This is a genomic window from Neorhizobium sp. DAR64862/K0K3, from assembly GCF_050500185.1.
Lineage (GTDB): Bacteria > Pseudomonadota > Alphaproteobacteria > Rhizobiales > Rhizobiaceae > Neorhizobium > Neorhizobium soli.
Genome location: NZ_CP191450.1, coordinates 756,642 through 869,936 on the forward strand (window position 1 = coordinate 756,642; position 113,295 = coordinate 869,936).

106 protein-coding genes and 3 pseudogenes (2 of these 109 running past the window's edge) are annotated in these 113,295 nt (G+C 60.2%); 40 read left to right on the forward strand and 69 right to left on the reverse strand.

Annotated features, from left to right (window positions below):
• Positions 1–527 carry the 5' portion of an ABC transporter permease gene (locus tag ACQY1L_RS20275; RefSeq protein WP_092663432.1) on the reverse strand. The gene continues 388 nt to the left of window position 1, outside the view, so only the first 527 of its 915 coding nucleotides appear in the window; it begins with the start codon at positions 525–527; its stop codon lies off the left edge, out of view.
• A gap of 97 nt (positions 528–624) precedes the next feature.
• Complete coding sequence (locus ACQY1L_RS20280; RefSeq protein WP_430245883.1) at positions 625–2,142, reverse strand: ABC transporter substrate-binding protein; 1,518 nt, start codon at positions 2,140–2,142, stop codon at positions 625–627.
• A gap of 348 nt (positions 2,143–2,490) precedes the next feature.
• Between ACQY1L_RS20280 and ACQY1L_RS20285 the strand changes: the two genes are divergently transcribed.
• Genes ACQY1L_RS20285 through ACQY1L_RS20295 form a run of 3 tightly spaced genes read left to right on the forward strand, consistent with a single transcriptional unit; the run spans position 2,491 to position 5,761 of the window.
• Entirely contained in the window at positions 2,491–3,687 is a 1,197-nt protein-coding gene (locus ACQY1L_RS20285) for a sialidase family protein (protein WP_430245885.1), read from the forward strand.
• The gene (pdxA, locus tag ACQY1L_RS20290; protein ID WP_174197793.1) at positions 3,684–4,643 is read left to right on the forward strand and encodes a 4-hydroxythreonine-4-phosphate dehydrogenase PdxA; all 960 of its coding nucleotides are present in this window, start codon (positions 3,684–3,686) and stop codon (positions 4,641–4,643) included. Before ACQY1L_RS20285 ends, pdxA begins: the two co-directional genes overlap by 4 nt.
• Entirely contained in the window at positions 4,640–5,761 is a 1,122-nt protein-coding gene (locus ACQY1L_RS20295; protein WP_430245887.1) for an iron-containing alcohol dehydrogenase, read from the forward strand. The genes pdxA and ACQY1L_RS20295 overlap by 4 nt, the downstream gene beginning before the upstream one ends.
• A gap of 93 nt (positions 5,762–5,854) precedes the next feature.
• Here the strand turns inward: ACQY1L_RS20295 and ACQY1L_RS20300 are convergent, their stop codons facing one another.
• The 11 genes from ACQY1L_RS20300 to ACQY1L_RS20350 form a co-directional block, all read right to left on the reverse strand.
• A complete protein-coding gene (locus tag ACQY1L_RS20300) occupies positions 5,855–6,559 on the reverse strand; it encodes a FadR/GntR family transcriptional regulator (RefSeq protein WP_062459988.1) in 705 nt (234 codons plus the stop codon).
• A gap of 2 nt (positions 6,560–6,561) precedes the next feature.
• A complete protein-coding gene (locus ACQY1L_RS20305; protein ID WP_430245889.1) occupies positions 6,562–7,590 on the reverse strand; it encodes a four-carbon acid sugar kinase family protein in 1,029 nt (342 codons plus the stop codon).
• Positions 7,591–7,846: 256 nt separating this feature from the next.
• Positions 7,847–8,035 (reverse strand): 4-hydroxythreonine-4-phosphate dehydrogenase PdxA, encoded by a 189-nt coding sequence (locus ACQY1L_RS20310; protein WP_082471755.1) that lies wholly within the window; start codon positions 8,033–8,035, stop codon positions 7,847–7,849.
• Positions 8,017–8,169 (reverse strand): hypothetical protein, encoded by a 153-nt coding sequence (locus ACQY1L_RS20315; RefSeq protein ID WP_430245891.1) that lies wholly within the window; start codon positions 8,167–8,169, stop codon positions 8,017–8,019. Before ACQY1L_RS20315 ends, ACQY1L_RS20310 begins: the two co-directional genes overlap by 19 nt.
• Before the next feature lie 253 nt (positions 8,170–8,422).
• A complete protein-coding gene (locus ACQY1L_RS20320; RefSeq protein WP_192078336.1) occupies positions 8,423–9,475 on the reverse strand; it encodes an ABC transporter ATP-binding protein in 1,053 nt (350 codons plus the stop codon).
• Between the two features lie 63 nt (positions 9,476–9,538).
• Positions 9,539–10,864 carry an alpha-glucosidase/alpha-galactosidase gene (locus ACQY1L_RS20325; protein ID WP_062577716.1) on the reverse strand — a complete coding sequence of 442 codons (1,326 nt, stop codon included), beginning with the start codon at positions 10,862–10,864 and terminating at the stop codon, positions 9,539–9,541.
• A gap of 58 nt (positions 10,865–10,922) precedes the next feature.
• Positions 10,923–11,765 (reverse strand): carbohydrate ABC transporter permease, encoded by an 843-nt coding sequence (locus ACQY1L_RS20330; RefSeq protein WP_092662762.1) that lies wholly within the window; start codon positions 11,763–11,765, stop codon positions 10,923–10,925.
• Positions 11,766–11,777: 12 nt separating this feature from the next.
• Positions 11,778–12,686, reverse strand: coding sequence for a carbohydrate ABC transporter permease (locus ACQY1L_RS20335; protein ID WP_199864866.1), 909 nt, complete (start codon positions 12,684–12,686; stop codon positions 11,778–11,780).
• 78 nt (positions 12,687–12,764) lie between these two features.
• Positions 12,765–14,051: an extracellular solute-binding protein gene (locus ACQY1L_RS20340; protein ID WP_430245894.1), complete on the reverse strand. Its 1,287-nt coding sequence runs from the start codon at positions 14,049–14,051 to the stop codon at positions 12,765–12,767.
• Positions 14,052–14,116: 65 nt separating this feature from the next.
• Complete coding sequence (locus ACQY1L_RS20345) at positions 14,117–15,193, reverse strand: LacI family DNA-binding transcriptional regulator (protein ID WP_062577710.1); 1,077 nt, start codon at positions 15,191–15,193, stop codon at positions 14,117–14,119.
• Positions 15,194–15,633: 440 nt separating this feature from the next.
• Positions 15,634–15,795, reverse strand: coding sequence for a DUF2256 domain-containing protein (locus ACQY1L_RS20350; protein ID WP_082471754.1), 162 nt, complete (start codon positions 15,793–15,795; stop codon positions 15,634–15,636).
• A gap of 221 nt (positions 15,796–16,016) precedes the next feature.
• On the opposite strand from ACQY1L_RS20350, the gene ACQY1L_RS20355 reads away from it, so the two are divergent.
• Positions 16,017–16,649: a DUF2461 family protein gene (locus ACQY1L_RS20355; RefSeq protein ID WP_430245898.1), complete on the forward strand. Its 633-nt coding sequence runs from the start codon at positions 16,017–16,019 to the stop codon at positions 16,647–16,649.
• 173 nt (positions 16,650–16,822) lie between these two features.
• On the opposite strand, the gene ACQY1L_RS20360 is transcribed toward ACQY1L_RS20355, so the two are convergent.
• The 3 genes and pseudogenes from ACQY1L_RS20360 to ACQY1L_RS20370 all read right to left on the reverse strand — a co-directional run bounded on the left by ACQY1L_RS20360 (position 16,823) and on the right by ACQY1L_RS20370 (position 18,949).
• Positions 16,823–17,080: a DUF3253 domain-containing protein gene (locus ACQY1L_RS20360; RefSeq protein WP_430245900.1), complete on the reverse strand. Its 258-nt coding sequence runs from the start codon at positions 17,078–17,080 to the stop codon at positions 16,823–16,825.
• Between the two features lie 468 nt (positions 17,081–17,548).
• Positions 17,549–17,739 (reverse strand): annotated as a pseudogene (locus ACQY1L_RS20365) (ribokinase); the annotation flags it as partial.
• A gap of 187 nt (positions 17,740–17,926) precedes the next feature.
• Positions 17,927–18,949 carry a LacI family DNA-binding transcriptional regulator gene (locus ACQY1L_RS20370; RefSeq protein ID WP_430245902.1) on the reverse strand — a complete coding sequence of 341 codons (1,023 nt, stop codon included), beginning with the start codon at positions 18,947–18,949 and terminating at the stop codon, positions 17,927–17,929.
• 314 nt (positions 18,950–19,263) lie between these two features.
• Here ACQY1L_RS20370 and ACQY1L_RS20375 point away from each other — a divergent pair, with 314 nt between their 5' ends.
• From ACQY1L_RS20375 to treS, 8 genes are all read left to right on the forward strand, one after another.
• The gene (locus ACQY1L_RS20375) at positions 19,264–20,550 is read left to right on the forward strand and encodes an ABC transporter substrate-binding protein (RefSeq protein ID WP_430245995.1); all 1,287 of its coding nucleotides are present in this window, start codon (positions 19,264–19,266) and stop codon (positions 20,548–20,550) included.
• A 211-nt stretch (positions 20,551–20,761) separates the two neighbouring features.
• On the forward strand, positions 20,762–21,709 hold the full coding sequence (locus ACQY1L_RS20380; RefSeq protein ID WP_062460076.1) for a carbohydrate ABC transporter permease: 948 nt from the start codon (positions 20,762–20,764) through the stop codon (positions 21,707–21,709).
• Positions 21,706–22,650, forward strand: a complete 945-nt coding sequence (locus ACQY1L_RS20385; RefSeq protein ID WP_430245904.1) for a carbohydrate ABC transporter permease — start codon at positions 21,706–21,708, stop codon at positions 22,648–22,650. Before ACQY1L_RS20380 ends, ACQY1L_RS20385 begins: the two co-directional genes overlap by 4 nt.
• Positions 22,647–22,835 (forward strand): hypothetical protein, encoded by a 189-nt coding sequence (locus ACQY1L_RS20390; RefSeq protein ID WP_113111337.1) that lies wholly within the window; start codon positions 22,647–22,649, stop codon positions 22,833–22,835. Before ACQY1L_RS20385 ends, ACQY1L_RS20390 begins: the two co-directional genes overlap by 4 nt.
• Positions 22,836–22,838: 3 nt before the next feature.
• On the forward strand, positions 22,839–23,936 hold the full coding sequence (locus ACQY1L_RS20395; protein WP_430245906.1) for an ABC transporter ATP-binding protein: 1,098 nt from the start codon (positions 22,839–22,841) through the stop codon (positions 23,934–23,936).
• Positions 23,929–24,924 (forward strand): ABC transporter ATP-binding protein, encoded by a 996-nt coding sequence (locus ACQY1L_RS20400; RefSeq protein WP_430245908.1) that lies wholly within the window; start codon positions 23,929–23,931, stop codon positions 24,922–24,924. Before ACQY1L_RS20395 ends, ACQY1L_RS20400 begins: the two co-directional genes overlap by 8 nt.
• 11 nt (positions 24,925–24,935) lie before the next feature.
• A complete protein-coding gene (locus tag ACQY1L_RS20405; RefSeq protein ID WP_430245911.1) occupies positions 24,936–26,588 on the forward strand; it encodes a dihydroxyacetone kinase subunit DhaK in 1,653 nt (550 codons plus the stop codon).
• Between the two features lie 424 nt (positions 26,589–27,012).
• Complete coding sequence (gene treS, locus ACQY1L_RS20410; protein ID WP_430245913.1) at positions 27,013–29,079, forward strand: maltose alpha-D-glucosyltransferase; 2,067 nt, start codon at positions 27,013–27,015, stop codon at positions 29,077–29,079.
• Positions 29,080–29,289: 210 nt separating this feature from the next.
• Here treS and ACQY1L_RS20415 read toward each other — a convergent pair whose 3' ends face one another.
• The 7 genes from ACQY1L_RS20415 to ACQY1L_RS20445 all read right to left on the reverse strand — a co-directional run bounded on the left by ACQY1L_RS20415 (position 29,290) and on the right by ACQY1L_RS20445 (position 36,020).
• Positions 29,290–30,411, reverse strand: a complete 1,122-nt coding sequence (locus ACQY1L_RS20415; protein WP_430245916.1) for an ABC transporter ATP-binding protein — start codon at positions 30,409–30,411, stop codon at positions 29,290–29,292.
• An 85-nt stretch (positions 30,412–30,496) separates the two neighbouring features.
• Entirely contained in the window at positions 30,497–31,369 is an 873-nt protein-coding gene (locus ACQY1L_RS20420; protein WP_113167712.1) for a carbohydrate ABC transporter permease, read from the reverse strand.
• Complete coding sequence (locus tag ACQY1L_RS20425) at positions 31,359–32,279, reverse strand: carbohydrate ABC transporter permease (RefSeq protein WP_174197838.1); 921 nt, start codon at positions 32,277–32,279, stop codon at positions 31,359–31,361. The genes ACQY1L_RS20420 and ACQY1L_RS20425 overlap by 11 nt, the downstream gene beginning before the upstream one ends.
• Before the next feature lie 75 nt (positions 32,280–32,354).
• A complete protein-coding gene (locus ACQY1L_RS20430) occupies positions 32,355–33,074 on the reverse strand; it encodes a tyrosine-protein phosphatase (RefSeq protein ID WP_430245920.1) in 720 nt (239 codons plus the stop codon).
• Positions 33,075–33,163: 89 nt separating this feature from the next.
• Positions 33,164–34,462: an ABC transporter substrate-binding protein gene (locus ACQY1L_RS20435; protein ID WP_430245922.1), complete on the reverse strand. Its 1,299-nt coding sequence runs from the start codon at positions 34,460–34,462 to the stop codon at positions 33,164–33,166.
• 29 nt (positions 34,463–34,491) lie between these two features.
• Complete coding sequence (locus tag ACQY1L_RS20440; RefSeq protein WP_430245925.1) at positions 34,492–35,343, reverse strand: metallophosphoesterase; 852 nt, start codon at positions 35,341–35,343, stop codon at positions 34,492–34,494.
• 41 nt (positions 35,344–35,384) lie between these two features.
• Complete coding sequence (locus ACQY1L_RS20445; RefSeq protein WP_174197842.1) at positions 35,385–36,020, reverse strand: TetR/AcrR family transcriptional regulator; 636 nt, start codon at positions 36,018–36,020, stop codon at positions 35,385–35,387.
• Between the two features lie 419 nt (positions 36,021–36,439).
• Here ACQY1L_RS20445 and ACQY1L_RS20450 point away from each other — a divergent pair, with 419 nt between their 5' ends.
• From ACQY1L_RS20450 to ACQY1L_RS20460, 3 genes are all read left to right on the forward strand, one after another.
• The gene (locus tag ACQY1L_RS20450; RefSeq protein WP_430245928.1) at positions 36,440–36,841 is read left to right on the forward strand and encodes a hypothetical protein; all 402 of its coding nucleotides are present in this window, start codon (positions 36,440–36,442) and stop codon (positions 36,839–36,841) included.
• 911 nt (positions 36,842–37,752) lie between these two features.
• Positions 37,753–37,881 (forward strand): BA14K family protein, encoded by a 129-nt coding sequence (locus ACQY1L_RS20455; protein WP_430245997.1) that lies wholly within the window; start codon positions 37,753–37,755, stop codon positions 37,879–37,881.
• 138 nt (positions 37,882–38,019) lie between these two features.
• Positions 38,020–39,156, forward strand: a complete 1,137-nt coding sequence (locus tag ACQY1L_RS20460; protein ID WP_430245930.1) for a patatin-like phospholipase family protein — start codon at positions 38,020–38,022, stop codon at positions 39,154–39,156.
• Here the strand turns inward: ACQY1L_RS20460 and ACQY1L_RS20465 are convergent.
• Both ACQY1L_RS20465 and ACQY1L_RS20470 read right to left on the reverse strand, forming a co-directional pair.
• Positions 39,137–39,559: an ABC transporter permease gene (locus ACQY1L_RS20465; RefSeq protein ID WP_430262037.1), complete on the reverse strand. Its 423-nt coding sequence runs from the start codon at positions 39,557–39,559 to the stop codon at positions 39,137–39,139. The genes ACQY1L_RS20460 and ACQY1L_RS20465 overlap by 20 nt on opposite strands.
• Positions 39,560–39,841: 282 nt before the next feature.
• Positions 39,842–40,225: a hypothetical protein gene (locus ACQY1L_RS20470; RefSeq protein ID WP_430245935.1), complete on the reverse strand. Its 384-nt coding sequence runs from the start codon at positions 40,223–40,225 to the stop codon at positions 39,842–39,844.
• 202 nt (positions 40,226–40,427) lie between these two features.
• Between ACQY1L_RS20470 and ACQY1L_RS20475 the strand changes: the two genes are divergently transcribed.
• Both ACQY1L_RS20475 and ACQY1L_RS20480 read left to right on the forward strand, forming a co-directional pair.
• Positions 40,428–40,742, forward strand: coding sequence for a hypothetical protein (locus ACQY1L_RS20475; RefSeq protein WP_430245937.1), 315 nt, complete (start codon positions 40,428–40,430; stop codon positions 40,740–40,742).
• Positions 40,739–41,362 carry an exopolysaccharide biosynthesis protein gene (locus ACQY1L_RS20480; protein ID WP_430245939.1) on the forward strand — a complete coding sequence of 208 codons (624 nt, stop codon included), beginning with the start codon at positions 40,739–40,741 and terminating at the stop codon, positions 41,360–41,362. Before ACQY1L_RS20475 ends, ACQY1L_RS20480 begins: the two co-directional genes overlap by 4 nt.
• Positions 41,363–41,671: 309 nt before the next feature.
• Here the strand turns inward: ACQY1L_RS20480 and ACQY1L_RS20485 are convergent, their stop codons facing one another.
• Together ACQY1L_RS20485 and ACQY1L_RS20490 are read right to left on the reverse strand one after the other, a co-directional pair.
• Complete coding sequence (locus ACQY1L_RS20485) at positions 41,672–41,989, reverse strand: FCD domain-containing protein (protein WP_244508836.1); 318 nt, start codon at positions 41,987–41,989, stop codon at positions 41,672–41,674.
• Between the two features lie 18 nt (positions 41,990–42,007).
• Complete coding sequence (locus ACQY1L_RS20490; protein ID WP_342344782.1) at positions 42,008–42,346, reverse strand: hypothetical protein; 339 nt, start codon at positions 42,344–42,346, stop codon at positions 42,008–42,010.
• A gap of 154 nt (positions 42,347–42,500) precedes the next feature.
• Here ACQY1L_RS20490 and ACQY1L_RS20495 point away from each other — a divergent pair, with 154 nt between their 5' ends.
• On the forward strand, positions 42,501–43,082 hold the full coding sequence (locus ACQY1L_RS20495; protein ID WP_430245941.1) for an NAD(P)H-dependent oxidoreductase: 582 nt from the start codon (positions 42,501–42,503) through the stop codon (positions 43,080–43,082).
• Between the two features lie 167 nt (positions 43,083–43,249).
• On the opposite strand, the gene ACQY1L_RS20500 is transcribed toward ACQY1L_RS20495, so the two are convergent.
• Positions 43,250–43,756, reverse strand: a complete 507-nt coding sequence (locus tag ACQY1L_RS20500) for a DUF427 domain-containing protein (protein WP_430245944.1) — start codon at positions 43,754–43,756, stop codon at positions 43,250–43,252.
• Positions 43,757–44,040: 284 nt separating this feature from the next.
• Here ACQY1L_RS20500 and ACQY1L_RS20505 point away from each other — a divergent pair, with 284 nt between their 5' ends.
• Positions 44,041–44,481 (forward strand): HAMP domain-containing protein, encoded by a 441-nt coding sequence (locus ACQY1L_RS20505; protein WP_430245946.1) that lies wholly within the window; start codon positions 44,041–44,043, stop codon positions 44,479–44,481.
• Between the two features lie 134 nt (positions 44,482–44,615).
• Here ACQY1L_RS20505 and ACQY1L_RS20510 read toward each other — a convergent pair whose 3' ends face one another.
• The 8 genes from ACQY1L_RS20510 to ACQY1L_RS20545 all read right to left on the reverse strand — a co-directional run bounded on the left by ACQY1L_RS20510 (position 44,616) and on the right by ACQY1L_RS20545 (position 53,494).
• A complete protein-coding gene (locus ACQY1L_RS20510) occupies positions 44,616–46,274 on the reverse strand; it encodes an ABC transporter ATP-binding protein (protein ID WP_430245999.1) in 1,659 nt (552 codons plus the stop codon).
• Positions 46,275–46,297: 23 nt separating this feature from the next.
• Positions 46,298–47,242 (reverse strand): acetamidase/formamidase family protein, encoded by a 945-nt coding sequence (locus ACQY1L_RS20515; protein ID WP_113111358.1) that lies wholly within the window; start codon positions 47,240–47,242, stop codon positions 46,298–46,300.
• Positions 47,243–47,311: 69 nt separating this feature from the next.
• Positions 47,312–48,940 carry an ABC transporter substrate-binding protein gene (locus ACQY1L_RS20520; protein ID WP_430245948.1) on the reverse strand — a complete coding sequence of 543 codons (1,629 nt, stop codon included), beginning with the start codon at positions 48,938–48,940 and terminating at the stop codon, positions 47,312–47,314.
• A gap of 22 nt (positions 48,941–48,962) precedes the next feature.
• Positions 48,963–49,883: an ABC transporter permease gene (locus ACQY1L_RS20525; protein ID WP_430245950.1), complete on the reverse strand. Its 921-nt coding sequence runs from the start codon at positions 49,881–49,883 to the stop codon at positions 48,963–48,965.
• A complete protein-coding gene (locus ACQY1L_RS20530; RefSeq protein WP_430245952.1) occupies positions 49,883–50,731 on the reverse strand; it encodes an ABC transporter permease in 849 nt (282 codons plus the stop codon). Before ACQY1L_RS20530 ends, ACQY1L_RS20525 begins: the two co-directional genes overlap by 1 nt.
• Positions 50,731–51,312, reverse strand: a complete 582-nt coding sequence (locus ACQY1L_RS20535; RefSeq protein WP_430245954.1) for an ANTAR domain-containing response regulator — start codon at positions 51,310–51,312, stop codon at positions 50,731–50,733. Before ACQY1L_RS20535 ends, ACQY1L_RS20530 begins: the two co-directional genes overlap by 1 nt.
• A complete protein-coding gene (locus tag ACQY1L_RS20540; RefSeq protein ID WP_430245956.1) occupies positions 51,309–52,436 on the reverse strand; it encodes a transporter substrate-binding protein in 1,128 nt (375 codons plus the stop codon). Before ACQY1L_RS20540 ends, ACQY1L_RS20535 begins: the two co-directional genes overlap by 4 nt.
• A 260-nt stretch (positions 52,437–52,696) precedes the next feature.
• A complete protein-coding gene (locus ACQY1L_RS20545) occupies positions 52,697–53,494 on the reverse strand; it encodes a hypothetical protein (RefSeq protein ID WP_430245958.1) in 798 nt (265 codons plus the stop codon).
• Positions 53,495–53,604: 110 nt separating this feature from the next.
• On the opposite strand from ACQY1L_RS20545, the gene ACQY1L_RS20550 reads away from it, so the two are divergent.
• The gene (locus ACQY1L_RS20550; protein WP_430245960.1) at positions 53,605–55,119 is read left to right on the forward strand and encodes an amidohydrolase family protein; all 1,515 of its coding nucleotides are present in this window, start codon (positions 53,605–53,607) and stop codon (positions 55,117–55,119) included.
• 59 nt (positions 55,120–55,178) lie between these two features.
• On the opposite strand, the gene ACQY1L_RS20555 is transcribed toward ACQY1L_RS20550, so the two are convergent.
• On the reverse strand, positions 55,179–56,816 hold the full coding sequence (locus ACQY1L_RS20555; RefSeq protein WP_430245962.1) for an alpha/beta hydrolase: 1,638 nt from the start codon (positions 56,814–56,816) through the stop codon (positions 55,179–55,181).
• Positions 56,817–57,407: 591 nt separating this feature from the next.
• Here ACQY1L_RS20555 and ACQY1L_RS20560 point away from each other — a divergent pair.
• The 5 genes from ACQY1L_RS20560 to ACQY1L_RS20580 all read left to right on the forward strand — a co-directional run bounded on the left by ACQY1L_RS20560 (position 57,408) and on the right by ACQY1L_RS20580 (position 59,467).
• Entirely contained in the window at positions 57,408–57,776 is a 369-nt protein-coding gene (locus tag ACQY1L_RS20560) for a LysR substrate-binding domain-containing protein (RefSeq protein ID WP_430245964.1), read from the forward strand.
• Between the two features lie 282 nt (positions 57,777–58,058).
• Entirely contained in the window at positions 58,059–58,295 is a 237-nt protein-coding gene (locus ACQY1L_RS20565; RefSeq protein ID WP_139283871.1) for a hypothetical protein, read from the forward strand.
• Between the two features lie 90 nt (positions 58,296–58,385).
• Positions 58,386–58,592, forward strand: coding sequence for a hypothetical protein (locus tag ACQY1L_RS20570; RefSeq protein WP_139283869.1), 207 nt, complete (start codon positions 58,386–58,388; stop codon positions 58,590–58,592).
• A 77-nt stretch (positions 58,593–58,669) separates the two neighbouring features.
• Positions 58,670–58,981 carry a hypothetical protein gene (locus tag ACQY1L_RS20575; protein WP_430245967.1) on the forward strand — a complete coding sequence of 104 codons (312 nt, stop codon included), beginning with the start codon at positions 58,670–58,672 and terminating at the stop codon, positions 58,979–58,981.
• Positions 58,982–59,158: 177 nt separating this feature from the next.
• Positions 59,159–59,467, forward strand: a complete 309-nt coding sequence (locus ACQY1L_RS20580; RefSeq protein ID WP_430245969.1) for a sigma 54-interacting transcriptional regulator — start codon at positions 59,159–59,161, stop codon at positions 59,465–59,467.
• A 569-nt stretch (positions 59,468–60,036) separates the two neighbouring features.
• On the opposite strand, the gene ACQY1L_RS20585 is transcribed toward ACQY1L_RS20580, so the two are convergent.
• A complete protein-coding gene (locus ACQY1L_RS20585) occupies positions 60,037–61,365 on the reverse strand; it encodes an NAD(P)/FAD-dependent oxidoreductase (RefSeq protein WP_430245971.1) in 1,329 nt (442 codons plus the stop codon).
• Between the two features lie 111 nt (positions 61,366–61,476).
• A complete protein-coding gene (locus tag ACQY1L_RS20590) occupies positions 61,477–62,853 on the reverse strand; it encodes an aspartate aminotransferase family protein (RefSeq protein ID WP_325265768.1) in 1,377 nt (458 codons plus the stop codon).
• Positions 62,854–63,212: 359 nt separating this feature from the next.
• On the opposite strand from ACQY1L_RS20590, the gene ACQY1L_RS20595 reads away from it, so the two are divergent.
• From ACQY1L_RS20595 to ACQY1L_RS20605, 3 genes are read left to right on the forward strand one after another with little or no spacing between them, the layout of a single operon-like run.
• Positions 63,213–63,878 carry a haloacid dehalogenase type II gene (locus tag ACQY1L_RS20595; RefSeq protein WP_430244086.1) on the forward strand — a complete coding sequence of 222 codons (666 nt, stop codon included), beginning with the start codon at positions 63,213–63,215 and terminating at the stop codon, positions 63,876–63,878.
• Between the two features lie 9 nt (positions 63,879–63,887).
• Positions 63,888–65,165, forward strand: coding sequence for an NAD(P)/FAD-dependent oxidoreductase (locus ACQY1L_RS20600; protein ID WP_092662689.1), 1,278 nt, complete (start codon positions 63,888–63,890; stop codon positions 65,163–65,165).
• A gap of 16 nt (positions 65,166–65,181) precedes the next feature.
• The gene (locus ACQY1L_RS20605) at positions 65,182–65,535 is read left to right on the forward strand and encodes a cupin domain-containing protein (RefSeq protein WP_092662688.1); all 354 of its coding nucleotides are present in this window, start codon (positions 65,182–65,184) and stop codon (positions 65,533–65,535) included.
• An 89-nt stretch (positions 65,536–65,624) separates the two neighbouring features.
• Here the strand turns inward: ACQY1L_RS20605 and ACQY1L_RS20610 are convergent, their stop codons facing one another.
• The 5 genes from ACQY1L_RS20610 to ACQY1L_RS20630 form a co-directional block, all read right to left on the reverse strand.
• Positions 65,625–66,473: a GNAT family N-acetyltransferase gene (locus ACQY1L_RS20610; RefSeq protein WP_430244090.1), complete on the reverse strand. Its 849-nt coding sequence runs from the start codon at positions 66,471–66,473 to the stop codon at positions 65,625–65,627.
• A gap of 150 nt (positions 66,474–66,623) precedes the next feature.
• On the reverse strand, positions 66,624–67,550 hold the full coding sequence (locus ACQY1L_RS20615; RefSeq protein ID WP_430244093.1) for a 2-hydroxyacid dehydrogenase: 927 nt from the start codon (positions 67,548–67,550) through the stop codon (positions 66,624–66,626).
• Between the two features lie 67 nt (positions 67,551–67,617).
• Positions 67,618–68,829 carry a M20/M25/M40 family metallo-hydrolase gene (locus tag ACQY1L_RS20620; protein WP_430244095.1) on the reverse strand — a complete coding sequence of 404 codons (1,212 nt, stop codon included), beginning with the start codon at positions 68,827–68,829 and terminating at the stop codon, positions 67,618–67,620.
• A gap of 26 nt (positions 68,830–68,855) precedes the next feature.
• Positions 68,856–70,007: an acetylornithine deacetylase gene (argE, locus tag ACQY1L_RS20625; protein WP_430244098.1), complete on the reverse strand. Its 1,152-nt coding sequence runs from the start codon at positions 70,005–70,007 to the stop codon at positions 68,856–68,858.
• A 19-nt stretch (positions 70,008–70,026) separates the two neighbouring features.
• Positions 70,027–71,481, reverse strand: a complete 1,455-nt coding sequence (locus tag ACQY1L_RS20630) for an NAD-dependent succinate-semialdehyde dehydrogenase (protein WP_430244101.1) — start codon at positions 71,479–71,481, stop codon at positions 70,027–70,029.
• Positions 71,482–71,643: 162 nt separating this feature from the next.
• On the opposite strand from ACQY1L_RS20630, the gene ACQY1L_RS20635 reads away from it, so the two are divergent.
• Positions 71,644–72,687, forward strand: coding sequence for a tartrate dehydrogenase (locus ACQY1L_RS20635; protein WP_430244104.1), 1,044 nt, complete (start codon positions 71,644–71,646; stop codon positions 72,685–72,687).
• 53 nt (positions 72,688–72,740) lie between these two features.
• Here the strand turns inward: ACQY1L_RS20635 and ACQY1L_RS20640 are convergent, their stop codons facing one another.
• Positions 72,741–73,220, reverse strand: coding sequence for an Lrp/AsnC family transcriptional regulator (locus tag ACQY1L_RS20640; protein ID WP_092662674.1), 480 nt, complete (start codon positions 73,218–73,220; stop codon positions 72,741–72,743).
• A 118-nt stretch (positions 73,221–73,338) separates the two neighbouring features.
• The gene (locus ACQY1L_RS20645; protein WP_430244106.1) at positions 73,339–74,193 is read right to left on the reverse strand and encodes a GNAT family N-acetyltransferase; all 855 of its coding nucleotides are present in this window, start codon (positions 74,191–74,193) and stop codon (positions 73,339–73,341) included.
• Between the two features lie 255 nt (positions 74,194–74,448).
• Here ACQY1L_RS20645 and ACQY1L_RS20650 point away from each other — a divergent pair, with 255 nt between their 5' ends.
• Positions 74,449–75,912 carry an aldehyde dehydrogenase family protein gene (locus tag ACQY1L_RS20650; RefSeq protein WP_430244109.1) on the forward strand — a complete coding sequence of 488 codons (1,464 nt, stop codon included), beginning with the start codon at positions 74,449–74,451 and terminating at the stop codon, positions 75,910–75,912.
• A gap of 65 nt (positions 75,913–75,977) precedes the next feature.
• On the opposite strand, the gene ACQY1L_RS20655 is transcribed toward ACQY1L_RS20650, so the two are convergent.
• The 4 genes from ACQY1L_RS20655 to ACQY1L_RS20670 all read right to left on the reverse strand — a co-directional run bounded on the left by ACQY1L_RS20655 (position 75,978) and on the right by ACQY1L_RS20670 (position 81,142).
• Positions 75,978–77,657, reverse strand: a complete 1,680-nt coding sequence (locus tag ACQY1L_RS20655) for an ABC transporter ATP-binding protein (RefSeq protein WP_430244111.1) — start codon at positions 77,655–77,657, stop codon at positions 75,978–75,980.
• 3 nt (positions 77,658–77,660) lie between these two features.
• A complete protein-coding gene (locus ACQY1L_RS20660; RefSeq protein ID WP_092662666.1) occupies positions 77,661–78,503 on the reverse strand; it encodes an ABC transporter permease in 843 nt (280 codons plus the stop codon).
• Positions 78,503–79,453 carry an ABC transporter permease gene (locus tag ACQY1L_RS20665; protein WP_113469235.1) on the reverse strand — a complete coding sequence of 317 codons (951 nt, stop codon included), beginning with the start codon at positions 79,451–79,453 and terminating at the stop codon, positions 78,503–78,505. The genes ACQY1L_RS20660 and ACQY1L_RS20665 overlap by 1 nt, the downstream gene beginning before the upstream one ends.
• Positions 79,454–79,525: 72 nt before the next feature.
• Entirely contained in the window at positions 79,526–81,142 is a 1,617-nt protein-coding gene (locus ACQY1L_RS20670; RefSeq protein ID WP_430244114.1) for an ABC transporter substrate-binding protein, read from the reverse strand.
• A gap of 891 nt (positions 81,143–82,033) precedes the next feature.
• Here ACQY1L_RS20670 and ACQY1L_RS20675 point away from each other — a divergent pair.
• Positions 82,034–82,834: a creatininase family protein gene (locus ACQY1L_RS20675; protein WP_092662659.1), complete on the forward strand. Its 801-nt coding sequence runs from the start codon at positions 82,034–82,036 to the stop codon at positions 82,832–82,834.
• Positions 82,835–82,846: 12 nt separating this feature from the next.
• On the opposite strand, the gene ACQY1L_RS20680 is transcribed toward ACQY1L_RS20675, so the two are convergent.
• A complete protein-coding gene (locus ACQY1L_RS20680) occupies positions 82,847–83,800 on the reverse strand; it encodes a LysR family transcriptional regulator (protein ID WP_430246002.1) in 954 nt (317 codons plus the stop codon).
• A gap of 178 nt (positions 83,801–83,978) precedes the next feature.
• Here ACQY1L_RS20680 and ACQY1L_RS20685 point away from each other — a divergent pair, with 178 nt between their 5' ends.
• The 6 genes from ACQY1L_RS20685 to ACQY1L_RS20710 all read left to right on the forward strand — a co-directional run bounded on the left by ACQY1L_RS20685 (position 83,979) and on the right by ACQY1L_RS20710 (position 90,483).
• Entirely contained in the window at positions 83,979–84,995 is a 1,017-nt protein-coding gene (locus tag ACQY1L_RS20685) for an ABC transporter substrate-binding protein (RefSeq protein ID WP_430244117.1), read from the forward strand.
• A 255-nt stretch (positions 84,996–85,250) separates the two neighbouring features.
• Positions 85,251–86,087 carry an ABC transporter ATP-binding protein gene (locus tag ACQY1L_RS20690; RefSeq protein ID WP_430244119.1) on the forward strand — a complete coding sequence of 279 codons (837 nt, stop codon included), beginning with the start codon at positions 85,251–85,253 and terminating at the stop codon, positions 86,085–86,087.
• Entirely contained in the window at positions 86,087–86,938 is an 852-nt protein-coding gene (locus tag ACQY1L_RS20695) for an ABC transporter permease (RefSeq protein ID WP_430244122.1), read from the forward strand. Before ACQY1L_RS20690 ends, ACQY1L_RS20695 begins: the two co-directional genes overlap by 1 nt.
• A complete protein-coding gene (locus tag ACQY1L_RS20700; RefSeq protein WP_430244125.1) occupies positions 86,938–88,251 on the forward strand; it encodes a cytosine deaminase in 1,314 nt (437 codons plus the stop codon). The genes ACQY1L_RS20695 and ACQY1L_RS20700 overlap by 1 nt, the downstream gene beginning before the upstream one ends.
• Before the next feature lie 2 nt (positions 88,252–88,253).
• Positions 88,254–89,663: an FAD-binding oxidoreductase gene (locus ACQY1L_RS20705; protein ID WP_430244127.1), complete on the forward strand. Its 1,410-nt coding sequence runs from the start codon at positions 88,254–88,256 to the stop codon at positions 89,661–89,663.
• A 238-nt stretch (positions 89,664–89,901) separates the two neighbouring features.
• Positions 89,902–90,483, forward strand: a complete 582-nt coding sequence (locus ACQY1L_RS20710) for an NAD(P)H-dependent oxidoreductase (protein WP_430244130.1) — start codon at positions 89,902–89,904, stop codon at positions 90,481–90,483.
• 150 nt (positions 90,484–90,633) lie between these two features.
• Here the strand turns inward: ACQY1L_RS20710 and ACQY1L_RS20715 are convergent, their stop codons facing one another.
• From ACQY1L_RS20715 to ACQY1L_RS20760, 10 genes are all read right to left on the reverse strand, one after another.
• Positions 90,634–92,244, reverse strand: a complete 1,611-nt coding sequence (locus tag ACQY1L_RS20715) for an FGGY-family carbohydrate kinase (protein ID WP_430244133.1) — start codon at positions 92,242–92,244, stop codon at positions 90,634–90,636.
• Positions 92,245–92,280: 36 nt separating this feature from the next.
• Entirely contained in the window at positions 92,281–93,009 is a 729-nt protein-coding gene (locus ACQY1L_RS20720; protein ID WP_430244135.1) for an SDR family oxidoreductase, read from the reverse strand.
• Between the two features lie 29 nt (positions 93,010–93,038).
• Positions 93,039–94,076, reverse strand: coding sequence for an NAD(P)-dependent alcohol dehydrogenase (locus ACQY1L_RS20725; protein WP_430244138.1), 1,038 nt, complete (start codon positions 94,074–94,076; stop codon positions 93,039–93,041).
• A gap of 17 nt (positions 94,077–94,093) precedes the next feature.
• Positions 94,094–95,176 carry an ABC transporter ATP-binding protein gene (locus ACQY1L_RS20730; protein WP_430246004.1) on the reverse strand — a complete coding sequence of 361 codons (1,083 nt, stop codon included), beginning with the start codon at positions 95,174–95,176 and terminating at the stop codon, positions 94,094–94,096.
• A 56-nt stretch (positions 95,177–95,232) separates the two neighbouring features.
• The gene (locus ACQY1L_RS20735) at positions 95,233–96,231 is read right to left on the reverse strand and encodes a sugar-binding transcriptional regulator (RefSeq protein WP_430244140.1); all 999 of its coding nucleotides are present in this window, start codon (positions 96,229–96,231) and stop codon (positions 95,233–95,235) included.
• Positions 96,232–96,249: 18 nt separating this feature from the next.
• Entirely contained in the window at positions 96,250–97,155 is a 906-nt protein-coding gene (locus ACQY1L_RS20740; RefSeq protein ID WP_092662636.1) for a sugar phosphate isomerase/epimerase family protein, read from the reverse strand.
• Positions 97,152–97,970 (reverse strand): carbohydrate ABC transporter permease, encoded by an 819-nt coding sequence (locus ACQY1L_RS20745; protein WP_113469347.1) that lies wholly within the window; start codon positions 97,968–97,970, stop codon positions 97,152–97,154. Before ACQY1L_RS20745 ends, ACQY1L_RS20740 begins: the two co-directional genes overlap by 4 nt.
• Complete coding sequence (locus ACQY1L_RS20750) at positions 97,970–98,884, reverse strand: carbohydrate ABC transporter permease (RefSeq protein ID WP_430244144.1); 915 nt, start codon at positions 98,882–98,884, stop codon at positions 97,970–97,972. The genes ACQY1L_RS20745 and ACQY1L_RS20750 overlap by 1 nt, the downstream gene beginning before the upstream one ends.
• A gap of 66 nt (positions 98,885–98,950) precedes the next feature.
• Complete coding sequence (locus ACQY1L_RS20755) at positions 98,951–99,502, reverse strand: SIS domain-containing protein (protein ID WP_430244146.1); 552 nt, start codon at positions 99,500–99,502, stop codon at positions 98,951–98,953.
• A 101-nt stretch (positions 99,503–99,603) separates the two neighbouring features.
• Positions 99,604–100,953 (reverse strand): extracellular solute-binding protein, encoded by a 1,350-nt coding sequence (locus tag ACQY1L_RS20760; RefSeq protein ID WP_430244147.1) that lies wholly within the window; start codon positions 100,951–100,953, stop codon positions 99,604–99,606.
• Between the two features lie 316 nt (positions 100,954–101,269).
• Between ACQY1L_RS20760 and ACQY1L_RS20765 the strand changes: the two genes are divergently transcribed.
• On the forward strand, positions 101,270–102,079 hold the full coding sequence (locus ACQY1L_RS20765) for an inositol monophosphatase family protein (protein WP_430244149.1): 810 nt from the start codon (positions 101,270–101,272) through the stop codon (positions 102,077–102,079).
• Positions 102,080–102,174: 95 nt separating this feature from the next.
• On the opposite strand, the gene ACQY1L_RS20770 is transcribed toward ACQY1L_RS20765, so the two are convergent.
• The 7 genes and pseudogenes from ACQY1L_RS20770 to ACQY1L_RS20800 all read right to left on the reverse strand — a co-directional run bounded on the left by ACQY1L_RS20770 (position 102,175) and on the right by ACQY1L_RS20800 (position 109,240).
• Positions 102,175–103,044: a sugar phosphate isomerase/epimerase family protein gene (locus ACQY1L_RS20770; protein WP_430244151.1), complete on the reverse strand. Its 870-nt coding sequence runs from the start codon at positions 103,042–103,044 to the stop codon at positions 102,175–102,177.
• A 55-nt stretch (positions 103,045–103,099) separates the two neighbouring features.
• A complete protein-coding gene (locus ACQY1L_RS20775) occupies positions 103,100–103,765 on the reverse strand; it encodes a nucleoside triphosphate hydrolase (RefSeq protein ID WP_430244153.1) in 666 nt (221 codons plus the stop codon).
• Between the two features lie 33 nt (positions 103,766–103,798).
• A pseudogene (locus tag ACQY1L_RS20780) lies at positions 103,799–104,646 on the reverse strand (sugar phosphate isomerase/epimerase family protein).
• A gap of 1 nt (position 104,647) precedes the next feature.
• A complete protein-coding gene (locus tag ACQY1L_RS20785; protein WP_430244155.1) occupies positions 104,648–105,643 on the reverse strand; it encodes an ABC transporter permease in 996 nt (331 codons plus the stop codon).
• The gene (locus tag ACQY1L_RS20790; protein WP_430244157.1) at positions 105,640–106,656 is read right to left on the reverse strand and encodes an ABC transporter permease; all 1,017 of its coding nucleotides are present in this window, start codon (positions 106,654–106,656) and stop codon (positions 105,640–105,642) included. Before ACQY1L_RS20790 ends, ACQY1L_RS20785 begins: the two co-directional genes overlap by 4 nt.
• Complete coding sequence (locus tag ACQY1L_RS20795; RefSeq protein ID WP_430262039.1) at positions 106,649–108,142, reverse strand: sugar ABC transporter ATP-binding protein; 1,494 nt, start codon at positions 108,140–108,142, stop codon at positions 106,649–106,651. Before ACQY1L_RS20795 ends, ACQY1L_RS20790 begins: the two co-directional genes overlap by 8 nt.
• Positions 108,143–108,259: 117 nt before the next feature.
• The gene (locus ACQY1L_RS20800) at positions 108,260–109,240 is read right to left on the reverse strand and encodes a substrate-binding domain-containing protein (protein WP_430244158.1); all 981 of its coding nucleotides are present in this window, start codon (positions 109,238–109,240) and stop codon (positions 108,260–108,262) included.
• Positions 109,241–109,481: 241 nt separating this feature from the next.
• Between ACQY1L_RS20800 and ACQY1L_RS20805 the strand changes: the two genes are divergently transcribed.
• Positions 109,482–110,549, forward strand: a complete 1,068-nt coding sequence (locus tag ACQY1L_RS20805) for a LacI family DNA-binding transcriptional regulator (RefSeq protein ID WP_092662612.1) — start codon at positions 109,482–109,484, stop codon at positions 110,547–110,549.
• Between the two features lie 461 nt (positions 110,550–111,010).
• Here the strand turns inward: ACQY1L_RS20805 and ACQY1L_RS20810 are convergent.
• A pseudogene (locus ACQY1L_RS20810) lies at positions 111,011–111,906 on the reverse strand (IS110 family transposase).
• Between the two features lie 380 nt (positions 111,907–112,286).
• On the opposite strand from ACQY1L_RS20810, the gene ACQY1L_RS20815 reads away from it, so the two are divergent.
• On the forward strand, positions 112,287–113,295 hold the 5' portion of the coding sequence (locus tag ACQY1L_RS20815; RefSeq protein ID WP_092662610.1) for a LacI family DNA-binding transcriptional regulator. Its footprint extends 47 nt past the window's final position; 1,009 of the gene's 1,056 nt are visible here — the first part of the coding sequence; the start codon lies at positions 112,287–112,289; its stop codon lies off the right edge, out of view.

Below are 113,295 nucleotides of genomic sequence, written 5' to 3' on the forward strand. Positions count from 1 at the left end.
ATCGGCAGGATCCAGTGCGAGAGCGTGCCCGTGCCCGAGGTCGGCAACCAGGACAGCTGGATGGCAAACACCACGATTGCGACGATCGCGAGCCAGAAATCCGGGACGGAAGCACCGATCAGCGACACCATCGAGGAAAACCGGTCGAAGAAGCCGCCAGTGCGAAACGCAGCAAGCGAGCCGACGACGATCGCCGCGATGGTGACCAGCGTCATGGTGATGACGGCAAGCCACAGCGTCCAGGTGAAGGCTTCGAGCACGACATCGAGCGCCGGGCGCGCCTTGCGCAGGCTTTCGCCGAGATCGCCGGTCACGACATTGCCGACATACTGGCCGAACTGCACGAGAAGCGGCTGATCGAGGCCGTGCAGTGCACGGAACTCGGCCTTCATTTCGGCCGATGCTTCGACGGGGAGAAAAAGGGAAGCCGGGTCGCCTGTCAGGCGCGACAGGAAGAACACCATGACCAGCAGCCCGACGAGCGAGATGAGGCTGGCAAAGGCGCGCTTGCGAACGAAAGTGAGCATGGTGACCTCGATCTTGCTGGAATGGACGGCGGCAGGAGCGCCGCCCATTTCACTTCGATTGGGACGATCAAAATACGTCCTCGGAGTATGGTCCGCGTTAGTTCTTGATGCCGATCTCGGAGAGCTGCAGCATCGAGTTGGTGGCGATGCTCGGCTTGAAGTCCAGACGTTCGGACACGCGGGAATAGCCGACCATATGGAAGAGCAGAACGTCGGCCACGAGATCGTCGTGGACATAGGCGATCAGTTCCGACCACAGCTTTGCACGTTCATCACCAGTGGCAGCGGAGGCGCGGGACACGAGGTCATCGACCTTTGGATCAGAATAGCCGGACTGGGTGCCCTTCGAGTCGTACTTGAAGAACATGGTGAAGGACGGATCGCCCTTGGAATTGTCGTGCATGGCGGCAACGATCTGCGGACCGCGACCTTCCTTGAACGGCTTCGAGTAGTAAACCTCGTGCTCGGCTACTTCGACAAACCGGAGGTCGATCTTGAAGCCGACATCCTGCAACTGAGCCTGGATGGCTTCCATGATCTCCGTCACGTTCGGGAAATTGGCTGTCCGCGCGACGACGGTGATCGGCGTGTCAACAGCAACGCCGTCAGCCTTCGCCTCGTCGAGCAGCTTCTTTGCCTGATCCGGATCATACGGGAAGACCTTGACATCCGGGTTCCAGCCGAGTGTCGTCGGCGGCACAAGAGCCGTCGCAAGCACCGCGTCCTGCGGCACGAGCGTTCCGATAAACGCCTCGCGGTCGATCGCCAGGTTCAGCGCCTTGCGGACGCGGACATCATTGAGCGGCGCGATATTGCCATCGATGCGAAGATAGACGGTTTCGCTGTCGAGATAGGAGAAGTCCGTCTTCTCGTTGGTCGCTTCAACCTGCGAGATCGATGGAGCAAGGTCGGCTTCGCCGGTCTGAACCATGGCTGCGCGCACGGCCGGATCGGAACGGAAGAGATAGGTTGCCTTGGTAACGGCGGGCTTCTTGCCCCAGTAATTGTCACGCGCGTCGAGCACGATCTGCTGGCCCGGCGTCCAGTTGGACAGTTTGTACGGGCCGGTGCCGACGGGCTCGCGGATGAATTCCAGAGGCGTGCCCTCGGGAACGATGGTGACGAGCGAGAGCAACAGCGGCAGGATCGGCTGAACCGGATCGACCTTGAAATCGATGGTGGTGTCGTCGACGATCTTCACGTCGAACTTCATGCCGCCGAAGTAACGGCGGGATTCGCAGATGTTCTTGTCGCTGAAAATACGATCGAAGCTGTATTTGACGTCCTTGGCGCCGAAGGCTTTTCCGTCGGAGAATGTCACGCCGTGGCGCAGATGAAAGCGCCAGGTGCCGTCGCCGGTCTGCTCCCACTTTTCGGCGAGCCGCGGCATCACGCCCTGCTTGCCGCGCACATCGAGCTCGGTCAGCGTTTCGCTGACATTCTCCATGATGACGCGGCCGATATTGGAGCGCGTCGCCATGCAGGGCTCGAGCAGGTCGGCTTCCTCAGGCAAGACGATTTTGATGTCGCTCGACGCAGCCTGAGCCGGAGAAAAACCGGTACCGAGTGCGAGGACGGAGCACAGAACGGCTCCAAATAGATGCGAAGTTTTCATGTCATTCTCCTCCCTCTAGCTGCGGATCGCACTGGTCAGTGCTCATCTTGCGATGGTCTCCCGACTGTGCGCTTCAGGCATTCCTCCGTGTGGCCCTGTGCGTCGGTCGGGATGCCTCCGTCCGTTTCGTCGCCATAAGCGGGCTGACGCAGACCATCTGATGTCTGACCAAGTTTGTCAAATTAATTATTCCGCTATAGGATTTGGACAAACTTTCGTGAGGATAAATCCATTTATTATCATGATGATGAGGCTGAAGAACTGGCCTCAATCTTCAAATTTCAACGTCCTTCAAACTTGACAACTTTGTTATTTTGGTGATTTTCACGGTGGCCAGAGGAGACGCCGATGACGCCTGAACAGATTGCAACCGTCATGACCGGCACGGTGAAAGCCGTCGGAAATGGACGACACGAGGCCATGCTGGCTTCCCCGATGATCCAGAACCACGCCTCATTCCTTCACCTTGCCGAAGACGGCGCGCTGATCTGCGCCTGGTTCGGCGGCACGCTGGAAGGCAAGTCGGATATCTCGATCTTTGCTTCCGTTCTGGCGCCAGGGTCGGACACATGGGGCGAGCCGCAGCGGTTGAGTTCCGACCCCGCCCATTCCGAACAGAACCCGGTTCTGTTTGCGGCACCTGAAGGCGGCCTGCTCTTGTTCCACACGTCTCAGCCTTCAGGCAATCAGGACGAATGCCGTATCCGCATGGCGGAGGTAAATCGCGATGCCGGTGACGCGACCAAACTGACGGTCAGCGATGGACGCTATCTCGATTTGCCGCGCGGCTGCTTCGTTCGAGCACCGCTGACCGTTCGCGACGATGGAGCCTGGCTATTGCCGATCTTCCGCTGCATCCAGCGTCCCGGCCAGAAATGGAACGGCAGCCATGATCGCGCAGCCCTCGGCATTTCCGAAGATCACGGCAAAACTTGGCGTCTGGACGACCTCGATCAGTCGACCGGCTGCGTCCATATGAGCCCGGTGTCCATAGGAGACAACAAGTACGCCGCCGTGTTCCGCCGCAGGCAGGCCGATTTCGTCTATCGCACCGAGAGTGTCGACGGCGGCCGTACATGGTCCGCGCCCGAAGCGACCGACGTTCCCAACAACAATTCATCGATCGCCGCAACCCGCCTGCAGGATGGCCGTATCGCGATGATCTGCAACCCGACCAATGCGGACATGTCCACAGACCGCCGCGCCTCGCTTTACGACGAGTTGGGCGAAGACGACGACCGGCCGGATGCCAATCCGGATGGCGGCTGCGTGCCGATCTGGGGTGTGCCCCGTGCGCCGGTTACCGTCTGCATTTCCGACGACGGAGCAAAAAGCTTCACGCAGCGGATCATCATCGAGGATGGTCCCGGCACCTGCCTGTCGAACAATTCGATCGACGGTCACAACAAGGAAATGTCCTATCCGTCGCTGCTTGAGGGTAACGATGGCAGTCTTCATATCGCCTACACCTATTACAGACGCGCCATCAAATACGTTCGTCTGGCGCCAGGCTGGGCCAGTTCAGCAGCGGGAGAACAAGCATGAGCAACATTATCGGTATCACCATGGGTGACCCCTGCGGCGTGGGACCCGAGATCACGGTGCGGGCGCTGGCCGAAATGAGCGACGCGGACCGTGCCGCCACCCGCATCTACGGAAACCTGCCGACGCTGGAAGCCGCCCGCAAGGCGCTGAACGTCGAGATCGATCTTGCGGCCTATGTCGTTGACCTGCCGATCGAAGGGGCACCCCTGCCCTGGGGCCAGCTTTCACCGGTCGCCGGCGATGCAGCTTTCCGCTTTATCGAAAAGGCCGTGCGCGATTCCGAAGCCGGCGTGATCGGCTGCATCGTGACTGCCCCGATCAACAAGGAAGCGCTCAACCTTGCCGGCCATCATTACGACGGCCATACCGGCATGCTGCGCAGCCTGACGAAATCGGCAGCCGCCTATATGCTGCTCGCTTCGGAAAAGCTGAAGGTCATCCACGTTTCCACCCATGTCTCGTTGCAGGAAGCGATCCGCCGCGCAACCACCGAACGGGTGCTGGCCACCATAAAGGCCGGCAACAATCACCTGAAGCGCACCGGTTACGAGCGTCCGCGCATCGCGGTTGCGGGCATCAATCCGCATTGCGGTGAAAACGGCCTGTTCGGCACCGAGGATGACGACCAGATCGCGCCGGCAGTGGCTGCCGCCCGCGCCGAAGGCATCGATGCCTATGGCCCGATCTCGGCCGACACCGTGTTCCACCGTGCCTATTCCGGCGGCTTCGACCTCGTCGTCGCGCAGTATCACGATCAGGGTCATATCCCGATCAAGCTCGTCGCTTTCGATACGGCCGTGAACGTGTCCGTCGATCTTACCATCGACCGCACGTCCGTCGACCACGGCACAGCCTTCGACATTGCCGGCAAGGGCATCGCCAACCACGGAAACATGCTGTCGGCCATCGCCTATGCCCGCAAGCTGGTAGCCGGCGGCAAGGGAGAGCAGACATGAGCAGCACTCCCCTGATCGTTCTGCATCAACCAAAACGACTTATCGTCGGCGCCGGTAGCGTCGGCGAGGTCGGCACCTGGGCCGGAGAGGTTTCCTCCACGCTGGTGATCGCCACGCCGATTACCGCTGGTTTCGTCGACCGGTTGAAACTGCCGGGCAAGGTTACCCTGTTCGACGCCATTCCAGGCGAGCCGGAGATCGAAACGCTTGATGCCGCGCTGGCGGCAGCGCGCGCCGCAAAGCCGGATCTCGTCGTCGGCCTCGGCGGCGGTTCCGTCATGGACGTCGCCAAGCTTGTCGCGGCCCTTTGGGATAGCGAGCAGACGCTGCCCGATGTCGCAGGACCCAACAAGGTGGCGGGGCGCAGCACGCGGCTGACGCAGGTTGCCACCACGGCCGGAACCGGCTCGGAAGCGGGCATCCGCTCGCTGATCACCGATCCTGTGAAGGGCGCGAAGATCGCCGTCGAATCTCCGTACCTGATTGCCGATCTCGCGGTTCTCGATCCGGAACTCACCTATTCGGTGCCGCCGGCCGTCACCGCTGCAACCGGCGTCGATGCGATGGCGCATTGCGTGGAGGCCTTTACCAGCAAGCGTTCGCATCCGATGATCGACGGTTTTGCGCGCATGGGCATTCACCTCGTCGGCAAATTCTTGGGCCGCGCGGTCAAGGACGGCGCAGATCGTGAGGCACGCGAAGGTCTGATGCTGGCGTCCTATTACGGCGGCATCTGCCTTGGGCCGGTCAATACAGCGGCGGGCCATGCCATTGCCTACCCGCTCGGCACGCTGCTTCATCTGCCACACGGACTGGCCAATGCCATCGTCTTCCCGCATGTTCTGGCCTTCAACGCGCCAGTGGCAAAGGACAAGACTGCTGAGGTCGCGCAGGCGCTGGGGCTAGGCCAAAATCTCTCGCAGGCCGACCTGTCCGCGCAGGCCCATGGCTTCTGCGCCGATCTCGGCATCGAGATGTCATTGGCAAAACATGGCGCGACCGAAGCCGATCTTCCGCGCTTTGCCGCAGATGCGCATGCCATCCGTCGCCTCATGGACAACAACCCGGCCGATATGAGCGTGGATGACGTTCTGGCGATCTATCGCGCGAGCTTCTGAGAACCTCGCTCCAGTGAAAAAGGCGGTGCCGCCAAGCGCCGCCTTTTGCGTCTCATACCGAAGTCAAATCGCTCGCGATCCTCAAGATCGAGCCTACAGATGCGACGACTGAAAGAGCCTCTCCCGCGATCCCTTCAGATGCTCGAACATCAGACGGCGTGCATCATCCTCGTTGCTGTTGGCGATCGCTGTTGCAATGGCCTCATGTTCGCCAAACACGCGCGACAGGCCGGACGCTTCGCGCTTGATCGAGGCGCCGTGGAATTTCATGCCGACGGCAATATGATCCTTCAGGGCTTCCATGGCGGTGGTAAAATAATTGTTCTGCGCGGCGCGGGCGATGGCGAGGTGGAACTGAAAGTCGGCATCCTCGCGGTGTGACTGACGGTTCGTGGCATCGCGCAGCAGTTCCAGCGCCTGGCGGATGGCTTTCAGACTGTCGGCATCGTGACGGGCGGCAGCGGCCGCAGCTGCGGCAGGCTCCATCGTCAGGCGGAATTCGTAACAGTTGAGAAGATCGGCAACGTTTTCCAGCTGGCCGAAACCTAGCGGATTCCGCAAGCCTACCGAGCGGACGAAACTGCCGGCACCGCGCCTTGAATAGATCAGGCTCTGGTCGCGCAGCCGTTTCAGTGCTTCGCGGATGACGGGTCGGGACACCTCGAATTCGGCAGCCAGATCGTGTTCCGTCGGCAGGCGCTCGTCGGGCTTGTACGCACCGGACTTGATTGCGCGCAGCATCCGCTCGAACACGATATCCGCAAGGCCCTTGCGGGCGGTTCCCGTTTCCAGTCCCATCGTCAACCTGCCTTTCGCAGGACCATGTCTGCAATTTGCTTCAACGTATGGGGATGACCGAAGCCACCCGATTTTGCAATGATGCAGCGACCCTGCGCCGATGCAAGACCAAGACCCGGCAGGCATTCGCCATGCAGACGCAGCCTCGACAGGCCCAGCCCACGCAGCACCGCCTCGGCCGTCGCCCCGCCGGAGAGAAGCAGCGTTCCATCGTGACCGGCAAGGTTTTCTTTCAATCCGTCAGCCAGAGCTTCCGCCACAAGCTGCGCATCGACCTCTTCCTCACCCGGTGTCGCCTGCACGAGCATCAGATCAGGTCTTGTCCCACTTTCCGCGTCCAGCCGGCCGTTCGGCGCAGGCAGATACGTCAGGCTGTGGCCGTTGCGCAGGGCGTCGATCTGCGCAAGCGTGATCGGATCGCGCGAACCGATGACAAATGTGATCGGACCGGAAGGGATGGTCGCTGCCTTCGCGTCGACCTTGTTCGTCATGCGACGGGCGAGCGCTTCTGCAAGACCGCGAGCGCCGATCAGCAGATCGGTCCCGTTGTTCTCAGCGACGTCGAGCGCAACGTCCATGTCGGCGGCTGAGCTAGCGTCAGGGATATGGGAACGAGCTGTGTGCGCACCGAGCCTGTCGGCGATCACGATCGGAGCGTCGATACCAAAGCCGGTGACACATCCGTTCGCAACGACCCGACCGAACTCTGGTATCCCAGGCGCAACGAGGGCATGGGTGAAAGGGATGGCGTCCAGTTCGGCAACGATATTTCCCTTGAGGCGGGAATCGACCTTCTTGAACAGCCGCGTTCCCGGCGGCAGCAAGGCGATTGCCGCAGCCGTGGCGGCACGTGCGTCGCCGGCACTTGTTTCGCGGGTGTTGAGGTTGATGGACAGCACAGCGGGGCGATCGGCGACGATCCCAGTAATTGCATCAAGGTTGAGCGCCACGTCGGTGCGAATACCTCGCCCGGCAAAAGGCGCCGCCGAGTCGAGCGCACCGGTCAGGTCGTCCGCAAGAATGACTAACATACGCCTCCACCTACTTATGTTGTAAGCTTTATACCACGGAAAAGCGCTTATAAGTCAACATGGGTATGGAGTGAAATGACAAATGTAAGGTATTAAGCTCGGTTGGGGCAACAGTGTTAAATTTCAGAGAGGTTGGCATGAATGACATCGTCGTCGACGACTAATCGCGACGGCGTGATCCGTTATCATCATTCGAGACGACCAGCCGTCAAAGTCCCCAAAAGTGTTTCCGGGAACCATGCCATTCTCGACCAGATCAGCGCGCTTGAATGCGTCCGTGACAATGTTGTCGACTTTCGCCCGCATACGGATTGTATCCGGCGACCACGACCCTAGGCTGGTCGATGCCCGCAGCCTTCAGGCAGGCTCGCGTCAACTCGATTTCGCCGACAATGCGCTCGACCGAGAGACAGCTTGCAACGGCCGTCAGCGGGATATGCGAGATGGCGCGTGCATTTCAATCATTTTCAGCACGTTGAAGTCGCGCATCTTGAGTTTGAACGACAGGGCATCTGGCAAGAAGATGGCGTCATCACTATAGCCGGGATCGGCTAGGTACATCGTCGACTTATCAAACACCCAGCGCTTTGCAGGTATCGCGCGCGCTCGGTGGTTACGTCGACATCTGGCGCGATATAGGCCTTTCCTTGAAACCGGCGAGCTTAAGCAGGCCGCCGGTCAGTTCCGGGCTAATACCCGCCGGATCGCCCGTCGCCAACGAGACGGTCGGACGGTCATCGTGTTGCATATCGGTGGACAGAGTTTCTTTCGATTGAAGGCCGGTCATAGAACCGTGACGGCTTTGCCATGCTGATTGATGATAATCCTTTCCTTAGTTGAGGCGCAAGCCGGCGTCGTTGTCGAAGAGGTGCAGCTTTTGAACATCCGGCATGACGCGGATGATCTCGCCGGGCCGCGCCGTGATACGATCCCGGAAGAGGCAGGTAATTTCAGTATTGTTCGCCCGCGCGACAACCTGGGTCTCCGATCCGGTCGGCTCGACGACGACAATCTCCATCGGCATACCCTCGCCGGACATGATCAAGTGCTCGGGACGGAAGCCATACCGTGCCGGCCGGCCCGAGGAGCCCGACGGCGCATTGGCGATCGGGAACGTTAGGTCGCCGAAGGCGAAACCGGAGGATTCGATGCGGCCTTCCAGAACGTTCATGGAAGGCGAGCCGATGAAGCCGGCAACGAACAAATTGGCCGGCCGGTCATAAAGCTCGAGCGGTGCGCCGACCTGTTCGATGATGCCACCATGCATGACGACGATCTTGTCTGCCATGGTCATCGCTTCGATCTGGTCATGGGTGACGTAAATCGTCGTGGTTTTCAGGCGCTGGTGCATCGCCTTAATCTCGGTGCGCATCTGCACGCGCAGCTTTGCATCGAGATTGGAAAGTGGCTCGTCGAACAGGAAGACCTGCGGATCCCGAACGATGGCGCGGCCCATGGCTACGCGCTGGCGCTGGCCGCCGGAAAGCTGGCGCGGATGGCGTTCGAGTAGCTTGTCGAGGCTGAGGATCTCGGCAGCCTTTTTGACCTTCTCGGCAATCTCAGCTTTGGGCAGGCCCTTGAGCTGAAGTGAAAAACCCATGTTTTCGGCCACCGTCATATGCGGGTACAGCGCATAGTTCTGGAAGACCATGGCAATGTCTCGGTCTTTCGGCGGCACATTGTTTACCACTCGGCCACCGATGCTGATATCGCCGCCGGTGATGCTTTCCAGCCCGGCGATCATGCGCAGCAGAGTCGACTTTCCGCAGCCCGAAGGGCCGACTAGCGTGACGAACTCCCCGTCCTCGACGTCGACCGAGATCCCGTGGATCGCCGCGACCGCGCCATACGATTTCTTGACATTGCGAATGCTGACGTCAGCCATGATCTACTCCCATTATTGCAGTCGAAATGGCGGCGACACGGCATCGCGTCCGCCGCCCTCTCCTCAAGCGGATTTGCGCAGTGTGGTGGCGGTCCGACCGCGGATGCCTGCCGGCATCGCATCGCCGTGGGCCTCGATCAGTTCGTCGACCATGGCGCGGATGTCCTTGATTGACAGCACGCTTGTCGCATGGCGGTCGAGCATGGCGGCGCGATGCACTTGGTCACGATCGCCGTTGAGCGCTGCCTTTACGGTCAGGTCCTGAACGTAGACATGTGGGGCGCAGTACCCGGCAAGCTCAGGCGGCAACGAGCCGGCATTGCAGGCGCGCATGCCGCTCTTGTCGACGACGACTGGAACCTCGACGCAGCATCCGTCCGGAAGGTTGTCGATCAGGCCATCGTTGCGGACGTTGCCGTAGATCAACTGCGGTTTGCCGGTCGCCATCGCATGAATGATCAGCGAACCGTATTCGCGCGAGCGCTCCAGCGGGAAGGTCTCTCCCGCCAAGAGCTTGCGGCGGGTCTCGGCATAGCGACCAAGGTTGCGAACGCTACGACGGATGTACTCATCAACTGGAACGTCGTACGCGGCGATATCTGCTTCGCTCTTCAGGAAATAGGGCGTGTATTCCGCATTGTGCTCGCTGGACTCGCTGATGAAGCGGCCGAAGGAACGCATCAGTTCGAAGCGGACCTTGTCCTTGGCAAAGATTTCCGGATTCTCCATGGCCGCCCAGAGCCGGGGATAGGCATCCTCGTCGTCGATCTTGAGTTTCAGGAACCAGGTCATGTGGTTGATGCCGGCGCAATCGTAGGACAAGCTTTCGACCGGGACGTCGAGATAGGATGCGAGCTCATGCGCGGTGTTCTGCACGTTGTGGCAGAGGCCAATCACCTTCTGCTCCGGATAGGCTTCGTAGACGGCCTGGGTCAGGATGCTCATCGGGTTGGTGTAGTTGAGCAGGACCGCGTCCGGGCAGAGTTCGCGCATGTCGGCGACGAGATCCAGCATGAACGGAATGGTGCGCAGGCCGCGGAACATGCCGCCGATGCCGAGGCTGTCTGCGATGGTCTGCTTGAGGCCGTATTTGCGCGGGATTTCGAAATCCAGCAGCGTCGCCTCGTGCATGCCGATCTGTACCATGTTGATGACGAAATCCGCATCCTTCAATGCAGCCCGCCGGTCGAGATGTTCTTCGATGACCGGGTTCGCGTCGAACTGCGCCGCCGTCCAGCGGGTCATCATGCCCGCCGTCTCCAGCCGCTCCTGGTCGATGTCGTGGAGCGTGATGGTGACATCGCGGAGTTCCGGGAAATCAAGAATGTCGGTCAGCAGATTCTTGACGAAGACGACGCTACCGGCGCCGATCATGGCAACTTTCAACATAGGTAGTCCTTTCACGTAGAATTCAAATTTGCATCGCCACCAAGTCTTGTGAGCCGGCTTACTTGAGGCCCGTTCCCGCAATGCCCTGGATCAGTTGGCGCTGGAAAAACACGAATATGACGAGCATCGGCACTAGGGACAAAAGCGCGATGGACATGATGTCCGTCCATTCGGTGTTGTACTGGCCCTTGAGCAGGTTGAGGCCGAGCTGGACGGTGTACATCTCCTGATCAGTGAGCATGACCAAGGGCATTACGAAGTCGTTCCACCGCCACATGAAGGTGAAGATGATCAGCACCGCGATAATCGGCTTGGACAACGGCAGGACGATCTTGCGAAAGATCGTGAGCTCGCTGGCGCCATCAAGCCGCGCGGCCTCGATCAACTCGTCCGGGATCGACACCATGAACTGGCGTACCATGAAGATGCCGAAAGCTTCGGCAGCACGCGGCAGGATCACGCCCCAGTAGGAATTGAGCAGCCCAAGCTCGGACACGACGAAGAAAAGCGGGACGATGATGACCTGGACCGGTATCATCAGAGCGCTCAGCACCGCCAGAAACAGCACGTCGCGTCCGGCGAACCTGAACTTTGCGAAGGCATAACCGCACAGCAGGTTGATGGTGACGGTGATCGCCACTGCCACCACGGCGATGACGGTCGAGTTCCAGAACCAATGCAGGAACGGCATATGCGCCAGCGCGTCGGCGAAGTTCTGCCAGACCCATCCCGTGGGCATTAGGCTGACGTCAGGAATGAAGATCTGATCCTTTGGCCTGACTGCCGTCACGAACATCCAGTAGATCGGAAAGATCATGATTACTGCGCCAAACGCCATGAGAACCCAAAGACCGATCGTTTCCAGCCGCTTTTTCGTCGGAGTAGTTGTGGTGACCATCATGGCCGTGGTCTCCTACACAAATTCTTCGGTCCGCTTGTTCACGCGCCACTGCAGCAGAGTGAACAGGAGGATCAGAAGGAAGAGGACGATACCCATGGCGCTCGCATAACCCATTTCGGATGTCGCGAATGCCGACTGGTAGATGTATTGGACGATCATCGTCGTCGAGAAACCTGGACCACCACCCGTCATCACGAAGATCAGGTCGAAGACCTGGAAGGAATGGATGACGTTGAGGATGAGCAGCAGGAATGTCGTGGGACGCAGGAGCGGCCATGTGACGTGGCGAAACTGCTGAAGGCGGGTGGCGCCGTCGATTGACGCGGCCTCGTAATAGGTCGGCGAAATCGACTGCAGCGCCGCCAGATAGACGACCATACAGAATCCAACGCGCGTCCACAGCGTCGTGATGATGATCGACGGCAGGGCCCAGCTTGTGGTCGAAAGCCAGGCGACAGGCTGGATCCCAACGAGCTTCAGCAAAGCGTTGATGACGCCGTAATGGTCGTTGAACAGCCAGGCTGCGATGATCGCCGTCGCAACGCTCGACACGACGACGGGGAGAAAGTAGATGCTGCGCAAGAACGTGCGGGCATAGAGATCACGGTTGAGGCCGACGGCGAGCAACAGGCCAATGGCGAGGCTCGTCGGCACGGTTGCCACAGAATAGATGACGGTATTCTTCATCGCCTGCCAGAACTGGTAGTCGGTCAGGAGGCGAGTGTAGTTTTCCGCGCCGATATAGAACGGTTCATCGATCAGGGACCATTCGTGCACGCTGATGAAAGCCGCATAGAGAAGCGGAAAGAAGATGAAGACCGAAAATAGAACGAGATTGGGCGCGATGAACAGATAAGGCGTCAGTCGCGGCCGGAAGGATGCCCACCAGCCGGAAAACCGGCTGGTGGCAGTCTCGTTCATTGCCTTCTCAAGGGATATTGAGGTGGGGGCCATGACCTGCATTCGCTTTGATAAGATTTCAGGGGTTTAACGATTCGTTCAGGCCCGCAGCAGAAGCCGCTCGATATGGGCTTGGATATTCTCGGCTGTCTGCTCCGCAGACTGGCCGGATGTAAAAGCCAGATCGAGCTCGTCGGCCATCTTGGGGTTGAACCTGCCCCAGTTGGGATGGATGACCGTACTGACGAGATGTTCGGGAATGGTCTTCGTCTGCTCTACGAAGACCTTCATCTCATTCGGCCGTAGAGAGAACTCGATCCCCTTGTCCACAATCGACGTGCGCACCGGCAGAAGCTGGGCCGTATTGACGAAGCTGCGCATGTTTTCCTCGTTGACGAGGAATTTGACAAACTCGGCGGCCAATTCTGGCGTCTTGCTATCGCGGGAAACCGCGACGCAGGTGCCGCCAAGATCGTCGGCCATTGCGACGTCACGCGGCAGGTAGGTGACGCCCCATTTGGCCTTCATCTGCTGCTCGACGAAGGGAATCTGCCAATTGCCATTCAGCATCATGGCGATCGTGCCGTTGGCGAACAGGTTCTGCACCTTCTCGGCGCTCTTGACCGAGGTGCTGGGCGGAACCAGTCCTTCGGTGAACCAGCTCTGTGTCCATGCAATCGTCTCGATGCCGGCCTTCTCGGTGATGCGGGAGGCCGTCAGGTCCTCGCTCAGCAAGCGCCCGCCATGCTGGTAGAGATAGAACATCCAGCGATGCACGGCGCCGTTCTGCCAGCTCATGGCGAACGGATAGGATGAGCCGCCCTGCGTCTTGAGCTTTTTGGCGTTGTCGATGAACGCCGCCCATGTCCAAGCTTCGTCGAGGCTGGACGGTACCGAGATATTGGCCTTTTCCAACAGTTCCTCGTTGTAGAACAGGGCAAACGTATCGGTGTGATGCGGCAGCGCGTAGGGAGTGCCCTTGACGTTGACGGCGCTCCAGACGGCAGGTGTGAAGCCCTTGCCGAAGTCCTTCTCGAGATACTGCGTAAGGTCGATGGCGGCCTTGTTGCTCGCGTATCGCCCGATCTGCTGATAGGTCACGCGGAAGAGGTCGGGCGCCTGGCGGCCCGCAAGGCGCGTATCGACCTGCTGGTAGAATTGCGCGAACGGCATCACATCAAGCTTGACCTTGACGCCGGGATTGGCGCTTTCAAATTTGGCGATCACGTTCCTGTAGCCAGCAACTTCTGAATCGCCGCCCCAGACGGCAAATGTCAGCTGTTTTTCCTGTGCAAGCGCCGGCATGCCGAGCGCGCCGGTCACAAGCCCCGCGCCGAGACCCGCGCCGGTCTTCAAAATGGTACGTCGATTGATAAATTGCGTCATGTCTTCCTCCCATGAGTGTCAATTTCCAACGCCTCCCTCGACACACATGCCGGGAAGGCACGTTTTCAGTTGTGCGGCATTCCCTCCGAATCGACCTCCGTTCCACCGCACGATTCGCGCACAAGTAGCCTGACGGGCAGCAGATGATCCTGCCGCCCTTCCTTCTTATCGATTGCATCTATGACCGCTTGCATTGCCAGCTTCCCGAGCTCCTCCCGGGAGCTGTCGACTGTTGTCAACGTCGGGGCAGTAAAGCCACCGAAGGCAATGCCATCGAAACCGACGACGGCGAAATCATCCGGCACCCTCAGCCCGCGCTTGCGCAATCCATGCAAAGCGCCGATCGCGAGCCGGTCGTTATAGGCGAAGAGAGCCGTCGGCGGGACGTCAAGCGCCAGGATGCGGTCAAGGGCGAGGACACCGCCTGACAGCGAATTCTCGGTCACCACAACGAGATCTTCATCGAATGGCAGACCAGCCTCGGAAAGCGCATGCATATAGCCATCGATACGGTCGTGCCCGCCATGCGAACTTCGCAACGCCTGGGTAAAGTGTGCGATGCGCCGATGTCCAAGCGAAATGAGGTGGCGGGTGGCGATATATCCACCTCTCTCAAGATCGACGCGGACGCTTTGAATTCCCGGTGCGGGGCTAGGCTCCTGCAGCACGACAACGCCGACACCGCGCTTTACGAGAGCAGGTAGTTCCGGAGCAGCGCAGTTATTGTGTCCTGCGACGATGATCCCGTCGTAAGCCGCCCCTTGCAACAAGAGCGCAGTGTGAAACTCGCTCAGTTCGTTGCGGGACGAAATGATCGTGACCGAATATCCGCGCAAACTGGCTTCCGCTTGCGCCGCACTCGCGATCTCTAGGAAGTACGGATTCTCCAAGGTCGGCAGAATGAAAGTGATGATCTTGGTGCTGCGCTGCCGCAGGCTTCTGGCGGCATGATTGGGCGTGTAGCCCAACTGGGCAGCGGCGGACATCACGCGTTCCCGTGTCTCCGGAGAAATGCGCACGGCACTATCCCGGCCATTGAGCACGAGGGAAATGGTCGCTTGGGAGACACCCGCGAGGCGTGCGACATCAGCGCTTGTCGGTGCAGCGGCGGCCGAATGTTCACCCGTGGACTTGCGGTTCATCGCGGACCCTACACTTGCTAAATCGTATTAGCTAATACGTATTAGCTCGAGCGACGGGCTGTCAAGCCCTCACACGGAGGCGAAATCAATCGCATCGTCGGGTCCTTTCTGGAAGGGAATAGGTGACCGTCGGAGGTAGCTTTTGTTGCCTTCAGCGTATGGGAGATCCGCTTCACGGTCTCGCCTACAGCGGGATGCTGAGGAGGCTCCGGACCCAATGGCTTTGCATGATCTTGAAAAAGCCCGTCCCCAGTAAGTGGCTCCTTCAAATCGAGAGCTGTATGGTAGGGTCACTTGCAGCTGGGAGGATCGACGAGCAAACGTTCCTCGCCTCCGTTGCTGCGGCCACGTTCAGGTTTCTGCGAGGGCGCGATACGCTCGTGCGCCAACACACCCACCGTTCGGCGGGTCTTGCACGCTTTATTGTGCTAGCAACGTGATCATGACGTGGGTAATGGCTTGAGCTTAGAGCGGCGGCAGCGTTCAGAACAGTACTTCACGTCGCTCCAGTTCTTGGCCCACTTCAGCCTCCATGCAAAAGGTTTTCCGCATGTCGCACACGTTTTTATCGGCAGATCCGCTTTCTTGACCATTCTCGCCATATGGATCCTCTCCTATTCAACGTGTTTACGAAATGCGAACGAACCACTCGCCGCTCAGTTACCGAAGTGGCAATTCCACGAGCCCTACCCTATCTGGGGAAGCACTCAGCGATTGGAAGCACCCGACTTCAACCTCTTTTCATGTCCGCTCGAGCTATTTCTGTTCACTTTACGTTCCGCCTGCCCTATGACAGGCGGGTTTGCCATGTTTGAGACAGTGGATGATCAACCGATCGACTTTTAAATTTCTAGAGGAAGCCTCCAGTAATCACGGCGCCGAGTGGCTCGACGACAACCGAGCTAGACTTGATTGCGCGCGCCGCGACTTAATTGAATTCACCCTAGCGTTAGCTAATAGCACAGGGTCGATCGACAAGCGCGTAGATGAGGCCAACCGAGATCCCCGCAAATGTTTGAGTGCCGCGTCTATCTCGAAAGGCACCTGCTGCATCACGTTGCGAGTTTCGCCTTCGAAGAACGCAGCCGCGACATATTACATGCAAATCTCTCCGCACAGCTCATACAGCGGAGGCGGAGCGCTGCTACCCCCGCCACGGCTTGCCCGCATTTTGCGGCAAACAATCGCAAGCCACACCGGCAAATGGAGAGGGATCGTCGAGGGTCCATTATTTCGGACATATTTCCCAAATGGTCTGACGGGCGGTCATGATTTGAGCGCCAGCGGGTACGTCAGAAATCACGACGCGCTCGACTTTTTCAATCTCAAAAACTTCGGAGCCTGTCGCAACGTTTCTGACGAGATGCTCGTGTCCTCCAATCTTGTCGAGGAAAATAGTAAAATCATTCGCCGCTGCCCGCGCGCTGGTCGATTACATCAATCGGGCAACGACTAAGCTCCCCGAGCCCCGATAACCGGAAGGCTCTTGCGCGCAAACTTACTGACCCGAAGCTTATAGAGATGAAAAAGTAGGCTCGCGACTATCAGCACGGTCGGGATGTGCTTGATCGGTTTCCTGTCATTGAGATTGTTTAGGACGCTAAAAAGGTGGCCGCAGACGTCTCGGCATTAGAGATTTTGCTTGCGAGCACTTATACGGTAGGGACCGGCTCTCTCCCCCATTACGACAGATTTCCAGGAAAGGGTGATCTCTCGTCGCGCACTCAAGGCATCAACCGCTTCATGGACGGCTGGCATGTAGTCACGCCACTCAAGCGGAGCGTTGTGATCATTTGCAAGGCTGCGCGCAACTTCGCTCGGGCACGTCGTCCCATCAGGTCGACTGACGACAAAACTTAAAATGGTCGATTCCGCATTCGCTCGCATGGCTCGTCCCCATTTAACTGAACTGTCTCGCGGGTCATTTGACAGTTACATTGTCTCAGCAAAGCATCAGGCAAGACCATCTCTGCGCAATATGTCTTACAGCGGTGGTGTTGCGCTGGACGGCTCCGTTTTGAATAAGCGAGAGAGCTACTTCGTTCAGGCAAAGCGATATGGGAAACCGTTCAACCATGCGGCGGCTTTTGACGCTGTCTCAGTTGCCGGGAAACGCAGCGGATCGTTACTCAAGATCTAACCGATGCGCCACCCCGTCATCGCAGAGGCTTTGGAGGCGCCATTGATTGTCAGCTTGGAATACTTGAGCCACTGCTCGATAGCAACAGTGGTGACGAACCTGAAGGCGTCATAGATGGTATTGCTGATCGGACTTGAGGCGAAAACCCGCGTCCGCGTCGCAGGCATCATGACCGGGACGCCGCTGCAGATCTCGACGTTGTCCGAATACGGGGTTGCCGAGCGCACGCCGGCCTTGGCTGCGGAAACCGCTCGGTTGCCGCCCTTGCCGCAACATGCCGGGTTCCAGGCGGAGCCGGTGACTGTTTCGCCTTTGCGCGGCCGTGCCGGACCGGACATTTGACGATGATGTCGTAATGCAGACTGCCGAAAACGACGACAGCGGGGCTGGGTGCGGTCTTAGAAATTTGTCTTTCCGTCTGGAGGCGACGGCCGCCATAGTCTTTTCTGGATTTTCCCAAAATTGCCTATTGCACATCACCGGTCGCCGAAGTCCCGCCGCCAGGCGCAAGTAATGTAAACGCTCGTTTATTTGCTCCGCATCCGGCCAAATAAAAGCCTCTGACCAATCGCGCGCGCCGCCCTTCATATGGCTCAAAGGTTTTCCTTGAGTATAATTTCGATGCGGATCTTTTCCTGTGCGGCGAGCGGCTCGCGGGCATCCGAGCGGGCGCGCATGATGCGAATTGCACTGCGCACCGCATGGCCCGGATCCTGTGCGATCACGGCATCGATACGGTCGTCCCGGAGCGCCTGTTCGGTGAAGGGAGTTCGCTCGTGGACAACCACGGCAATGGTGCCGAGATCGACGTTTCCGGCAGCAGCCAGGATCGGCACGCGAGCCTCTGCGCTCAGCACGTAGATTCCGGAAACATCGCGGTTGCCGGCCAACACGCGGGCCATCACCTGCTGGCTACGTGCCTCGTCGGCGTGGGTTTCGATGGACGGCAGACAGGTCAGATGCGGAAAGGCGCTGTTGATCACGTGGTCGAAGCCAAGGCGGCGCTGGATGCTGTCGAGCGACTGCATGGTTTCCGCGATCACCATGACCTTTCCCGGATGGGAACCCGCAAGCATGCCCATCAGCTTGCCCGCACTCGCACCCGCCGCAAAGTTGTCGATACCGACGAAATCAGCCTCTGGCAGCTTTTCCTGACCGGACAGGAATTGCACCACCTTGATGTTGCGCTGGAGAAGCCGCGCCATGGCGTCTCGCACCTGAGGCGATTCGGGCGCCATGACAGCCACGCCATCGACCTCCTCCTTGTCGAGGCTGGAGAGCAGCTTTGCCACGCCATGCGCATCGTCGATCCCGATCTGGCGGTAGGCAATCTCGGTGAGGTCGCCCTTGAGCGCATCAGTCAGCTCTTCAACGTGCCGCAGGAGCTCATTGAGGTATAGATCGCCGCTTGCCGGAAGCAGGAAGAGAAAACGGTACACCTTGTTGCGGGCAAGGCTGACAGCCGCCGGATTTCGAACGAAGCCGATCCGCTCGATTGCGTCATTGACCAGCCGGGCGGCCTTCAGGCTCACATTCGGTCGTTCGTTCAAGACACGATCGACCGTTGCAAGGCTGACGCCTGCAGCCTCGGCCAGATCCTTCGCTGTTGGACGCATGACGACTTCCCATGATTTCCGCCTTCCAGAGCTTTCCTTCAAAACATCAGCAAACGCAAGAATTGATGTGCGCACCTCAAAAATCACTTGCTTTGAGGTGCGCACATCAATTAGCCTCCATCTGGGTTCGGGAGAGGCATCCATTACACCCCGTTCCGCTGGAGGAGGCCGGCTAGAGATTAGGGTCCGGAGCCGGCATTTGGCCCGCAAGGGCGTTTCGCCATCCGCAGGAGACCGGACGGCGCTGGGAGGATGACATGATGAAATCGCTTTACGTGAAAGGTCTGCTTACTGCCGGAACGGTCGCCTGTTCGATGGGTTTCGGCACTATGATGGCGCATGCCGACGAAAAAGAACTGACGCTCTGCTGGGCAGCATGGGACCCGGCAAACGCACTCGTCGAACTCAGCAAGGGCTTCGAGGCGTCGTCCGGCATCAAGATGAAATTCGAGTTCGTCCCGTGGCCGAACTTCGCCGACCGCATGCTCAACGAACTCAACTCGGGCGGAAAGCTCTGCGATCTGATGATCGGCGACAGCCAGTGGATCGGCGGCGCCGCCGAGAACGGCTGGTATGTGAAGCTCAACGAGTTCTTCGACAAGGAAGGCATCAAGATGGATGCCTTCGTTCCGGCAACCGTCACGGGTTATTCCGAATGGCCGAAGAACACCCCGAACTACTGGTCGCTGCCAGCCTTCGGGGACGTGGTCGGCTGGACCTACCGCAAGGACTGGTTCGAGCGGCCCGAAATTAAGACAGCCTTCAAGGATAAGTTCGGTCGCGACCTGACGCCGCCCGCAACCTTCGACGAACTGAAGCAGGTCGCCGAATTCTTCCAGGGCCGCAAGATCGACGGCAAGACTGTCTACGGCGCCTCGATCTATACCGAACGTGGCTCGGAAGGCATCACGATGGGCGTGATGGACGTGCTTTACAGCTATGGCTTCAAGTACGAAAATCCGAAAAAACCATATGATATGAAAGGCTTTGTCGATTCCGAGGGCGCCGTGAAGGGCCTCGAATTCTACAAGTCGCTCTATGATTGCTGCGTCGCACCGGGCACATCCAACACCTACATGGGCGAAGGCATCGACGCCTACAAGTCGGGCCAGGTCGCCATGCAGATGAACTTCGCCTTCACCTGGCCGGGGTTCGAGGCTGATCCGAATGTCGGGCGCGGAAAGACCGGCTATCTCGTCAATCCCGCAGGCCCCGGTGGCGGGAAGTTCGCCCAGCTCGGCGGCCAGGGCATTTCGGTCGTCGCCAACACCGACAACATGGACGGCGCACTGGGCTACATCAAATGGTTCGCCCAGAAGGATGTACAGGACAAATGGTGGTCCATGGGCGGCTTCTCGTGCCTTCGCGCCGTCGTCGAAGACCCGAATTTTGCCAAGAGCCAGCCCTATGCGCAGACCTTCCTCGACAGCATGGCGATCGTAAAGGACTTCTGGGCCGAGCCGTCCTATGCGACGCTGCTGCAGGCATCGCAGAAGCGGTTCCACGACTATGTCGTCGCTGGCAATGGCACCGCGAAGGAAGCTCTGGACGGGTTGATTGCCGACTGGACGGAAACGTTCGAGGACGAAGGCAAGCTCTGACACAAGAAGATCTTGGCTCCTGGATCTGATCCTGGCGCAGTGTCTCTAATCTTTCCCCCGGTAATGCCGGGGGAAAGCCAAAGCCAAGCGTTGCCGCCTGCACATCTTTAGAAACCCAGCCTGCCGGCACAACCCGAGCTTTGCCTTGTTGCCTCACCGGCCACGGCACCGCATGCGGTTGCCCTTTGGAAACGCCACACGGATCCGGACGATGACCGACACACCCGCAGACCGCCTCGCCCGTGCGACGCCACAACCGGTTGCCAGACGCATCCGGGGCTTAAGCGACAGGGCCATCGCCTGGATCTTCGTAGCACCCACGATCTTCCTGCTTCTGTCGGTCAACATATTTCCGCTGATCTGGACGATCCGCCTGTCCTTCACGAACTTTGCCGCGAACAAGCCGAACGCGGAGGTGAAATGGGTCGGATTGCGCAACTACACGCGCATCCTCACCGACGCCGACACCTGGGCGAACATGCAGACGACCGCCCATTTCCTCATCTGGACGATCACCTTCCAGGTGCTGATCGGCTTCTCCCTGGCATGGCTGATCAACCGCAAGTTCAAGGGCAACGACCTGGTGACGACGCTGATCGTCATCCCGATGATGCTCTCGCCCGCCGTGGTCGGCAACTTCTGGACCTTCCTCTACCAGCCGCAGATCGGCCTCGTGAACTACGCCGTCGAATTCCTGACCGGCATTCCCGCCGACAGCTTCTCGATGCTTGGCCCCGGCGGCTGGGCGCGCTGGGCGATCGTGATTGTCGACACCTGGATGTGGACGCCCTTCGTCATGCTGATCTGCCTCGCCGGGCTGCGCTCCATCCCCGATTACATCTATGAAGCAGCGGAAGTCGACCGCGCATCGAAGTGGCGGCAGTTCTGGACGATCACGCTGCCGATGGCACTGCCATTCCTGATGCTTGCAGTCCTGTTCCGCGGCATCGAGAACTTCCGGATGTTCGACCTCGTGGTCCTCCTTACCGGCGGCGGGCCGGGGGACGAGACGCTGCTCGCCTCGATCGACCTCAAGCGCGAGGCCTTCGAGAAATGGCGGACCGGCTATTCCAGCGCCTATGCAATTGTCCTGTTCGTCACGGTATTCGGCCTCGCCTCCATCTACGTGAAGGCCCTGAACAAGGTTAAGGAACGATGAGCGCCCATTCCGTCACCGAACCGTCGCCCGCCTCGAAGTGGATTGCCGGCATCCTCGTCGGACTTTATGCGGTGATCACGCTGATCCCGCTCATCTGGATCATTTCGACGAGCTTCAAGTCCGGCCCGGATTCGATCAGCTATCCGCCGAAGGTCGTCTTCCAGCCGACGCTGGAAGGCTACGTAAACCTCTTCACGACACAGTCGCGCCCCTCGGTGGAAGACCTCGCCAAACTGCCCGCACCCACCACGTGGTATGACAAGATCACACGGGAAAGGGGCATGATCATTTCGGGGCCGTCGCGCTTCGGGCAACGATTCCTGAACTCGGTCATCATCGGCTTTGGCTCGACATTCCTGTCGATCTTCCTCGGAACGCTGGCCGCCTATGCCTTCAGCCGCTTCAAGGTGCCTCTCAAGGATGACCTCCTGTTCTTCATCCTGTCGACCCGCATGATGCCTCCAATCGCCGTCGCGATCCCGATTTACCTGATGTTCCGTCAACTGGGGCTTTCGGATACGCACCTCGGGATGATCCTGCTTTATACGGCGGTCAACCTTTCGTTGTCGGTCTGGCTGCTCAAGGGATTTATTGACGAAATCCCGCGCGAATACGAAGAAGCGGCACTGATCGATGGCTACACCCGCTTCCAGGCCTTCTACAAGGTCGTCCTGCCGCAGGCGGCAACAGGCATCGCCTCGACCGCGATCTTCTGCCTGATCTTCGCCTGGAACGAATATGCTTTCGCAGTCCTGCTGACGAGTGGCAATGCCCAGACGGCGCCCCCCTTCATCCCGACCATCCTGTCGGTTGGCGGCGGTATCGACTGGCCGGCCGTTGCGGCTGCAGCGACACTGTTCCTGCTGCCCGTGATTATCTTCACCGTGCTGCTGCGCAAGCATCTGCTGCGCGGCATCACCTTCGGAGCCGTGCGCAAATGATCAACTTCCTTGCCCGCCTGCGCCGGTTCCGGCGATCCGAATGGGAGATGTTCGCCTCGGCACTGATCGCGCTCGGCGTGGTCATGCTCATGCAGCCGCTTTCTCTGACACTCTTTACCTTCTCCTTTCCGGTGACGCTGATCGGAACCGTCATGTTCATCGTCGTCAGTCATTTTCCGGAGTAGATCATGGCCCAGATTCGCGTTGAAAACCTGCGCAAGGACTTCGGAGCCTTCAATGCGGTGAAGTCGTCCTCCTTCACCGTCGAGGATGGAGAGTTCTTCATGCTGCTCGGCCCGTCCGGCTGCGGCAAGACGACGACGCTGCGGATGATGGCCGGCCTGGAACTGCCGACCAGTGGCGAGATCTATATCGGCGGCGAAGAGGTCGGCATGAAGCGCGCGAGCGAGCGCGACATCGCCTTCGTCTTTCAGATGTTTGCGCTTTATCCGCACGTGAACGTGCGCAAGAACATCTCCTATCCCCTGGTCAGCCAGGGGATATCGCGCTCCGAAGTCGATCGCCGCGTATCGGAAGTCGTCCGCATCCTGCAGATTGAATCCATCCTCGACAAACCGGTCGGCGGGCTTTCGGGCGGCGACCGCCAACGCGTCGCACTCGGCCGCGCGATCGTGCGCCAGCCGAAGGCCTTCTTCATGGACGAGCCCCTCGGCGCGCTCGATGCGGAGTTCCGCGAGCATATGGCAGAGGAGCTGCGCGCCCTGCACGACCGCATGGGGGCGACCACCGTTTATGTCACCCACGACCAGCTGGAAGCCATGCAGATGGGCGACAAGATTGTCGTCATGAACCATGGCGTGATCGAACAATTCGGCAAGCCCCAGCAGATCTATGACTGGCCGGCAACCAAGTTCGTGGCGAAATTCATCGGCTCGCCGCCGATGTCGTTCCTGGAATTCGAAGGTGCGATCGACGACGGGGGCAACGCGGTGACGATCGGTGGATCCCGCATCGAGGTTCCCAAATCCCGCGAAGGCCGCAAGGGTGCGCTCACGCTCGGCGTCAGGCCGGAACACGTCCACCTGTCGGACGCAGCCGGTCTTCGCGGACGGGTGGCCGCCGTCGAATATCTCGGCACCACACAGATCGTCACGATCGAGACGGCCCATGGCGAGATCAAGGCGCGGACGGCGTCGAGCGATGCCATCAGGACGGACGTTCCCGTCGGGCTTGAATTCGATCGCCGCTCACTCACCCTGTTTGATCCAGAGAGCGGAAAGGCACTGGTGTCCGAGGCCAATGAAGGAGTCCTCGCCCGTGGCTGAAGTCGTTCTCTCCAGCATCCGCAAGTCGTTTGGCGCCACCCGCGCGCTCGACGACGTGACGATGACCGTACCGGACGGCGCATTCGTGGTGCTTCTCGGTCCGACCGGAGCCGGCAAAACCACGCTGCTGCGCTTGGTATCGGGCCTCGACACGCAGGACAGCGGCGACATCAGGATTGGCGGTCAGTCCATGGCGGGGCTGACGCCCGCACAGCGCAATGTCGCCATGGTCTTCCAGCAATATTCCCTCTACCCGCACATGACCGTGCGGCAGAACCTCGAATTTCCGCTGAAATCGCCGCTGTTGCGCACGCCGCAGGCGGTGATCGACCAGAAGGTGAAGGCAATCGCCGAGGTCCTGCAGATCGCCCACAAGCTGGACAACCGGGCAACGGCCCTTTCGGGCGGCGAGATGCAGCGCGTGTCGATCGGCCGGGCGCTGGTCCGCAATCCGCAGATCTATCTCATGGATGAGCCGCTGAGCTCGCTCGATGCGAAACTCCGCGCCGACCTTCGGGTCGAACTGAAGAACATCCAGGCCCGGTCCGGCGCCACCTTCCTCTACGTGACGCATGACCAGATCGAGGCGATGACCATGGCAACCCATGTCGGCGTGCTCAAGGAAGGACGCCTCGTGCAGTTCGGTTCGCCGCGCGAGATCTACGAGGCGCCGGTCAGCATCTATGCCGCGACCCGGCTAGGCCAGCCGCGCATCAACGTGCTCCCCGCACACCTCTTCCCCGGAGCATCGGCGGGGGCCCATACGATCGGGCTTCGGCCCGAGCATATTCTCCAGGGAGAAGGGCAGGAAGCCAAGGTGGTCCGGGTGGAGCATCTCGGCGATCAGACGCGTCTTCATCTCATACTTGGGGAATATCCGATCATCACCGTCACCGATGCCCACACCGGCCTCAAGGGCGGCGACATCATCAAAATCCAGCCGCACCAGCCGATCTATTTCGATGCGGCCGGAATGCGTCTCGTCTAAGGGAGGGTCTCATGTCTCAATTCCTCAACAGCCGCGAAAATGCCGTCACCGAGGCGATCGATGGCATGCTCATGGCCTCGGCTGGAGCGCTGAGCCGCCTCGACGGCTATCCGCACATCCGCGTCGTGTTGCGATCCGACTGGGACAAATCGAAGGTCGCGATTGTCTCGGGCGGCGGATCCGGCCATGAGCCGGCCCATGCCGGTTTCGTCGGACGCGGCATGCTGACAGCCGCCGTCTGTGGTGATGTCTTCGCTTCGCCGAGCGTTGACGCTATCCTGACCGCAATCCTCGCGGTGACTGGCCCGCTCGGTTGCCTGCTGATCGTCAAGAACTATACAGGCGACCGGCTGAACTTCGGCCTTGCGGCCGAACGCGCCCGTGCCTTTGGGTTGAATGTCGGCATGGTGATCGTGGACGATGACATCGCGCTCCCCGATCTGCCGCAGTCCCGCGGTGTGGCGGGCACGCTCTTCGTCCACAAGATCGCCGGTGCGATGGCGGAAAACGGCGCAAGTCTTGATGACGTCATCGACACTGCGCGGCGGGTGATCGCCAATACCCGCTCGATCGGCATTGCACTCGACACCTGTACCGTGCCGGGCTCGCCGAAGGAAAAACGCATTCCCGAAGGTCACGCCGAACTCGGCCTTGGCATCCACGGTGAGGCGGGTGTGGAGCAGATCGAGTATGACGGCGTGCGCGGCGCCGTGGCCGCCATGGTGGACCGGCTTGCGGCGGGCATGGAGGACAAGCCGCATGTCGTACTTGTCAACAATCTCGGCGGCACCTCCGTGCTGGAAATGGCCGTGGTCGTCAACGAACTGGTTCAATCGGCGATCGGCGCGCGCCTCTCGCATATCGTCGGGCCTGCTGCGATGATGACCTCGCTCGACATGCAGGGCTTTTCGATTTCCGTATTGCCGGCGGAAAAGGCCGATCTCGACTTGCTGACCAAGCCGGTCGGCCTTGCAGCATGGCCAGGCGTGACGGCGATGCGACCCGTCAACGTCATCGCCCTGCCCGATGGACTGACCCCGATCGCGCCGCTTGCCTCGCAGCATCTGCCCACCCGTCAATTCCTCACAGAGTGCTGCAAGCTCCTGATCGAGGCGGAAAAACACCTTAACGCGCTCGATGCCAAATCCGGCGACGGTGACACCGGCTCGACCCTTGCAAGCGCCGCGCGTGCCCTGATCGAGGCCCTCGATCGGCTACCGCTTGCAGATCACACCCAGCTCTTTCGCGCCATGGGCCAGGAACTCAGCCAGACCATGGGCGGCTCTTCCGGCGTCTTGCTCGCCATCTTCTTTGCCGCGGCAGGCGATGGGGCCTCGAGTGGGCTTGGCATGCGCGACGCGCTCAAAGCCGGCCTTGCCCGCATGCAGGAAATCGGCGGCGCAGAGCTCGGCGACCGCACCATGGTCGATGCGCTCTCGCCTGCACTGGACGCCTATGACAAGGGTTTTGCAGCAGCGGCCAGTGCAGCCCGCGCCGGCGCCAACCTGACCGCAACCTATCTCAGCGCACGCGCAGGCCGGGCGGCTTACCTGAATGCCCGGCAGCTCGAAGGTCACATCGACCCCGGCGCGGAGGCCGTCGCGCGTCTTTTCGAGTTTCTTTCCCTTCGACAGAGCCGGTCGGAGGGCAAACCCGCCGAGTGACGGCGGGGATCGGCGCGGCGGGAGCCATCCTGGGCGAGGTCCGCCGCAACGCAAAACACCCGCAGCTTGGAGCTACGGGTGCTTTTTGATGATTTGCTTGCGGGGGCCTGATGGCGCAGCGATCTGAAAACTCGACCGCCTTAAACCCAAAGGAACCGTCGACTCGGTGCTTACGCAGTTTGCCGAGTGAGTGTGCCGGCAGCTTCGCTCTTTACTGGGCACCGCGAAACCTGGATTTGAGGATGTCGCGCTATCGTCGTTCGGACGCTTTGGGTGTGAGGAAAGCAAGAAGTCTGTTGGTAGAACCGACAACTCCGGGGTAAGTGAGGATGCAGTTTCCAATAGGCAGGCTCTTTTCGGGAGGCTTGCTACCTGCATCGGCCTGCAATAATCCCTGTACTCCCGCTCCGGCTTCGAGGCATTAATGACGCTACCAAGCAATGAATCAATCGAAGAGCTCGTCGCTTTGTCGATGTTGCAACAAGCACGTACATTTGCCGAGGCATACGGAGGGCAGTCGCGCCTATGGCAGCGGCCCTATGCAGAGGCGCGGCCTCGTGTCGCTTCATCGATCGCATCGGTATGGATGACGGCCTATCCTCCTTCGGTAATCCCGTTGCCCGGCGAATCCGTTCTGAAGACCCTTGGCGACGCACATCTGTGGTCAGCCCTTTCGGCGATCGGCGTACGCGGTATTCACACGGGGCCGATGAAACGTGCCGGCAGTATGAAAGACGGCGTCTACAGCCCGACGATCGACGGCAACTTCGACAGAATAAGCTTCGACATCGATCCGACTTTCGGTACGAACGAAGAATTCGTTGCCATCAGCCGCATGGCGGCGGCACACAACGCCATTGTCATTGACGATGTCATTCCTTCACACACGGGCAAGGGTCCGGATTTTCGGCTCGCCGAAATGAATCATTCGACATACCCTGGTCTCTACCACATGGTCGAAATTCCAGAGGAAGAATGGCAGCGTCTTCCGGACGTGCCTGAGGGCCGGGAGGCGGTCAACCTGCCTGCCGATACCGTTGACTACCTGAGGGATCGTGGCTTGATTGTCGGCCAGCTCCAGCGGGTCATTTTCTTCGAGCCCGGCGTCAAAGAGACGGACTGGAGTGCGACCGGCCCGATTACCGGCGTCGACGGCAAGGAGCGCCGCTGGGTTTACCTGCACTACTTCAAGGAGGGGCAGCCGAGCCTGAACTGGCTGGATCCATCATTTGCCGCGCAACAGATGATCATCGGCGATGCGTTGCATTCGATCGACCAGATGGGCGCCCGTGGCCTGCGGTTGGATGCGAATGGATTTCTCGGCGTCGAGCGCCGAGTGGAGGGGCCGGCATGGTCGGAAAGCCATCCGCTTTCCGTGACGGGCAACGCACTGCTCGCTGGCATGATCCGCAAGGCCGGCGGGTTTTCGTTTCAGGAGCTTAACCTGACGATCGATGATATTGCCGCGATGTCGAAGGGTGGAGCGGATCTTTCCTACGATTTTATCACGCGCCCGGCCTATCATCACGCGCTGTTGACAGGCAATACCGAGTTCTTGCGCATGATGCTGCGGATGGTCCATGAATTTGGCATCGACCCTGCGTCGCTTATTCATGCACTTCAGAATCACGATGAGCTGACGACGGAACTCGTGCATTTCTGGACATTGCACGCAGATGATATTTACACCTTTGCCGGCCAGACCTGGCAGGGGCGTACGCTGCGCATGCATATTCGCGACGTAATACGCGAGCGCCTTTCGGGACCCAACGCCCCCTATAACCTTCCTTTTGTCACCAACGGCATCGCCTGCACGACAGCGAGCGTCATTACCGCAGCCCTCGACATTGCCGACCTGGAAAGCATCGATGACGAGACGACAAAGCTGATCCAGAAAATTCACCTTCTGCTGGTGATGTACAACGCTTTTCAGCCGGGTGTATTCGCACTTTCCGGATGGGATCTGGTCGGCGCTTTGCCATTGACACCGGCTCAGGTGCAGCACCTGATGGCCGACGGCGACACCCGCTGGATCGAACGCGGCGCCTATGATCTGACGGGTCAGAACTCTGGCGAGGAGTTTTCCGCCGACGGCATGCCGCGTGCCCGCGCCCTATACGGCCCGATCAGCGAGCAGCTGGCGCAGCCGGACTCGTTTGCCTCGCAGCTCAAACGCCTGCTGGCCGTTCGGGAAGCTTATGGGATCGCGGCCAGTCGACAAGTCTCGATACCTGATACCACTGCCCCAGGTTTGCTCATCATGGTCCACGAACTTCCGGATCTACGAGGCACGCAGGTGACCGCCCTGAATTTCAGCTCCTCGGCGATCTCCGAAGTCGTGATCTTGCAGAACGTCAGGCCAGGACCTGTCGTCGACATGATTGCGGAGTCGATCGAAGGCGACCTTACAGAAGATGGCGCATTGACTATCAATCTGGAGCCCTACGAGGGTCTATCCCTCAGAGTTGTTGGAACGCTCCCGACGCTCTAAATGTCACGCGCATATCTCTGCAAATAGCCGCGCTTGTGCGTTCGCTTGCGGGTCTACGACCCGCTTGCGGACGTGATACATGACGGGATTTTACACGCCTTGGCCGGCGGTGATCCAACGATACGGGATCTCTGACGCCTACACCTGCTGTCGAGCAACAACCAATCGCAGGACCACGCGTGCGACATTACGCTGCCTCCATGCGTCACATCAAATGGACAGCTCGAAAGCGCTCGGGATGCTGCTCCTGGCGGCATGGACCGGCACGTCGATGCGTTGTCCTGTGGTCCGGTCGTAGAGGTGCAGTGCCTCTGGCGGCAGGGTCAGCCAGACGGGCCGGCCTTCCAGTTGCTGGTCGCCGGGTGGCAGGGTCGCTGCGATCTCCCGGTCGCCAAGGGTGCAATAGGCGACACGCGAGCCACCCAGTTCCTCGACAAAGTCGACCGTCGCCGGAAGGCCGGCTCCGGCAGTTTCACTCAGCAGGAGGTTTTCCGGCCTGACCCCGACGGTGACCGGAGTTCCTTCCGCAAGGCTTGTCCGGCCGATGCCGACCCAGCCAGTTGGCGCATCGATGACGAGAGCGCCGCCGGCCCCGATGGCGGCCGGGAAAAGGTTCATGGCCGGCGCCCCCATGAACCCGGCGACGAAGACCGAGGCCGGCTTTCGGTAGACCTCGGCGGGCGATCCGATCTGCTCGACGCGACCGGCATTCATCACGATCAGCGTGTCGGCAAGCGTCATCGCTTCGACCTGATCATGCGTCACGAACACCGACGTCGCCTTGAGGCGCCGGTGCAGCTTCTTGATCTCGATGCGCATCTGGACGCGCAGCAGTGCATCGAGATTGGACAGCGGTTCGTCGAACAGAAAGACGTCGGGTTCGCGCACCATCGCGCGGCCCATGGCCACGCGTTGCCGCTGCCCGCCGGAGAGCTGCGCCGGGCGCCGGTCGAGATACTCCGTCAGGTTCAGGATCTTCGCCACAGCCTCGACCTTGCTGTCGCGCTCGGCCCGCGGCAGCTTGGCGATCCGAAGCGGATAGGCGATGTTCTGGCGCACGGTCATGTGCGGATAGAGTGCATAGTTCTGGAACACCATGGCACAGCCACGATCGGCCGGCTCGATGTCGTTCATCACCGTTTCACCGATGGAAATCGTGCCTGACGTGACCTCCTCCAGTCCCGCGATCATACGCAGGAGGGTCGACTTGCCGCAGCCCGATGGACCGACGATGACGACGAAATGGCCATCGGGGATGGTGATGTCGACGCCATGCAGGACCGGCTTGCCGTCGTAGGATTTTTTCAGGTTTGAGAGTGTCAGATCAGCCATCAGATGTCTCCCGGACGACGGTTGTGCAGGTGTGCAATCGTGGACGTGTCGCGGCCGATGCCTGCGAGAATGGGTCTGCCGCGCATCAGCGGATACCGGATTTCATGAAGGACTGGACGACCTGGCGCTGCAGGAGGACGTAGATGACGAGGACCGGCAGGCTTGCGAGCGTCGAGGCTGCCATCAGTGGTCCCCACTGGTTGCCCTCGGCCGTCATGAACATCTGGATGCCGATCTGGATGACGGAGTTTTCGGCCGTGCGGCTGAGCAGCAGTGGCCAGAAATACTCGTTCCAGGTCGAGATGAAGATGAGGATGGCAAGCGAGGCGATCGTGCCGCGCAGATTGGGCACCATCACCTCCCAGAGGATCCGCCAGTTGCGTGCGCCGTCCATCCGCGCCGCCTCGATGACTTCGCGGGGGAAGCTGCGCATGGCCTGGGCAAGAAGCAGGATGGCAAGCGCCGAGACAAGGTTCGGCAGGATCAGCGCCACGATGCTATCGAGCAGACCCATCTGGGCAATCAGCAGATAATTCGGGATCATCACCACCTGAAAGGGTACCAGCCAGGTCAGCGCCACGGCGCTATACACCAGCTTGTCGAGCGCGAATGTCCAGCGGGCGAAGGCGAAGGCGGCAAGAAGCCCGGTCAGAAGCTGAAAGGCCGTGGAGACGACGGAAAAGACCAGCGTGTTGACCAGCATGCGGCCGATCGGGATGGCCTCCAGAGCCTGCCGGTAATTGTCGAGCGACATGCTCGTCGGCCATAGGCTCGTCTCGAACATGGCATTGGCGGGACGCAGCGAACTGGCCAGCATCCAGTAGACCGGGAAAAGGCACAGGATCGACAGAAGGACCATGAGGACGTGCCCGGCCGCGGTGTCGAGGCCGGATTTGTCCGAGATGCGGCGAAGCGGGCGCGCCATCGGGCGGGGCGCGTGCAGGACGTCAGTTGTCATGGAAAGTATACCTGTCGATCAGGCGGAAGAGCACAAAGGCCACTGCGCCGAAGCCGAGGAAAAGGATGACGGCCGCAGCCGAGCCCCAGCCCACCGACATGGTGGAGAAGCCGAAATCCCAAAGGAGATAGTAGATGTTGGAGGTGGAGCCGAGCGGGCCGCCGCCTGTCAGCACGTTGATATAGGTGAAACTCCACTGCGCGCCGAGCAGGATCGTCATGACGACCAGAAACAGGGCCGTGGAACTGAGCAGCGGCAGGCGGATGTCGCGGATGATCTCCCATTTGCTGGCGCCGTCCATGCGCGCGGCCTCCACCAGGGAGGGGTTGATGTTGGCATTGGCGGCAGACAGGATCAGCGTCGAAAACCCGATCAGCTTCCAGCCGGTGATCAGGATGACGGTCCAGATGGCGGTGTTGGGATCGGAGAGGAACTTCACGGGCTTGAAGCCGATGCCCTGGAGCATCTGGTTGACTAGGCCGTAGCCGGGATCGAGCAGCCAGCGCCAGACGGCGGCGGCCACCACCGGCGCGATGATCATCGGCACGAAGATGATGGCGCGGTAGATGTTGCGCGAGCGCTCGGGAAGGTCATGCGTATAGATGGCGATCGCCAGCGGGATCAGCACGGCGAGCGGCAAAAGGCCGAAAATGTAGATCCCGGTATTGCGCAGCGACTGCCAGAATTTGGGCAGGGCAAAGATGCGCGTGTAGTTGTTCCAGCCGACATAGATCTGCGGCGAATTGGGCAGCATGTTCCACTGGTAGAAGCTCAGACGCAGCGCATCGACCAGCGGCCAGTAGATCCAAACCACAAGCAGGATGATGGCCGGAGACAGGTAGAGCCAGGGTGCCCAGCGCGACTGGGTCATCCGTCTGCGGCGGGTCGGTGCTTGTGTGGCCAGGGCCATTCTACGCTCCAGTGGGTTTGAAAGGCGTTGGCCTTTTCCGTCGGTCCGGTCGTGGCAATTCGGGCGACGGGTGTGTCACGCGCACAGACGGTCCGTCAGCGCTTCGATCTCCGCGGGCGTGAGGCCGATCCGTTGGAGATAGGCCGCGATCCCGCCATGCCCCGCATCGAGACAGTCAAGGAAGGCTTCCATCGTCACGGCGTCGCTGGCGAGCATCCGCTCGACATGGTCGGCATCGATCCCGGCCGCAAGCGAGCGGGCGCGAAGCTGCGCGATCAGGCCCTCGGCGGAGGCGGTGAGCGCATAGTCTGCCACGATGTCGGCATGCGAGACGCCGGCAGTGGCCAGAAGCATGGCAGCGACGACGCCGGTACGGTCCTTGCCGGCGGTGCAGTGGAACAGCACCATCCCCGGCCGGGCCTGCCCGATGGCGCGAAAGACCGTGGCGAACTGCGCGCCACAGTGATCCAGCGCGCTGCAATAGCGCTCTGCCATGTCGAAGGGCTGCCGCACCATTGCGATCGGCGCCAGCGCGTCGAAGAGCACGATATTGCGGTAGGACACCGTCTCGTGGCCGATGAAGGGGTGGTCTGTGACCGCAGTCTCGTGCGGCCCGCGCAGGTCGATGACGAGCGAGAGATCATCGGCGACAAGCGTCGCCAGGCTCTCGCCATTGAGCGGGTGCAGCGCTTCCCCGCGCAGGATCCGGCGCCACTGCGTGGTGCCGCCGGCCTGCCGATTGTAGCCGCCAAGGTCGCGGATGTTGTGGGTGTCGGGCAGCGTCCAGTGACGCATGGCGGCCTCCTGCTGTGCTTCGGTCTGTTCGGCTTGGTAAAAGTGGGGGCGCGCGTCGTCGCGGATGCAACGCCCCCACTCGCGCGTGGTCAGGGCATCAGCGCCTGGGCATTGACCTGCGCCTCGGTCAGGGTCTTCACCACGTCATTGGGACCGAGCACGGCCTCGGAGACGGCTTCCTTCATCATCGTTTCTGCCTGGCGATAGTTCGGGCCGGGGAAGGCGACATTGGGGGTAAGGCGGGACAGCTGTTCGAGGTTCGGACGGATCAGCGGGTGCGTCGCTGTCCAGGGACCGAGCAGCTTCGGATCGTCGACGATGTTGAGGCGAAGCGGCAGATAGCCGATTTTCGAGGTGATGATGGTGTAGCCGTAGTCGGAGGTGAGGAACTTCATCAACTCGTAGGCGGCGCGCTGCTTGACCGGATCCTGCGAGAAGGCATAGAGCGCCGAGCCCGAATTGGTGGGCGCAGTCGGCTTGGTCCCGAAGGCCGGCATGCCGGTTACGCGCAGTTCCCACTTGCCGTCGGCGGATTTGGACAGGGAGTTCTGCAGGGCGCTGGTGTAGAGATACATGCCCAGCCGGCCGGCGGCAAAAGCCTCCTGCGGATTGGCCGGGTCGAGGCGGGCATGGGCGCCGCTGTCGACCATGTCGCGCAGCATCTGCACCGCTTCAATGCCATTCTTGTCGGCGAAGGTCAGCGTGTTGCCATCGCGGACCTTGCCGCCATTCGACATCAGGATCGCCTGATAGACGAAGGTGCCGTCTGTCGGGCCATAGGCGCCGGGAAAGAAGCCGTCCACGCCGGTCTTGGCGACGATGGCTTCGGCTGCCGTCTTCACCTCGGCCCAGGTCTTGGGTGGCGTCTCGGGATCGAGGCCGGCTTTGCGGAAGAGATCAGCGTTGTAGTAGAGGATCGGCGTCGAGAACGTATAGGCAAGCCCATAGGTCTTGCCGTTGATCTTGCCGAGGTCGACGCCACGCGGGATCAGTCCGTCGGTAAGGGCAGCGTAGCCCTTGGCCCCGGCCAGGTCCTCGAGCGGCTGTGCACCCAGATCGGAGGCAAGATAGATGAGGTCGCGAAACACCAGCTGGGCAACGTCGGGCTGCATGCCGGCGGCCATATCGGCCTGCAGGCGCGTGATGATGTCGTTGGAGGGAACTCCGACAGTCTTCACCTTGATCAGCGGGTGTTCCTGCTCGAACTTGGCGATCATCTCGCGGGTGGCGTCGGCACCGGCGCTCGCCGTGGCGAGGTTGTAGTTGTAGAAGGTGATGGTCACCGGCTTGGTGATCTCGGCAGCCATCTCGGCATGCGCGGCGCCGGTTGTTAGGGCGGCACCGAGGACTGCGGCGACCGCAAGGCCGAGGAAGGTGCGTTTTCTCATCGCGGGAAGCTCCTGTTGGGAGAAGTTGGTCATTCGGTGGCGCCCGCCATGGCCGCATCCTGCTTATGGCGCAGCAGGGACAGGTCGTAGCGCTTGAGTTCGTTGCGGGTCTGCGGCAGGGGAACGAGCGCCATGGTCAGGCCCGAGGTACGAATGGTGCCGATCCCGAAGGAGGCGCCTTCGACCATGCGCAGGATGTCTGTCGTCAGGATATCGGTCGCCGCATGCTGGCCCATGCCGACGATGACGGGGATGCCATGCCATGAGGAGAACCGGTCGTGATGGATATGGCCGGAGAGGATCGCGAGGATGTTGCGGCCCTTGAGCACGCCGGCCAGCTGCTGGCTTTGGCTGAACTCGATCGTGCGCCAGTGGTCCCACGGAACAGCGTCGCCCAGCACCGGGGCATGGTGGGCAACGATCAGCTTGGGCAGATCGCCGTGCCGGTCGAGCGCCTGAGCGAGCCAGGCGAATTGCGCCGGCGTCAGGCTGCCGCCGATCTCGCCGGGGGTCGTGGTGTCGAGCGTGACGATATGGATGCCGCCGATAACCTGGTCGTGGTCATAGGGGGCATCGAGATCGCTGGTTCGGTCAAGCATGCCTTTGTAGAACCCGGCGCGCGTGTCGTGATTGCCGATCGCGTAGACGACCGGCACGTCGGTGGCGGCCATCAGCGACCGCAGCTGGCGGTAGCTCTCGACATCGCCGCGATTGGTGAGATCGCCGCTGGCGATAATGAACTGCGGCTTCTGATCCATCGATCCGATCAGCGCGAGAACGCGCGAAAGCGTCGCCGAGGTATCGCTGAACAGATGGCTATCGGCGACGGAAGGATTGCCGACATGCAGATCGGTGATGTGGATGAACGTCGTTTCGACCATGGAGAGCTCCTGCGTTGGAGCCTGTCTAGGCGCTTCCCGTCTCAGCGGGATGACGGCTTTGAAACGCTGTTTGAAATCGGCGTGGTAAACATCGGCTCCGTTGCTGCAACAACGAGGGCAATGATGCTGCTGGCATTGCCAAGATCGAGCTGGTGGTCCGTCAGTTCGTCGGTGCGGCCGCGGCTTCTCGTCATCTGCGTGCGCACCCCGAGAAGGCACGAGATGCGGAATCCGACATCGACCTCGCTCAGCCATGGCGCGATTTTTCTGAAGTGCGGGACGAACTGGCGGTGATGCTCGATATCCTCGACCATCGGCCGGAATATTTCCGGGTCGTCGCTGGATTGTGCAAGCGTCGTCAGATGACGCAGCACCCCGTAACTGGAATGGGGATCGAGGCTCCAGCGGATGGATGGCCCGACAAGCGCTGCGATAAGATCGCCGGCGCAGGCAGGTGCCGGATCGGCCCGTTGAACCGCAGCCTGAAGCAATGCCAGGCGCTCCGCATTGAGGCGGAGATAGACGCGCTCGGCAGCCGAAAAAATAAGGTGCTGAAGGGTTCCAAAATGATAGTTGACCGCCGCCACATTGGTGCCAGCCCGACAGGTAATCGTCCGCACCGTCACGTCATCGGGGTGCCGAGCAGCCGACAGCAGTTGCTCGCACGCAGTGCGCAATTTCTCTCGCGTATGGCTCACTATCATACGGTTGCGTAGCGCAAACTCTGTGACATCCGAGTGAAGGTCAAGGAGAAGGCTGGCGCGGAGACCACGCCTCTCGCGCAAATCGGGTCGGGCAGGCCCGCGAGAACGCCCGTCTCCTGAAAGGGGCTACCGGCGACCGCGCCAGAGAAGCGATGAGGTTTGTCGCAACACGCCAAGCCGGTTGGGGCTTTCAGTGAAATGAGGTCACTCGAGACCGGATATACGTGCGTCGCCAAAGCGGCGGACCTTCCGCAGGTACGTAATGAACGCGGTGAAGAACCGGAACACGCTAAGCGAAGTAGCTGTACCGGTAGGAGGGCAGGAAAACAGGCCATCACTTCGTACAACGACGTTAACGCCAGCCGCGTCGAAGCTGTCACCTCAATGATGTAGTGACCATTCACCTCCTCGTGCTCGTCGAAACGGACGTCATGATCCCAAAAGAGGCCAAAAATACTCCTATCTATGCGCGCAATCCCTCGGACCATACAGATGTGCGGATCGAGCAGCAGATCGAACTTTGTCAGGACTTTAGCAAGACCCGCGGCTGGCGTCTGCTCGAACCTACTCACACGAGGCGATCAGCGGGACGGACTATAATGGTGGGCCAGTATGTCCTGGCGCGCCAACTTTCGGGTAACCTTGGCAATCAGCCCAGAACGCGAAAGCTCCTCAGCGATCATGCCGAGGAGCTTTTAGTAGAGTTTCCCGAGTGGGAGGATTTACAAGTTTTATTGGTTTCAGGGCGTAATTGCGCCGCGACCTGTAAAATCGGCTACCTTGAACGGTTCTAACCTCCGACTCTGTTATACTAGAACTAACGCGATGAAACTGCTCAACAGAGAACGTCGGCTTGTCGTATGGAGAACGACCGATATAGGGCCGTGCGGGGGCAGTCCGCTCCTAGCGACGGTACCACGGAAGCGGACATATCTGCTCAATGAGCCAGCAGTGCCAGACGCGGGGCTGAACAAATCTTCGCCGCTAGCTCAAGCCCATTTCCGATGTAGACATGCACGGCTTAGGCCGTGTTTGATAGATCATGGCGCTATGGTCCCAAGGGAACACGGCTTTTGAGCAAGGCCCTGTTTTGGCCCAAAGCGTTTTCATTCAAAAAAGCCTCGACGACAAAATCCATCAGAACGCGGACACGTCGCGGCAACTGTCCGCGGGTAAGATAGGCGAGTTGCACCGCGGCGCCGAACTCGTCCTAGCCGGTCAAGACCTGCACCAGAGCGCTTATTCCCCGAGTTGTCTAATCTGTTGTTAAGATAATTACGACTTCAGTAAAGCAGAGTAAATAAGACGCTATCACACAGTAATCGCTCGATTTTTGCCATAGTGTGCCGACTTTGGTTCTCGCGTTAACGAGAGAACAACAATGAATAAATTATCGATTGCACTTCTGTCAGTGTCCGTCGTCATCGCCTCGCCGGCCTGGGCACAATTCTTCCCGCCTGTTAATGAGGCCCCCAAATCCATCATTGTCGCGCAGAATGGGCCCGGTTTTTTGAACGGCTATCGCGGCGAACCTGAGCCGAGAGGCGGGTTACGTCGTGGCCCCGATGGATGGTGGTACCCACTGTCGGCGTTTGCGGCCGGCTCGATGGTTGGCGGAGCGATCGCCGCGCAGGATGATGGTCCGCCACCTCCACCTCCGGGTTACGAGCCGCCACCACCAGGATACAGACCACCTGGCCACCGCATGCGTCAGGATTTGCCACCGGAACATTTCGCTTGGTGCGCGAAGCGTTACCGATCCTATGTCGCATCTGACAACAGCTATGTTCCGCGACCAGGAATACGCGCGCATTGCATGTCACCCTACAGCTAACGCGTAGTGTGAGAGCCGTCCTGATCGCGAAGAGCTTTCGTGATCAGGATAACGTTGAAGCGCTAATCAAGGCCTGCAAAATTGGCGTCACCCTTCCGTGCGGCTTTGATACCGCTGCCAACGTTCCGCTTAAGAGGCGTGCTTAGCAGCCTCATCATCGCTCTGGGTTTGTTCGGCTGTACATCGGCAAGAGAGCCTTACTCTCGAGACGATGCGCGTGGCGCCGAGATTCCCGGATTTGCAAATGTGCGCACGCCTTTGGACGGCGAAGTCGGACTATTTGCCAAGAAAAGAGTACCGCGGACACCATCTCCATTGCGGCATAAATATCTGGCAATTTCTGGCGGCGGCGCTGGCGGTGCGTTCTCTGTGGGCGCTCTCAAAGCGTGGTCGCAACGCGGCGACCGTCCAATATTCGACGTTGTCAGTGGCGTCAGCACGGGAGCACTCATCGCCCCGTTTGCGTTTCTCGGCCCTGACTACGACGATACGCTGGAGCATCTATACACGAGTGGAGTCGCTGAAGATCTGCTCCAACGCAGACCAATTATTTCTGGGCTTCTCGGCGAGAGCCTATACTACCAGAAGCCTTTAATGAACATGGTCGAGCAACACGTAACGCAAGAAGTACTCGACCGAATTGCGGTGGAATACCGAAAAGGCAGAGATCTTTTTGTCCTGACAACCAATCTCGATACTCAGCGCGGCATGCTCTGGGACATGGGCGCGATTGCCGCCAGCTCGCGCCCGGATGCGCTTAATCTGTTCCGCAATGTATTGGTGGCATCTGCCAGTATTCCCGGCGCTTTTCCAGCGGTAAAGATCATTGCTACGATCGATGGTCGAACGATTTCCGAGCTTCATTCAGATGGAGCCCCGTCTTCCCAGATCGTGACTGTTCCCGAAGCGATGTTGTCGGATACGAATGTCTCGTTGCCCGCGGTCATTCGCGGGGCGGACATGTATTTCTTAATCAACAATACACTGATGCCTGAGTTTTCTGTCACGTCCAATTCGACCGTACCCGTAGTGACGCGGGCTTACGCAAGCTTGGTTAAATCTCAGACACGGCAGTCTCTCTACGCGGCCTACGAGTATTGCAGGCGTACCGGAGTAAACTTCCACATGGCAGTCATTGACGCCCCTGTCCCCTACAATTTCAGTCAACCCTTCGGCAATGTGTACATGAGGGCGGTGTTCAAGATCGGTTACGATCGCATGGAACAGGGCCGGATATGGCGACAAAAGCCTATTTTCACTCCCGGCGTACCCTAAGCCCTTTCCGGTGCAAGATAGCTGTCTCGTTTGGCGACACGAGCATGATCGCAGCTGACGAGATCGCCCGGTCGAAAATTGAACCTCTCCAGATGGCGGCGACGCTACCGAGACCGAGCGCCAGCGGAATGGTGATCGCCATGGTGATGGCAGCGAGTGTGAGCGAGTTCGGCAGGCGTTCGGCGACGAGGTTGGCAACCGGCCGGTCAGAGACATGCGAGTAACCGAGATCACCGGTCAGCAGCCCAAAAATCCACTCGAAATAACGCAGGATTGCCGGACGATCGAGACCGAGCGTTTCGCGAAGCTGGGCTGCGGCTTCCGTCGTCACGGCCTGGCCAAGCAGTTCTTGTGAGGTATCGCCGGGCAACAACTCCGTGATGAAAAAGACCGCCAGCGACACGAGGAACAGCGACAGTCACTTCCAACGCATCGTGAATCCCGTCAAAGCACCACCGAGCACTTCCGCAAGGCGACCGACATCGGCTGTCGAAATCATCCCTCTGCGATTTTCTACGAAGGGCAGGATGCCTAACCATGCTTGCAGCTGCCAAAAGCTGCCTGCTGAAATCGCTGTGGGGCATGGCTAATTCAACGGCTGCGGCGGTGACGCTTCCAGTCCGAACGATCCCCTCAAGGAACAGTAGCAGCTCTTCTCAACTGTCTTCTGGAAGTTTCCCTTGGCTCATCCATGAGTGCGATCAAATAAAGCCATGATGACCAGCCCCGCTGTTACGCCGCCTGCAAACAGGCTCAATCCTAGAATAACACTCCTGGCTGACAGGACAGGCCGCTTGGAGAGATTTGCATCGGCTGGATTGACGGCTGAGGCCTCAGCCACGATGTCTTGGATCCGTTTCGGGGATGATCGGGGATCTTGCGCAGTCGGTTGCGCGGCTCCCCATGCAGGGACGTTGGCAACCGTCACCTGCCGGATAGTCTCTTCATCGTGTTTCACGGTGAATCTCACGGCGGAATCCGACTTCAACTTCGCGAGGACTTTCCGAGCGGCTTCAACTTCATCCGCACCCTCCACGAGCGACGTCTGGGTGACGAGGTAATATGGCATGCAGCATTGCTTTCTGTTCACGCGATTGCAGTGTGATCGACCAGGCCGACTTGCGCCGTCAAGGCCCCACAGCCTTGAACACTCCCACTCCTCTTCCCAAATCATGTTCGACCCGCTGGTCCGGGCCCCTCTGGTGAAAGTCTTCGGCGCTTTCACGATGTCGGACCCCATACCGACAGATGCCGTAAGACACGGGACCAGGATGATGATCGCAGACATTGCCGGATGGATTTTTACGCTATTCGTTATCGATCCGCTGCATGCCGAGATGCGGCAACATCTCGATAACGCTAACGCGCCGGTAGAGCTTGTGCAGCAGTCGCGCCAATGCCTCGCTATCGAGGTTCCACGCCTCATCGACAAGGCCGGCAATGAGCCGGGCTGGGCGACGGCTACAGCGATCGGCATCTCAATTGGGTGGATGTCACCTGAACGGGTGTTTGACGGTGCCGATCCGAGCTGCGGCGCGTTGCGCGCACTGATCAGCACGAAAAATACGCGCGAGGCGGAAGGTTGACCCTGGCAGGGCCCGACGGCGAGCACGATACCGGCACAGCGTCCAAGACCTTGTCACATCTTGTAGCAAACGCACGCACCCGGGACGGCCTGACGATTGCCGACGCTCTCGAGCTCATAGGGAGGTCCGGCTTCGGTTTCGTTATGCTTCTTCTGGCACTGCCGGCGCTGATCCCGATCCCCGGTCCTTTCGGGATGATATTCGGCTCCGCGCTCGCAATCGTTTCGCTTAAATTCGCGATCGGACTGGAATCCCTATGGCTTCCGTCGCTGCTAGCCAATCGACGCATATCGGCAAAGGCATTCGAAGCGTTGGAGCGGTATGCATCGCCGTTGGTCCGACGGATCGAACAATTTGTCCGGCCGGTTCGGATGAAGGCATTTGCCGGACCACGCATGCCCTACCTGCTTGCGCTTCCGGTCTTCTGCCTTGCAGTCGCCGTCGCTCTGCCAATCCCGTTTGGAAACCTTGCCCCCGTTGCGGCACTCTGTGCGATCGCCATCGGTCTGATCGAGCGCGACGGGCTCGTGGTTCTTGTCGGGCTTAGTATGACGGCCATCGCGCTCGGCATCACGGGAGCGCTCCTTTACATGGCGGCTGGCGCCATCCCGTGGCTTTGACGTTCGCCCTCCCGGACATGAAGTGCGAACGTCATGGGGGCTGAAAGAATGGAGCAGACGTCAGCCACATTTCTCGCAGTCCACCCAGATATCCGTGACTGCAACTTCGAAGGCGTCCAGGATGCAAAGCCGTTCAAACTCGACTGTCCGGTGAGACAAGGATCGCAGACACTCGACAAGCTGATGTATTGCCTGAACGGATCTGAACCCAAAACACCATGTGAAACCGGCGCAAATCGTTGATACGCCGTTCAACCGGAATCTTTTGCTGTGGATGAATTCACATGGTGATTCCTCTCTCCCTTCCCATCATATGATCTTGCGCACTTCGACCTCGAAACTCAGGACGTGGTTCATCGACGGCTTTTCGGCATCCTCGCCATGGCCGGCGCAGACGGCTTGGAGCATTGCGATCTGCTCGCGCAGAACGTCCTCCAGGCGTGGCACGAGAACGGGGAAGCGTTTCATTGCGACGTAGAGTATTCGCAGGGACAGGTTGTGATAGTGCTCGAGTGTCGTGAGAAGATATGGATTTTTCGCCGCCCGATAGATGAAACGGTGCACCCGGCGGTCAAGAGCGAGGATGTCGCTCAGCTCCCATCGGACCTTCCGTGCGCTGCAACTCATCGACCAGCGCTAGGGCCTCTACGCGCTCATATTCGCGCAGACGTTCTGCTGCCAGCCGGGTGGCGTAGGATTCAATGCGTGCCCGTGCCTCATAGACTGCGGTGAGATCGGTAATATCGACCTTGCTGACAAACGTGCCCCGGCGAGCGCCGACGACCACGAACCCGTCGTGCTGTAATCGTTGCAGGGCCTCCCGGACAGGGTCCTGCCGCTTTCAAGACTCTCCATCAGCTCGGCCTCACGCAGCAACGTGCCGGGAGGCAGTTGCGTGGTGATGATCTCTTCGCGCAGCCGAACATAGGTTCGATCGGCAAGTGTCAGCTCCGGCTCGGCATATCCTGGTTCTGTTACCAGCATTTCTTCATTCCCTTTCGACCAACCAAGCCGCTTTGGCTAAGATCGGCTCATAAATTAGGAGCCAAGGGATCAGGATGCGGGGACAAACGGCGCGGAAGTTTTCGAACTGGAACCCCGACCGCTGATGCGGCGGGCAACGACTTGGAGCTTTGACATGCGCGTACTCGTCCTCCACTCCCATCCCCTCGAAGAAAGCTTCGGCCGGGCGCTCTACAAGCTCACCTGCGAGAGCCTGGAAAATGCCGGCCACGAGGTAGACGGCTGCAATCTCTACGAGGAGGGTTTCGATCCTGTCCTCTCCGCCCATGACCGCCGCGTCTATCACGACATTCCCGACAATCTCTCCCTCGTTCAGCCCTATGTCGAGCGCCTGAGGAAGGCGGAAGCACTTGTCATCGTCTCCCCCGTCTGGAATTTCGGTTTTCCCGCCATGCTGAAGGGCTATTTCGACCGCGTCTCGCTACCGGGCGTCTCCTTTGACCTCGTGGATGGCAAACTGACTCCGACGCTGCGCCACATCAGGAAGCTCGCAGCCGTCATGACCTACGGCGCCACCCCGATGCGCGCCTTCCTCGCCGGCAATCCGCCGAAAAAGATCGTCAAGCGCGTCATCCGCGCCCAGATCAAGATCGGCGCCCCAGTCAGATATCTCGCCCACTACGACATGAACAACTGCACCGAACAAACCCGCTCCGCCTTTATAGTCAAGGTCCGCCGCGAGATGGAAAACTTCTGAGAGAACGCAGCCGGTCAGACCACCGTGGCCGCCGTCACCTCGACTTCGACGAGGAATTCCGGAGACGTTGAACGGAAGGCCCAAGGTCTCCTAAGCTAACTCTGCCGTCTATCGGTCTGCAGCGTCGCTGGTACATCGCAAGCCCACTGAACGTTGTCTGGCCCCGTTCACCAACGCTCTGTCCCAGGCGGACCTTTGAACGGGCCAGCAACGGCTGAGGTGATCCATCCGCCGTAGAACGTCCCGGCCTGGGGCACAACGGCCTCGTCGTCTACGAGGCACAAGTCCATGGCCTTTGGGTAGAAGGCTATGAAATCCTTAATCAGGGCAAAGGATGTCGTGGGATGCGCATAGGCCCAGGCTGCGTTCCTGCTCGTTTTGTCGCCCGATTGAATATCGAAATAGCGCGCCTGTCCTTTCCACTCGCAGATCGAACTGCTGCTGCTCTCAAGCAGCATAGATAGATCTACGTCGGCGGGCGGAAAATAATAGGTCGGCGGATGGCTTGTTTCGATCGTGCGCACTGCGGCCGTCGTCTCCGCGAGAACACGGCCGTTGTAGATGATTTTCAAATGATTGCGCACAGGCTGGGCGATGCTCGGCCTCGGGAAAGACCAGACACTCTCCTGTCCGGGCAGGCATGGGTCTGGAACGGGATAAGTAAGTGTAGCCATGATGTCCTCCAGTCCGTGCCAGGATGCATCAGCGACGGTAATTTGCAAGGCCGGAAGGGCGACATGGCTGGTCCTCGCAATCGGCCGTCTCAACAATCATTTAACCTGCGCCGCAGCCGCCGGCGCATTTCAACAAGATGCTGGGTGAGCGCGCCGACACATCAGCTGATGAGAAGGTTATTACCAACGACATTGCTGACATACAGGCTAAAACCAACCCGGTCGTCGCTCAGATAATCTCTATTGTCCGCAACGGGAACAGTGCAGACGCTTAAGTCCTGCTGATGCAAAAGGCCCGCCTATACTTCGTGGAATGGCTGGCCGCAATCAACCGCTTCATCGACTATCAGGAGACACAGAACAAGACGATCGGTGCTGATGTCTCGGAGGCTGCCGGCAGCTTTCCCTACCTGCAGATGATCGGACTTGGATCTGCACTGGTTCTCGCCGCCCTCTCAATCTGGGCCGTCATCGCCAGCGTCACCGTCCCCCTCAACGCGATTGCAAAGGCAATAGGCTCGCTTGCGCACGGCAACGTCGATGTCTTGATATATAGCGAAGGCAGATCAGACGAAATCGGCGCGATGGCCTCAACCGTCGCGATCTTCCGCGACAAGGCCCGCGAACGCAGTCGTCTCGAAGAAGAGGCCTCCGCGAACCGCCCCATGTCGGAACAGGAGAGAATGGAGCGGGAGAAGCGCCGAGCGGTTCAAAGCGACTTCTGAGACCGTAGGGCGTTGGTGCGCGGATTAGCAAATATGCGAAAGTCGAGGTTAGATGAGGCGATTGCCTGGTTGCTCCGTCAAGGGTTGGCAACGGACCCGCATCAAGGTCAGGCAATCCACGAATACGCGTCGCCTTAACCGTGATGCCGACGTGCAGCGGGATCGGGGATCGGCACCGCAGCCATCAACGCCCGCGTATACTCGTCCTTCGGCTGTTCGAAGACGTCTCGGCGGCTGCCCATCTCGACGATCGACCCGCCGCGCATCACCGCGACATTGTGGGACATGCGTTCGATCACTGCCATGTCGTGGCTGATGAACAGATAGGCGATCCCCATCGTCTCCTGCAATTCCAGCATCAGGTCCAGCACGCGCGCCCGCACGGAGACGTCGAGCGCCGCAACGCTTTCGTCGGCGACGATGAGCTTGGGTTCGAGAGCCAGCGCCCGGGCGATGCAGATGCGCTGGCGCTGGCCGCCTGAAAACTCGTGCGGATACCGGCTGGCGGCCTCCGGCGGCAGGCCGACGCGGCGAAGCAGGTCTGCGACCCGGTCCTGTCGTTCGGTTCTGTTGCCGATACCGTGGATGACCAGTGGTTCGGCGATCGCCCGCCCGACCGCCATGCGCGGATCGAGCGAGGCATAGGGATCCTGGAAGATCATCTGCGCCGACCGGCGCACCGCCTGCATATCGCGTTGGCTAAGCATGCCGATCTCGCGGCCGTCGATCATCACCTGGCCGGTGAAGGGAATGAGCCCGAGGACGGCCTTTCCGGTGGTCGATTTGCCCGATCCGCTTTCGCCGACCAGACCCAGCGTCTCGCCGGGCAGGATATCGAAGGCGACGTCGCTGACCGCATTCACCGGCGGCTTGCCCTTGAAAATCCGGCCGGCGACGCTGCCATAGCTGACGCCGAGATCGCGGACATTGAGGACAGGCGACCGATCCGGCGCGGGAAGCGGCTGTTTCGGCTCGGCCGAGACACGCGGCGGACCGTCGGTTCCCGCATGCGCACCAAGGATCGGCACGGCGGCCAGCAATTGCTGCGTATAGGTAGCCTGCGGCCGGTGGAAGATATCGATGACGCCGCCTCGCTCGACGATGCTGCCGTTCTGCAGGATGACGACGCGGTCGGCCATTTCCGCCACAACACCCATGTCGTGGGTGATCATAATGATCGAGGTGTCGAACTCGCGCTTCAATTCGCGCATCAGCGTCAGGATCTGCGCCTGTACCGTTACGTCGAGCGCGGTTGTCGGCTCGTCGGCGATCAGCACTTTCGGCCGGCAGGACAGCGCCATGGCGATCATCACCCGCTGCCGCATGCCGCCGGAAAGCTCGTGCGGAAACTGCTTCATTCGGCGCGCCGGTTCGGTCATATGCACCGCGTCGAGCATCTGCAGCGCCACGGCGTCGGCATTGTCGCGGCCCTGATGCTCGCGGATCGCTTCGGTCAGCTGCGCGCCGATCGAGATCACGGGATTGAGCGACGTCATCGGCTCCTGGAAGATCATCGCGATATCGCCTCCCCGCACAGCGCGCATCGCCCGGTCGGAAAGCGATGTCAGGTCGCGATCGCCGAGCAGGATCTTGCCCGCGGTCACCGTCAGCGAGGCCTTCGGCAACAGTCCCATGATCGACAGCGAGGTGACGGATTTGCCCGACCCGGATTCGCCGGCGATGCAGAGCGTTTCGCCCGCTGCCAGATCGAAACTTACGTTTCGCAGAACCGGCTTACGCCCCTCGGGCGTTCGCGCATCGACATCGAGATCGCGGACGCTGAGGATCGGCATTGCAGCTGTGGCGGAATGCTCGTTCACGCGAAGACGATCCGCGGGAAGTAGAACGACACCACCCAGTTCGGCGCATCGACGATCTCGCTGATCCTGAGATCGCCGCAGACGGAGCAGAGCATATAGGCATCGACCGGGTTCAAGCCGTGTTCGACGGTCAACAGATCGATCATCCGCATGACGCTTTCTCGCGCACCGGTCATCAGGTCCGGCCCGATGCCGGTCGTGACTTCGTATCCGGCGCCGTCGAGATGGCGGGTCACCGGCTCGGTAACCGTAAAGCGCGGCGACTGGAGCTTCGCATCCTTGACCAGCTCGATCGTCGCCTCGACATTCATCTGGCTTTCGATCGCCGTGCCGCAAACTTCGCCGTCGCCCTGGGCTGCATGCGTATCGCCGATCGAGAACAGCGCACCCTCAACTTCAACCGGCAGGTAGAGCGTGACGCCAGCCGACAGGTCGCGGATATCGAGATTGCCCCCGACCCGGCGCGGCGGCACCACCGAATGGGTGCCCGGTTCGGCAGGAGCGACACCGATCGTCCCAGCAAACGGCTTCAGCGGCACCCGTCCGCCGGGGCCAAACAGCGACGGCGCCATGGTAGCGGTATCATAGGTCCAGACATGCAGCGCCGGGTCCTTGAACTGGTCGGCCAGAAGACCGAAGCCCGGAATGTTGGCCGTCCAGCCGACGCCTGACGGAATGAACTTGCGCAGCGTGACCTTCAGCGCATCGCCCGGCTTTGCGCCCTCCACATAAACAGGTCCGGAAACCGGATTGATCTTGCCGAAATCGAGACCGTTCAGCGTCTCCAGCGTCGCATCACGCCCGAGCTGGCCGCCGGAGGAATCCAGGCACTCGAAATGGATCGTCTCGCCCGGTTTCGCGACCACTGCCGGTTCGAAATCCTTATTCCAGCCGAAATTATGCTGAGCGCGATGAATGGTGTGGGTACAGGCTATGCACATGGGGTCTCTCCCTTCATTCTTATCGAAACCCTCCCGGCTTCCTGGCCGGGAGGGTAACTGCGAGAAGGCTTACTGCTTCACGAAGATCGCGTCGTAATTGATGACGCGGGTCGGATCGATGTAGATGTTGTCGGCTCCGCCCATGCGCAGCGACTTGGCGACGACGCGGCGCTCGTTGATCACAGGCACCCATGGCGCATCGGCCATGATGTCCGTGAAGACCTTGCCCCAGGTAGCGGTACGCTCGGCAGCCTTTGCCGGATCGGACATCGAATCGGCCGCAACGGCGCGTGCATCAAGATCCTTGTTGCAGTACCAGGACCAGTTCCAGCCGCCCTGTACCGCGCCGGCGCAGCCGAGGATCGGACCGTAGAAGTTCGACGCGTCCGGGAAGTCGGCGATCCAGGCCATGCCGCCCGACCAGATCATCGGCGCTTCGCCTTCCGTGCCGCCGGCAGCAATCACGTTCGCCTGGGCAAGCGCCCGGATTTCGGCCTTGACGCCGATCGCTGCCAGATCCTGCTGGATCGCCTGGGCAATGCGCGGCTGCGGATCGGTATTCGTCGAGTAGAGCACCGTCTCGAAACCGTCGGCAAAGCCCGCTTCCGCAAGCAGCGCCTTGGCTTTGGCAACGTCGTAGGCATAACCCGTAAACGACTTGTCGTAGCCGGGCATCAGCGGCGGCAGCGGCTGGTTGGCGGGCGTGGCGCGGCCGTTGAGGATACGCGCGACCCGCTCCTTGTTGACCGCCATGTTGAGAGCCTGACGCACCTTGACGTTGTCGAACGGCTTCATCTTGGTGTTGAGCGTGATGTAGCCGGTATGCAGCTGCGCGCCGTCGACAATGATCAGAGCGCCGTCGGGCGAGTTCTTGATTTCCAGGAACTTTGCCGGCGGGATGCCGTCACCGGCGATATCGACCTCGCCTTTCTGTAGACGCAGCAATGCGACGAGAGGTTCCTGGCCAACCTCCACGGTGAACTTGTCGATATGCGGCACGTTCTTGACGTAATAGGCCGGGTTCTTCTCGAACACGAGACGCTGACCGATCGTCCATTCCTTCAGAGTGAACGTACCGGAGCCGACAGGGCTCTTGCCGAAATCACCACCGGCTGCCTCGACGGCTTCCTTCGGCACGACCGAGGCGAAGTTGATGGCGAGCACGTGCAGGAAGGTCGCATCCGGACGCGACAATTTGAACACGACCGTGCCGGCATCCGGCGTCTCGATGCCCGACAATGTCGTCGATTTGCCGCCCGTTACGTCCTCGAAGCCATTGATGGCGCCGAAGAAGCCGGCACCGGGGCCTTGCGTCTTCGGATCGACGGCACGCTCGATCGAGTATTTGACGTCGGATGCGACGACTTCGCGACCGTTGGAAAATTTCACGCCCTTGCGCAGCTTGAACGTGTAGGTCAGCCCGTCCGGAGCGACCTCAAAGCTTTCGGCCAGCGACGGCACCGGGTTCGGCGTGCCCGGCTCGTAATCCATCAGCCGCGAATAGAGGCTCTTGATCATCGACCAGTTGACCCAGTCGTAACCGATCGCCGGATCGAGCGTGGTGATGTCGTCCTTGTAGGTGACGACGATATCGCCGCCCTGCTGCGGTGCGCCCTGCGCCATGGCGGACATGGTGCCCACGGGGGCGATTGCCACCATGGTTGCAACGGTTGTGTTTCGAAGCCAGCGTTTGAACATGTCGTTCCCCTTTTTGTTGCTGTCAGCGGGTTCTAATGCGCGGGTCGATGACCGGCGCGATAAGGTCTGCAACGAGGTTGCCGAGAATGATGGCGAGCGCGGAAGTGAGCGTCACGCCCATGATGATCGGGATATCCACCTGCTGGATCGCCTGCCACGCCAGCTGGCCGATGCCCGGCCAGCCGTAGACGGCCTCCACCACCACAACGCCGCCCATGAATTGGCCGATATCGATGCCGATCATCGCGATGACAGGCAGCACCGCATTGGGCAGCGCATGGCGGAAGGTGATGCGGCGCGACGACAACCCCTTGGCGCGGGCCGTGCGCACGTAATCCTGGTTGAGCACGTCGATCATTGCCGAGCGGACCATGCGGGCATACCACCCGGCACCAAGCACGCCGAGCGTGGCAGCCGGCAGCACCACATGCGAAAACGTGCCGTAGCCGCTCATCGGAAACCAGCCGAGCGTTGCGGCAAACACATAAAGCAGCAGCAGCGCCACCACGAATTGTGGCGCCGACACGCCGACAAAGGATGCCATCATCACCATCCGGTCGACGAACCCGCCGCGGCGGACGGCAGCGATCGTTCCAAGCGTCAGCCCGAGCACCACTTCGACGACGATGCCGGAAAACATCAGCGTCAGGGTGGCCGGCAGCCGCGCCACGATCAGCGTCGCAACTTCCGTCTTCTGCGCATAGGAACGACCGAGATTGCCCTGCAGCAAGTTGGAGAGATAGGACCAGAACTGCACCGGCAACGACTGGTCGAGGCCGAGTTCCCGGCGAATGTTGGCGACCGTCTGCGCCGTTGCGCTGCGGCCGGCAATCATCCGGGCCGGATCTGCCGGCAGGGCGTAGAGCAGCACGAAGGTGATCGCCGCGACCCCGAGCAGGATCAGCGCCATCTGCACGAGGCGCCGGAGAAAGAGCATCGCCATCAGCCTCGCCCCCGCTGCGTCGGATCGAGAATGTCGCGAAGGGCGTCACCGACGAGGTTGAAGGAGAGTGCCGTCAAAAGGATGACCGCGCCGGGGAAAAACACCAGCCACGGTGCCGCCTGGAAATAGCTCTGGCTCTCGAAGATGATATTGCCCCAGGACGGCTGCGGCGGCTGCACGCCGATCCCGAGGAAGGACAGCGTTGCTTCAAGAAGCACGGTCGTTGCAATGCCGAGCGTGCCCCAGACGATCGCTGTCGGCATCAGATGCGGCAGGATATGCAGGAACAGGATCCGCCCGTGACCGGCACCGAGCGAGCGTTCGGCCATGATGAAGTCACGCTCCACCAGCCCGCGGGTTTCCGTATAGACGATGCGGGCGACCTGCACCCAATTGACCAGCGCGATCACCATCGCGACGATCCAGAGGCTGGGGCGAAGCAGGGCGGCCAGCACGATCGCGAGCAGCAGTGCGGGAAACGCCATCATCAGATCGGTAAAACGCATCAGCAGCGTGCCGAAGAAGCCGCGCACGTAACCTGCGACGATGCCGACGAATAGTCCGATCGTGACCGCCACGCCATTGGCAACGAGCCCGATGATCAGCGATGTGCGGGCGCCGTAGAGAAGACGCGAAAACAGGTCCCGGCCCAGCGTGTCGGTGCCGAGCAGGAACGGTCCGCCGGGCGGCAACGGCGCACCCTCGAGAGAAAGTCCGTCGAACATCTGGTTGTCAGGATCGAACGGCGCGATCATCGGCGCGGCGAGCGCTGCAATGACGACCGTGAGGACGATGAGAATGCCGAACAACGCGACCGGCTGCCTCAATAGCTCCTTGAACACCCGCATCAGATCGCCTCCGGGAGCGGTTCGACGCCGGCAACGATAAATGCGGCGATCTGCTCCATCGGCAAGCGGCGGCGCATGGCGCATTCGCGCAGCGTCCGATAGGCCTGATCCTCACCGATCGCATGCGAGACCATCAGACGCTCGACCGCCGCATAGACCAGAGGCCGCAGGCGCGAGCGCTCCTCGAGATGCCGGATGCGATCCTGTGCCTCCTCGCGCTCCTGCTGGATGGACAGCGCCATGACGAGCGCGGGATAGACGGCGGAACTGGCGACGGGCTTGGCGATGATGGCGCCCGCCCCTTGCGACAGCGCCCAGGCAATGCGACCGGGCGCTTCCGATCCGAGCAGTGCCACGACGGGGCGAAGCGGTGCCTGCCTGTCGAACGGCAGGAGATCGTCCCAGCCCTGGTCCGCATCGACCATGATGATGTCGGGCAGATCGCTCGAAGACAGCGGCGCCCACTGGACATTTTCTTCGACACCGAGGAGGCGAAGCTGGCGCACGAGCTTTTCGGTATTGCCGTCCTCGCGGTGGAGAATCGTCACCTTTGAGCCGGCGAAAGTCGGGGTCTGCCTCATGACACCACCCGCAGTCTCGGCTGCAGACGGTTGCCGCCGGTGAGATAAGGATCTGCCGCAAGCGGCGGCCGCGAAGCGATCACGTCGAAACTGTTGGAACTGTTGATGCGGCCGAGATGGAAGGGCAGCGCCGCATGGTTGGTTTCCGCATCGATGGCAAGCGGCCCAAACAGGCTCGGCCAGGGCTGGCGGCTGAGCTGCTGCCGCACGGCCCGCGGATCGTCGGTACTCGCCGCCGAAATCGCCGCAAGTGCGAGTTTGACCGCCGTGTAGGCGCTCGCAAAGACACTCGACACCCGGCGCTCGCCGAACCTCGCATGAACATTCCGCTTGAAGCGCGCGTTTTCGGACGTCGCCAGCGTATCGAAATAGGAGGCGGCGCAAAGCTGCCCCGTGGCAGCACCCGGCGCGATATCGGCAAGCTCGCATTCCATCAGGTCGCAGCTGACGACCGGGCAGACCTCAGGCCGAAACGCAGGATCCCTGTCAGCCAGCGCCCGCATGGCGGCCAGAAACGCGTAGCTGGAAGGCCCGATAAGGTTGTTCAGAATGAAACTCGGACGCCGCTGCTCGATCTCCGCGATGATCCGTTCGACGGCGGTTTCATCAAGCGGCAGGTAACGCTCACCGAGAACCTCGCCGCCGGCACTGCCCACCAGTTCGCGCGCCAGCCGGTTCATTTCCCAGCCCCAGACATAGTTGGCGCCGACCAGATAGGGCCGCTTGCCATAGCGCGGGATGAGATACTCGAACAGCGGCAGGAGGTGCTGGTTCGGACAGCCGCCGAGATAGATGACGCTCTCATTGGCCTCGAACCCCTCGTAGGGGCACATGTACCAGAGAAGACCGTCATGCTTTTCGATCAGCGGCAGGACTTCCTTGCGGGCAGCCGAAGTGATGGTGCCGACGATGTGGCGGCATCCCTGTCTTAGCAGATCGCGGGCACCATCCAGATAGGCGGCAAGATCCGCGTGGGGATCGAAGAACAGAGCATCGACGCCGCCATCAGACACGTCGCCGAATTCGGCAATCGCGAGATCGGCACCGTCGCGCGCGTCCCGCCCCATCGACCCATAGGGTCCGGTTGTCGAAAAGAGAATGCCAATCCTGATCGGGTCGCTCATGCGGGTGCACCAAAACCAAAAAACCCCACAACGCAGATCCCGCACGGGGCGGGGCGATGTGAGGCGAAGCTGCCTGGAGACAATCGAAGTCATGTGATGCGGCGGCGCATGCCTATTCCGCGAGCTTGAGTAAAATACAGGCAGCACTGCGTTGTCAAGTGCGACGGGTCTTCGACTTCGGGATCGCACGCTGTCTGCTGGACATCCAGACGTCCTCGCTGACTTGATCTCGGATGCAGATCACAGGGATCGAGACACCGTCAGAAACGCATGGAAAAGCCCAATACCGGGCCATGCTGGGTAACGTCCCAGCGAAATTTGTTTCCGGTGAAATCGTCCGTTTCGTAGTCTTGCGAAAGCACACGATACCCAACGCGCAAAATCGTTGGATGATTGAACATGTAGGTCCGGTATCCGAGATAGGCCTGGGCATTTATTGCGAGCTTCGAACCAATATCGAACCCGCCAATGTCGGCTTCGCCGGCTAGGTTCCACCGGTCGGAAAGGTCTGTGCTCAGACGCATGCCCACGAACGGGTCAAGCCAGTCCGCAGACTTGTTTGCCGAGGTGAAGCCTGCATCAGCATGCGCTTCGAGTTTTGTCCAACGGATGCCGACCGTAGGCTCGACGGTGAAATGCCGCGGTTCACCAAACACCGTGTCGCCCCCAAGTGCGAGGTCGTAGACGCGGTAGTAAGCGCCGGCTGCCAGAATAGTCGTCTTGATCTTCAAGCCGACCTCGAAGTCGGCGAGATCCTCGTCCTGGCTCGTCTGAACGTACTGTCCATCAAAGTAGAAGCCGAAAAGTCCGTTCGTCACTTCGACATTGCCCATGGCCGCAAGATCGAGGTGTTTGAAAATATCCGAAAACGGAATATCGACATTGCTATCCAAACCTGCCAGCGACGCATCGCCATCCAGGGACGCAGCCCAGACATAGGGACTGACGATGATGCTCCATTCACGGTCAGCAAGTAGATCAGTCGCCTGATCTTCGGCGGATGCCGGAAGCGACAATGCGAGCGTAAGTCCGGCCGCGAGAACGATGTTGTAAAACATAGGTTTCTCCCATCGGAACCTGTGCGTACTTCCACGATATCACTATAGTTTTTGCTTGCAAGCAGTGGTTATTCACGCGTAACCTATTTCGACTTTTCGTGGAAAACTGAATGCGGGCGTATGCTTGTGTCGTGATGCTCGCGGAGGGGGGAAGCATGAGATTTCGGTTTGGCACCAAGTACGATCATCTCACCAGCGACCTGCCGTGCAAATGTTGCGATCCCGTATTGCAGACGCTCACGCACCGAATGAATGCCGATCTCCGGCGCCGCGGATTTTTCGTCGGCGCCGCTGCGATGCTGGCGGGGTTCGGGCTGGCGGGTCTGCCGAGCGCCGCGCAGGCTCAAGCAACGCCGACAATAGCCGTGTTGTTCGAAAACGTGCGCATATTTGACGGTATGTCGGAAACGTTGTCCAATCCATCCAATGTGTTGGTGATCGGAAACCGGATAACGTCGATTTCACCGTCACCGATCCAGATTCCAGCCGACCTTTCCGTCACGCGCATAGCGGGCGGTGGGCGAACACTGATGCCGGGCATGATCGACGCGCATACCCACATCATGTTTGCGACCGTTCCCCAATTGGCCGTCCTGACGTCTGACATCGGCTTCATCAATGTCGCGGCAGTGAAGGCGGCCAACGACACCTTGATGAGAGGGTTCACCTCAATTCGCGATATGGGCGGCCCCTGCTTCGGGTTGAAGCGCGGCATCGATGCCGGGCTCGTTCCGGGGCCCAGGATCTGGCCATCGGGTGCGTTCATTTCGCAAACGGGTGGCCACGGCGACTTCAGGCTTCCGATCGACCTCCCCGCGCGGCCGGACGATTTCACCTACAGTGAGCGTGTGGGCGGCTCGGCCATTGCCGACGATCCCGGCACGGTCCGAAAGCGCGCCCGCGAACAACTGGCACTCGGCGCGTCGCAGATCAAGATCATGGCGGGTGGAGGCGTGTCATCCGCGTTCGACCCGCTCGATGTGACGCAGTTCACGCTTGAGGAAATGGAAGCGGGCGTCGGCGCTTCGGAGAACTGGGGGACCTACGCGACGGTTCATGCCTATACGCCAAAAGCAGTCGCCCAGGCGGTCGCCGCTGGCGTTCGGTGCATAGAGCATGGCAACCTGCTCGACGACGAGACGGTGGCCCTGCTCGCGGAAAAAGGTATCTGGTGGTGCCTACAGCCCTTTCTGGACGATCAGGACGCAACGCCCTTTGCCGAGGGGTCGCCAAACAGACGCAAGCAACTGCAGATGTTTTCCGGCACCGACGCCGCCTACGCGCTTGCCAAGAAGCACAAGGTCAAGACGGCCTGGGGTACCGACACGCTGTTCGATGACAAGGCAGCCGCGCGGCAGGGTGCACAACTCACAAAACTCACCCGCTGGTACAAGCCTGCCGAAATCCTGAAGATGGCGACGGGGGACAATGGCCAGCTACTCGCGCTCTCCGGCCTTCGGAGCCCTTACGAAGGGAAGCTGGGCGTGGTTCAGGAAGGCGCACTCGCCGACTTACTGCTGGTCGACGGCGACCCGATTGCGGACATCGCCTTAATCGAGGACCCGGCGAAAAACTTCCTTGTGATCATGAAGGATGGGCAGTTGAACAAGAACATTGCTGCGTAGATCAGTTCGTCCTCTGGCCGTCCCCTCCCACGGAGATTATTGGATCACGCCGAAATCGGTCACTTGGCAAACCGCGCCTTGAGTTGCTCGACCACCGAGTGATCCATATTGGGCGGATCGGTCAATGCGATCCAACTGTCGATGTAGTCCTCCGGTGCATAGACGTGGCCAAACCCCATTGGCGATGTTGTGCCGATCGCCATGTCAAATGTCAGTTGCAGCATGGTCACCACGGGAAACCACCTGAGCCGCGGCGAGACATCCGGGCCTCTTTCCCCCTTCATCCAATCCGGCTCCTTGAACAACGAAGCAGTTTCAAAAAAGACGATCGGGTCACTGGCATATTGCAAGTAGACAAACCGTATCGGTCCCCAGGACGCATCAAACTGGACAGGAGGGGATGCCTGGTTCGCAAAGCGCACCAAGGAACCATCGCGAAACCTGGGAAGCCACGCAGGCGAAAGGTCTTGCCGCTGATCTGTGATTGTGCGCCATCTTTGACTGCGGAATGGGGGACCGGTCCAAAGTGCTCCCTGGAACGGATCGGCCACAACATCATAGATGTCCGTCGATAGCTGCGAATTGAGCGCACCGAGGCTCAAGCCATACAGATAAAGCTTCGGCCGCCGTTCACGCGGAAGCGTTTTCCAGTGGCTGTAGACTTCGGTGAACAATGCCCTCGCCGCAGCCTGACCATTGTCCGGCTCCACCATCAAAGACAACCAGCTCGCAAGATAGGAATATTGGAGCGCGACGCTGGCCACATCGCCGCGGTGAAGAAACTCGAGCGTGTCCATGGCGGCTGGATCAACCCATCCGGTTCCTGTCGGGACGATAATGACGAGGATCGACCGATCGAAACCGCCCTGTCGCTGAAGCTCTCTCAGGGCGAGCGCGGCTCTTGCTTCCACCGTCTCGCCGTTGTTGAGCCCGACATAGGCGCGGATCGGCTTTTCGGCTGTCTGCTGCCAGAACGCGCCGACGTCGGGCGCAGTGGGGCCAGAGCTGACAAAACGGCGCCCTTGCAGTCCAAGGCCCTCCCACGAAACCAGTGAAGATGCACTCCCGGTTTTCGCCTGGTCGGTCGGTGCAGGAGTGTCGTCGTCAATCAGGGCATCAACTTGCTGGAACGAGGCATCCGTTGCATCCAGCGCCCATCGCAGCAGCAGCCCCTGCCCGGCAGTCCAGAACAACAGGGCGGCCAGTGTTACGCCTAGGGCGTTCGCCACCCGTCGAGGAACGTACCTGTTGATCCACCCCGAAAGACCGCGAGCCGCAAGCTGAAAGACACGTCCTGTAAAGAGCAGCACGGCGAAGGCGAGGATGGCAACGGCCGCCAGTTTCAAAGGTTCAGCGCTATCGAGCGCATCCATGCCCCAAAGTGAGCGAATGGAATTTTGCCATTCGACCGCGTGCCAGAGAAAAACACCCAGGATGGCAATGGCAGCGATGAGGAATGCGACCTTCAGGGGTCGTTCCCTGCTCGACGCGCGAGGAAGTTCCAGGTATCGCCAAAGCCAAGCCACTGCCACGCCCGCCATATAGCCCACGGCGGCGCAGACGCCCGAAAGCGCTCCTTGCACCAGGTAAGACCGAGGCAAGAGACTTGGAGTGAGAGAGGCAGCAAAGAAAACAAGCGCGATGAACGTGCCTGTGTGGGACAAAGAACTAAGAAAACGTCGGACCATTTGGTACATCAAACCGCTCCTAACCGGAGTTTCGCTACCCATAGCATCACATCGCGGGAAATCGTCGCCGGCATCATTGCCCTATGCTCAAAGCTGATTTTGCGGTGCGTGCTCGAAGGCGTCGAGACCCAATAGGAGATGGCTGTTCTTGCTGCCCTCAAGCCGCATCTGATCAAGGGATACCTGTCGGACTGCCCATGAGCGATAGGGATGCCAGCCAACCCATCGAAAGTCAGCAGCAATCAAATGCAAATCAAACAGCATTACAAATCCAGTCTGCTCGAGGGATCAAGATTTGAAATCTTCACTGGATCCGACAGCGTCGTCTCCCCGTTTCTGAAGCGGAGACAAGTGTTTCACAAAGCTATTGGCCTGTCATCGAAGGCGCAGCGAACGACTGGTTACGGGATTTAGGTCCAAGGTCGCGACTGACCGATTGGCGGGGCGCGGTGCGGAAATTATTCCCGCATGCGGCCCGAAGCGTCTACCGGCGATCGCAGCGGCGTGCCGCTACGATCAGTTTTTGAGGCATTGATAGAGGTGATCCGACTGCTGACTGCGGCATCTTCTATTCGGCTACGTCGATGACGATTTTCCCAAATGCTCCTCGATCCAAATGGTCGAAGGCCGCTGGAAGATCGGGCAGACAATAGCAGGAATCCACCACAGGGACGAGCCCTGTACCCATGGCGGTTCGAAGGTGCCGATGGCGTCCTCGATGTTGATGTCGAGAACGTCGTTACCGTCAACGATACGGAGCTACTCCTTTCAGCAGCTCGCGAGGGACTTGGACTGGCTTACCTCATCGAGGACCTGGTGGAACCCTATTTGAAAACTAACGAACTCAAGCGAGTGCTCGAACCGGCTTGCAAGCTCTTCCCGGGATTCTATCTCTACTACTCGGAACGCTCTCACATGGCCGCATCTGTTCGGGCATTCATCGATTTCATGAAAGCCAGGAGCTCTTAGACGATCGGCCGATGCGAGAGATTGCTTCCCAGCCTTTCGGAAGGAGGCAACCGGTAATTCGCCGTTTTGACCCGACCGCATCGCGCGACATTGAGGAAGATGGTGTTGACCGACGGAGGGAAAGGCAGGATGGCGGAAAATGAGTTTGCGATAGACCAATGTCATACACACGCCTTCTGCGATCAATCTCTCGCTCTGAGCACGAAAGGACACGCTCAACGGTTTAGGCGCTATGAAGGTGATCCGGTTGCTGGTAGCACGTTGCATCACATAGGAATGATCATGACCCTGGACGAAACAAACCAAATTATCGTCAACGCTTTTAAGAATAACAAGTTTGGCGTATCACCGACTTCGACACGCGGTGCTGTGCAAAACTTTTCGAAGAAGCATGGCCTCGAAGGTGCCGAATTCACAGAGGCCCTCGCTTCAGCGATCGCAAGCGGCCTTATCGCACCCATGGCGGACTCAGCGCTCACTATTAGAAATGCCGGCCGAGCCATGCTGCCTGCGCGCTAATCCTGTCTTCTTATCTTCTGGTGCGGGCAAGGCTGCCACTTGGGATAGGTGGGAGTGGTCTGATGAATACCCGTTTGCTGGAAGTCGGATGTGAACGACCATTTCGCGATGATCACGCCGTCGGGCAGTAAGCGGGTGATCGACTTAAAGCAGGCGCAACCACGATCGGAGGTCGTCGAGGACGCGGCGGTGTGTCTCGACCGCTCCAAGGACCTGGTGGATGCTCTTCCTGAGCGAGACTTGTGTTCTCAATTTCCACCGTCTGATCCCGCTTTGTGGTGGCCGAAAGCCTCTTGAAAAGCCGGCAGCACCGACGAAAGGAACTAAAATCGCGCAACAGCCGTTCTTCAAGTGAATAGAAGATCGGTTCTCAGATGCGCAACGTCGCCAAGCTCGCCTCCATCGTCTCCTTCAGCGGTCTCATGTTTGCCGCTTTCGTGGCCCCTGCCAATGCGTTTCAGTTCCCCGAGCCCGAGGCGAACGCAGAAGCTTTCGGTGGGAACTCGGCCTCGGCATATGCCGAGAATGGACAAGGTTTGGCGACCGCGAATTCCTCCAAGCTGACGCCGAGCGAAGTCCGACATATTACATGGTGCGCCGCCCGGTATCGGCTGAGCTACGATGCAGTCAATGACGTCCACATCGGCGAAGGCGGCGTCCAGTCGAAGTGTATATCTCCCAGATAACGTATTACCGGCACCTTGACGGCTGACTTCCTGCCTGATGGGTTTTATCCAGACCTTTTTCTTTGCTGCCAACAAGGCATGACGGACGCGTTATCCCACGTCGCGACATCTACAGTCGACGCATGATGGCAGCACGAATTAGTCGCGGCCGTCCTCGCGGAACTGGCCGCCCATCTGATGTCTGGCATCATTGCGAACAGTAGCGTCGAGATCGATCTGGGCATTCTCCGGATTAGCGTAGCCGCCTATCTCGATCTGAAGCAGGCCGTGCAGAACCCGGAGTTTCGGGAGGACCTCTTCTTCCGTCTGGCGGTCCTCCCAATCGAGTCGGTGCCTCTGCGGGACCTGAGGGAAGACATTCCCCTCATCGCCCGGCGTTTTATGGGACGGCAGAGCGTCGCCCACCGGCGCGAGTTGACGCTGTCGAACGCCAACCTCCAGACTCTGCAGCGATATGCCTGGCCGGGCAATGTCCGCGAGTTTTAGAACGCGATCGAACGGGCCTCCATTTTGTCACAGCAGAGCCGCATTGATTTTGCCTTCGCGGACGCTCCCGCACCCGGAGCGCAGCCGCGACCGTCCGGGCGGCTGGAGCGGTCCTCACGGAAGCCGAGATGCGCCGGCAAGACTGGGACAACATCGGCAATGCCTGCAGCGTTGCGGCCGCAAGGTTTTTGGGAAAGGGGGGCCCCGAACTCCTGGACATGAAGCCAACAACGCCTGCCTCGTAGGTGAAGGCACTCGGCATTGTCTGACGGCTCGGTGCACAGGATCACAAGTGCGGGTTACGGCTGGAGACTTCGCTCCAGCCTCGCAAGTAAAGTAATCCCCGACGCAAAACACCCGCAGCTTGTCGCTACGGGTGTTTTTCGATAATGATGATTTGGTTGCGGGGCCCGATTGCACCGAGACTTGTAAAATCGGCCGCCTTGATGGAGTTCGCACGGTCGGCAATTCCGCATTCGCCAAACCACTGATGACACGCGTGAAATCGCTCGCCCTGCCACCGACCGTTCGTGAAGCCGCTACCTTGCACGTTGAGAAGGCAGATGCCGCTAGAATTCGGAAACCTTGCCCCACGATCCCTTGGCGAAACGTTCCAACCTATAATTGGTCAGGTCGACGAAGGTAGCCTGCCCGGTCAACATCTGCGCGACAAGGAGGCCGGCACCGGGACCGATGCCAAACCCGTGACCGGAAAACCCGGCCGCGATCATCAGGCCCGGAATCTTGTCCACCGGGCCAATCACCGGCACGCCATCGGGCGTGCTGTCGATGTAACCGGCCCACGTGGCCTGAACGGGATTGGCAGAAAGGCCGGGTAGAAGTTTTCTTGCTCGTGCAAGCGTATCCTGCGCAATAGCGCGGTTCGGCTTCGGGTCGAGAATACGGGCCCGCTCCATGGGCGTCGGCCGGTCGAGCTTCCAGATGCGGCGCGTCTCGTGTTTCCAGCCCCAGCCCTGCAGACTGCCCGCAGAAAGGTTGCCCCAGCGACGGGTGAACATCGGCAGGAAGGCTTTGGCGTAACGAATATTCTGTGGCGTCGGGTCGAGCTGCGCCCGGCCGGAGACCGCCAGCGTCCAGCCGCCATCGCCGCGTGCGGTTATCGATACATCCTTCGTATGAAGCGCCGGCGGAATGTCGCCGGCTGCACCCGGACCCACCGAGAGGATGGTCGAGCGCGTCGATGCCTGCGGCATTCCGACGCCGAGCTGGTGGCAGAAGGACGATGCCCATGCCCCACCCGCAACGACGACCTGTGACGTGGCGATGGTCCCCTTTTCCGTCACCACGCCGCTGACGCGACCGGCGGAAAGTTCGACGCCGCGCGCGGCGCATTCCTGCAAGACGGCCCCACCATACTTGATGACGCCGAGCGCCAGAACGGGTGCGGCACGAGATGGATCGGCAATGCCGTCATCCTGCGAAAACACGCCGCCCTTCCAGGCCTTGGCCGTCGCTCGACCACGCTCGGCCGCCTCCTGCGGCGTCAGCATGGCGGTGCGCACGCCTTGGGTGATGGCAAAGTCGCGCCACTTCGCCCAGCCGGCGATCTCGCTTTCGTCATCGGACAGATAGGTCAGACCACAACGGCGGAAACCGGCATCCTCGCCAATCTCGGCTGCGAGCGCATCCCAAAGTTCGAGGCTTTTGGTCGCCATCGGCAGTTCGCGGGCATCGCGGTTCTGCTGGCGGCACCAGCCCCAGTTCCGGCTCGATTGTTCCGCGCCGATCCGGCCCTTTTCTAAGAGCACGACACTGACGCCGGACCGCGCCAGATAATAGGCGATCGAGGTGCCGACGATGCCGCCTCCGATCACCACCACATCAGCGCGGGCCGGCAGATCGGTTCCGGTGGCAATCGTCATCAGGGGCGCGGGCATAAAACTCTCCAGGCAAAACAGCAATGGTCTCGGCGTGCGACCCTATATGGTCGCCGTGAAATGCGGATCACGCAGCGGCAACGGTCGCGGCGTGTTCCTGTTCAAAATGGTCTAGCCCAATTGCGCACGTACATCCGCGTCCTCGAGCGTCAGGTCAAGCACATGCCGGGTGCGCTCGATGATGGCGTCGATTTCGGCTTCGGTGCAGCACAGAGGCGGCGCATAACCAATGACACCCCAGGCAAAAGCGCGAATGACAAGGCCGGCATCCCAAGCGCGCTCAAAGATACGCGTCGAAGGCAGGGATGCAGCGGGCAGCGGTGTTTTCTTGGCCTTGTCGGTGGTCAGCTCGATCGCGGCCAGCATGCCGCGACCTCTCACATCGCCGACCAGCGGATGATCCTTCAGTGACTGGAGACCTGCCTGCAGGCGCTCGCCCATCAGGCGACCGTTGTCGAGCAGTCCGCCCTCATAGAGGTCGAGGACTGCGAGACCAACGGCAGCCGAGACCGGGTGCGCGGAATAGGTATAACCATGGCCAACGACTGCCTTGCCGGCACCGTCGGCAATCGTCTGGTAGACCTTTTCCGACAGGAACACGGCACCCATCGGCACATAGCCAGAAGTCAGGCCCTTCGCTGTGGTGATCATATCCGGCACGATGCCGTCTTCGCTCGAAGCAAACATCGGGCCGGTGCGGCCGAAAGCGGTGATGACTTCGTCGACGACGAAGAGAATGTCGTATTCGGTGCACAGATCGCGCATTGCCTTCATCCAGCCCTTGGGCGGCACGATGACGCCGCCGGACCCTTGGATCGGTTCGGCATAAAATGCCGCGACGCGTTCCGGCCCGCCCAATTCCTCGATCTTTGCCAGAAACTGTGCCTTCGAGTGTTCGATGATGGCGGCAGCATCATCACCCACCGGGTTGCGGTAGGGATAGGGCGACGGGATCTTGTGCTGCCAGTCATAAGGCACGCCGAAACCGGCATGGAAAGCGGGAATGGCGGTAAGGCCGGCGCCGGCGGTCGAGGAGCCGTGATAGCCGTATTCCAGCGTAACGAACTGGTCCTTCTGCGGCAGACCGCGCGCGTGCCAGTAATACCGGACGAACCGCACCGTGCTGTCGACAGCGTCGGAGCCGCCGAGCGTGAAATAGACATGGTTGAGGTCACCCGGCGCATGATCGGCCAGACGTGCCGCCAGCCGGATTGCCGGTTCCGAACCGAGGCTGAAATAGCCGGTGGCATAGGGCAGTTCGCGCATCTGCTTCATGGCGGCCTCGACGACGCTTTCCTGCCCGTACCCGGCATTGACGCACCACAGGCCGGCAAAACCGTCGATCAGTTCCTTGCCCGAAGCATCGCGCACCGTGGCACCTTGTCCCGACGTCAGCACGCGCACGCCGGCCGCTTCATGACCACGCCAGCTGGCGACCGGATGGATGAGATGGCGGCGATCGAGTTCGACAAGAGAATTGGACAGCATGATCATTTCCGGTTGTTGCGCCCGACCTGCATCGTTCAGATGAGCAGTGGCGACCTTTGATATGGCCCGATTATCCGGCCCGGAACGCGCACTGTTCGGTTGATTGACCGGCTGCCACGAAAGATTGCGCTGTTCGTGATCGATGATGCCAAAGGATATGCCGGCGCGCGCAAAGCAGATGGCAATGGCGGGACAGCGTTCGCGCGGCTCCCGCAAGATCCTATCGCCGCGGCCTCGACATACGGTGTTTTGTGCTTCTGCCGACCCGCTATGCGGCCGGTCCATCTTCAAACAGGCCATAGGATTTGTGTCAGGAGCCGCGCAGGCTCGCCAACGCTCGCAACACAGGAATTCCCGCCATGACTTTCCGACCGAAGTTCGTCACCTTCGATTGTTACGGCACGCTCACCAATTTCGACATGGCGGGCGCCGCACGACGCATTTACGGCGATGATCTGGTCGAACCTGACATGCTCGCCTTCATCAAGAGCTTTTCCGCTTATCGTCTCGACGAAGTTCTCGGCGCGTGGAAGCCTTATGCGGACGTGGTTCACAATGCCGTGGAGCGCACGTGCAAGAAACATGGCGTGCCGTTCAAGGCCGAAGATGCAAAGCGCATCTATGAGGAAGTTCCAACCTGGGGTCCCCATGACGACGTACCGGCCGGCCTCGCGGCCGTTGCCAAGGAGATCCCGCTCGTCATCCTGTCCAATGCGATGAAGAGCCAGATCATGTCCAATGTCGAAAAGCTCGGTGCGCCTTTCTTCAAGGTGATCACTGCGGAAGAAACCGGCACCTACAAGCCGCAGATGAATGGCTTTGAATACATGCTCGACGTTCTGGGTTGCGGGCCGGAAGACATTACCCATGTCTCCTCGTCCTTCCGCTACGACCTGATGACGGCGCATGATCTCGGCATCAAGTCAAAAGTCTGGGTCAACCGCAAACACGAGCCGGCCAACCCGTTCTACGAGTATACCGAGATCAAGGGCATTGGCGGCCTGCCGGGCGTGTTTGGCCTTTGAGGATGTGACATGAAATACCTCTCCTACTGGCACGATACGGCGCCCGCCTTCGATGCGGCATCGAAAGATGCCGCTGGCGGCAGCTTTGACTATGCGGTCATCGGCGCGGGCTTTACCGGGCTGGGTGCTGCCCGCAAGCTGGCTCAGGAGGGGCATTCCGTCGTGGTGCTCGAAGCCGAAACTGTCGGCTTTGGGGCATCGGGCCGCAATGGCGGCCATCTCAACAACGGCATCGCTCACAGTTACGGCCATGCCCGTGAAACCTTCGGCCCAGACAAGGCACGTGCTATCTACAAGGCGTTCGACGATGGCATTGCCACGATCGAGCGGATCATTGCGGATGAGAAAATCGACTGCAATTTCCGGCGGTCCGGAAAGCTGAAGCTGGCCTCCAAACCGGCGCACTACGAGGGCCTCGCCCGCAATTTCGAGGCGCTGCACAAGGATGCCGACCCGGATACGGCAATGCTCAGCCGCGCCGACCTCATCAACGAGGTGCGTTCCGACGCCTTTCATGGCGGCATGTTGCAGACAAAGAGCGCGATGATGCATATGGGCCGGTTCGTCAGCGGGCTTGGAACAGCCGCAGCCCGTCACGGTGCCGTCATCCACGAGGAGACACCCGTGACTTCGCGCGAGCGTGACGGCAATGTCTGGCGGCTGAGGACGCCACGCGGCGAAATTTCGGCAGGCAAGGTTCTGCTGGCGACCGGCGCCTATACCACCGCTGCTTTCCCCTTCTTCCGCCGCCGCATTATTCCGGTCGGCAGTTTTCTGATCGCCACCCGTCCGCTGACGGATGCCGAGGTGGCGGCGACGGTTCCGGGCCAGCGCACCTACGTCAACACCATGAACGTCGGCAATTATTTTCGCCTGGCGCCGGACAACCGGCTGATATGGGGCGGGCGGGCGCGTTTCTCCGCCAGTTCGGACCAGCGTTCCGATGCCAAGGCCGGCGCAATCCTGCGCGACAGCATGGCAAAAATCTTTCCGCATCTGGCCGATATCGACATCGATTATTGCTGGGGTGGTCTGGTGGACATGACCAAGGACCGCTACCCGCGCGCCGGCGAGGCCGAGGGCCTCTATTACGCCATGGGTTACTCCGGCCACGGTGCGCAGCTTGCCACCCACATGGGCGAGATCATGGCCGACCTTATGACAGGTTGCATCAACCGCAATCCCTGGGATGGCCTCGCCTGGAACGCAGTTCCCGGCCATTTCGGCAAACCCTGGTTTCTTCCCCTGGTCGGCGCCTATTACAAGGCGCTCGACCGCTTCCAGTAATTTTCAGGAGCAAGACATGAGCCTTCTCATCAAATTCGACCAGTCGAAACTCGGCACGCCGGTGACACGCAAATGCGACCCGGAAAAGCTGGTGGAGGGTGATCCGACCTACAGCACATGGGCATTCGAGGATGCCCGCAACGGTGAAGTGATCACCGGTATCTGGGAAGCCACGCCGGGTTCAAACCATTCCATCAAAGGCGAGAAGTTCGAGTTCTGCCACCTGCTAGAAGGTGTCATCGAACTGACTGAACAGGGCCAGGAGCCGCGCATTTTCCGCAAGGGCGACAGTTTCATGATGAAGCCAGGTTATGTTGGCATCTGGAAGACCATCGAAACCGTGCGCAAAATCTACGTCATCGTCGGCTGAAGCCGACCCACGCAGCAGAATCCCCCGACTTGACCCGGAAACATCGCTGTTTCCGGGTCTTTTTTGATCACTGCACTATCGAAGAAAAATCAACACAGCGCCTGGCTGGCCAGCGCATAGACACGCCCGCCGCCGTATGGGGTGGCGCCTTGTGCGCCGGGCCGGGTCATTGCGATACCGCCGCCGACATGGGCAAGGCCCGCGGCTTCGACCAGCGCGACATCCGCCGCCGCATCGGTAAGATCCACACGCAGGAACTTTCCGTCATGGCGTGCGATGGAGGCTGCAAGCAGCGTCCTGAAAGCTTCTTTGTCTCGCGCAACCAGCGGCCCGAGTATGTGGCCGCGTCCAAACGGGCGGCAGGAGGCAAAACCGCGCAGACCGTTTTGATCCCGCGACAGCAGAAAGGGCTTTTCCTCGATCAACAGCTTCATCAAGGCGCGGCGGTCGAGGCCCTGGGCTGCCGCATCGAATGCGATCAGTTCCGGTAAGTCGGCATACGTCACCTCAGCGACCTCGGCATCAATGGAGGCAGCGCTGACAATGCCCTGATACTGACGGATCTCGCCGGTCGCGACGAAACCGAGTTTCTCATAAAGCGGCAGACCTGACTGTGTGGCGATCAGTCGGCATTCGCGACCACCGGCACGTTCCAGCAGCTTTTCCACCAGCCGGCGCCCGACACCAAGGCCGCGCATTGCCGGATCGACAATGATCATGTTGCAGGTAGCCGCCGTGTCACCGTAAGGCGTGAGCAGCGCCGTTCCCACCAGTTTGCCATGACACACCGCGCCAAAACCCCGGCTGATCTCGAGCAGAAACTGCCAATCTTCCAGACGATGCGGCCAGGCTTCCTGCTGTGACAGGCGCTGGGCCTCGACTGCATCGGCAGGTCCGAGATCCACGATAGTGATGTCAGAAGCGGTAACGGTCTGCATGAAGCCTCCACTGCGATAACATCCGATCCTCGCATGAGGCGGCAGTTGCAGGTCGCCGGGGATGGATGCCGTTGCCGCATTTTCTGCCAAGTTTCGAACGTGCTGCGAACGTTGCTGCCAGAAGGCATTCGCGACACCCGCCCCTCCGCATCAATATCCGTGCTTCGGATCGACCAGCCCCTTCAGCAGTTCGCCTTTCAGATGCCGGCGGATGTTGGTGATGGTCGCTTCGGCGGCGCTTTCCGGGCGGCTGTGGCCGGCGATATGCGGTGTCAGCACAACATGCGGATGCGACCACAGACGGTGGCCGACCGGCAGCGGCTCGGGATCGGTGACATCCACGAACGCACCGGCGAGATGGCCGCTGTCGAGTGCTTCAAGAAGTGCGTCCTGATTGAGATGGCCGCCGCGGCCCGCATGCACGAGGCCGGCACCCTTCGGCAATTGTGCGAACAGTTTCGCATCGAGGATATGGCGGGTTTCGTCCGTCAGCGGCAGCAGGCAGACGAGGATATCGGTTCCGGCCAGCATGTCACGCAGGCCATCGGCGCCGTGGTAGCACTCGACTCCGTCGATGGTTTTGGCGGTGCGGCTCCAGCCAGCCAGCTTGAAACCGAAGGGTCGCAGCGCATTGACGGTCGCCATGCCGAGTTCGCCCAAGCCCAGAATGCCGACCTGCCGCTCGTCAGGCCAGACGAAATCGCGGGTCTTCCAGATTTCCTGCCGTTGCTGCGCGAGAAAGGCCGGCAGGTCGCGGTACAGGCCGAGAACGCCCATCACCACATAATCGCGCACCAGCGTGGTAACGCCCTCCTCGATCATCCGCACCAGTTTTGCGCCCGGCGGGATATCGACGGCGGTCATCTGGTCGATGCCGGCGCCGGTCGAGAAGATCAATTCGAGATTGGGGTAACGCCTTGCGAGATTGTCCGGAAATGTCCAGGCCATCAGATAACGCACATCGGCCGGATCAGCCTCTTCCACCGAGCCCGCAAAGCCGACCTCCGGCATATCGCGGCCAAAAATCTTGCGGAACGTTTCTACACGGCCGGGATAGGACAGGATCTGAAAGGTCATTGCTTCTCCAGTTAGGTGCACAGGGCTGCCCGCCTTGGGCGTACAGCAATAAACCATATGACCTGGCTCAATCTTCCAGATCGGTAACGCTGAGGATCACAGCCAAAAGCGCATGCAGTGAGCGCAGTTGCGGTTCACGATCCACGTCGATCCATTCCTCGAGCGAGTGGGCACGGCCGCCGACACCCGAGCCGGAACCGATGCAGACCGCCGGCACGCCGAGGCTGATCGGAATATTGGCATCGGTGGACGATGCCGTCAGGCGCGGTTCAAAACCGAAAGCCTTGATCGCATCGAGACTCGACGTGATGATTGGCGCATTGTCGGCAACGGCGCCTGCGGGGCGGTGGCCGATGCGCTTGGCCTCGACCGTTACCTTGCCGGTAGAGATGTCGGCACGGGCGTTTTCGGCAGCGACCTTTTCCAGCAGGGCATGGAATTCGCCATCGATGCGGTCAAGCTCGGTTTGCGACACGGAGCGCAGATCGAGTTCGAACCACACGGTTTCGGGCGTCGCGTTGATCGAGGTGCCGCCGCCGAAGACGGAAGGGGTCGCGGTGGTTTTGGGTTCCGTCGGCAAATGCAGTTCCGAAAGCCCCGTCAGCACTTCGGCCATGGCATAGGCCGGATTGACCGTGCCGAACGCGCCATAGCTATGGCCACCAGGACCATTGAAGGTCACGCGGTAACGATAGGAGCCGACCGCCTGATTGACGATGCGCGCCGTTTCCGGGCCATCGACGGAAATGAAGCCGTCGATGCGGTCGCGATACTGGCCTTCCGTAAACAGATGGCGAATGCCGCGCAGGTCACCCTTGCCCTCTTCGCCGACATCACCGACGAACAGGATCGTCTTTTTCGGGCGTATGCCGGACTGCTTGATGGCGCGCATCAGCGTCAGGTTGGCGGCAAGGCCGCGCGTGTCGTCACCGACGCCCGGTGCGAAAAGTTTGGTCCCCTCACGGCGAACGGTAACATCGGTGCCTTCGGGAAAGACCGTGTCCAGATGTGCGGCAACGACGAGATAACCGTCATTGCCGGTGCCGCGGATCAGGCCGCAGACATTGCCGATCTCGTCGTGTGCGGCCTCTTCCAGCCCGGCTTCCTGCATCATGTCCAGATAGGCGGCAGCCTTGCGCTCTTCCCGGAAGGGGGGAGCGGGGATCTCGGTCAGCGTGATCAGTTCGTCGACGAAGCGGTCATAGCCAGCATCGATATGGGTAAGTGCACTCTTGAAGCCGGCGTGGGCGAGCACTTTGCGGGTAATGTCATTGGTCATGAAATGGCTTTCTTGAGAATCTGGCGTCAGACGTCGCGACACAATTCTGCACCGAGCCTGCGCAGCATCGCCAGGCATTCCTGCAACTCGGACAGAAGAATGAATTCGTCAGGACCATGCGCCCGCCCGATATCGCCTGGCCCGCAGATGATCGATGGAATGCCGGCCTGATGGTACAGCCCAGCCTCGGTGCCGTAGCTGACGGCCTGAACCGAGGGATTGCCACTCATCCGCTCCATCAGCGCGACAAACCCGCGATCCTCGCAGGGCGGCAGCGCTGGATAGCTGGAGGTTTCACGCCATGTGGCCGACAGATTGCGCCCTGCCGCCTTCGCTTCGACGTTCAGCGCGTCGATACGGTCGATAATCGAGACGCTCAGCGAACGCGGATCAATGCCCGGTATGGCGCGCGCTTCGAATTGAATTTCGGCGCTGTCGGGAATGATGTTGACGGCAGCGCCGCCGTGTATCACGCCGGCCTGGCAGGTAGAATGAGCCGGTGCGAACCGCTGGTCGAAAGGCCCATCCCGTTCCATAGACTGCGCCATCTCACGGATATGCACCAGCATGTCCGCTGCGGCATATATGGCATTTTCGCCGAGCGCCGGATTTGAAGAGTGACCCGCCTTGCCGGTAAAGTGCAGCTCCAGCGACTGTTTGCCCTTGTGAGACAAGACCGGCCGCATGCCGCTCGGCTCGCCGATGATGGCGCCCACCGGTGGGGCGCAAAGCTCCGGCAGCCGGGCAATCATGTGGCCGACGCCGCGACAGCCAATCTCCTCGTCATAGGAAAACGCCAGATGCACCGGGCGGCGCAGGGGCATGGCGGCAAACTCCGGCACCATGGCCAGAATACAGGCAAGAAAACCCTTCATGTCGGTGGTGCCGCGGCCAATCAGTTTTTCTCCACTTGCGGAGAGGCGAAACGGATCGGATGCCCATACCTGATTGTCGACCGACACGACATCGCTGTGGCCGGACAGGATGTAACCCGGCTTGTCGCGCGGACCTATTGTTACAAACAGGTTGGCGCGGTCGCATTCCGGTCCCGGCAGAACCGTCACGTCGATGCCGTCATGCGACAGGTGTGACCGTAGGCAATCGGTCACCACGGTATTTGGCGTGCCGGGAAGTGACGGGATGGCGACCAGATCGGAGAGTATTTCCTGCACAGACATCCGCGTCCCCATCTTGCCATTACAGTCCGCCGATATGAAAGGTCTTCGTCTCGAGATATTCCTCGATACCGAGTTGCGACCCTTCCCTCCCGAGGCCCGACTGCTTGATGCCGCCGAAGGGGGCGACTTCGGTCGAGATCAGCCCGGTGTTCAACCCCACCATGCCGGTCTCCAGCGCCTCACCGACCCGGAAAGCTCGCGCCAGATCGCGGGTGTAGAAGTATGAGGCGAGACCGAAAGGCGTGTCGTTGGCAATCGCGATCGCCTCTTCTTCGGTTTCGAAACGGAAAAGCGGCGCCACAGGCCCGAAGGTTTCTTCCTGGGCGAGCATCATCTGCGTGGTGGCGACGCTCAGAACCACGGGCGTCACGAACTGCGCGCCCTCTGCGCCGGAAACGGCCGAGGAAATGACCTTGGCACCCTTGGCGAGCGCATCTGCGACATGGCGGTTGATCTTTTCCACGGCGGCCGAGTTGATCATCGGGCCGATATCCATGCCATCCGTCAGGCCATCGCCGACCTTCATTGCCGACACACGTGCCGCCAGCTTTTGCGAGAAGGCGTCGTAAATGCCGGCCTGGACAAGAATGCGGTTGGCGCAGACGCAGGTCTGGCCGCCATTGCGGAATTTTGATTGCAACGCGCCTTCAATGGCAAGATCAAGATCGGCGTCATCGAACACGATAAACGGCGCGTTGCCGCCGAGTTCCAGCGACAGGCGCTTCACTGTGCCGGCGCATTGCTGCATCAACAGCGAACCGACGCGGGTCGAGCCTGTGAAGGACAGTTTGCGCACCACAGGGCTGGAGGTCAGCACGCCACCGATCGCCTCCGGCTTGCCTGTCAGCACATTTATGACACCGGCCGGGATTCCGGCCCGCTCGGCCAAAACGCCAAGCGCGAGCGCCGACAACGGTGTGAAGTCGGAGGGCTTGATGACGACGGTGCAGCCGGCAGCCAGTGCCGGCGCGACCTTGCGGGTGATCATCGCGTTTGGGAAATTCCACGGTGTGATGATGGCGCAGACGCCGACGGCTTCCTTCATCACCATGATGCGGCGCCCGGCTGTCGGCGACGGGATAGTGCTGCCGCCGATCCGGCGGGCCTCTTCGGCAAACCATTTGATGAAGGCATTGCCATAGGCGATTTCGCCACGCGCTTCGGCAAGCGGCTTTCCCTGTTCGAGCGTCAGGATGCGTGCCAGATCTTCCGTGTGCTCGACAAGCAGCGCTGACCAGCGTTCCAGAAGTTTCGCACGCTCTGCGGCCGTGCGGGCGCGCCATTCCGGTAGTGCCTTTTGAGCAGCGGCAATCGCCTGCGCCGTATCCTCTGCCGTACAGTCGGGCACCTCGGCGATCACCTGTCCATCGGCGGGGTTGACCACCGCGATACGTGCGCTGTCTGACGCATCACGCCATTCACCGCCGATCAGGCAGCTCGTCTGGAAAAGAGAGGTATCCGAAAGCCCAAGCATGAAAACATCCTTTCGTCTTGATCCATATGTGCAACGTCGGGCGCGAACGATCATGCGGTTCTTTTCCAGCGCCGGGCAGAATATGCTGCGCTCGTCGAAAAGACCGGCAGCAAATCACGGAGAGGTCTGCGACCCTTGCGATAAAGACATGAGGAGACATCGATGGCTGCCCACAAGATTGCATTGATCCCCGGCGACGGGATTGGAACACCGGTCACTCAGGCCGCATGGAAGGTGATCTCACAGGCCTGCGCGCTCGACGGCGTGGAGCTCGACGGCACCTGGTTGGACTGGTCCTGCGACACTTTTCTCAAGACCGGACGGATGATGCCGGAAGACGGCATCGAAACATTGCGCGCATTCGATGCCATTTTGCTCGGTGCCGTCGGCTGGCCGCAGAAAGTGCCGGACTCGGTATCGTTGCACGGATTGCTTTTGCCCATCCGCAAGAATTTCACCCAGTACGCCAACATTCGACCTCATCGCCTTCTGCCGGGCGTGGTCGGCCCGTTGCGGACTGACAATTTCGACATTCTCTGCATCCGGGAAAACACGGAGGGTGAATATTCCGGTGCTGGCGGCCGGGTGCATCAGGGCACGGCCGATGAAGTGGCGGTCGAAACCTCGATCTTTACCCGTAAGGGCGTCGAGCGAATTTTGCGTTTCGGTTTCGAGCAGGCCCGGAAACGGCGCGGCAAACTGGCATCGGTGACAAAGTCGAATGCCCAGAAATATTCGATGGTGTTCTGGGACGAGGTCACCGATCAGCTAGCCGCCGAATATCCGGATATCGAGGTGTCGCGTTATCACGTCGATGCGATTGCTGCCCGCTTCGTGATGGCGCCGGAAACACTGGATGTCGTTGTGGCTTCCAACCTGTTCGGCGATATCCTTACCGATCTCGGTGCCGCCATTCAGGGCGGGTTGAATTTTGCGGCGTCGGCCAACATCAACCCGGACCGCTCTGCCCCGTCCATGTTCGAACCTGTCCATGGTTCGGCACCGGATATCGCTCATCTCGGCATTGCCAACCCGATCGCCGCCATCTGGTCCGCGGCGATGATGCTGGAACATCTGGGCGAAACCGCATCGGCCGCTCGGGTCATGGCGGCCATCGAAGCGACCACGGAAGCCGGCATCGGCACGACACCCGGACAGAATTCGACGGACGAAATTACTAGGGCGGTCAGCGACCGCATCGTCTGATCAGCAACGACAGGACGAGCGCCTGCCGGTCCGACTGGCGGGCGGATTCATCTTCAAGACTCGGGAAACAGGGTGCGCAGCGGCAGGTGGTGTTTCACGAAGGGTGATTTCATCACGATGAAGCTGAAATACTTGTCGATGCCGATCTCGGCCTCGAGCAGGCGCTCCATCAATTCCTGATAGTCGGAAATGCTGGCCGTCACGAATTTCAACAGATAGTCATAACCACCGGAGATAAGGTGGCATTCTATCGCCTCTTCAACCTTTTCTATCGCTTGCTGGAAGCGCGAGAAATCGTTCTGGCGATGGTTGCTGAGCGTAACTTCGGTAAACACCGTGACGGTGGGGCCGAGTTTTGCCAGATCGATATGGGCGGAATAACCGGTGATATAGCCGACCTGCTGCAGCTTCTTCACCCGCATCAGGCATGGGCTGGGCGACAGGTGAACGAGGTCGGCAAGTTCGACATTCGTCAGGCGTCCGTTTTTCTGCAACTCGTGCAAAATCCGAATGTCGATGCGGTCAAGCTTCACGTCTGTACCCTTGCGTTATCCAGCCATCCGGCCATCGCGTGCATGATATCGGGGAGTTTGCGATCCAGCCAGAGCAGAAGTCACATCTCTCCCCCGGTGGAGGTTGGCGCGGCAGATCCTATCCCAATGCCTGATTGGCAAGTCCATACACCGTCAGTTCCGGCACCTTGCCGATCGGCTCCAGTTGCATCGTGGTGACGTGATCGAACAGGACGAGACCTGCCTGTTCAAGCGCTGCCTGCAACGGTCCGTTCGGATGGCGCGTATCCATGCGCAGGAAATTGCCTTCGTGCGCCGCAATGAGCGGGCGGATCAAGGCGATGGCATCCTCTTCACTGGCGGCCACGACCGGGCCGAGCACATGGCCACGGCCGAAACGGCGACACAGGGCGTAACCATTGATCCTGCCATTTTCCTCCAGCACCGTCGCTTCCGACAGCGGCAGAAGATGTTCGACGACATGGCTGCGGTCGGAGCCGAAACCGCGACGGTCGGCGTCGATGATCGCGGCAATGTCGGCGTCGGTCATGGACCGCACCCGCGTATCTTCGCCCGGCAAGGCAATTGCCGTGCCCTGATGCTGAAGCACAAGCGCATATGGCTGAAAACCCATCGAGAGATAGAGGTTGTAGGCGGCCTTGGTGGCGTTGAGCCGCCGTACCTTGCCTTTTGTCCGCTGCAGCATTTCATCCATCAGCCACCGGGCGGCGCCATGGTTCTGCAGGCGCGGCGATGTGATGACCATGCCGATATTGGCGACACCTTCGCCGAGTGGAAACAGCATGGCCGAACTGACCGGGCGGCCGATCTCGTCAAAGGCGACAACGCCTTCGCCGAGCGCCAGCGCGACGGCCCAGTCCTCGGGGCGATGCGGCCAGTTCACGGCGATCGAAAGCTCGTGCAACCGAGGAATATGCTCCTCCGCCATTGGAACGAGCTGAAGCTCGAAATTGTCGATTTTTCTCGTTTCCAATGCCGCTATCCGCTCAATCGCCGCTTCTGACAGAATAACATCCTAGAGAGGTATCGCAGCATTTTCCGCGCTTTACCCGTGGCTACGCATCATTTTCTTCTGCCGCGTTTCTTGGGCAGCAGGCGCAAATGCGCAGTATCTTCGGTCCCTCGAGGTCGATACGGCACAAATGCCCATCCATCCTCCGGTAACCTGTCGGCACCATGGTCGAGCACACATCCTCGGCCGATCGCTTGAAAACCGGATGGACCTTGCATGACGCTCTCCGTTGATCCCGCAACGCTTCGCCTGCCGAAGGGCCATTTTATCGACGGACGTTATGTCGAGGGCGCGGACGCACTGGAAATCCGGCGTCCGAGCGACGGCAAACCGCTGGCCGCCATTCCGGTCGCCGACGCGGCACTGGTGGATGAGGCGATCCAGATTTCGGCACGCGTTCAACGCCAATCCGACTGGGCGACCTGCATGCCGCGTGACCGTGCGCGCATCCTGCGGCGCTTCGCCGACCTGATCGATGAGGAAGCCGTTTATCTGGCGCAGCTGGAAGCCGTCTGCTCGACCCGGCCGATCACCCAGGCGCGCCAGAGCGACGTGGTCAACTGCGCCGACCATATCCGTTTCTTCGCCGAATTTGCCGACAAGGAAGGTGGCCAGGTCGTTCCGACCGCGGACGCGCAGATGGGCATGATCCTGCATGAACCCTATGGCGTGATCGGCGCGATCGCGCCCTGGAACGTGCCGCTGTCCATGGCCGCGTGGAAACTTGGCCCAGCGCTTGCCGCCGGCAATGGCATCGTCATCAAACCATCGGAAATGACGCCGTTCTCGACGCTGTATCTCGCCGAACTGGCAGTGCGCGCCGGCATCCCGGCCGGTCTCGTCAATGTCGTGCTCGGCGATGGCCCGGTGACCGGGACTGCCATCACCACGCATCCGCTGGTCGGCAAGGTCAGCTTTACCGGCTCCACCCGCGCCGGTGCGCAGATCATGCAGGATATCGCCCGCACCGGCATCAAGCCGATGACGCTGGAGCTTGGCGGCAAGAGCCCGCAGGTGGTGTTTGCCGATGCCGATATCGACCTCGCCGCCGCCTGTATCGCCCGCTCAATCACCGGCAATGCCGGCCAGGTCTGCGTCGCCGGATCCCGCCTGATCGCCGAGAAATCAGTGGCGCAAGAACTCGCCACCAAGATCGCCGGCCATATGGCGGCGATGCGGCCCGGCAAGACATGGGATGCCGACACCACGTATTCCCCGATCATTTCCGAGACCCAGATCGCCCGCATCGAAGCCATCGTCGATGCCGCCAAATCTGCGGGTGCGGAAGTCGTGGCCGGCGGCTGCCGCATGCAATCGGAGGGTTATTTTTATGCGCCGACCATTCTGGCCGGTGTCGATGAAACCAACCCGGCCGTGACGGAAGAGATTTTCGGACCGGTCCTGAGCATCCAGACATTCGAAACCGAGGAAGAAGCAACAGCACTCGCCACCCACCCGACCTACGGTCTGGCATCGGGCCTGTTCACCCGCGACCTGTCGCGGGCAATCCGCATGTCGCGCAAGCTGGAAGCCGGCACCGTCTGGGTCAACCGCTATGGTCGTTCACGCGACATGATCCTGCCGACCGGTGGCTACAAGAGTTCCGGCCTCGGCAAGGATCTCGGCCGCGAAGCCTATATGGGGGCGATGCGCACCAAGTCGGTGCTGATCGATCTCTGATCGTTCGAACGAGAATGGTCCAGAGCGATCCGGGCCATTTGTCTTTGGGCTGTATTTTCCAAGCGTCACGTGTGGGCGAATTTGCGCACCAGTTCCGGGTCCTGTTGCAAATTTTCGAGCCATGTCGGATCGAGCGTCGGCAGCGAAGAGGCCAGCAGTTTCGTATAGGGATGGCGCGCCTCTGCATGCAGGTGAGCGGCGGCAAAGGTTTCCAGCTTCCTGCCGCCGAACATCACCACTACCTCGTCGCAAAGCGATTGCACGGTGTGGATGTCGTGGCTGACGAACAGGTAGGAAAGATGCAGTTCGCGCTGCAACTCCTTCAACAGTTCGAGAACCTTGGCGGCTACGACAGTGTCCAGCGCTGAGGTGATTTCATCGCAGAGTAGCACATCCGGCTTGGCGGCAAGCGCGCGGGCAAGGTTGATGCGCTGGCGTTGACCGCCCGACAGTTCGCGCGGAAGCCGGTGACGGAACTGCGCCGGCATGCGCACCATGTCGAGAAGCTCGATGACCCGCTTGTCGCGCGCTTCGCCCTTCATGCCGTGGTAGAAGGTCAAAGGGCGGCCGATGATGTTGCCGACCGTCTGAGCTGGGTTAAGCGCCGTGTCAGCCAGCTGGAAAACGATCTGCATTTTGCGCAGTTCGTCCTTGCTGCGGGCGCTGACCTGCGGGCGCAGTTCCTTGCTATCGAGAATGCAGGCACCCGCTGCGGCCGGCAGCAGACCTGCGGCAACCCGCAGGAGCGTGCTCTTGCCGCAGCCGGATTCGCCGATCACGCCGAGCGAATGGCCTCGTTGCAGGGTGAGGCTGACGCCGTCGACAGCAACGATATGCGGCCGGCCGTCGCTGTTGACAGGACCGTAACCGGCAACGACATCGCGCATTTCCAGAACGACGCTGTCGCCGGGGCGCGAGCCTGCGGCTTCCGGTTCCACCGGCTCGAAAGCCGAAATCAGCGCCTGCGTATAGGGATGTGCCGGGGCGCCGACGATCTGTTCTGTCTCGCCGGCTTCCTGAACCTCACCATCCTTCAAGACGATGATGCGATCGGAAATCTGCGCCACAACCGCGAGATCATGCGAGACATACACGCCGGTCATGCCACGATCGAGGATGGCGGCCTTGAAGGCTTTCAGCACCTCGATCTGGGTGGTGACGTCGAGCGCGGTCGTTGGTTCGTCGAAAACGACCAGTTCGGGATCGCCAAGCAGGGCCATGGCGGCGGCCAAGCGCTGCAACTGGCCGCCCGAGACCTGGTGCGGATAGCGGTCGCCAATGGTTTCCGGTGATGGCAACGACAGGCTACGGAACAGGCCAATCGCTTTCTTACGCGCAGCCGCCTTGTCCATGATGCCGTGGATCTCGGCGACTTCGACCACCTGATCCATGATCTTTTTCGACGGATTGAACGACGCCGCCGCACTTTGGGGAACGTAGGACACCGTGTTGCCGCGCAGCTTTCGACGGGCATTTTCATCGAGCCCAACCAGGTCGACACCATCGAGCAGGACACGGCCACCGGAAAAATGGCAGCCGGAGCGAGCATAGGCGAGCAGCGACAAAGCGATCGTGGTTTTGCCAGAGCCGGATTCACCGATCAGTGCCAGCACTTCGCCGCGCCGGACATCGAAGGACACGCCCTTGAGGATCTCGATTTTTCGACCGCTGTCAGTGGTCGCGGTCACTCTGAGGTCTTCGACCTTGACCAGCGTGTCGCCCACGTTTTTTGAAAGAATGGTCATGGTCTACTCCAGCTGGTCGCGAATGCGCTGCGGCAGGTTGTCGATCAGGAGGTTGATGGCGAGCGCCAGGCTGGCCAGCGCCAGCGACGGCACGACCACGGCTGGCGATCCGTAGGAAATGCCGATCATGTTTTCGCGCACCAGTGCGCCCCAGTCCGCGAAAGGTGGCTGCACGCCGAGGCCGAGAAAACTGAGACCCGACAGAAGCAGGATGATGTGGACGAAACGCAGGCCGAGATCCGCCATGATCGGTCCGACGATATTGGGCAGGATCTCGTGGATCATCACATAGAAATGGCCTTCCCCGCGTGCACGCGCCGCCGAGATGAAATCGAGCGCATTGACATTGACTGCCATCGACCGGGTGAAGCGGAAACAGCCGGGGAAAAAGATGATGGTGATGGCAAAGATCAGGATCGGGATGCTGGAGCCGCCGCCGGCGACGATGACCAGCGCTAGAAGCAGGTTTGGAATGCCGACAAACGTGTCGATGGCGCGGCTGAGGACCATGTCGAACAGGCCACCAAAAGCGGCAGCCAGCAGGCCGAGCGTGATGCCGATCAGCGCCGCAAGGATCAGGCCGACAAAGGCGATGCCTATCGTGTAACGGGCGCCGACGATCAGGCGGGAATAGATGTCGCGACCGATATAATCGGTGCCGAGCCAGTATTCACCGCTCATCGGACCAAAATAATCGTAACTGACCATGTCGCCGACAGGGTAGTGAACCAGCAGCGGTGCAAACATCGCGACGATCGTCCAGAACAGGACGACAGCCAAGCAGACGGCAGCGATCGGGCGAATATGCATGCGGATCTTGCGTCGTGGTGCAGCGGAAACGGTCATCAGCGCAACCTCGGATTGGACAGGATGGCGATGATATCGGCTGCAGTGATCAGCACGAGATAAAAGCCGCAGAAAATCATCGAGCAGGTCTGGATGAGCGGCATGTCGCGCGTCGAGACACCATCAACCATCAGCTTGGCAAGGCCTGGATAGTTGAACACCGTCTCTACGATGATCACACCGCCGAGAAGGCCCGACATGCTGAGCGCAACGGAATTGACGATTGGCGCGACCGAGTTCGGCAGCGCATGGCGCAGCACCATGCGGCCGCGCGAAGCGCCCTTCAGCACGGCCATTTCCACATAAGGAGTCGCCATCGCATCGGCGATGGCCGCGCGCGACAGGCGGATCATTTGCGAGCAGCTGCCGAACACCAGAACGGAAACCGGCATGATGAAGGCGAGCACGATGGTGCGAAAATCGGCCGTTGCCGGGATGAAGGACAAAGCCGGCAGCCATTGCATGTAGACGGACAGCCACATCACCAGCAGCGTGGCGATCATGAATTCCGGGAAGGAAACGAGCATAATCGCAGCTGACGAGATCGCCCGGTCGAAAATTGAACCTCTCCAGATGGCGGCGACGATACCGAGACCGAGCGCCAGCGGAATGGTGATGGCCATGGTAATGGCAGCGAGTGTGAGCGAGTTCGGCAGGCGTTCGGCAACCAGGTTGGCAACCGGCCGATCAGAGACATGCGAATAACCGAGGTCACCGGTCAGCAGCCCAAAGATCCACTCGAAATAACGCAGGATGGCCGGACGATCGAGACCGAGCGTTTCGCGAAGCTGGGCTGCGGCTTCCGTCGTCACAGCCTGGCCAAGCAGTTCCTGTGCGGTATCGCCGGGCAACAACTCCGTGATGAAGAAGACCGCCAGCGACACGAGGAACAGCGACAGAACGGCTACCGCCAATCGCCCGCCGATCATCTCAAGGATGCGTTTATTCATATAGGCTGCGCCTCTCGCTCAGTCTGGAAATCCTGCAGAAAAGGCGCGCGGTATCCCGCGCGCCATGATCGATCAGGCGTCGAGCCAGACGGTGTCGGCAATGTTATAGCCCTGCAGCATGCCGAGCGGATGCGGATTGAGGCCACCGACCTTGGCGCTCATGGCATCGGCGCTGGCGATATAGGCCGGGATGATGGTTGCCGCATCCCTGGCCACCATCGCCTGCATCTCGCCGTAGATCTGCTTACGCTTGGCTTCGTCCAGAGAACCGCGCGCTTCGAGCAGCATCTGGTCGAATTTCGGGTTGACGTAGCGGCTTTCGTTCCAGGCGGCGTCCGACTTGTAGAGCAGCGAGAACAGGATATCCGCGGTCGGGCGGGCATTGATGTTGCCGAAGTGGAACGGCGCCTTGATCCACTGGTTCGACCAGTATCCATCGGCCGGCATGCGCTGCACGTCGATCTTGACGCCGATCTTGGCGGCATCCTGCTGCAGCACCATCGCCATGTCGGGCGAAGCCTTGGCAGCGTCCGAGCAGATCAACGGAATGCCGACGCCTAAAAGGCCGGCCTTTTCGAAATGATGCTTGGCGCGCTCGGGATCGAAGGCCGGCGCGACGACATCCGCATTGAAATAGCGGCTGGCGCGCTGGATCGGCTGGTCGTTATGCGGTTCGCCGAAGCCACGCAGGACGGCGCGGTTGATGGCATCGCGGTTGATGAGCGCGCGCACGCCGTCGATGAAGTCCTTCTTGGAGCCCGGCTCCATATCCATGCGGATATTGAGGTTGGTATAGCTGCCGCCGGGAGCGACCATCAGCCGAAGATTGGGGTTGGCCTTCACGAGCGGCGCCGAGCGGGCATCCATCGAAGCACCGATATGGATATCGCCGGAGAGCAACGCGTTGACGCGGGCATTTTCATCCGGGATGCCGAACATCTCGATACTGTCGACATAAGCCGCATCTGACTTGAAATAGTTCGGGTTACGCTTGCCGACCGTGCGGATGCCGGGTTCGAACACTTCAGTCATGTAGGGACCGGTGCCGACAGCCTTGGTGAAATCCGAGGTGCCCTCCGGGATGATGACGAAATGATAGGTGCCGAGGATGGCTGGAAGGTCGGCATTCGCCTGGTCGAGTTCGATGCGCACCGTGGTCTTGTCGACGGCCTCGATCTTGATCATTGCCTTGGCCAGCGCATTGGCGCGCGAGGTCAGTTTCGGGTCGACATGGCGGCTGAGCGAATAGACCACGTCGGCGGAATCCATCGTCTTGCCGTTGTGGAAGGTGATGCCGGTCTTCAGCTTGATCGTCCAGACCTTGGCGTCCGTGGTGTCAAAACTTTCCGCCAGCTCCATCTGTGGCGTCAGCGAGTTATCGAGCACCGTCAGCTTGTTGTAGAAGGTGGACATGCGCATGTAATCGCCCTGCGCCGAGGCGCGGACCGGATCGAGCGTATCGGCGGTCGAGGTCGAGTTGAGCGCCAAGCGCAACGCGCCACCCTTCTTGGGCGTTTGGGCGACAGCATTTCGTGCTGAACCGATGAACGTGCCAGCAGTTGCGGCGACCACGCCGCCGGCAGCGAGCATGCGAAGCAGATCGCGACGGGTCGCGCCGCGACGAATGGCGTTTTCAACTGCGCTGTCGTCGTTGCGGCTCCAGCGGGACTTATCGAACTGATGTGTCATGACGATGCTGTTCCCTTTATTATCGGTTTATCAGCGTTTTCGAACCTTTTAAGGCCTCACAGAGCCTACGAAAGGCAGGAATTCTCGCTTCATCCACTATTGCCCGCTTCAGGATGGCTGTTGCGCGGTATTTGCCACTTGGACCGCATAATATTTCACGAATTGCTGGCGTACAGGCGTTGTGTGCTGTGCGTTGCACTTCGCGTTCAGCAGGCAAAGCTGCGCAATCATAAAGTGTACTTGGCGACACGGCGCTGGTGGAAACCTGTGAGGCTGAAGTATTATAACAAGCCTCCCAACGGTATCCGCAACACACCGGTTCTGTTTGAGCATCGGCTTTCACATCGCCTGGAACTTCACCCAGAGTGGCATCTTCGCAACGGGGGAAGACCGCATGACCGTGTTTGTGAGACTCCCGGAGGAGACGATGTTTAGCGGCATGCCGGCGGACAATTATCAGGAAAAGATCGCCAAGCTGAAGCAGCAATTCGACCTGAACATGTCGAGGTAGCGACCGCAAACGGCTGTTTCTTGCCCGTACAATGGCGAGGAAGAAGCCAAGCAGCGTCTGATGCCGATCGTTCGTGTCACTATTCCCACAACACAAGACACCCGCATCATGAGCTACGGGTTCGTTTTGAATGATTTTGGTTGCGGGGACCTAGTGCTATTGAAACTTGTAAATTCGAACTTCAAAGCGGCCCGGCACATGCAACCAGCACGCTGAAAGCGCACCTACCAACATTGACCTGGCACCGCTGGTGCCAGGATCCTCCCGATCTCGAGCCCGGCGAGCGCAAATTAGCATCGCCGCGAGCGAAATATGATGCTTTTCGCGCACTGCATATTTGCCCTATCGAACGGGATAAGGACACAAATCGGGGCAAGGCCATGGCCAGACCATTCTTCTGGAACGAACTGACGACCTATGATTTCGCCTCGCTTTCGGCCGAGACGACGGTCGCCATTCTTCCGATCGCCTCGACCGAACAGCATGGCCCCCACCTGCCAATCGCCACAGATGTTGCAATCGCCAATGGCATGCTTGCCGAATTGAAGACCCAGCGCCCCGATGACCTCGACTTCCTCGTCCTGCCGACCCAGGAAATCGGCAAGGCCAACGAACATGTCTATGGTCCCGGCAGCCTGTCCTTCGGCCCGGAAATCCTGATCCCCGCCTGGACGGCGATCGGCGCAAAGGTGGCGGAAGCCGGCATCCGCAAGCTCGTTATCGTCAACTCGCACGGCGGCAATGTTGATGTCATGAGCATCGTCGCCCGGGAACTCCGCGTCCGCCACCAGATGGCCGTCGTCTCCACGCAATGGAGCCGCTTCGGCAATCCCGACGGCATGATCTCCGAGCACGAAAGCCGCTACGGTATTCACGGCGGCGAGGTCGAGACCTCGCTGATGCAGCATTTTCGCCCCGACCTGGTGCGCATGGACAAGGCGCAGAACTTTGTGTCCAAGGCCGAGGAAATCCGGGCCAATTCGAAATTCCTCACGCCCCTGCCGCCCCATTCGCTGGCCTGGATCGCCCATGACCTCAACCCGCATGGCGTGGTCGGCGACGCCTCCAAGGGCACGGCGGAAAAGGGCGAGGCGATCTGCAAACATCAGGTGGCAGGCTTCATCGAACTCCTGCGCGACATCGCCGCCTACCCTCTGTCGAACCTCTATACGCCCGGCTGAGGCCACGAACCGTCATGCTGTTGCACGGATACTTTCAGGGATGTGGCCGCGGTCCTTCAGGTCCTGCACCAGGACAAGCAATTCCTGCATCAGATATTCGATGAACAGGCTGGTGGCTGAATCGAGCGGTGCCCGCGCCCGGGCAAACAGTTTCATCGGCTGATGTCGCACATGCGCCTCGGTAAGCGGACGGAAGACGAGCTCGCCGCGTCGGCATTCGGCCACCGCATCAAGCGGGTTTAGCAGCGTCAGCCCGGTGCCCGCCTTGACCAGTTGCTTCATCAACTCGGATGAATTCGTCGCGACCACCGGATCGACCGGCAGCGGCAGCGGCGCGAGCGCCAGATCGATAATGTTGCGCAGGCTGGTGCCCGATTGCGCCAGGATCAGCGGCTCCTGCACCACCTCCACAAGATCGATCGGCCCCTCCTCCAGCGCCAGCCGATGCCCCGGCGGCAGCACGACGCCAACAGGTACGTCGAAATTGGCAAGCGTCCGGATACCGGGCGTCGCTGGGATATTGAAGCCGAGGCCGACATCCACCTCGCCTGTCAGCACCGGATTGATCGTCGTCACCCCGCCATCGCTGCGCAGCTTGATCTGCACGCGCGAATGTTTGGCGATAAAGCCCGACAGGATTGCCGGCAGCGGCCCGGAGGCCAGCCCCACGGTCGTCACCAGCGACACCTTGCCAATCTGTGGCGTCTTCAAGCCGCGCAGCCGGCCCTCCAGCCGCTCGTAATTTTTCAGCACGTCGCGGATATGCTCGATGCAGAGCTCGCCGGCAGCCGTCAGCCGCAAACCCTTAGGCAACCTCTCGAAGATCGGCGCCCCCAACTCTTCCTCCAGCGCGAGGATCTGCCGGTTCACTGCTGACGAAGCGACGTTGAGCCGCGCAGCCGCCTTTCGGATGGAGCCGCAACGAACGATTTCATTGATATAGATGAGCTTTCGAGAGTGAAGCACGAGACCTCCGCTGCGCAAAAAATAGCCATGCCGCTTCACTATGCAGCAATCAGCGGAGTAGTGCAAAAAAAGCATCGATGCGGGCGAATTTTGATGCTTTTCAAGACGCATGGCAGCCGATCAAATGTCGCCAAAGGAAGCCCGAAAACGGGACCCGGAACGAACAGGGGAACGACCAATGCGCGACACGCTCACCAAGACCAGTCTTCTCGCCCTTTTCGGCCTCAGCGCATCGCTGGCCGCAACCACGACGGCCTTTGCCCTCGACGAGGTCAGCTACGGCACCAACTGGCTGGCCCAGGCCGAACACGGCGGTTTTTACCAGGCCGTGGCCGATGGCACATATGAAAAACACGGCCTCAAAGTCACCGTCGTGCAGGGAGGCCCGCAGGCCGCCAACCGTGCACTGCTGATCGCCGGCAAGGTCGATTTCTACATGGGCGGCCCGCTCGGTGAAATGGACGCCGTCAAGGAAGGGATCCCGCTGATCGACGTCGCGGCCATCTTCCAGAAGGACCCGCAGGTCCTGCTCGCCCATCCCGACCAGGGCATCGAGAAATTCGCCGACCTCGCCAAGCTCAACTCGATCTTCATGGGCAAGGACGGTTACGTCACCTATTACGAGTGGATGAAGAAGAACTTTGCGGGCTTCACCGACGAGAAGTACAAGCCCTATACCTTCAACCCTGCCCCCTTCATCTCTGATCCGAAGTCCGCCCAGCAGGGTTACCTGACCTCGGAACCCTATGAGATCGAGAAACAGGCCGGCTGGGCACCAAAGGTCTTCCTGCTCGCCGACAACGGCTACAACCCCTATTCCACGATGATCACGACCACGACGGCCATGGTCGAAAGCAAGCCTGATGTCGTGCAGCGCTTTGTCGATGCCTCGGCCGAGGGCTGGTACAAATACCTCTACGGCGACAACAAGGCCGCCAACGACCTCATCAAGAAAGACAATCCGGAAATGACGGATGGTCAGATCGAATACTCGATCAAGAAGATGAAGGAATACGGCATCGTTGTTTCAGGCGAAGCGACGGACAAGGGCATCGGCTGCATGACCGACGCGAAATACAAGGCCTTCTTTGACTCCATGGTCCAGATCGCCGTCCAGCCGGCCGACCTCGACTACAAGAAGGCCTACACCACAAAGTTCGTCTGCAAGGGCGTTGGAATGGCTCTGAAGAAGTGATCTCCACCTCCCCCTTGAGGGGGGAGGTCGCAGCAAAGCTGCGGGTGGGGGTGATCACTGCCAACTGACAGAAAACCCCTCCCAACCCTCCCCACAAGGGGGAGGCCTTAACCCGGCCCCTGCCGTCGATGTTCCGTTTGGGCAGGGCCTTGCCACAAGTTTTCTCCCCCCTTGTGGGGGAGATGGCCGGCAGGCCAGAGGGGGAATTTTGCCCGCTGGAGACGCCGATCAGCATTCCTTCAAACCGAGTATCGCATGGCCGAGATAGACCCCATCACCCCGCCCCCTCCCAAACAGCGCCGGGCGCTTTTGGTGATGAAGGACGTGTCCAAGGTCTTCTCCAGCGGCACGGTCGCGCTGACCGGCATGTCGCTTACCGTCAACGGTGGCGAATTCGTCTCGCTGCTCGGCCCCTCCGGCTGCGGCAAGTCGACTGCACTGCGGATCATCGCCGGCCTGGGCGACACCACATCAGGCACGATCGACTGGCCGAGTTCCCGCATCAACTCAAAGGGCCTGCCCGACGGCGACATCTCCTTCGTCTTCCAGGAGCCGACGCTGATGCCCTGGGCGACCGTATTCGGCAATGTCTACCTGCCACTCAAGCTGCGCGGCATTTCGAAGGCTGCCGCCAGAGCCGATATCCTCGCCGCCCTCGACAGCGTCGGCCTCAAGGACTTTGTCGACGCCTATCCGCGCGAACTTTCCGGCGGCATGAAGATGCGCGTCTCGATCGCGCGCGCGCTCGTCACCAAGCCAAGGCTCCTCCTCATGGACGAACCCTTCGCCGCCCTCGACGAGATCACCCGCCAGAAGCTCAATGACGACGTGCTGCGGCTCTGGCGCGAAACCGGCATCACGGTCATCTTCGTCACCCACTCGGTCTTCGAAAGCGCCTATCTGTCGAACCGCATCATCGTCATGAAGGCACGTCCCGGCCGCGTCCACGACGATTTCCCCTTGGTGACCAGCGCGGAGCGTGGCCTGCAATACCGCACCTCCGAGGAGTATCGGGCAACCTGCGACAAGGTCTCGCGCTCGTTGATCGAGGCCATCGGGTTTCCGCTTGCTGACGGTATGGAGATTCACTGATGAGCAATCCCCCACCCGTCTCTCTCACGCCCGTCTCAAAGTCCGGACGCAGTTTTGCCTCGCTCTATGGCGAAACCCTGCTGAAAATCCTCGTGCCAATTCTCGTCGTCTGCATCCTGTTGGTCATCTGGCAGGTGGGCGTCTGGGTCTCGGGCGTGCCGCAATATATCCTGCCCGGCCCGATCGCGATTGCCGGTGCCCTCATCAAGGACTGGGGCACGCTGTCGCCGGCGCTCTGGGTCACCACCAGGATCACCCTGATGTCGCTCGGCCTCGCGCTTCTCGGCGGCGTCGGCATTGCCGTTGCCCTCGTCCAGTCGAAGTGGATCGAGATCGCCTTCTACCCGATCACCGTCATCCTGCAGGTGACCCCGGTCGTCGCGATCGCCCCGCTGATCCTGATCTACTCGCCCTCGACGCAGGTGGCGCTGCTGATCTGCGCCTTCCTCGTCGCCTTCTTCCCGATCCTCTCCAACATGGTTCAGGGCCTGAAGAGCGTCGATCATAACCTTCTCAATCTCTTCGACCTCTACGGTGCCTCCCGCTGGCAGACGCTGCTCTATCTCAAACTGCCGGCCTCGCTCCCTTACTTTATGACTGGGCTCCGGATCGGTGGCGGCCTTGCCCTGATCGCCGCCGTTGTCGCCGAATTTGCCGCAGGCTCGGCCGGTGCAGGCTCCGGTCTTGCCTTCCGCCTGCTTGAGGCACAGTTCCGTCTGAACATTCCCCGGCTGTTCGCAGCGCTCTTCCTGCTCTCCTGCCTCGGCGTCGTGATTTTTGCCATTACCTCTTTCATCTCGTGGCTGGCGCTGCATCGCTGGCACGAGAGCAGCCTGAAACGAGAAAACTGATGTCGAGCCCGATCACTGCCCTCCCCTCCGCCAAGCGCTTCGTCCTTGCCAATGCGACGCTGCCACAGATTTGCGTCGACGGCGTCGAGGCGCCCGCCTGCGAGGGCCTGATCAGCGCCGACATCGTCGTTGCCGATGGCAAGATCGAGGCGATCCTCAAGCCTGGCGAGGCTCCCGCCGGCCTGCCCTCGACCGACCTGAGAAACGGCATGGTCTGGCCGACCTTCGTCGACATGCACACCCATCTCGACAAGGGCCATATCTGGGACCGCCGGCCGAACCCGACAGGCGACTTTATGGGCGCGCTGGAAGCCGTCAAGGCCGACCGGGAAGCCAGGTGGTCCGCAGCCGACGTCAAAGCCCGCATGGAATTCTCGCTGAGAACGGCCTATGCCCACGGCACAAGCCTTGTCCGCACCCATCTCGACAGCCTGGCGCCCCAGCACCGCATCTCTTTCGAGGTGTTTTCCGAGGTCCGTGAGACCTGGGCCGGCAAGGTCGACCTGCAGGCGGCCGCCCTCTTCCCCTTCGACCAGATCACCGACGAGGCCTTCTTCAAGGATCTGATCGAGGTCATCGTCGCCAACAAGGGCCTCCTCGGCGGCGTCACCTATCTGATGCCGGAACTCGACGAGAAGCTCGACATCCTCTTCCGCACAGCCTCCGAGAATGACATCGACATCGACCTGCATGTCGACGAGACGCAGGACAAGGAAACACTGACGCTCAAGACCATCGCGGAAGCCAAGATCCGCAATGGCTTCGAGGGCGCGGTGACTGTCGGCCATTGCTGCTCGCTCGCCCGCCAGGACGACGACCTGGCAAAACGAACCATCGACCTGGTGGCCGAGGCCGGCCTCTCGGTGGTCTCGCTGCCGATGTGCAACATGTATCTGCAGGATCGCCACCCCGGCCGCACACCCCGCCAGCGCGGCGTTACCCTGTTCCACGAACTGTCGGCAGCCGGTGTCGCCACCGCCGTCTCCTCCGACAACACTCGCGATCCCTTCTATGCCTATGGCGATCTCGACCCCGTCGAAGTTTTTCGCGAGGCAGTCCGCATCATTCATCTCGACCATCCGCTCGACACCGCAGCAAGGGTCGTCACCCGCACGCCCGCCGATATCCTGAAGCGCCCCGACCATGGCCGCATCGCGGTTGGTGGCAAGGCGGATCTCGTTCTCTTCAGCGCCCGTCGCTGGAGCGAATTCCTCTCCCGTCCGCAGGCCGACCGCATCGTGATGCGGAATGGCATGGGCATCGACCGCAGCCTGCCGGATTACCGCGACCTTGACCCACTTCTTGGAGTTTAGACATGGCTGATTACGCCAAAATCATCGAGGAGCTGGAAGGCATCGCCGTCGAGGACAATCCGGCTCTGATCAAAATGAAAAGCCGCGATTTCTACTGGTATTCGCCGATCCTGAAAGCCGAGTTGGACAACGTGGTCGGCGACCTGATCGTCTCGCCGACATCGGAAGAAGAGGTGATCCGCACCCTGAAGGTCGCCTATGCCCATGGCGTGCCCGTCACCCCGCGCGGCGGCGGCACCGGAAACTATGGCCAGGCCATGCCGCTCTCGGGCGGCATCGTGCTCAATCTCATCAACATGAACAAGGTGAAAGAGATCCTGCCCGGCCGCGTCATCTGCGAGCCCGGCATCATCATCTCCGAGCTGGACCGCCAGACCAAGCAACATTCGGCCCAAGAACTCCGCTTCCACCCGTCCACCAAGCAGACCGCCAGCGTTGCAGGCTTCATCGCCGGAGGCTCCGGCGGCGTCGGCTCCATCACCTGGGGCGGGCTTCGCGATCTCGGCAATATCCTGAGGCTTCGCGTCGTCACCATGGAAGCCGAGCCGCGCGTGCTCGAACTTTCCGCCTGGGACCTGCAGAAGGTCTCCCATGCCTATGGCACCAACGGCATCATCACCGAAGTCGAGATGCCGCTGGCGCCTGCTTACGACTGGGTCGATGTCATCGTCGGCTATGACAACTTCATGGATGCGGTAAAATTCGCCGATGCGCTTGCCCACAAGAACGGCATCCTCCTGAAGGAAGTCGCCCCGATCGCAGCACCGATCCCTTACGACTACTTCACCCGCCACAAGCCCTGGCTGAAGGAAGGCCAGTCGGTGGTGGTGCTGATGGTCGCGCCCCATTCCATCGAACCCTTCCTCGCCTTCGCCGAGAAGATGAAGGGCGATGTCTGCTTCCGCTCCGATACGGTCGAGAGCATGAAGGGCATCCCGCATGCCTTCGAGCTCACCTGGAACCACACGACGCTCCGCGCGCTGAAGGTCGATCCCGCGATCACCTATCTGCAGGTCCAGTATCCCGGCCCCGACCACGTCGAGAAGGTCCGCACCATGACGGAACTCTTCCCCGACGAAGTCATCGGCCATCTCGAATTCATCAAGTTCGACGGCCAAATCCAGTGCGCCGGCCTGCCGCTGGTGCGCTACACGACGAAGGAGCGGCTGGAGGAAATCATCCGCATCCACGAGGAAAACGGCTGCCCGATCTTCAACCCGCATCGCTACACGCTGGAAGAAGGCGGCATGAAGCAGACCGACCACGTCCAGCTCGCCTTCAAGAAGGAAACCGATCCGAAGGGCCTGCTCAACCCCGGCAAGATGATTGCGTGGGAAAACCCGGATTTCGATTTTGCGGCGGGGAAGAACTACCTGTTTCCGGGGCTGGGGGTCTTTTCCGAAGCCTCATAGGCGCACACGATGCGTTGCGGCTCCCCCGTTCCGGAGCCGCAACGATTGACCGCCACCACACCCCATTCCGAAGGTACTCCCGGCCAGACCTTTCCGGCCCATGCCTTTCACGACATGGCATCCTCCATCCCTCGGCTAAAGGCGGCGACGGATCAGCATGCTGGGACAAACGGCGCGGAAGTTTTCGAACTGGAACCCCGACCGCTGATGCGGCGGGCAACGACTTGGAGCTTTTGACATGCGCGTACTCGTCCTCCACTCCCATCCCCTCGAAGAAAGCTTCGGCCGGGCGCTCTACAAGCTCACCTGCGAGAGCCTGGAAAAGTCCGGCCATGAGGTCGACGGATGCAATCTCTACGAGGAGGGTTTCGACCCGGTGCTCTCGGCGCACGACCGGCGCGTCTATCACGACATTCCCGACAACCTCTCCCTCGTGCAGCCCTATGTCGAACGCCTGAGGAAAGCCGAAGCACTCGTCATCGTCACCCCCGTCTGGAATTTCGGCTTCCCGGCGATGCTCAAGGGCTATTTCGACCGCGTCTGGCTACCCGGCGTCTCCTTCGATCTCGTCGACGGCAAACTGACCCCGACACTGCGCCACATCAGAAAACTCGCCGCCGTCATGACCTATGGTGCCACCCCGATGCGCGCCTTCCTCGCCGGTAATCCGCCAAAAAAGATCGTCAAGCGCTTGATCCGCGCCCAGATCAAGATCGGCGCCCCGGTCAGATATCTCGCCCACTACGACATGAACAATTGCACCGAAGAAACGCGCGCAGCCTTCATGGCCAGGGTCCGCCGCGAGATGGAAAACTTCTGAGAGGAAAGAACGATTGAAGACCTTTCTCATCGCCTTGAACCTAGCGTGGCATGCGCGGTCCTGAGTGCACAGAGGCTTCTATAACTTGCCGTGACGCGTTCGTAGCTGTCATCGCGTTTGCTCTGGTGTCGCAACGTCCGTGACGGAAAGCTAAAAGTCCCTGATCTTGCGTAATTCCGACTGGAGCGTCCGGAAAGCTTGGAAGCGCCGGTCGTGAATGGATCGGATATCGCCGGAAGCTGGCTCGTAGATGCGGTCCGCTTTGCTGAGCGCCTGCATGGCTTGCCTCAGATCAGTGAAAGATTTTGCCGCAGTCGCTCCCAGGAGCGCTGCTCCGAGCAGGACAGGCTCCGACGTCTTTGGTGCAACCACCGGCTTTCCGCTCGCATCTGCCAGGATCTGACGGGTCAGATCATGCTGGCCAGCGCCACCGCTGATGATGATCTGCTGCACATCTGCGCCAGCATCTGCCTGTGCTTCGATTATCTGGCGCAGGCCGTAGCCTATGCCACAGAGCCCTGCCACGTAGAGCGCCACCAGATTTTCGAGATCTCTTTCCATGCCGAGACCGGCGATGGCAGCGCGTGCGGCGGGATCGGCAAAAGGTGCACGATTGCCTAAGAACTCTGGCAGAACATGCAGACCCTTCGCCAGGGAGACGACGTGCGACGTCGAGGATACTGCCTGTACCGCCAGATTGGCCAGCATCACGGGCAGGGAAAGACCTTCCGCCTTCGCCCGCTCGCTCGCGTGATGGAAAGCAGGATGAAAGCTGATCAATTGATCGATCGCCGCGCCAGCCGCGCTCTGACCACCTTCGTTCAGCCACAGCCCTGGAACCATGGCCGAGAAATAGGGCCCCCAGACGCCGGGGACGAATTTCGGGCTGCTGGTGGAGGTCAGCGTGCAGGATGAGGTGCCGAAAACATAGCCGAGGTTTAGTTCCGGCGTGCCGCCAATGCCAACGGTGCCGATACCGCCTGCATGCGCGTCGATCATGCCGGCGGAAACAGGCGTGCCCGCACGAAGACCAAGCTCCTCTGCAGCCGCGACCGTCAGTCCCTGCCCGACTGCGGTGCCGGGCTCGACGATCTCCCGGCCGATACGGGCGAAATTCTCGTCGGCGAGTTCCTGCAATCCGATCTGGCGGAAATAGGTGGGGTCCCAGCGGCTTTCATGCGCGAGATAGGTCCACTTGCAGGCAAGCGTGCAGGTAGAGCGGGCGAGGCTGCCCGTGGCACGCCAGGTGAGGAAGTCGGCCAGATCGAAGAACTGCCAGGCCTCGCGGAAAACTTGCGGGCGGTTTTCCTTGAGCCAAAGGAGCTTCGGCGTTTCCATTTCAGGCGAAATACGGCCGCCGACATAGCGCAGCACGCCGTGTCCGAGCGCATTGATCCGCTCGGCCTGTTCGACAGCGCGATGATCCATCCAGACGATGATGTCTCGCGCCGGATCGTCCGAAGGGCCAACAGGCAGCGGACGTCCACCCTCGCCGAGAACGACGAGGGAGCAGGTCGCATCGAAACCGAGGCCTGCGACCTGATCTGGCGAAACCTTTGCCTGCTGAAGAGCCGTGCGAACTGCATGGCAGACCGAGGCCCAGATATTGGCGCTGGATTGCTCGACCATGTGAGCGTGATCGCGATAGATCTCGATGTCGCGCTTGCCGGTTCCAAGGCACTCACCCTTCTCATCGAAGACACCGGCGCGCGCACTGCCCGTGCCCACGTCCACGCCGATAAAATACCTAGAACCGCTCATGCCTTACTCCTCCGGCTAATCGATATCGTGTCGTGCCTATAGATCGACGCTATTCGGCAAGATCACAAGATCCCGAATGACCACATTGCGAGGACGCGACAACATGAAAAAGACTGCCTCCGCCACTTCCTGCGGCTGCATCAGGCTGCCATTCGCCAGGGCCTCATCCATTTTTTCCTTCGGCCAATCATCCAGGAGAGCCGTTACGACGGGACCGGGAAGAACAGCACCAACGCGAATACCATGCTCTGAAACCTGGCGACGCGTTGTGTGCACGAAAGCCTGCACCGCGAATTTGGAAGCGGTATAAATCGGCTCCCAGACCACGGGAACCACACCGGCAACCGAACTGGTGAAGAGGATATCGCCGGACTTCTGTGCGATCATATGCGGCAGAACCGCTTGCACGCTGCGGAATGCCGCATTGATGTTGAGGTTCAGCATGCGGTCCCATGCGTCGGGATCGCCTTCTGCCACGGCCCCGCCGACATAGGCACCGGCATTGGCATGGAAGATATCGAGCCTTCCCGCCACGTCCAGAATGAGCGGAAGAAGGCCGGAGACGCGTGGCCCATCGAGGAGATCGACCACCACCATGCGGGCGCGCTCGCCCAGTTCTTCGCAGAGTGACTTCAGCCTGTGCTCGGCGCGATCGACAAGCACGACAGTCGCACCCTCATCGATCAGCTTTTTCGCGCAAGCAAGCCCGATCCCAGAAGCGGCCCCGGTGATAGCCGCGACCTTTCCGTCCATACTCTTCGTCATGATGAAACTCCTGTGGCGTTGCGGCTCGGTTAATCGGCAAGCCGGATCTGCAGCTTCACATCTTCCGCCAACCCTTTCGCCGCACGTTCAAAGGCAGCGATGCTATCGGAAAACGCATAGGTCTCCGTGATGAGCGGCTTCAGGTCCACCTTGCCAGATGCGATCAGGTTGACCGCGCGATCGAAATTGTTGGCGTAACGAAACACGGTTTCGATGCGTGCTTCCTTGAAGATCGAAGCAGGCACATCGAAGTTGACCGGTTCGACCGGGAGGCCCACCAGCACCAGCGTGCCACCCGGACGCATGAGATTGAAGATACCCTCGTAAGCTCTCGGACTGCCGCTCGCCTCGAAAATCACATCCGCGCCCCAGCGATCGGTTGCATTCATCACGGCATCCTGCAGCGACGTCTCCTTGATGTTGACGGGCGTGACACCCGCGTATTGCCCGGCGATAGCAAGCTTTGGCGCGCTGAGATCCGAGATGATGACGCGTGAGCAGCCACCGGCGAGTGCGGCAATCGCCGTCATGATGCCGATCGGGCCGCAGCCTATGACGACAGCGACATCGCCGGGCGCGATCCGTGCACGGGTGGCTGCCTGCATGCCGACCGCAAAGGGTTCGATCATCGCGCCTTCGGCAAAGGATACAGTGTCGGGCAGCTTGTAGGTAAAGGCGGCCGGATGCACCACCTCCGCCGTCAGTACACCATGAATAGGCGGCGTCGCCCAGAAGCGGACATCCGGATCGACATTATAGATGCCGAGCTTGGAGGCCCGCGATTCCATGTTCGGAATGCCCGGCTCCATGCAAACCCGGTCGCCGACCTGCAGCGTCTTCACCTGCGATCCGACCTCGATCACGGTGCCTGCCGCTTCATGACCCAGCACCATCGGCTCTTTGACGATGAAGGAGCCGATTGCGCCATGGGTGTGATAGTGGACGTCGCTGCCGCAGACCCCGACGGTGTGAATAGCGACCTTGACGTCGCCGGGACCGACTTCGCGCGGCAGATCGATATCGCGGATCGCCAGCTCGCCTTTGCGTTCCAGTACCAGAGCTTTCATGTGGTCACATCCTCAGGTCAGAGTGCCAGGCCATCGAGCGTAAAGAGATAGATGTGGCGCGGATCGATGCCAGCGGTGATCTGAGCACCAGGGGTCAGATCCGGCCGCCCATTGGCAAGGATGATGATGGTTTCCTCGCCGGTTCGTGCGTAGATCTGCGTTGAGCCACCCAGATTTTCCGCAAAGTCGGCGGTCAGATTGAGGAGTGGCGTGGCAGCTGCGACATCCAGATGTTCGGGTCTAAGGCCGACCGTCAGTGTGTCGCCAACCTTCGCCTTACCTGCGGAGAGATGCGTGAAAGACAGGGTTCCAGCCGCAAAGGCCGGATGCGAAAGCTGCAGGGTGGCGCTATCGGCACCCGTCACCTTGGCTTTGAGAAAGTTCATCTTCGGCGAACCGATAAAGCCAGCCACGAACGTGTTCGCCGGATGATCGTAAAGCTCGGTCGGCGAACCGATCTGCTCTACGAGACCGGCGCGGAGGACGACGATGCGGTCCGCCAGCGTCATGGCCTCAACTTGATCATGGGTGACATAGACCATGGTTGCACCGAGATTGCGGTGCAGCTTGGCGATTTCCACGCGCATCTGGCTGCGCAGTTCCGCATCGAGGTTTGAGAGCGGCTCATCGAACAGGAAGATCTTCGGGTTGCGAACGATCGATCGACCGATTGCAACGCGCTGGCGCTGACCGCCGGAAAGCGCGCGCGGCTTGCGCTCCAAGAGGGGCTCGATCTGCAGGATGCGGGCTGCTTCCGCGACGCGACGCTTGATCTCGTCTTCCGGCAGTTTCGCCATGCGCAGGCCGAAGGCCATGTTCTCGAACACACTCATATGTGGATAAAGCGCATAGGACTGGAAGACCATCGACACTTCGCGCTTCGCCGGCTCCTCATAGGTCACGTCCTTGCCGTCGATGGCGAGCGTTCCTGACGATACGTCCTCAAGACCGGCGATCATCCTCAGCAGCGTGGACTTGCCGCAGCCGGAGGGGCCCACGAAAACCACGAACTCCCCCTTGGAGGCGGTAATGTTGACACCCTTGATGACCCTGAGTTCCCCAAACGTCTTCTTGATGTTGTCCAACTGCAGGAAAGTCATGTTCACGTTACTCCCAATTCCGCGATACCGGGGAATATCCTCCAGCAGCGCCTTCTCTATTTGCCTTTGGTGTGTCTCTGGATTTCGGTCTGCAGCAGGCCGGTCGCACAGTTCTCATCGGTCACAAGACGCTTGACATAGCCACCGCGCAGGATGGCGCGAATGATATCGACCTTGTACCAGCCGCCCGAGGCCAGGATGGAATGCTTGACCGACTTCAACTGCTCCGGTGTCAGCGAGAGCACCCGCTCGTGCAACGGATGATCGACAGGCTTGCCATCGGCGTCCAGAAACACGCCGAGCAGGTCGCCCACGGCGCCGGCTGCAAGAAGGCTCTCCAGATTTTCGGAAACGGTCGGCGTCTGCACGAGGATCGAACGTGTGGTCATGTCGCCGCAGGAAACCAGCGCCACATCGACGGATCGCGCGCGACGCATGGTTTCGCGAATGCCGTGATGGGCAAGCAGCGCCTCCCGGCTCTCCACCGAAGGGAAATAGAGAGGCGCCGTGAGATACCAGCATTCGGCGGAAATCGCCCGCGCATAGCCTGTCGCAACCTCGAAAGTGCTGGAGCCGGAACCGCGCGTCAGACCGCCCATGACGGACGTGACCCAGCTATCGGGAAGAGGACGTGGCGTCAGCCGTTTGAGACCTGCCGTCAGGGTTTTTCCCCAACCGACGCCAAGCCCCATGCCATCTTCCAACAGCTTGTCGAGAAGGCCGCCCGCGGCATCGCCGACGGCCCGCTGGTTTTCCTGATCGTCGGGCAAAGTCGGGATGACGCAGACCTCATCCAGCCCGTATCGCTCCTTCACCTTGTTCTCAAGCTCGATGCAATTGGCCATCGGCAGTCGGATGTCCACCACGACCGATCCGTCCGTGCGCAATTGTCCAAGCGTCTTGTTCACCCGAAGACGGGTAAGCCCGAGTTGATCAGCGATCTCCTGCTGGGTCAGGCCGCCGATGAAATAGAGCCAGGCGACACGCGCACGGATCTGCTGCGCGTCCATGTCTTCCATCGTTGTCGTCGGCGTCTCGGTTCCCTTGGGCGGCATGGTTCGTCGTCTCCTAATTCAGGCAAAGGCCTGCTTGAGCGACGCGGCCGATGCCTTCAATGCATCCAGTATGGATTTGCTATCTCGTTCGAATGGGTAGAACACTTCGAGGAATACCGGAGATTGCGCAAGTCCCGTGCGGGCAAGCAACGCTTTGGCCTCAGTGGGATCGACTCGACCTTGTTCCGTGAAATCCCAGTGTCGGTCGAACTGGAAATCCGTCTGCTGGATGTGCACAGCGCCGATGACATCGTTCAATTGGGCGAACCATGGCTCCATTGTATCTGCCCGCTCGCCATAAAGCGGCTGGAAGGTGCCGTGACCCCAATCAACGCAGAGGCTCCAGGGTGTCGCGGATCCGGCCACATCGGTCATCATCTGGCGCGCCTGGTCGACGGTCCACGGCCATTCGCGGCGCATCGGCGTCGGCTCGACGTAAAGCTCGGAAAGACCGGCCGCCTTTGCCTTGTCGCCCAGGCGCAGCATCCGCTCAATCAGGCCTGTATAATCGCGTTCATCGATGGCTTGCGCCTCGCTTCCATCTGTGCGGGAGGCAATAGCGCCCAGCGGACCGCCGACGCCCGGAATGCCGGCCTCGGCGGCGAAACCATAGGCGCGTTCAAGCCATGCCTCGGCGAAAGCGCGCACGTCCTCATCCGGGTGCAGCAACTGATTGAAGGTGTAATGCGCAAGCCCGATGAAGGCGCTGTGAATGAAGATGCCGTGATCGTCTGCCGCCTTTCTCACATCTTTCGCTTGGCGGGAAAGCACAGGCGCTGGCCACATCGGATCGACCAGATCGAAGGAGAACTGGATGAGGTCCAGGCCCAGTTGATCCCGCACCACGGGCGCCCAGAGCTCAGGCGTGATCCAACGCTTGACGCAGAAGGAGAGGTTGATGCCCAAAGGGTTCGCCGCATTCATTTCGTCGCTCCCATTGTAAGGCCGCGCACCATGTGGCGCGATACGATCAGCGCGAAAATGGTGACAGGAAGAACGATGACGGTCCCGGTCGCCATGATCTTGCCCCAGGGCAGTTCATAGCCGGACATGAAACTGGTCGCGACGACCGGGGCGGTCTGCACATCACGGCGGGTCAGCACGAGGGCGTAGAGCAATTCGTTCCAGGAGAAGATGAAGGAGAAGATGGCCGAGACCGCAATGCCCGGCGCGCCGAGCGGCAGGTAGATCTTGCGGAAAATGGTGAACTGATCGGCACCGTCCAGACGCGCCGCCTGTTCAAGATCAGGCGGGATGGACTTGAACTGGTCCGTGCAGATCCACACCACGATCGGCAGGTTGAATGTGAGATAGATCAGGATCAGCACGAGATGCGTATCGAGCATCCTCAACTGAAGTGCCAGAATATAGACCGGGAGCGCCAGAACGATCGGGCTCGTCATGCGGTTGGAAATGAACCAGAACCAGAGGTCGGACTTGCCGCGAAACTCGTAGCGGGCAAGGGCGAAGGCGGCGGGTGCGCCCAGAAGAACGGCAAGTGCCGTTGTCGCCGTGGCTATGATCAGCGAATTGCCGACAGCTCCAATCACCTTCGAATCCGCGAAGATTTCTCGGTAGTTATCGAGCGTCGGGGCAAACATCCAGACCGGCGGCGAAGCCAGGATATCGGCCTGCGTCTTGAAGCTCGCCGAAACCATCCAGTAGAAAGGAAACAGTGTGAACAGGATGACGGCGGTCAGGCCAAGGGCATGCAGGATGGTACCGGACGAAAGACGCATCAGTTCACCTCCTTGTAGAGAACGCGGATGTAAAGTCGGCTGAGCAGGATGGTGATCACCAGCAGCAGGATGGCCTGTGCCGATGCCGTGCCGAGATCGAAGATGCGGAATCCGACACGCTGGATGTAGATGGAAACGAGGTCTGTGGCGGAGCCCGGCCCGCCGCGCGTCATGACGAACACCATATCGAAAAGTTTCAGCACATCGGCTGAGCGCAGGATCAGAAGCGCCGTCAAACCTGGCATGAGATAGGGAAGCTGCACATGCTTCAAGAGCGCCCATTTGGAGGAGGTTTCCAGCCGCGCCGCTTCCTCGATTTCACCCGGCACCATGGAGAGACCAGCCAGAAAGATGAGGGCGCAGAAGGGCGTCCATTGCCAGATATCCATGATGACGATGGCCGCAAAGGCACCCGCCTGCGAGCCCAGCCAATCCAGCCCGCCGATACCGAGCGCATCGAGGAACCAGTTTGCCACCCCAAAATCACGATTGAAAATGAGCCGCCCGATGAGGCCGACCACGGCATAAGTGGTGGCGAGCGGCACCACCAGAGTGACGCGCGCCAGCGATTTCAGGAAACCCATGCCCGTCTTGTGCAGAAGAAGCGCGATCATCAGGCCGAGCGCAATCTCGACAGGCAGAACCGTGATGTAGAACTTAGCCGTCAGAAACAGCGACGCCCAGAAGGTGCCATCGGTCAGCACGGATATGTAATTTTCCAGCCCGATAAACGGAAAACCATCCCGCGGACGCGCGATGTTGTAGCGTCTGAACGATGTCACCACCGCAAAGATCGTGGGATAAATGCCGATGATAAACAGCGTGAAGACAGCCGGTGCCAGAAACCAGAACGGTGTCCAGCGGCCGTAACCGCGATTGGGTCTGATCTTGGGTTGAGGCGTCATCCTCGTCATCGACTTATCCTGTTCATGCCGGATGGAAGGGGTAGCGGCGGCCCTTGGGGTGCTGCGCAAATTCCCTCATTCCAGATTGGTATGGTTGGCGCGCATCGCAGCCGGCGTCACGCCGAGCTTGTCACGCACGGCAAGCACGAGCAGCTCGAACGCAACATAAAGAGCGCCTTCGTAGAGCGACCCCATGGGCAGCACCGATGTGCCCCCACCTTGATCATTCGCCATGGTCTGTGCCGGAACATGCAACACCACATCCGCTTTCGCAGCAGCTGCTCCCAAAGGCTGGGCTGTCACCACCAGAACCCGGGCACCAGCCGCCTTTGCAATGCCAATCAGCGCCGACACGGTTGAGAAATCGCCGGGGCCTGCCGAGACGATGAGGAGATCGCCGTTTTCGACCGGTGGAGTGGTCATATCCCCCACCACGGCGGATTTCAGGCCCAGATGGAAGAGGCGCATCGCCAGCCCCTTGATCTGTAATCCCTCGCGGCCCACACCGTAGAGCGCGATGCGGTTGGCCGTAGCGATGGCGGCGGTAGCCGCCTCGAATGACGTATGATCGATACCGGCGAGACAATGGCCAAGTTCCGCCAGCGCCTTTTCATAGAGATGAAGCATGGTTCTGTTCCGCAGGATCCAGAAAGGGACGTGGATGATGGCGACCGCGCGCCACCATCCACCAGCAAACACCCTGGCAGGTGCTGGAGAGTGTCAGAGGTTTACTGCAACAGCTTCTTCTTGCCGTCGTAGTAGCCGTCCTTCTTCAGGATATCTTCCATGCGGGTGCCGATCTCCTTGGAGCCAGCCTCGACGGAGACCTCACCCAGCATGACCTTGGAGCCCCATTCGGCAACGACTTCGGAAATGGCCGGCCATGCGGGGAAGCGCGGGCGGAATTCCGGCACGCCCTTCTGCCAGGAGGCCACCATCGGCTCGACGAACTTGTACTTCGCCTTGATCGCCGGGTCATTGTAGATCGACATGCGGCCCGAGACGCCGCCCGCTTCCACGTAGGACTTGGCAATATCTTCTGAGGTTGCCCACTGGATGAAGAGCCAGGTGGCCTTTTTCTGCTCCTCGGTGGCTTGTGCAGCCACCGCCAGCGAGAAACCGCCAAGCGCCGGCAGTCGCCCTGCCGGGCCAGCCGGTTCCGGAGCAACAGCAAGGCAGTCGCCAAGCTTTGACGTGGCCGGATCGACCAGCGTCCCATAGAATGCCGACCATTCGGTGATCATCGCGACCTGGCCCTGTGCCAGCGCATTGACCGCTTCTGCATGGTCGAAGCTGACGATGCCGGGCGGCATGTACTTCATCAGGGCCTGACGGAAGTTGAGGCCGGCCTGGCTTTCCTTGCTCATCAGATTGGACTTGAACTGCATGTCGAGCAGCGAGCCTCCGAAGGGCCACAGGAAGCGCATGAAGCTGTCGGCCGACTGCGTTTCACCGCGCAGCGACTGAAGCGCGAAGGCATACTGGTTCTTCGATGCATCCGTCAGCTTCGGCCCATAGACGTTCATCACCTCGTCCCAGGTTGCCGGGGGCTTGTCGAAGCCGGCTTCCTTCAGCTTGCAGGAGTTGTAGAACAGGAGGCCGGAATAGTTGTCGAAGGGCAGGCCATAGGTCTTGCCACCCCAGGAGCCAAAGGCGTCGAGCAGAAGCGGGAAGAAGCCATCCAGCTTCAGGTTGGGGTCGGTGATCGACTTGTCCTCGGCGAATTTATCAATCGGCTCGATCCAGCCGTTTTCCGCAAACTCACCGATCCAGACCAGATCGACGAGTGCCATGGTGATGTCACCCTGCGACGTGAAGTTCAGGACTTCCTTCTCGCGGGTGTTCTCGTAGGGAACGATCTCATAGTTGACCTTGATGCCGGTCTTCTTTTCGAACTCCGGCAGAAGCTTGATGATGGCGCGATAGCCAGGGCGATCCAGAAAGATGCCGCTGATTTCCGTACCCTTCAGCGGCTTGGCGGCATCTTCCAGCCAATCGGCATGCGCCGCATGCGGCATCACGGCGCTGGCAGTCGCAAGAGCCAGTACGCTGGCGCAGATTCTCAACAGACGTTTCATTGCACTCCTCCTACGGTGAAAGCCGCCTCCCCGGCAGCCTCGTTCGATCTTCAGACGCAGGGGGTCCGAGAAGGTCCCAGTCGCGGCACCACCTCCATCCGGGCCTCCCAAGAACCGGCATTTACCCCTTCGAGTCCAGTAAAAGACATGGCTTCGCCATTCGCGAATACAGCGCGTTTGGCAATCGATATCAGTGACTTAAGCTCGCCGACCCTCTCGGCGGGGTGGATTATTGATACATCTGTATTTTTATATTTGCAATAGCATCGTTGAGCGAATTAGGATGCCAGGAGACACAGGAAACGGGAGGCAGCCGTTGGTTCATCATCACCCCAATCCCAATGATATTGCCATTCGCTGCAAGCTCGCCGAAGACGTTGCGCGGAGAGCGGGAGACAAGGCCCGTTCGTTCCTGGCGACACCGGAAAAGCTCGGATGGATTGAGAAGGCATTCTCGCAGGATATTGTGAGCGCCGCCGACGAGGCGACGGAAACCTATCTGCGTCAGATGATCCGGCAGGCCTTTCCGGAGGATGGCATCGTCGGAGAGGAAGCGGGATCAACGACCGGCAGTTCCGGCTTCGACTGGGTCATCGATCCCATCGACGGAACCATGGCCTTTCTGGTGGGGCAGCCAAACTGGACCGTTTCGGTCGCAGTGCTCCATCAAGGCGAACCCGTGGTGGGCGTCGTCGTGGCCCCCATCCTGGACGAAGTCTATGTCGGCAGTCTGGGCTGCGGTGCGACCCTGAACGGCAGGCGTCTCGAGATCAACGAGGAATGGACCATTCGCTCCACGACAGTCGGCTTCGGCGGCACTGAAAGAGCTGATCCCCTCAAGGTCGGTGCCTTCGTCACGCGCCTATACCAGGAAGGGGGTGTCCTCTTCCGCGTTGGTTCGGGTGCCTTGATGCTCGCCTATGTCGCAGCCAACCGGCTTGCCGGCTATTACGACCCGACCCTGTTCTGCTGGGACTGCATGGCCGGTATCGTGCTCATCCGCGAGGCTGGCGGCCTGGCGGAATTCGCCGGCAGCCTGTCAGAACCGGGAGAGATATGGGCGGGAAACCGCAATGTCCTCGACAATCTCAAGCGCATCAGTGCAATGCGCGATGAGGGCATGTGAGGGATCGGCTTGAAAATGGCTTACCGCCCCTGCGCGAGGTTCGCTCTTCTTGACCGAAGAACCAACCTCGCTTGGAGATATCTCAGGGCGACGGGTCAGCCGCCGAGGACAAACCTTGAAAACGCCAGCGAATTACGGGCATCCTCATCCATCTTGGCTTCGTTTGCACCATCGGTCAGGTCACGCCAGACGCGAATGTCCGAGCCGATGGTTCCACCGGTCTTGACGAAGGGTTCCATGACGACCACGCCGCTGTAGTTGATCTCGCGGAGGGCGGCACCGATCTCGTGCCAGGGCATCCGGCCTTTGCCTGGGACACGGCGATTGCTTTCGCCGGTATGAAAGTGGCCCAGAAGCGATCCGGCGGTGCGGATCGCATCTCCGAAGCTGTCTTCCTCGATATTCATATGGAAGGTGTCGAGCATCACCTTGACGTTCGGTTTGCCGACCTCCTTGACGAAGGCGACGCCTTCGGCCGCGGTGTTCAGAACGTGGTTCTCGAAGCGGTTCAGCACCTCGATGCACAGGTTGATGCCAAGATTGTTGGCGAAGTCGGCTATGCCATGAATGCCTTCAACACCGCGCGCCCAGTCGCCTTCCTTATCCACCGGCTGCGAATAATCGACAGGCCAGTAGGAATGCAATGCCCCGCCGATCGTCTTGATATCGAGCTTGGCAACGTTGCTCAGCGTCTTTTCAAAAAAGGCCTTGCCGGCCGCACGCACCTCCCCGTCGGGCGAGGCAAGATACTTGCTCTTCGACGGGCCAATGCCGGCAGTCAGAATGATATTATTGTCGATGGCACTCTGCTTGATGGCGGCAAGTTCGGCGTCGTCATAGTCATTGATATGGTGCGCAGCCACCTCGATCACGTCGAAGCCGAGCTTGGCGACCTTCTCGATATAGGGGCCGAATTTCGCGCTCCACTCGTGCTCCCAATAGGAATAGTAGATGCCGTGTTTCATGAATGTCTCCCTTTGGAATTGAAATCTTAAGTGGCTTGCTGATGTGCAGATCGGGTTACCCGCTATTGCCCACACGCAGATCTGGCTCGGCGCTGTTGGCTGCGATGAAGATGCCGTTCGGCAGGTCGTTTTCTTCAACCTTCTTGTTGATCTCCTCAGGAGAAAGGCCGAAGCCGCGCCACCGGTTCTGAAGACGTTGCCGCAGGTCCTCCAAGGGCACGTCTACGAATACGGTGAGATCGAAGATGGCTTTCAGCCGGTTCCAAGGTTCCTGCTGCGCCAGCAGGTAATTGCCTTCGCAAACGATGATTTCCGTCGACTGCGGAATGAGCCGACCGCCAGCGCGGGCAATCTCGATCGACCGGTCGAAGACGGGAACCGCGATGACATCGTCTTGATTCGCCTTCAACCGTTGCAGCATGTGCCGCAGACCGTGCGCATCAAAGGTATCGATGGCGCCCTTGAAGGCACGCCGACCCATCTCGTTCAGCACGGCATCATCATAGTGATAGCCGTCCATGGGAAAAAGCGCGGCTTCAAGACCGTGTTGTGATGCCAGCAGATCAACAACCTGTTCCGCCAGCGTCGATTTACCGGAGCCCGGTGCGCCGGCAATGGCGACCAGAATTCGCCGTCGCCCCCGCGCATTGAAGCGCTCGGCAGACGCCGTGGCGATGGTCCTTGCCGTCGCCACGATCCCCGATGATACCGTATTAGCCATTTGATGCCTCCACCCTGTCTGTGCGAACCCAGCTCACGCCAGCCCGTACTGAACGCCTTGTTGCGCAGGAATGAGACGCCGTTTTCGAAGACCTCGTCAGCATCGCGGGCAACGGGACGCCATGTCGAGATGGCGCCCGCCATCTCAACCGGCATTCCGGCAAAACTTTCGAGCGTCAGCACACCCTTGAAGCCGATGGCGGCGAGTGCCGAAAAGAGCGCATCCCACGGCACGTTTCCGTAGCCCGGCGTGCCGCGGTCGCTCTCCGACATGTGCATGTACTTGAGGTGGTCGCGAGCCGCGATGATGCCGTTTGCCACACCCTTTTCCTCCATATTCATATGGAAGGTGTCGAGATGGACGAAGACATTGTCGAGGCCGATGCGTTCGACCAGTGCAACGGCCTGGGCTGCGGAATTGACGAGATGGTTCTCATAGCGATTGACGGCTTCGATGCCGAACTGAAGCCCAAGGCTTTTGGCGTGTCTTGCTGCGGCGCCAAGAGCCAGGGTCAGATTATCGTATTCCGCTTCGGTGGGGGGAAAGCCGGTGCGCTCATTGGTCCCGCCATAAGTCACTCCGGTCAACGCCTCGGCGCCCATCTCGGCGGCCGTGTCCAGCGCAGCCTTGAGGTGTTCGACGGCCGCATCCGGGCGCCGCGACGGCCATGCAGGCTCAGGCATCACCAGCGAACAGGCAGCCCGAAGACCGTGCTTTTCCAGAAGCCCGCGGCTGTGTTTCGCGTCGACGGACGGAATATCGATCAAAGGAATTTCGATGAAATCCTGTTTGTACCGGGCTGCACCTTCGATGGCGCGCTCTGCCCCTGCGTGGTCCCACAGCGTGGTCCACATCATTGCATGTATGCCGAGTCCCTGCACGTCAGGCCTTCTTTCTCTTGAAAAAGCGATAGTTCGAAGCAAGCGTTCGTGCCGCCATCACCACGATCATCAACACGCCCCAGAGCGCTGTCGCCAGATGCTGGTTCGCGCCCATTAGGTTGAGGCCGGACGACAGGAGTTGCAGGACGACCAATGCAACGAAGACCGGCAGCACACGACCAAACCCACCGAACGGATTGACGCCACCCAGGAATGCCGCAAGCACAGTGATCAGAAGATAGGATTCACCATGGCCGACGCGCACCGAATTGAACCGGGCGAGCATGATGATGCCGGCGACCGCGCACATGATCCCTGAGAGCGTGTAGACGAGCACGACGATCTTGCGCGTGTTGAGACCGGAATAGTTGGCCGCTTCCATGTTGGAGCCAATCATCAACAGCCCGAAGCCGAGCTTGCTGCGTCTTAGCAACACATGCCACACGGCAACGCAGACAATGAAGATCAGGAGCGGGATAGGAAGGCCGAGAAGCGATCCATGGCCAAGCGGCGCCACATAGGCCGGAAAGCCCGAAACATCGCCGCCGCGCGTGAGAAACTCTCCAAGCCCTCGCAGGAAGATCATCATCGAAAGTGTGACTAGGATGGGGTGCGCGCGGGTATAGGCGATGGCAACGCCCGTCAAGGCGCCGGCTGCGGCACCGGTCGCAAGTGCGGCAAGGCAGGCCAGCAAGAAGACGCTGACCGAAGCATCCGCCCCACCATGCGCCTGCAGCACCCAGGCGGCCGCAAGGCCTGCAAGATTGGCCGTAAAGGTGATCGAGAGATTGATGCCGCCGGTCAGAAGCGGCAGCAACATGGCCAGCGTCAGCAGGCCGAGTTCCGGAAGCTGGAAGGCAACCGAGCCGAACGTGGCAAGCGACAGGAAATTATCCGCCGCAAGACCAAAGATCAGCATGACGGCCACGAAGGCAATGACCGGACCGCCCATGTCCGCACCGAAGGTCGCGTTGAACTTCTGCACAAAGGTCTTCATGAGCGCTGGCTTCCTTTTCGGGAGGAACTCTTTAGGGCCTCAGGCAAAAGCTTGTCGAGCCGGGCGGACGAAAGCGTGATGGCGGCGAGAATGATGGCCCCGACAATCATCTTGAAGGCAAAGGGGGAAACACCCATCAGATTGAGCCCGTTCTGGGTGATGGAAACCAGGAGGACGCCCAGCACGCAGCCAAGCACCGACCCCTTGCCGCCACCGAGGCGCGCGCCGCCAAGCACTGTCGCAGCCAGCACATCAAGCTCTCGGCCATAAAGCGCGTTCGGCACTACCTCCTGCGCGTAATGCGCCTGCATGAGCCCGGCGATACCGGCCATGAGGCCTAGCCAGCCGAAGGAAATGTAGTGCATGGCACCGATATTGATGCCGAAACGGCGCGCACCTTCCGGGTTGTCGCCGAAAGCGTAGAGCTTGCGGCCGGTCGTCGTGCGCGAGATCATGAACGAGGTGGCGACGCAGCAAAGGATCATCACCACGACCGGCAGGGTAAGTTCAACCCATGACCCGTCCGCCATCTCGTGTTCGTAGAAGACGACACGGTTGGAAAGCCAGTCCGGCAAGTTGTAGATCGACACCCCCTTGGTGAAGAACATCAACAGGCCGAAGAAGATGTTGAAGGTCGATATGGTCGCGACGATCGAAATGATCTGCAGCCGGTAGATCAGAAAGGCGTTGATCAGCCCAAGGCCGGTGCCAACGACGCCTGCAATCAGAAATCCTTCGGCCCAATTGCCGCCGCCCAAAGCGCCAAGCGCCAGCACCGTCACATACTGCGCGACTGAAGCGGCGACGGCGAAGGAAATGTCGATGCCGCCGGAAATCAACACGACCAGAAGCCCGACCGCGAAGATGATGTTGACGGCGGAAATGTTCAACACGTCGAAGGCGTTGGCGACGGTCAGGAAGCGGTCTGTCCCGAAAGACAGGCCGATGCAGAGAAGAACCATAACGGCAATGAGGGTGGTTTCGGTCGAATGACCTAAGACGAGCCTACGCATAGACGGTGGACTCCAATTCTGTAAGCGACGTTTGGCGCGGGTCGTAGACAGCCTGGAAACGACCCTCCACCATGTGGATGACGCGGTCGGCGTTGAAATAGACTTCCGGCGGCTCGTCGGAGATGAGGATGATCGCAAGGCCTTCGGTCGCCAGCTTTCGGACGATATCGAATATGCCGGCCCTCGCCCCGACATCGACGCCAACGGTCGGTGCATCGAGGATCAGAATCTTGGGGCCTATCGCCAGCCATTTGGCAATCGCCACGCGTTGCTGGTTGCCGCCGGAAAGGGTGCGGATCGGATCATCCGGCGTACCGATCTTGACGCCGAGTTCCGAAATCCAGTGCGAAACGACATGAGACTTGCGGGTCGACGAGATGAGTCCCCCCGACAAAATGCGGTTCAGCGAGGCCATCACGAGATTGTCGGCGATGGACTGCGGCTGGTTGAGACCGAGCGACAAGCGATCCTCGGAAAGATAGGCAACACCTGCGCGGATCGCGTCCCTGTTTGACCCAAAGCTGACCTTCTCTCCCTCCAGCAGGATCTCGCCGGAATGCGGCTGGCGCATTCCAAACAGAGTGAGCGCCAGTTCCGTGCGTCCGGCACCGAGAAGGCCGGTGATACCCAATGTTTCGCCGCGCCTGAGATCGAACGAAACATTGCTGAATTCGTCGTTGCGCGTCAGGTTTCTGACCGAGAGAACGACCGGCGCATCGTCATGATCGGAGGCGATGACGGCACTGTCGAAATTGCGGCCGGTCATCAGTTCGGTCACACGTGACTGGGTCATGCCCTCGACGGGATAGACGCCAACAAGTGCCCCGTCGCGCAGTACGGTGATGCGGTCGGAGATCTCAAGCACTTCCCCCAAACGATGAGAAACGAAAACCACGGCGACACCGGACGCCGAGAGATTGCGGACAATCTCGATCAGATAGTCGGTTTCCGATTGCGTCAGCGACGCCGTCGGCTCGTCCATGAAGACAAGACGCGCTTCGCCGACCAGCGCACGGGCGATCGCCACGATCTGACGCTGGGCGATCGGCAATTCCTTGAGCGGTTGGTGAACGTCCAGGCTGACACCCAGTCGGGCCAGTGCCTTTTCCGCTGCAGCCTCGATGGCGCGCTTGTCGATCAGGCCGTATTTGCCCTTCACCGCAAGCTGGAAGCCTATGTTTTCAGCGACGGACATTTCGCCGAAAAGCGCAAGGTCCTGCCAGATCACCTGAATGCCGATCGACTGGGCCAGCGTCGGTGTCATCGCGGCGATCGGTTTGCCGTCAAATAGAAGTTCTGCGCCAGCTTCCGGCTTATAAACCCCAGTGATGACCTTGATGAGCGTGCTCTTGCCGCAACCGTTTTCCCCCGCCAGGCAATGGACTTCCCCCGGATTGACCTCGAAGGATACGCCTTTCAGGGCACGGACGCCGCCGAACGTAACCTTGATGTTTTTAAGGGAGAGAAGCGGGTGTGAGACCGTCATTAACGTGTACTCCGTCTGCCCACGCTTGCCGCGCGACCATTCGACTGACTTGCATTTTTTGAAAGAAGTGGGCCACGCGGACGTTGCCGCCCGCGCAGCCCTCAGGCTCCGGGAGGATCAGAGCCCCATGGAAACCAGCTTATCGATGCTTTCCTTGTCGATCTTCAAAAGCTGATCGACGACGATTGTGTTACCATCTGGCGTGATGGTGCCGAGGCCTTCGATGGTCTCACCGGCAGCCGGTGTCTGGCCCTTGGTAATGCGGTCGGCAAGGGTCACGAAGACTTCGCCGGCCTGCTTCGGGTTCCACATGAAGCCGCCCGTCAATGCGCCGCTCTTGATCAACTTGGCGCCCTGTCCCGGCGAGAAAGGTCCCACAACGAAGATCTTGCCATCCTTGCGACGCTCTTCCACGGCTCGGCCAGCGCCGATCGGACCCTGCGAACCGAACGCCATGAAGCCGGCAAGATCGGGATTGGCCGACATGAGGTCAAGCGCCGTAGAACGGCTCTTGTCGAGATCTTCGGCAACGCCGTAACGATCCCCCACCAGCTTCATGTTCGGATAATTGGCCTTTATATAAGCGATCGCCGCATCGGCCCAGGCGTTATGCAAAGGCACTGTCAGCGAGCCAACGAAAACGGCATAGGAGCCCTTGCCGCCCATCTTCTCGGCAAGAGGCTTGCCATGCGCTTCGCCGAAGCCCTTCGCGGACGCCAGCTCGAAATCCCAGTCTGCACCCGCCTGCTTGGGCGATTCATGGGTGATGATCTTAATGCCAGCGGCCTGAGCCTTCTTCAGAACCGGCTCCAACACTTTGGCATCGTTGGGAACTACGCCGATAAAGTCGACCTTCTGAGCGATCAGGTCTTCGATGGCGCGAACCTGCAGGGCCGGGTCGGCACTGGTGGGACCCACCATGAAACCATTGACCCCGAGCTTTGCGCTCCGCTCCTTGATGCCTGCCTCCATGGCGTTGAACCATGGAATGCCACCGATCTTCACGACAACGCCGATTTTTGTTTCGGCAGCAAATGATGCCGTCGATGCGAACAGCGCCAGCGAAATGCCAAGCGCAACTGAAATAAGTTTCTTCATGGGGTCCTCCTCCTTAGAATATCCCTGACGCGAAAATGCCTGCCTGCAAGAGCTCGTGCCCAGCGGTCGAATTTCCTGTGCCTGATACAGGCTCCTCCCTCGTCGCTCCTCAAGCGAACCACCGGCACAATCGATATTTCTACGTTGCACAATCGATGGTGCAGGCACAATATCACCAAGCGGGCTTTCGTCAAGAGGGTCTGCCATTTACAACATGCAAGATGTAAGGGGTGATTCAGGCATGACTGAAAAGGAACAGAGGAAAGCAACGATTTACGACCTTTCGGTCAAATCAGGCGCATCGGCTTCGACGGTGAGTGCTGTCCTGAACGGCACATGGCGCAAGCGCCGCATTTCGGAGGAGACCGCCAAAAAGATCATCTCCTTGGCAGAGGAACATGACTACACCGCCAACCAGCAGGCCAGGGCGCTCAGGAGTTCGCGGTCGGGATTGGCGGGATTGCTTCTGCCGGTCTATGATACGCGCTTCTTCTCCTCCATGGCGCAAACATTTGAATTGCAGGCCCGCACACGCGGCCTGTTGCCGCTCGTGGTCGCAGGTCGCCGTGATCCGGACGAGGAGCGCCGGACTGTCGAGCAGCTCGTCGCCTATTCCATCGATTCGCTTTTCATTGTCGGGGCAACCGATCCGGACGGCGTTCATAACGTTTGCGTTCGGGCGGGAGTACCCCATGTCAATATCGACCTGCCGGGCACACTGGCCTCTTCGGTCATTTCCGATAACAGGCAGGGTGCGAGGACGCTGACCTCGGCGATCATCCGGCACGCCCAGCAAGCGGGGCCTCTCAATCCGGATGATGTCTATATGTTTGGCGGTCGCGACGATCACGCCAGCCGCGAGCGCACCATCGGCTTCCATGCTGCGAAAGCGGAGATCCTGGGGCCCTCTACAGGCGACGACATGGAAAGCACCGGCTATTCGCCCAGCATGACCGCGCTTGCCTTCGAACGCTTCTATGAGCGCCACGGACGACTGCCGCGCTGCTTCTTCATCAATTCGTCGATCAATTTCGAGGGTTTGCTTCGCTTCATGGGCAAGCACGATGGCGAAGCCTTCGGCGATATCGTCGTTGGCTGTTTTGACTATGACCCCTTCGGATCCTTCCTGCCGTTTCCCGTCTACATGATCAGACCGAATATTACGGACATGCTCGAAAAAGGTTTTGAGCTTGTGGACACAACGAAAGATGCGCCCCGCATTGTCCTGATCGAGCCTCAGCTTGTGCTCCCACGGACGGCCCTCGAAGGACCACTGGATGAGTTGAAGGACAGCGTCGCATCCGTTTAGCCAAAGAAGGGGATCGTCCGGTAGTTGATGCCTATCCACAAATCCGCCTGTATTGCCGAAAAGCTGACTGGGAGTTCCAAGGTGCTTCCAATGATGGCAGCTCTAGCCGATCCGTACGACTTGGGTGCCTCAATCATCCGCCTCTAATTTACACCTTGAAAATTTTCGTGCCCTCGATTTATAACTCGGCCGCAGGCCTTGGCCTGCAATCCGCACAACGCGGCGGGAGGCCGTTGTGCCGGATTCCGAAATGATCGAAAGGCATGTTCCCGCTCCAGCCTTAATGGCTGTTGCGCGATATGCCCGTTCGACTGAGCGACGAGGCCCGCCTGTGAAGATGTCCGATTTCATCTCCCCCATGCCCGCGGTTTTCCACTGTCCTTCAGCCGACACTCTCAAAGGAACTGGAAAATTCAATTGTCTGACGCAAACGGCTCTCCAACAAGCGACTGACTTGACAGTCAAGCGTTTTGCCATGGTTTTCCGTCCCTGATGATGGCGTTGAGGATGGTGAGCAGTTTGCGCATGGTGGCGACGACGGCGACGATCTTGGGTTTGCCGGCAGCGACAAGACGGTCTCGGAAGGCCTTGAGGGTTGGGTTGTGTCGGCTGGCAACGAGAGCGGCCATGAAAAGCACGGCCCGCACCTTGGCCCGACCTCCGCCGATGAAGCTCTTGCCTTTCCACGTGCCCGATTGTCGGGTCCAGGGGGCAAGCCCCGCGAGGGACGCGATCTGCCGCCGGTCGAGGCTGCCCAGTTCCGGCATCTCGGCGAGAAGCGTGCGCGCCGTCGCCGGCCCAACGCCTGGCACGGAGGTGAGCAGCGTCTCGCGCACCCGCCAGACGGGCGACTTGCGGATGTGGTCGTCGAGGTCCTTGTCGAGGCTTTCGAGCTCGCGCCGGAGAGCCACGAGAAGACGCTTGATGCTCTTCTGTGCCTGTTTCGCGAACGCCATGCGTTCCCGGTTCTCTTCGGCCACGATCATCTGGACGATTTGTCGCCTGCGGGCCACGAGCGCCGAAGCTCGGGCCTGGTCGCCAGCACATAGGCGGCGATCACCGCCGCATCGATGGCGTCGGTCTTGGCCCGTCGGCCGAGCGCATTGGCATAGGCGCGCACCTGGGCTGGGTTGACCACGACAACGGCAAACCCGGCTGCGGACAGTCCGGCAACGGCCGCTGTCTCGAAGCCGCCGGTGGCTTCGAGCGCCACCATGTGGACGCCGATCGGCTGCAAGCGCTGCACCAGATCGTCGATGCCGGCTTGCGTGTTGGCCAACTCGAAGACCCCACCTGACGGCGCCACGGCCACATCCAGGCCATCCTTCGACACATCAATCCCTACCACGATATCCATCTTATCCCATCCTTGCCTAAACGGACTTTGCCTGTGCAAGCGGCCCTGGCGACTGTTCGGATTCGATGGAACGGCGGACGGAGACCCTTGCTCTCCCACGGGCTTGATGTCCCAAAGGGCTCTCGGTCTCCCATCCGCCACCGCATCAGGCATTACAGCTCTGAATGCAGCTTTTGGGAAGTTACAAAAGGGCGCCCTGCCCCTCCCTCCCCACACAAGCATTGTCGTAACCCTGTCGAATCGTCCCTTTCTATCGCTCGCGATAAAATCGCTGCGCTTGGCTTCGGCGATGTGTAGAGGTCAACGGGTGTTTTTTAGTCCTAAATATTGACCATTTATTACGTAGCAATTAGTGTTGCTACGTATCAACGGAGGAGATCATGCGGGATCGTAGAGTTACCCAACGGCAGGTCGCTGAACGAGCAGGCGTCGCACAAGCTACAGTTTCTCTTGTCTTGAATGGTGGTCGCGATAAGGTCACCACAGAAACGGCTGAGCGTGTAGAAACGGCTATTGCGGACCTAGGTTACCAGCCAAACCGCTTTGCCCAGGCGCTGAGAACAAGTCGCACCTATGTTATTGCCTGCGTTGTCCCGGATCTTGCCAACCCCTTTTATCCTTGTCTCGTTGTCGCAGTGCAACGGGTTGTTCGTGCCGCCGGCTACGAAGTCATCACCATCGACACGGAAGGTGAGTTGACCAACGAAAGACAGGTGGTGGCGGCCGCGCAACAGGGGCGCTTCGACGGCATCGTCGGCGTTTTCTTCAGACTCGGAGCAAAAGACCTCGCCCCGCTTGAAAGGGCGGGTATCCCAGTCGTGCGGATCGAGGCCAGCCGCAAATCCGGCGGACCGCTGCCGATCGACGATCTCTTCATAGACAACGAAGCCGCTGCGCATGCGCTAACGACACACCTTGGAGACCTCGGCCATCGTGCGATCGCAATGATCGCAGCGCCGGGTGGCCCACAGCAGGTTCGCCTGAGAGGCTATCTCAACGCAATGGAAGCAATCGGGGCAGAACCAATCGCCTTGGAGGCGTCTCACTTCACGGTCGACGGCGGCCGCAAGGCTGCAGATGACCTTTTGGCCACCGGCCGCCCTGTCACCGCGATCATCGCTGCGAACGATCTCATGGCAATCGGGGTCATGCAAAGTCTCATCGCAAACGGCCTTTCCATCCCCGCTGACGTATCGGTGGCAGGCTTCGACGACATTCTGGCATCTGCTCTTGTCACGCCTGCGCTCACGACGGTCGCACAATTCCAGGATCGAATGGGAGCGCGCGCTGCGGATTGCATGCTTACGCGTCTTGCCAGCGGGCACATCGATCCTGGTCGAACCGAGGAAATGCCATTCGAATTGATCATCCGGGCTTCCGTTGCCGCAC

Excerpts from the sequence above, each read along its gene's own strand:
- ACQY1L_RS20370 (WP_430245902.1), bottom strand. The coding sequence starts at position 18,949 with ATGCGTCCAACAGCGAAGGATCTGGCCGAGGCTGCAGGCGTCAGCCTT.
- ACQY1L_RS20630 (WP_430244101.1), bottom strand. The coding sequence starts at position 71,481 with ATGCTTGGGCTTTCGGATACCTCTCTTTTCCAGACGAGCTGCCTGATC.
- ACQY1L_RS20300 (WP_062459988.1), bottom strand. The coding sequence starts at position 6,559 with ATGGGACTGGAAACGGGAACCGCCCGCAAGGGCCTTGCGGATATCGTG.
- ACQY1L_RS20535 (WP_430245954.1), bottom strand. The coding sequence starts at position 51,312 with ATGAGGCAGACCCCGACTTTCGCCGGCTCAAAGGTGACGATTCTCCAC.
- ACQY1L_RS20340 (WP_430245894.1), bottom strand. The coding sequence starts at position 14,051 with ATGACGCAATTTATCAATCGACGTACCATTTTGAAGACCGGCGCGGGT.
- ACQY1L_RS20500 (WP_430245944.1), bottom strand. The coding sequence starts at position 43,756 with ATGGCTACACTTACTTATCCCGTTCCAGACCCATGCCTGCCCGGACAG.
- ACQY1L_RS20690 (WP_430244119.1), top strand. The coding sequence starts at position 85,251 with ATGGCCGAGATAGACCCCATCACCCCGCCCCCTCCCAAACAGCGCCGG.
- ACQY1L_RS20675 (WP_092662659.1), top strand. The coding sequence starts at position 82,034 with ATGGCCAGACCATTCTTCTGGAACGAACTGACGACCTATGATTTCGCC.
- ACQY1L_RS20330 (WP_092662762.1), bottom strand. The coding sequence starts at position 11,765 with ATGATGGTCACCACAACTACTCCGACGAAAAAGCGGCTGGAAACGATC.
- ACQY1L_RS20720 (WP_430244135.1), bottom strand. The coding sequence starts at position 93,009 with ATGACGAAGAGTATGGACGGAAAGGTCGCGGCTATCACCGGGGCCGCT.
- ACQY1L_RS20700 (WP_430244125.1), top strand. The coding sequence starts at position 86,938 with ATGTCGAGCCCGATCACTGCCCTCCCCTCCGCCAAGCGCTTCGTCCTT.
- ACQY1L_RS20375 (WP_430245995.1), top strand. The coding sequence starts at position 19,264 with ATGGGTTTCGGCACTATGATGGCGCATGCCGACGAAAAAGAACTGACG.
- ACQY1L_RS20295 (WP_430245887.1), top strand. The coding sequence starts at position 4,640 with ATGAGCAGCACTCCCCTGATCGTTCTGCATCAACCAAAACGACTTATC.
- ACQY1L_RS20475 (WP_430245937.1), top strand. The coding sequence starts at position 40,428 with ATGATGATCGCAGACATTGCCGGATGGATTTTTACGCTATTCGTTATC.
- ACQY1L_RS20520 (WP_430245948.1), bottom strand. The coding sequence starts at position 48,940 with ATGTTCAAACGCTGGCTTCGAAACACAACCGTTGCAACCATGGTGGCA.
- ACQY1L_RS20610 (WP_430244090.1), bottom strand. The coding sequence starts at position 66,473 with ATGCAGACCGTTACCGCTTCTGACATCACTATCGTGGATCTCGGACCT.
- ACQY1L_RS20350 (WP_082471754.1), bottom strand. The coding sequence starts at position 15,795 with ATGGCGAGAATGGTCAAGAAAGCGGATCTGCCGATAAAAACGTGTGCG.
- ACQY1L_RS20550 (WP_430245960.1), top strand. The coding sequence starts at position 53,605 with ATGCGGGCGTATGCTTGTGTCGTGATGCTCGCGGAGGGGGGAAGCATG.
- ACQY1L_RS20405 (WP_430245911.1), top strand. The coding sequence starts at position 24,936 with ATGTCTCAATTCCTCAACAGCCGCGAAAATGCCGTCACCGAGGCGATC.
- ACQY1L_RS20420 (WP_113167712.1), bottom strand. The coding sequence starts at position 31,369 with ATGACAACTGACGTCCTGCACGCGCCCCGCCCGATGGCGCGCCCGCTT.
- pdxA (WP_174197793.1), top strand. The coding sequence starts at position 3,684 with ATGAGCAACATTATCGGTATCACCATGGGTGACCCCTGCGGCGTGGGA.
- ACQY1L_RS20510 (WP_430245999.1), bottom strand. The coding sequence starts at position 46,274 with ATGCCGATCCTCAGCGTCCGCGATCTCGATGTCGATGCGCGAACGCCC.
- ACQY1L_RS20490 (WP_342344782.1), bottom strand. The coding sequence starts at position 42,346 with ATGCTGGTAACAGAACCAGGATATGCCGAGCCGGAGCTGACACTTGCC.
- ACQY1L_RS20495 (WP_430245941.1), top strand. The coding sequence starts at position 42,501 with ATGCGCGTACTCGTCCTCCACTCCCATCCCCTCGAAGAAAGCTTCGGC.
- ACQY1L_RS20620 (WP_430244095.1), bottom strand. The coding sequence starts at position 68,829 with ATGACCAATGACATTACCCGCAAAGTGCTCGCCCACGCCGGCTTCAAG.
- ACQY1L_RS20435 (WP_430245922.1), bottom strand. The coding sequence starts at position 34,462 with ATGAGAAAACGCACCTTCCTCGGCCTTGCGGTCGCCGCAGTCCTCGGT.
- ACQY1L_RS20545 (WP_430245958.1), bottom strand. The coding sequence starts at position 53,494 with ATGTTTTACAACATCGTTCTCGCGGCCGGACTTACGCTCGCATTGTCG.
- ACQY1L_RS20660 (WP_092662666.1), bottom strand. The coding sequence starts at position 78,503 with ATGACCGTTTCCGCTGCACCACGACGCAAGATCCGCATGCATATTCGC.
- ACQY1L_RS20575 (WP_430245967.1), top strand. The coding sequence starts at position 58,670 with ATGCGCAACGTCGCCAAGCTCGCCTCCATCGTCTCCTTCAGCGGTCTC.
- ACQY1L_RS20670 (WP_430244114.1), bottom strand. The coding sequence starts at position 81,142 with ATGACACATCAGTTCGATAAGTCCCGCTGGAGCCGCAACGACGACAGC.
- argE (WP_430244098.1), bottom strand. The coding sequence starts at position 70,007 with ATGTCTGTGCAGGAAATACTCTCCGATCTGGTCGCCATCCCGTCACTT.
- ACQY1L_RS20320 (WP_192078336.1), bottom strand. The coding sequence starts at position 9,475 with ATGGCTGACGTCAGCATTCGCAATGTCAAGAAATCGTATGGCGCGGTC.
- ACQY1L_RS20430 (WP_430245920.1), bottom strand. The coding sequence starts at position 33,074 with ATGCGTCACTGGACGCTGCCCGACACCCACAACATCCGCGACCTTGGC.
- ACQY1L_RS20600 (WP_092662689.1), top strand. The coding sequence starts at position 63,888 with ATGAAATACCTCTCCTACTGGCACGATACGGCGCCCGCCTTCGATGCG.
- ACQY1L_RS20655 (WP_430244111.1), bottom strand. The coding sequence starts at position 77,657 with ATGACCATTCTTTCAAAAAACGTGGGCGACACGCTGGTCAAGGTCGAA.
- ACQY1L_RS20285 (WP_430245885.1), top strand. The coding sequence starts at position 2,491 with ATGACGCCTGAACAGATTGCAACCGTCATGACCGGCACGGTGAAAGCC.
- ACQY1L_RS20585 (WP_430245971.1), bottom strand. The coding sequence starts at position 61,365 with ATGCCCGCGCCCCTGATGACGATTGCCACCGGAACCGATCTGCCGGCC.
- ACQY1L_RS20650 (WP_430244109.1), top strand. The coding sequence starts at position 74,449 with ATGACGCTCTCCGTTGATCCCGCAACGCTTCGCCTGCCGAAGGGCCAT.
- ACQY1L_RS20710 (WP_430244130.1), top strand. The coding sequence starts at position 89,902 with ATGCGCGTACTCGTCCTCCACTCCCATCCCCTCGAAGAAAGCTTCGGC.
- ACQY1L_RS20395 (WP_430245906.1), top strand. The coding sequence starts at position 22,839 with ATGGCCCAGATTCGCGTTGAAAACCTGCGCAAGGACTTCGGAGCCTTC.
- ACQY1L_RS20605 (WP_092662688.1), top strand. The coding sequence starts at position 65,182 with ATGAGCCTTCTCATCAAATTCGACCAGTCGAAACTCGGCACGCCGGTG.
- ACQY1L_RS20730 (WP_430246004.1), bottom strand. The coding sequence starts at position 95,176 with ATGACTTTCCTGCAGTTGGACAACATCAAGAAGACGTTTGGGGAACTC.
- ACQY1L_RS20455 (WP_430245997.1), top strand. The coding sequence starts at position 37,753 with ATGCGTCAGGATTTGCCACCGGAACATTTCGCTTGGTGCGCGAAGCGT.
- ACQY1L_RS20665 (WP_113469235.1), bottom strand. The coding sequence starts at position 79,453 with ATGAATAAACGCATCCTTGAGATGATCGGCGGGCGATTGGCGGTAGCC.
- ACQY1L_RS20615 (WP_430244093.1), bottom strand. The coding sequence starts at position 67,550 with ATGACCTTTCAGATCCTGTCCTATCCCGGCCGTGTAGAAACGTTCCGC.
- ACQY1L_RS20280 (WP_430245883.1), bottom strand. The coding sequence starts at position 2,142 with ATGAAAACTTCGCATCTATTTGGAGCCGTTCTGTGCTCCGTCCTCGCA.
- ACQY1L_RS20595 (WP_430244086.1), top strand. The coding sequence starts at position 63,213 with ATGACTTTCCGACCGAAGTTCGTCACCTTCGATTGTTACGGCACGCTC.
- ACQY1L_RS20760 (WP_430244147.1), bottom strand. The coding sequence starts at position 100,953 with ATGAAACGTCTGTTGAGAATCTGCGCCAGCGTACTGGCTCTTGCGACT.
- ACQY1L_RS20515 (WP_113111358.1), bottom strand. The coding sequence starts at position 47,242 with ATGTGCATAGCCTGTACCCACACCATTCATCGCGCTCAGCATAATTTC.
- ACQY1L_RS20415 (WP_430245916.1), bottom strand. The coding sequence starts at position 30,411 with ATGGCTGATCTGACACTCTCAAACCTGAAAAAATCCTACGACGGCAAG.
- ACQY1L_RS20725 (WP_430244138.1), bottom strand. The coding sequence starts at position 94,076 with ATGAAAGCTCTGGTACTGGAACGCAAAGGCGAGCTGGCGATCCGCGAT.
- ACQY1L_RS20695 (WP_430244122.1), top strand. The coding sequence starts at position 86,087 with ATGAGCAATCCCCCACCCGTCTCTCTCACGCCCGTCTCAAAGTCCGGA.
- ACQY1L_RS20705 (WP_430244127.1), top strand. The coding sequence starts at position 88,254 with ATGGCTGATTACGCCAAAATCATCGAGGAGCTGGAAGGCATCGCCGTC.
- ACQY1L_RS20385 (WP_430245904.1), top strand. The coding sequence starts at position 21,706 with ATGAGCGCCCATTCCGTCACCGAACCGTCGCCCGCCTCGAAGTGGATT.
- ACQY1L_RS20380 (WP_062460076.1), top strand. The coding sequence starts at position 20,762 with ATGACCGACACACCCGCAGACCGCCTCGCCCGTGCGACGCCACAACCG.
- ACQY1L_RS20425 (WP_174197838.1), bottom strand. The coding sequence starts at position 32,279 with ATGGCCCTGGCCACACAAGCACCGACCCGCCGCAGACGGATGACCCAG.
- ACQY1L_RS20590 (WP_325265768.1), bottom strand. The coding sequence starts at position 62,853 with ATGCTGTCCAATTCTCTTGTCGAACTCGATCGCCGCCATCTCATCCAT.
- ACQY1L_RS20790 (WP_430244157.1), bottom strand. The coding sequence starts at position 106,656 with ATGCGTAGGCTCGTCTTAGGTCATTCGACCGAAACCACCCTCATTGCC.
- ACQY1L_RS20745 (WP_113469347.1), bottom strand. The coding sequence starts at position 97,970 with ATGCGTCTTTCGTCCGGTACCATCCTGCATGCCCTTGGCCTGACCGCC.
- ACQY1L_RS20555 (WP_430245962.1), bottom strand. The coding sequence starts at position 56,816 with ATGTACCAAATGGTCCGACGTTTTCTTAGTTCTTTGTCCCACACAGGC.
- ACQY1L_RS20345 (WP_062577710.1), bottom strand. The coding sequence starts at position 15,193 with ATGAACCGCAAGTCCACGGGTGAACATTCGGCCGCCGCTGCACCGACA.
- ACQY1L_RS20390 (WP_113111337.1), top strand. The coding sequence starts at position 22,647 with ATGATCAACTTCCTTGCCCGCCTGCGCCGGTTCCGGCGATCCGAATGG.
- ACQY1L_RS20750 (WP_430244144.1), bottom strand. The coding sequence starts at position 98,884 with ATGACGAGGATGACGCCTCAACCCAAGATCAGACCCAATCGCGGTTAC.
- ACQY1L_RS20635 (WP_430244104.1), top strand. The coding sequence starts at position 71,644 with ATGGCTGCCCACAAGATTGCATTGATCCCCGGCGACGGGATTGGAACA.
- ACQY1L_RS20305 (WP_430245889.1), bottom strand. The coding sequence starts at position 7,590 with ATGTTAGTCATTCTTGCGGACGACCTGACCGGTGCGCTCGACTCGGCG.
- ACQY1L_RS20485 (WP_244508836.1), bottom strand. The coding sequence starts at position 41,989 with ATGAGTTGCAGCGCACGGAAGGTCCGATGGGAGCTGAGCGACATCCTC.
- ACQY1L_RS20715 (WP_430244133.1), bottom strand. The coding sequence starts at position 92,244 with ATGAGCGGTTCTAGGTATTTTATCGGCGTGGACGTGGGCACGGGCAGT.
- ACQY1L_RS20565 (WP_139283871.1), top strand. The coding sequence starts at position 58,059 with ATGACCCTGGACGAAACAAACCAAATTATCGTCAACGCTTTTAAGAAT.
- ACQY1L_RS20775 (WP_430244153.1), bottom strand. The coding sequence starts at position 103,765 with ATGGCTAATACGGTATCATCGGGGATCGTGGCGACGGCAAGGACCATC.
- ACQY1L_RS20735 (WP_430244140.1), bottom strand. The coding sequence starts at position 96,231 with ATGCCGCCCAAGGGAACCGAGACGCCGACGACAACGATGGAAGACATG.
- ACQY1L_RS20755 (WP_430244146.1), bottom strand. The coding sequence starts at position 99,502 with ATGCTTCATCTCTATGAAAAGGCGCTGGCGGAACTTGGCCATTGTCTC.
- ACQY1L_RS20740 (WP_092662636.1), bottom strand. The coding sequence starts at position 97,155 with ATGAATGCGGCGAACCCTTTGGGCATCAACCTCTCCTTCTGCGTCAAG.
- ACQY1L_RS20795 (WP_430262039.1), bottom strand. The coding sequence starts at position 108,142 with ATGACGGTCTCACACCCGCTTCTCTCCCTTAAAAACATCAAGGTTACG.
- ACQY1L_RS20470 (WP_430245935.1), bottom strand. The coding sequence starts at position 40,225 with ATGCCATATTACCTCGTCACCCAGACGTCGCTCGTGGAGGGTGCGGAT.
- ACQY1L_RS20540 (WP_430245956.1), bottom strand. The coding sequence starts at position 52,436 with ATGAGCGACCCGATCAGGATTGGCATTCTCTTTTCGACAACCGGACCC.
- ACQY1L_RS20505 (WP_430245946.1), top strand. The coding sequence starts at position 44,041 with ATGCAAAAGGCCCGCCTATACTTCGTGGAATGGCTGGCCGCAATCAAC.
- ACQY1L_RS20440 (WP_430245925.1), bottom strand. The coding sequence starts at position 35,343 with ATGGTCGAAACGACGTTCATCCACATCACCGATCTGCATGTCGGCAAT.
- ACQY1L_RS20325 (WP_062577716.1), bottom strand. The coding sequence starts at position 10,864 with ATGTTGAAAGTTGCCATGATCGGCGCCGGTAGCGTCGTCTTCGTCAAG.
- ACQY1L_RS20685 (WP_430244117.1), top strand. The coding sequence starts at position 83,979 with ATGCGCGACACGCTCACCAAGACCAGTCTTCTCGCCCTTTTCGGCCTC.
- ACQY1L_RS20800 (WP_430244158.1), bottom strand. The coding sequence starts at position 109,240 with ATGAAGAAACTTATTTCAGTTGCGCTTGGCATTTCGCTGGCGCTGTTC.
- ACQY1L_RS20360 (WP_430245900.1), bottom strand. The coding sequence starts at position 17,080 with ATGCGAGCGAATGCGGAATCGACCATTTTAAGTTTTGTCGTCAGTCGA.
- ACQY1L_RS20770 (WP_430244151.1), bottom strand. The coding sequence starts at position 103,044 with ATGAAACACGGCATCTACTATTCCTATTGGGAGCACGAGTGGAGCGCG.
- ACQY1L_RS20580 (WP_430245969.1), top strand. The coding sequence starts at position 59,159 with ATGTCTGGCATCATTGCGAACAGTAGCGTCGAGATCGATCTGGGCATT.
- ACQY1L_RS20805 (WP_092662612.1), top strand. The coding sequence starts at position 109,482 with ATGACTGAAAAGGAACAGAGGAAAGCAACGATTTACGACCTTTCGGTC.
- ACQY1L_RS20560 (WP_430245964.1), top strand. The coding sequence starts at position 57,408 with ATGCTCCTCGATCCAAATGGTCGAAGGCCGCTGGAAGATCGGGCAGAC.
- ACQY1L_RS20355 (WP_430245898.1), top strand. The coding sequence starts at position 16,017 with ATGATCAACCGATCGACTTTTAAATTTCTAGAGGAAGCCTCCAGTAAT.
- treS (WP_430245913.1), top strand. The coding sequence starts at position 27,013 with ATGACGCTACCAAGCAATGAATCAATCGAAGAGCTCGTCGCTTTGTCG.
- ACQY1L_RS20335 (WP_199864866.1), bottom strand. The coding sequence starts at position 12,686 with ATGAACGAGACTGCCACCAGCCGGTTTTCCGGCTGGTGGGCATCCTTC.
- ACQY1L_RS20785 (WP_430244155.1), bottom strand. The coding sequence starts at position 105,643 with ATGAAGACCTTTGTGCAGAAGTTCAACGCGACCTTCGGTGCGGACATG.
- ACQY1L_RS20530 (WP_430245952.1), bottom strand. The coding sequence starts at position 50,731 with ATGCGGGTGTTCAAGGAGCTATTGAGGCAGCCGGTCGCGTTGTTCGGC.
- ACQY1L_RS20525 (WP_430245950.1), bottom strand. The coding sequence starts at position 49,883 with ATGGCGATGCTCTTTCTCCGGCGCCTCGTGCAGATGGCGCTGATCCTG.